The 115,343-nt window shown below is 39.7% G+C and carries 102 protein-coding genes and 1 pseudogene (1 of these 103 cut by a window edge); 50 read left to right on the plus strand and 53 right to left on the minus strand.

From position 1 onward, the window contains the following. Positions 1 to 36: 36 nt before the first annotated feature. A complete protein-coding gene (locus tag F777_RS0111245; protein ID WP_037369402.1) occupies positions 37 to 1,053 on the minus strand; it encodes an IS30 family transposase in 1,017 nt (338 codons plus the stop codon). A gap of 161 nt (positions 1,054 to 1,214) precedes the next feature. On the opposite strand from F777_RS0111245, the gene F777_RS0111250 reads away from it, so the two are divergent. Both F777_RS0111250 and F777_RS0111255 read left to right on the plus strand, forming a co-directional pair. Further along, the gene (locus tag F777_RS0111250; RefSeq protein ID WP_026752125.1) at positions 1,215 to 7,481 is read left to right on the plus strand and encodes a P-loop domain-containing protein; all 6,267 of its coding nucleotides are present in this window, start codon (positions 1,215 to 1,217) and stop codon (positions 7,479 to 7,481) included. After that, positions 7,438 to 8,160, plus strand: a complete 723-nt coding sequence (locus F777_RS0111255) for a hypothetical protein (RefSeq protein WP_026752126.1) — start codon at positions 7,438 to 7,440, stop codon at positions 8,158 to 8,160. Before F777_RS0111250 ends, F777_RS0111255 begins: the two co-directional genes overlap by 44 nt. 117 nt (positions 8,161 to 8,277) lie before the next feature. Here F777_RS0111255 and F777_RS16595 read toward each other — a convergent pair whose 3' ends face one another. The 5 genes from F777_RS16595 to F777_RS0111280 are packed head-to-tail and all read right to left on the minus strand — an operon-like array spanning position 8,278 to position 12,542. After that, complete coding sequence (locus F777_RS16595) at positions 8,278 to 8,901, minus strand: pyridoxamine 5'-phosphate oxidase family protein (RefSeq protein ID WP_051408581.1); 624 nt, start codon at positions 8,899 to 8,901, stop codon at positions 8,278 to 8,280. 33 nt (positions 8,902 to 8,934) lie between these two features. Next, complete coding sequence (locus F777_RS0111265; RefSeq protein ID WP_026752127.1) at positions 8,935 to 11,193, minus strand: xanthine dehydrogenase family protein molybdopterin-binding subunit; 2,259 nt, start codon at positions 11,191 to 11,193, stop codon at positions 8,935 to 8,937. Positions 11,194 to 11,203: 10 nt separating this feature from the next. Continuing rightward, on the minus strand, positions 11,204 to 11,674 hold the full coding sequence (locus tag F777_RS0111270; RefSeq protein WP_026752128.1) for a (2Fe-2S)-binding protein: 471 nt from the start codon (positions 11,672 to 11,674) through the stop codon (positions 11,204 to 11,206). 24 nt (positions 11,675 to 11,698) lie between these two features. Beyond that, positions 11,699 to 12,163 carry an acyl-CoA thioesterase gene (locus tag F777_RS16600; RefSeq protein ID WP_051408582.1) on the minus strand — a complete coding sequence of 155 codons (465 nt, stop codon included), beginning with the start codon at positions 12,161 to 12,163 and terminating at the stop codon, positions 11,699 to 11,701. Further along, positions 12,144 to 12,542, minus strand: coding sequence for a putative zinc-binding protein (locus tag F777_RS0111280; RefSeq protein WP_026752129.1), 399 nt, complete (start codon positions 12,540 to 12,542; stop codon positions 12,144 to 12,146). The genes F777_RS16600 and F777_RS0111280 overlap by 20 nt, the downstream gene beginning before the upstream one ends. Before the next feature lie 62 nt (positions 12,543 to 12,604). Between F777_RS0111280 and F777_RS0111285 the strand changes: the two genes are divergently transcribed. Genes F777_RS0111285 through F777_RS0111300 form a run of 4 tightly spaced genes read left to right on the plus strand, consistent with a single transcriptional unit; the run spans position 12,605 to position 14,782 of the window. Further along, the gene (locus tag F777_RS0111285) at positions 12,605 to 13,006 is read left to right on the plus strand and encodes a c-type cytochrome (RefSeq protein WP_071790354.1); all 402 of its coding nucleotides are present in this window, start codon (positions 12,605 to 12,607) and stop codon (positions 13,004 to 13,006) included. Beyond that, positions 12,987 to 13,142: a hypothetical protein gene (locus tag F777_RS18010; protein ID WP_161631512.1), complete on the plus strand. Its 156-nt coding sequence runs from the start codon at positions 12,987 to 12,989 to the stop codon at positions 13,140 to 13,142. Before F777_RS0111285 ends, F777_RS18010 begins: the two co-directional genes overlap by 20 nt. A 53-nt stretch (positions 13,143 to 13,195) precedes the next feature. After that, positions 13,196 to 14,329, plus strand: a complete 1,134-nt coding sequence (locus F777_RS0111295; protein ID WP_026752131.1) for a cbb3-type cytochrome c oxidase subunit I — start codon at positions 13,196 to 13,198, stop codon at positions 14,327 to 14,329. Positions 14,330 to 14,353: 24 nt separating this feature from the next. Then, a complete protein-coding gene (locus F777_RS0111300; protein WP_026752132.1) occupies positions 14,354 to 14,782 on the plus strand; it encodes an RrF2 family transcriptional regulator in 429 nt (142 codons plus the stop codon). Here the strand turns inward: F777_RS0111300 and F777_RS0111305 are convergent. The 11 genes from F777_RS0111305 to F777_RS0111350 all read right to left on the minus strand — a co-directional run bounded on the left by F777_RS0111305 (position 14,771) and on the right by F777_RS0111350 (position 32,785). Then, complete coding sequence (locus F777_RS0111305) at positions 14,771 to 17,686, minus strand: FAD-binding and (Fe-S)-binding domain-containing protein (protein ID WP_037369404.1); 2,916 nt, start codon at positions 17,684 to 17,686, stop codon at positions 14,771 to 14,773. The genes F777_RS0111300 and F777_RS0111305 overlap by 12 nt on opposite strands. Beyond that, on the minus strand, positions 17,686 to 19,686 hold the full coding sequence (locus F777_RS0111310) for a TonB-dependent receptor plug domain-containing protein (protein WP_026752134.1): 2,001 nt from the start codon (positions 19,684 to 19,686) through the stop codon (positions 17,686 to 17,688). Before F777_RS0111310 ends, F777_RS0111305 begins: the two co-directional genes overlap by 1 nt. Positions 19,687 to 19,691: 5 nt before the next feature. Further along, complete coding sequence (locus F777_RS18235; protein WP_201767607.1) at positions 19,692 to 21,401, minus strand: bifunctional YncE family protein/alkaline phosphatase family protein; 1,710 nt, start codon at positions 21,399 to 21,401, stop codon at positions 19,692 to 19,694. Positions 21,402 to 21,526: 125 nt separating this feature from the next. Beyond that, positions 21,527 to 22,417 (minus strand): YncE family protein, encoded by an 891-nt coding sequence (locus F777_RS18240; protein ID WP_201767608.1) that lies wholly within the window; start codon positions 22,415 to 22,417, stop codon positions 21,527 to 21,529. A gap of 90 nt (positions 22,418 to 22,507) precedes the next feature. Further along, on the minus strand, positions 22,508 to 24,034 hold the full coding sequence (locus F777_RS0111320; protein ID WP_026752135.1) for a SusD/RagB family nutrient-binding outer membrane lipoprotein: 1,527 nt from the start codon (positions 24,032 to 24,034) through the stop codon (positions 22,508 to 22,510). 18 nt (positions 24,035 to 24,052) lie between these two features. Then, complete coding sequence (locus F777_RS0111325) at positions 24,053 to 27,340, minus strand: SusC/RagA family TonB-linked outer membrane protein (protein ID WP_051408584.1); 3,288 nt, start codon at positions 27,338 to 27,340, stop codon at positions 24,053 to 24,055. A gap of 81 nt (positions 27,341 to 27,421) precedes the next feature. Continuing rightward, positions 27,422 to 28,546, minus strand: coding sequence for a TIGR03364 family FAD-dependent oxidoreductase (locus tag F777_RS0111330; RefSeq protein WP_026752137.1), 1,125 nt, complete (start codon positions 28,544 to 28,546; stop codon positions 27,422 to 27,424). After that, positions 28,543 to 29,835 carry a DUF5690 family protein gene (locus F777_RS16610; protein ID WP_051408585.1) on the minus strand — a complete coding sequence of 431 codons (1,293 nt, stop codon included), beginning with the start codon at positions 29,833 to 29,835 and terminating at the stop codon, positions 28,543 to 28,545. Before F777_RS16610 ends, F777_RS0111330 begins: the two co-directional genes overlap by 4 nt. A gap of 11 nt (positions 29,836 to 29,846) precedes the next feature. After that, positions 29,847 to 30,524 (minus strand): HAD-IA family hydrolase, encoded by a 678-nt coding sequence (locus F777_RS0111340; protein WP_026752138.1) that lies wholly within the window; start codon positions 30,522 to 30,524, stop codon positions 29,847 to 29,849. Positions 30,525 to 30,529: 5 nt separating this feature from the next. Continuing rightward, positions 30,530 to 31,108, minus strand: a complete 579-nt coding sequence (locus F777_RS0111345) for an HD domain-containing protein (RefSeq protein WP_026752139.1) — start codon at positions 31,106 to 31,108, stop codon at positions 30,530 to 30,532. 84 nt (positions 31,109 to 31,192) lie between these two features. Then, on the minus strand, positions 31,193 to 32,785 hold the full coding sequence (locus tag F777_RS0111350) for a S41 family peptidase (protein ID WP_026752140.1): 1,593 nt from the start codon (positions 32,783 to 32,785) through the stop codon (positions 31,193 to 31,195). Between the two features lie 71 nt (positions 32,786 to 32,856). On the opposite strand from F777_RS0111350, the gene F777_RS0111355 reads away from it, so the two are divergent. The 4 genes from F777_RS0111355 to F777_RS0111370 are packed head-to-tail and all read left to right on the plus strand — an operon-like array spanning position 32,857 to position 35,945. Beyond that, on the plus strand, positions 32,857 to 33,699 hold the full coding sequence (locus F777_RS0111355; RefSeq protein WP_026752141.1) for an N-acetylglucosamine kinase: 843 nt from the start codon (positions 32,857 to 32,859) through the stop codon (positions 33,697 to 33,699). Positions 33,700 to 33,702: 3 nt separating this feature from the next. Next, positions 33,703 to 34,524, plus strand: a complete 822-nt coding sequence (murQ, locus tag F777_RS0111360) for an N-acetylmuramic acid 6-phosphate etherase (protein WP_026752142.1) — start codon at positions 33,703 to 33,705, stop codon at positions 34,522 to 34,524. Positions 34,525 to 34,527: 3 nt separating this feature from the next. Beyond that, positions 34,528 to 35,094 (plus strand): hypothetical protein, encoded by a 567-nt coding sequence (locus tag F777_RS0111365; protein ID WP_026752143.1) that lies wholly within the window; start codon positions 34,528 to 34,530, stop codon positions 35,092 to 35,094. Continuing rightward, complete coding sequence (locus F777_RS0111370; protein WP_026752144.1) at positions 35,091 to 35,945, plus strand: dienelactone hydrolase family protein; 855 nt, start codon at positions 35,091 to 35,093, stop codon at positions 35,943 to 35,945. The genes F777_RS0111365 and F777_RS0111370 overlap by 4 nt, the downstream gene beginning before the upstream one ends. Here the strand turns inward: F777_RS0111370 and F777_RS0111375 are convergent. Next, complete coding sequence (locus F777_RS0111375) at positions 35,942 to 36,928, minus strand: ABC transporter ATP-binding protein (protein WP_026752145.1); 987 nt, start codon at positions 36,926 to 36,928, stop codon at positions 35,942 to 35,944. The genes F777_RS0111370 and F777_RS0111375 overlap by 4 nt on opposite strands. A gap of 48 nt (positions 36,929 to 36,976) precedes the next feature. Between F777_RS0111375 and F777_RS0111380 the strand changes: the two genes are divergently transcribed. Next, entirely contained in the window at positions 36,977 to 37,675 is a 699-nt protein-coding gene (locus tag F777_RS0111380; RefSeq protein WP_026752146.1) for a YoaK family protein, read from the plus strand. Next, positions 37,672 to 38,847 (plus strand): aminotransferase class V-fold PLP-dependent enzyme, encoded by a 1,176-nt coding sequence (locus F777_RS0111385; protein ID WP_026752147.1) that lies wholly within the window; start codon positions 37,672 to 37,674, stop codon positions 38,845 to 38,847. Before F777_RS0111380 ends, F777_RS0111385 begins: the two co-directional genes overlap by 4 nt. Here F777_RS0111385 and F777_RS0111390 read toward each other — a convergent pair. Then, the gene (locus tag F777_RS0111390; RefSeq protein WP_026752148.1) at positions 38,844 to 39,062 is read right to left on the minus strand and encodes a VF530 family protein; all 219 of its coding nucleotides are present in this window, start codon (positions 39,060 to 39,062) and stop codon (positions 38,844 to 38,846) included. The two genes, F777_RS0111385 and F777_RS0111390, sit on opposite strands and share 4 nt — an antisense overlap. Before the next feature lie 8 nt (positions 39,063 to 39,070). Further along, positions 39,071 to 40,105: a hypothetical protein gene (locus F777_RS17390; protein WP_051408586.1), complete on the minus strand. Its 1,035-nt coding sequence runs from the start codon at positions 40,103 to 40,105 to the stop codon at positions 39,071 to 39,073. Between the two features lie 33 nt (positions 40,106 to 40,138). On the opposite strand from F777_RS17390, the gene F777_RS0111400 reads away from it, so the two are divergent. Then, positions 40,139 to 41,047, plus strand: coding sequence for an MBL fold metallo-hydrolase (locus F777_RS0111400; RefSeq protein ID WP_235785946.1), 909 nt, complete (start codon positions 40,139 to 40,141; stop codon positions 41,045 to 41,047). Positions 41,048 to 41,080: 33 nt separating this feature from the next. Continuing rightward, a complete protein-coding gene (locus F777_RS0111405; protein ID WP_026752150.1) occupies positions 41,081 to 41,947 on the plus strand; it encodes a ChaN family lipoprotein in 867 nt (288 codons plus the stop codon). Here the strand turns inward: F777_RS0111405 and F777_RS0111410 are convergent. From F777_RS0111410 to F777_RS0111425, 4 genes are all read right to left on the minus strand, one after another. After that, positions 41,944 to 43,212 (minus strand): exo-beta-N-acetylmuramidase NamZ family protein, encoded by a 1,269-nt coding sequence (locus F777_RS0111410; RefSeq protein ID WP_026752151.1) that lies wholly within the window; start codon positions 43,210 to 43,212, stop codon positions 41,944 to 41,946. The two genes, F777_RS0111405 and F777_RS0111410, sit on opposite strands and share 4 nt — an antisense overlap. Before the next feature lie 20 nt (positions 43,213 to 43,232). Next, positions 43,233 to 44,804 carry a M20/M25/M40 family metallo-hydrolase gene (locus tag F777_RS0111415; RefSeq protein WP_026752152.1) on the minus strand — a complete coding sequence of 524 codons (1,572 nt, stop codon included), beginning with the start codon at positions 44,802 to 44,804 and terminating at the stop codon, positions 43,233 to 43,235. Between the two features lie 69 nt (positions 44,805 to 44,873). Beyond that, complete coding sequence (gene hutU / locus F777_RS0111420) at positions 44,874 to 46,559, minus strand: urocanate hydratase (protein ID WP_026752153.1); 1,686 nt, start codon at positions 46,557 to 46,559, stop codon at positions 44,874 to 44,876. A gap of 51 nt (positions 46,560 to 46,610) precedes the next feature. Next, positions 46,611 to 46,922 (minus strand): hypothetical protein, encoded by a 312-nt coding sequence (locus F777_RS0111425; RefSeq protein WP_026752154.1) that lies wholly within the window; start codon positions 46,920 to 46,922, stop codon positions 46,611 to 46,613. Positions 46,923 to 46,956: 34 nt separating this feature from the next. Here F777_RS0111425 and F777_RS18015 point away from each other — a divergent pair, with 34 nt between their 5' ends. The 3 genes from F777_RS18015 to F777_RS0111440 all read left to right on the plus strand — a co-directional run bounded on the left by F777_RS18015 (position 46,957) and on the right by F777_RS0111440 (position 48,978). Next, on the plus strand, positions 46,957 to 47,127 hold the full coding sequence (locus F777_RS18015) for a hypothetical protein (RefSeq protein WP_161631513.1): 171 nt from the start codon (positions 46,957 to 46,959) through the stop codon (positions 47,125 to 47,127). Positions 47,128 to 47,238: 111 nt separating this feature from the next. Beyond that, complete coding sequence (locus F777_RS0111435) at positions 47,239 to 47,982, plus strand: electron transfer flavoprotein subunit beta/FixA family protein (protein ID WP_026752155.1); 744 nt, start codon at positions 47,239 to 47,241, stop codon at positions 47,980 to 47,982. A 45-nt stretch (positions 47,983 to 48,027) separates the two neighbouring features. Next, entirely contained in the window at positions 48,028 to 48,978 is a 951-nt protein-coding gene (locus F777_RS0111440; protein WP_026752156.1) for an electron transfer flavoprotein subunit alpha/FixB family protein, read from the plus strand. 41 nt (positions 48,979 to 49,019) lie between these two features. Here F777_RS0111440 and F777_RS0111445 read toward each other — a convergent pair whose 3' ends face one another. Continuing rightward, positions 49,020 to 49,364 carry a cupin domain-containing protein gene (locus F777_RS0111445; protein ID WP_026752157.1) on the minus strand — a complete coding sequence of 115 codons (345 nt, stop codon included), beginning with the start codon at positions 49,362 to 49,364 and terminating at the stop codon, positions 49,020 to 49,022. Between the two features lie 52 nt (positions 49,365 to 49,416). Here F777_RS0111445 and F777_RS18625 point away from each other — a divergent pair. From F777_RS18625 to murB, 9 genes and pseudogenes are all read left to right on the plus strand, one after another. Then, positions 49,417 to 49,497 (plus strand): annotated as a pseudogene (locus tag F777_RS18625) (hypothetical protein); the annotation flags it as partial. A gap of 82 nt (positions 49,498 to 49,579) precedes the next feature. Beyond that, positions 49,580 to 49,720, plus strand: coding sequence for a DUF3817 domain-containing protein (locus F777_RS18630; protein WP_201767609.1), 141 nt, complete (start codon positions 49,580 to 49,582; stop codon positions 49,718 to 49,720). A gap of 35 nt (positions 49,721 to 49,755) precedes the next feature. Beyond that, positions 49,756 to 50,349 carry a bifunctional nuclease family protein gene (locus F777_RS0111455; protein ID WP_026752158.1) on the plus strand — a complete coding sequence of 198 codons (594 nt, stop codon included), beginning with the start codon at positions 49,756 to 49,758 and terminating at the stop codon, positions 50,347 to 50,349. A gap of 18 nt (positions 50,350 to 50,367) precedes the next feature. Then, positions 50,368 to 51,177 (plus strand): 4-(cytidine 5'-diphospho)-2-C-methyl-D-erythritol kinase, encoded by an 810-nt coding sequence (ispE, locus tag F777_RS0111460; protein ID WP_026752159.1) that lies wholly within the window; start codon positions 50,368 to 50,370, stop codon positions 51,175 to 51,177. Between the two features lie 143 nt (positions 51,178 to 51,320). Next, a complete protein-coding gene (gene gltB / locus F777_RS0111465) occupies positions 51,321 to 55,847 on the plus strand; it encodes a glutamate synthase large subunit (protein WP_026752160.1) in 4,527 nt (1,508 codons plus the stop codon). Positions 55,848 to 55,852: 5 nt separating this feature from the next. Beyond that, positions 55,853 to 57,295, plus strand: a complete 1,443-nt coding sequence (locus F777_RS0111470) for a glutamate synthase subunit beta (protein ID WP_026752161.1) — start codon at positions 55,853 to 55,855, stop codon at positions 57,293 to 57,295. A gap of 30 nt (positions 57,296 to 57,325) precedes the next feature. Further along, entirely contained in the window at positions 57,326 to 58,084 is a 759-nt protein-coding gene (locus F777_RS0111475) for a lysophospholipid acyltransferase family protein (protein ID WP_026752162.1), read from the plus strand. A 16-nt stretch (positions 58,085 to 58,100) separates the two neighbouring features. After that, on the plus strand, positions 58,101 to 60,554 hold the full coding sequence (gene priA, locus F777_RS0111480; protein ID WP_037369410.1) for a replication restart helicase PriA: 2,454 nt from the start codon (positions 58,101 to 58,103) through the stop codon (positions 60,552 to 60,554). 2 nt (positions 60,555 to 60,556) lie between these two features. After that, positions 60,557 to 61,579 (plus strand): UDP-N-acetylmuramate dehydrogenase, encoded by a 1,023-nt coding sequence (gene murB / locus F777_RS0111485; RefSeq protein ID WP_026752164.1) that lies wholly within the window; start codon positions 60,557 to 60,559, stop codon positions 61,577 to 61,579. A 2-nt stretch (positions 61,580 to 61,581) separates the two neighbouring features. On the opposite strand, the gene miaA is transcribed toward murB, so the two are convergent. The 4 genes from miaA to F777_RS0111505 all read right to left on the minus strand — a co-directional run bounded on the left by miaA (position 61,582) and on the right by F777_RS0111505 (position 65,561). Next, positions 61,582 to 62,544, minus strand: coding sequence for a tRNA (adenosine(37)-N6)-dimethylallyltransferase MiaA (gene miaA, locus F777_RS0111490; protein ID WP_235785948.1), 963 nt, complete (start codon positions 62,542 to 62,544; stop codon positions 61,582 to 61,584). After that, positions 62,480 to 63,058, minus strand: coding sequence for an IS1096 element passenger TnpR family protein (locus F777_RS0111495; protein WP_026752166.1), 579 nt, complete (start codon positions 63,056 to 63,058; stop codon positions 62,480 to 62,482). Before F777_RS0111495 ends, miaA begins: the two co-directional genes overlap by 65 nt. 63 nt (positions 63,059 to 63,121) lie before the next feature. After that, positions 63,122 to 64,540 (minus strand): CCA tRNA nucleotidyltransferase, encoded by a 1,419-nt coding sequence (locus F777_RS0111500; RefSeq protein WP_026752167.1) that lies wholly within the window; start codon positions 64,538 to 64,540, stop codon positions 63,122 to 63,124. A gap of 13 nt (positions 64,541 to 64,553) precedes the next feature. Beyond that, complete coding sequence (locus F777_RS0111505; RefSeq protein WP_026752168.1) at positions 64,554 to 65,561, minus strand: glycosyltransferase family 9 protein; 1,008 nt, start codon at positions 65,559 to 65,561, stop codon at positions 64,554 to 64,556. Between the two features lie 52 nt (positions 65,562 to 65,613). Here F777_RS0111505 and F777_RS0111510 point away from each other — a divergent pair, with 52 nt between their 5' ends. Together F777_RS0111510 and F777_RS0111515 are read left to right on the plus strand one after the other, a co-directional pair. Then, positions 65,614 to 66,423, plus strand: coding sequence for a 2,3,4,5-tetrahydropyridine-2,6-dicarboxylate N-succinyltransferase (locus F777_RS0111510; protein ID WP_026752169.1), 810 nt, complete (start codon positions 65,614 to 65,616; stop codon positions 66,421 to 66,423). A 1-nt stretch (position 66,424) separates the two neighbouring features. Continuing rightward, the gene (locus tag F777_RS0111515; RefSeq protein ID WP_026752170.1) at positions 66,425 to 67,351 is read left to right on the plus strand and encodes a DMT family transporter; all 927 of its coding nucleotides are present in this window, start codon (positions 66,425 to 66,427) and stop codon (positions 67,349 to 67,351) included. Here the strand turns inward: F777_RS0111515 and F777_RS0111520 are convergent. From F777_RS0111520 to F777_RS17820, 4 genes are all read right to left on the minus strand, one after another. Beyond that, positions 67,348 to 69,207, minus strand: a complete 1,860-nt coding sequence (locus tag F777_RS0111520; protein WP_026752171.1) for a PAS domain S-box protein — start codon at positions 69,205 to 69,207, stop codon at positions 67,348 to 67,350. The genes F777_RS0111515 and F777_RS0111520 overlap by 4 nt on opposite strands. Further along, on the minus strand, positions 69,189 to 69,632 hold the full coding sequence (locus tag F777_RS0111525; protein WP_026752172.1) for a response regulator: 444 nt from the start codon (positions 69,630 to 69,632) through the stop codon (positions 69,189 to 69,191). The genes F777_RS0111520 and F777_RS0111525 overlap by 19 nt, the downstream gene beginning before the upstream one ends. 224 nt (positions 69,633 to 69,856) lie before the next feature. Beyond that, positions 69,857 to 70,489 (minus strand): response regulator, encoded by a 633-nt coding sequence (locus F777_RS0111535; protein ID WP_026752173.1) that lies wholly within the window; start codon positions 70,487 to 70,489, stop codon positions 69,857 to 69,859. 60 nt (positions 70,490 to 70,549) lie between these two features. Next, positions 70,550 to 71,632, minus strand: coding sequence for a response regulator (locus tag F777_RS17820; RefSeq protein ID WP_051408589.1), 1,083 nt, complete (start codon positions 71,630 to 71,632; stop codon positions 70,550 to 70,552). 182 nt (positions 71,633 to 71,814) lie between these two features. On the opposite strand from F777_RS17820, the gene F777_RS0111545 reads away from it, so the two are divergent. The 4 genes from F777_RS0111545 (at position 71,815) to F777_RS0111560 (ending at position 76,881) form a co-directional block, all read left to right on the plus strand. Continuing rightward, complete coding sequence (locus F777_RS0111545) at positions 71,815 to 73,179, plus strand: sigma-54-dependent transcriptional regulator (RefSeq protein ID WP_026752174.1); 1,365 nt, start codon at positions 71,815 to 71,817, stop codon at positions 73,177 to 73,179. 5 nt (positions 73,180 to 73,184) lie between these two features. Further along, positions 73,185 to 75,689 (plus strand): PAS domain-containing hybrid sensor histidine kinase/response regulator, encoded by a 2,505-nt coding sequence (locus F777_RS0111550; RefSeq protein WP_026752175.1) that lies wholly within the window; start codon positions 73,185 to 73,187, stop codon positions 75,687 to 75,689. A 129-nt stretch (positions 75,690 to 75,818) separates the two neighbouring features. After that, positions 75,819 to 76,421, plus strand: a complete 603-nt coding sequence (locus tag F777_RS0111555; protein WP_037369414.1) for a glycosyltransferase — start codon at positions 75,819 to 75,821, stop codon at positions 76,419 to 76,421. Between the two features lie 4 nt (positions 76,422 to 76,425). Then, on the plus strand, positions 76,426 to 76,881 hold the full coding sequence (locus F777_RS0111560) for a hypothetical protein (RefSeq protein ID WP_152530907.1): 456 nt from the start codon (positions 76,426 to 76,428) through the stop codon (positions 76,879 to 76,881). 108 nt (positions 76,882 to 76,989) lie between these two features. Here the strand turns inward: F777_RS0111560 and F777_RS0111565 are convergent, their stop codons facing one another. Then, complete coding sequence (locus tag F777_RS0111565) at positions 76,990 to 78,846, minus strand: PAS domain S-box protein (RefSeq protein ID WP_026752178.1); 1,857 nt, start codon at positions 78,844 to 78,846, stop codon at positions 76,990 to 76,992. Positions 78,847 to 79,134: 288 nt separating this feature from the next. Here F777_RS0111565 and F777_RS0111570 point away from each other — a divergent pair, with 288 nt between their 5' ends. Continuing rightward, complete coding sequence (locus tag F777_RS0111570) at positions 79,135 to 80,259, plus strand: glycosyltransferase family 4 protein (RefSeq protein WP_026752179.1); 1,125 nt, start codon at positions 79,135 to 79,137, stop codon at positions 80,257 to 80,259. Between the two features lie 5 nt (positions 80,260 to 80,264). Here the strand turns inward: F777_RS0111570 and F777_RS18430 are convergent, their stop codons facing one another. Then, positions 80,265 to 80,834 carry a long-chain-fatty-acid--protein ligase gene (locus tag F777_RS18430; RefSeq protein WP_235785949.1) on the minus strand — a complete coding sequence of 190 codons (570 nt, stop codon included), beginning with the start codon at positions 80,832 to 80,834 and terminating at the stop codon, positions 80,265 to 80,267. Between the two features lie 458 nt (positions 80,835 to 81,292). Here F777_RS18430 and F777_RS0111580 point away from each other — a divergent pair, with 458 nt between their 5' ends. From F777_RS0111580 to F777_RS0111605, 6 genes are read left to right on the plus strand one after another with little or no spacing between them, the layout of a single operon-like run. After that, positions 81,293 to 81,745 (plus strand): hypothetical protein, encoded by a 453-nt coding sequence (locus tag F777_RS0111580; protein ID WP_026752180.1) that lies wholly within the window; start codon positions 81,293 to 81,295, stop codon positions 81,743 to 81,745. Beyond that, the gene (locus F777_RS17915; protein ID WP_026752181.1) at positions 81,742 to 82,662 is read left to right on the plus strand and encodes a UbiA prenyltransferase family protein; all 921 of its coding nucleotides are present in this window, start codon (positions 81,742 to 81,744) and stop codon (positions 82,660 to 82,662) included. The genes F777_RS0111580 and F777_RS17915 overlap by 4 nt, the downstream gene beginning before the upstream one ends. Before the next feature lie 11 nt (positions 82,663 to 82,673). Continuing rightward, positions 82,674 to 83,801 (plus strand): M42 family metallopeptidase, encoded by a 1,128-nt coding sequence (locus F777_RS0111590; RefSeq protein WP_026752182.1) that lies wholly within the window; start codon positions 82,674 to 82,676, stop codon positions 83,799 to 83,801. Between the two features lie 2 nt (positions 83,802 to 83,803). After that, positions 83,804 to 84,640 carry a type 1 glutamine amidotransferase gene (locus F777_RS0111595; RefSeq protein WP_026752183.1) on the plus strand — a complete coding sequence of 279 codons (837 nt, stop codon included), beginning with the start codon at positions 83,804 to 83,806 and terminating at the stop codon, positions 84,638 to 84,640. A 10-nt stretch (positions 84,641 to 84,650) separates the two neighbouring features. Further along, positions 84,651 to 85,856 (plus strand): hypothetical protein, encoded by a 1,206-nt coding sequence (locus F777_RS0111600; protein ID WP_026752184.1) that lies wholly within the window; start codon positions 84,651 to 84,653, stop codon positions 85,854 to 85,856. A 7-nt stretch (positions 85,857 to 85,863) separates the two neighbouring features. Continuing rightward, a complete protein-coding gene (locus F777_RS0111605) occupies positions 85,864 to 86,478 on the plus strand; it encodes a MiaE family protein (protein WP_026752185.1) in 615 nt (204 codons plus the stop codon). Between the two features lie 68 nt (positions 86,479 to 86,546). Here the strand turns inward: F777_RS0111605 and F777_RS17405 are convergent, their stop codons facing one another. From F777_RS17405 to F777_RS18090, 12 genes are all read right to left on the minus strand, one after another. Beyond that, the gene (locus F777_RS17405) at positions 86,547 to 87,899 is read right to left on the minus strand and encodes an OmpA family protein (protein WP_051408591.1); all 1,353 of its coding nucleotides are present in this window, start codon (positions 87,897 to 87,899) and stop codon (positions 86,547 to 86,549) included. Positions 87,900 to 87,973: 74 nt separating this feature from the next. Next, positions 87,974 to 88,456 carry a septal ring lytic transglycosylase RlpA family protein gene (locus F777_RS16640; protein WP_051408592.1) on the minus strand — a complete coding sequence of 161 codons (483 nt, stop codon included), beginning with the start codon at positions 88,454 to 88,456 and terminating at the stop codon, positions 87,974 to 87,976. A 159-nt stretch (positions 88,457 to 88,615) separates the two neighbouring features. Continuing rightward, on the minus strand, positions 88,616 to 88,921 hold the full coding sequence (locus F777_RS0111620) for a DUF952 domain-containing protein (protein ID WP_026752186.1): 306 nt from the start codon (positions 88,919 to 88,921) through the stop codon (positions 88,616 to 88,618). Further along, the gene (locus F777_RS0111625) at positions 88,921 to 89,919 is read right to left on the minus strand and encodes a chorismate synthase (RefSeq protein ID WP_026752187.1); all 999 of its coding nucleotides are present in this window, start codon (positions 89,917 to 89,919) and stop codon (positions 88,921 to 88,923) included. Before F777_RS0111625 ends, F777_RS0111620 begins: the two co-directional genes overlap by 1 nt. Before the next feature lie 19 nt (positions 89,920 to 89,938). Next, positions 89,939 to 91,237: a 3-phosphoshikimate 1-carboxyvinyltransferase gene (gene aroA / locus F777_RS0111630; RefSeq protein WP_026752188.1), complete on the minus strand. Its 1,299-nt coding sequence runs from the start codon at positions 91,235 to 91,237 to the stop codon at positions 89,939 to 89,941. Positions 91,238 to 91,251: 14 nt separating this feature from the next. Continuing rightward, entirely contained in the window at positions 91,252 to 92,271 is a 1,020-nt protein-coding gene (gene aroB, locus F777_RS0111635) for a 3-dehydroquinate synthase (RefSeq protein WP_026752189.1), read from the minus strand. A gap of 1 nt (position 92,272) precedes the next feature. Beyond that, positions 92,273 to 93,358 carry a chorismate mutase gene (locus F777_RS0111640; protein ID WP_026752190.1) on the minus strand — a complete coding sequence of 362 codons (1,086 nt, stop codon included), beginning with the start codon at positions 93,356 to 93,358 and terminating at the stop codon, positions 92,273 to 92,275. A gap of 23 nt (positions 93,359 to 93,381) precedes the next feature. After that, positions 93,382 to 95,076 (minus strand): DEAD/DEAH box helicase, encoded by a 1,695-nt coding sequence (locus F777_RS0111645; RefSeq protein WP_026752191.1) that lies wholly within the window; start codon positions 95,074 to 95,076, stop codon positions 93,382 to 93,384. Positions 95,077 to 95,127: 51 nt separating this feature from the next. Continuing rightward, complete coding sequence (locus F777_RS0111650) at positions 95,128 to 95,967, minus strand: prephenate dehydrogenase (RefSeq protein ID WP_026752192.1); 840 nt, start codon at positions 95,965 to 95,967, stop codon at positions 95,128 to 95,130. A 12-nt stretch (positions 95,968 to 95,979) separates the two neighbouring features. Continuing rightward, positions 95,980 to 97,158, minus strand: coding sequence for a pyridoxal phosphate-dependent aminotransferase (locus tag F777_RS0111655; RefSeq protein ID WP_026752193.1), 1,179 nt, complete (start codon positions 97,156 to 97,158; stop codon positions 95,980 to 95,982). Positions 97,159 to 97,172: 14 nt separating this feature from the next. After that, a complete protein-coding gene (locus F777_RS0111660) occupies positions 97,173 to 98,045 on the minus strand; it encodes a prephenate dehydratase (RefSeq protein ID WP_071790322.1) in 873 nt (290 codons plus the stop codon). Positions 98,046 to 98,435: 390 nt separating this feature from the next. Further along, positions 98,436 to 98,594, minus strand: coding sequence for a hypothetical protein (locus F777_RS18090; protein ID WP_173399630.1), 159 nt, complete (start codon positions 98,592 to 98,594; stop codon positions 98,436 to 98,438). Positions 98,595 to 98,758: 164 nt separating this feature from the next. On the opposite strand from F777_RS18090, the gene F777_RS0111675 reads away from it, so the two are divergent. Then, entirely contained in the window at positions 98,759 to 99,325 is a 567-nt protein-coding gene (locus tag F777_RS0111675; RefSeq protein WP_026752197.1) for an RNA polymerase sigma factor, read from the plus strand. 41 nt (positions 99,326 to 99,366) lie between these two features. After that, complete coding sequence (locus F777_RS0111680; RefSeq protein ID WP_037369419.1) at positions 99,367 to 100,473, plus strand: S1C family serine protease; 1,107 nt, start codon at positions 99,367 to 99,369, stop codon at positions 100,471 to 100,473. 177 nt (positions 100,474 to 100,650) lie between these two features. Here the strand turns inward: F777_RS0111680 and F777_RS0111685 are convergent, their stop codons facing one another. Continuing rightward, complete coding sequence (locus F777_RS0111685; protein WP_026752199.1) at positions 100,651 to 101,550, minus strand: nucleotidyltransferase family protein; 900 nt, start codon at positions 101,548 to 101,550, stop codon at positions 100,651 to 100,653. 57 nt (positions 101,551 to 101,607) lie between these two features. Between F777_RS0111685 and F777_RS0111690 the strand changes: the two genes are divergently transcribed. Together F777_RS0111690 and F777_RS0111695 are read left to right on the plus strand one after the other, a co-directional pair. Further along, entirely contained in the window at positions 101,608 to 102,492 is an 885-nt protein-coding gene (locus F777_RS0111690; protein ID WP_026752200.1) for a 1-aminocyclopropane-1-carboxylate deaminase/D-cysteine desulfhydrase, read from the plus strand. 137 nt (positions 102,493 to 102,629) lie between these two features. Beyond that, positions 102,630 to 103,025: a hypothetical protein gene (locus tag F777_RS0111695; RefSeq protein ID WP_152530909.1), complete on the plus strand. Its 396-nt coding sequence runs from the start codon at positions 102,630 to 102,632 to the stop codon at positions 103,023 to 103,025. A gap of 41 nt (positions 103,026 to 103,066) precedes the next feature. On the opposite strand, the gene lipB is transcribed toward F777_RS0111695, so the two are convergent. Beyond that, positions 103,067 to 103,783 carry a lipoyl(octanoyl) transferase LipB gene (lipB, locus tag F777_RS0111700; protein WP_026752202.1) on the minus strand — a complete coding sequence of 239 codons (717 nt, stop codon included), beginning with the start codon at positions 103,781 to 103,783 and terminating at the stop codon, positions 103,067 to 103,069. Between the two features lie 28 nt (positions 103,784 to 103,811). Between lipB and F777_RS0111705 the strand changes: the two genes are divergently transcribed. The 3 genes from F777_RS0111705 (at position 103,812) to F777_RS0111715 (ending at position 107,148) form a co-directional block, all read left to right on the plus strand. Continuing rightward, positions 103,812 to 104,849, plus strand: coding sequence for an RluA family pseudouridine synthase (locus F777_RS0111705; RefSeq protein ID WP_026752203.1), 1,038 nt, complete (start codon positions 103,812 to 103,814; stop codon positions 104,847 to 104,849). Between the two features lie 117 nt (positions 104,850 to 104,966). Beyond that, entirely contained in the window at positions 104,967 to 106,637 is a 1,671-nt protein-coding gene (locus tag F777_RS16645; protein WP_037369422.1) for a S8 family peptidase, read from the plus strand. Position 106,638: 1 nt separating this feature from the next. Further along, positions 106,639 to 107,148, plus strand: coding sequence for a DinB family protein (locus tag F777_RS0111715; RefSeq protein WP_026752204.1), 510 nt, complete (start codon positions 106,639 to 106,641; stop codon positions 107,146 to 107,148). A gap of 103 nt (positions 107,149 to 107,251) precedes the next feature. On the opposite strand, the gene F777_RS16650 is transcribed toward F777_RS0111715, so the two are convergent. Next, positions 107,252 to 107,824: a YceI family protein gene (locus F777_RS16650; RefSeq protein ID WP_051408593.1), complete on the minus strand. Its 573-nt coding sequence runs from the start codon at positions 107,822 to 107,824 to the stop codon at positions 107,252 to 107,254. A gap of 115 nt (positions 107,825 to 107,939) precedes the next feature. On the opposite strand from F777_RS16650, the gene sucC reads away from it, so the two are divergent. After that, positions 107,940 to 109,151: an ADP-forming succinate--CoA ligase subunit beta gene (sucC, locus tag F777_RS0111725; protein ID WP_026752205.1), complete on the plus strand. Its 1,212-nt coding sequence runs from the start codon at positions 107,940 to 107,942 to the stop codon at positions 109,149 to 109,151. 53 nt (positions 109,152 to 109,204) lie between these two features. On the opposite strand, the gene F777_RS0111730 is transcribed toward sucC, so the two are convergent. Genes F777_RS0111730 through F777_RS0111740 form a run of 3 tightly spaced genes read right to left on the minus strand, consistent with a single transcriptional unit; the run spans position 109,205 to position 110,642 of the window. Further along, positions 109,205 to 109,843 (minus strand): SprT-like domain-containing protein, encoded by a 639-nt coding sequence (locus F777_RS0111730; RefSeq protein ID WP_026752206.1) that lies wholly within the window; start codon positions 109,841 to 109,843, stop codon positions 109,205 to 109,207. Further along, positions 109,830 to 110,237 carry a hypothetical protein gene (locus tag F777_RS0111735; RefSeq protein ID WP_152530910.1) on the minus strand — a complete coding sequence of 136 codons (408 nt, stop codon included), beginning with the start codon at positions 110,235 to 110,237 and terminating at the stop codon, positions 109,830 to 109,832. Before F777_RS0111735 ends, F777_RS0111730 begins: the two co-directional genes overlap by 14 nt. A gap of 9 nt (positions 110,238 to 110,246) precedes the next feature. Next, the gene (locus F777_RS0111740) at positions 110,247 to 110,642 is read right to left on the minus strand and encodes a hypothetical protein (RefSeq protein ID WP_026752208.1); all 396 of its coding nucleotides are present in this window, start codon (positions 110,640 to 110,642) and stop codon (positions 110,247 to 110,249) included. Positions 110,643 to 110,726: 84 nt separating this feature from the next. On the opposite strand from F777_RS0111740, the gene F777_RS0111745 reads away from it, so the two are divergent. The 3 genes in view from F777_RS0111745 to F777_RS16655 are tightly spaced (at most 27 nt apart) and all read left to right on the plus strand, a layout consistent with a single transcriptional unit that may run on beyond the window. Then, complete coding sequence (locus F777_RS0111745) at positions 110,727 to 111,995, plus strand: tetratricopeptide repeat protein (protein WP_152530911.1); 1,269 nt, start codon at positions 110,727 to 110,729, stop codon at positions 111,993 to 111,995. An 8-nt stretch (positions 111,996 to 112,003) separates the two neighbouring features. Next, on the plus strand, positions 112,004 to 113,635 hold the full coding sequence (locus F777_RS0111750; protein ID WP_152530912.1) for a tetratricopeptide repeat protein: 1,632 nt from the start codon (positions 112,004 to 112,006) through the stop codon (positions 113,633 to 113,635). Positions 113,636 to 113,662: 27 nt separating this feature from the next. Beyond that, positions 113,663 to 115,343, plus strand: the 5' portion of a protein-coding gene (locus tag F777_RS16655; protein ID WP_071790323.1) for a transglycosylase domain-containing protein. It continues 725 nt past the right edge of the window; the window shows 1,681 of its 2,406 coding nt (coding positions 1-1,681); the start codon lies at positions 113,663 to 113,665; its stop codon lies beyond the right edge, outside the window.

Below are 115,343 nucleotides of genomic sequence, written 5' to 3' on the forward strand. Positions count from 1 at the left end.
TACAATAATGATATTAATTAACTTTTTAAAAGATTCTTAAAATCTAAGTTCAAGTAATAAGTGCAATTTTTTGTGTAGCACTTGATTAGGGGTTAGGTAATTAAATTTTCTTACTGGTCTATCGTTTAATAATTGTTCAACACGTTTTACTTGATAATCAGTCACCAGACTAAGGTCAGTCTTTTTAGGGAAAAACCTTCTGATCTGTCCAATTCTGTTTTCAACTGTTCCTTTATCTTGACTGGTATACGGTCTAGTAAAGTAAGTTTCAACATTCAACGCTTCGGCAACATCCATATGATTAGCAAATCCCAAGTCATTATCAAAAGTTACAGTGTACACTGGATAGTCTGCCTGCTCCAGCTTTTTAATAATGGCTTTACTTACTGTTTCACTACGCCTGTTACGAAGTTTGTGAAGACTGGTATGCAAAGTAGCCCTATCTGTCATTACCAATAATGCTCCTTTATGATTCTTACCCATCATAAAATCAACTTCAATATCTCCTGGCCTAATTCGTTTATTGACTATTTTAGGTCGCTTTTCAATTGGTACTCTGTTAGAAATTATACCACGGTTATCTTTTCTATTACCCCGCTTTCTTCTTCGTTTACCGTGTTTAAGGTGCAGATAGATCCTTTTATAAGGTTTATCAGCCCTTTTGTTTCCATGCTTACATTGCCAAATCCAGTGATAAAGCCACTCAATACTCAAAGGACACTTACCCGTTTGATTACCCTTAACACTAATCAGTTCTGGGCTCCACTTTTCAACAGACAACCATTCAACAGCTTGTTTTTTCATAGCCAGATCAAACTTTACCAACTTGGGTTTAAGCTGGTGTCTTTGTTCCGTTCTACGCTGTGCATTGGTGGCCAAATAAGTTCCAGCAGTCCTACCGCGTTGAGCAGTATTCCTTTTCAATTCTCGACTAATAGTCGAGGGATGTACTCTAAGCTGTTCCGCTATCCACTTTTGTTTCTTTTCCGCTTTAATAAATGCCTGAATCTGATACCTTTGTACCAAACTAAGTTGAGTGTAATTTTTTGTCATAGTAACCAAAAGGTCGCACTACTTGGTCAAAAGGCAAAAAGCCCTCAAAAGCTTTTTTGCCTTTTGTTTAAAAATTGCACTTATCGGTTGAACTCAGCAAATAAATAATGATATTAAAGAATTATATTTAATAAGAAATTTTTTTACGTAAAATTTCTACCATGTCTAATGATTTAGTAGCATATTCAAGAGCAGGAGATATTTTTCATTACAGGTGGGCCGCAAGGCGCTGCTTAAGACTTATATATCCCAACTCTTGTCTGAAAGATATATATATTGAAGGTTCATCCGAAACAGAAAAAGCCGGAGAATATTTAATAGATGTTTCGGAATATAGTACTGAAGATACGGGAAAGAAGATAATTGACTACTATCAGTTGAAGCATACAACTGTCCAAGGAGATGAGCCATTTACTATAAGTGACTTAAAAGATACTTTTATCGGTTTTGCTGCGAGATATCGCCAACATAAGAATGAGAATAATCCAGATGTTTCTGCTATTTCCTTTACAATAATTACTAACAGAAAAGTTGCGGATTCATTCAAGGAAAATTTATCAGCTATAATTAAAAGTGAGACTGTCGACACTGTTTTTAAGAGAACAATAGAGAGCTATACTAATCTCTCTGGAGAAAATCTGGTGCTATTCTGCCGCCTGCTACATTTAGAAGACGGCGAAGGCAATTACAACATTCAGAAAGATGAACTAAGAATAGAATTAGCTCAATTGATTGCGGGTTCCATTGAAAATGCACAAATTGAAAATCTTGTTGCTTTAGTACAAGAGAAAGTACTGCCTGGTACGGATGGTAGTATTAATAGGGAAGACGTTTTAAAGCGCTTTGGTATAACCTCAGAAAAAGAGTTATATCCTGCACCGGCCAAATGGGATGATTTTGTAAATATAATCGAACGCGAGCAACATGTAATGCTTAAAAATAGTATTACGGATTCATCACATCCTGTTATAGTATATGCAGCGGGAGGCGTAGGAAAATCCGTTTTCTGTCGCCAGCTAATCAATTCTTTGCCCGAAGGATCATTGGGTATTGCTTATGATTGTTTTGGTGCAGGAAGCTACAGAAATAGAAGTGAATCCCGGCATAAACATAGGGATGCATTAGTGCAAATTGTAAATGAACTTGCATCCAAAGGTTTATGTGATCCATTGATCGTACAGAATACAACACTTGATGAAGATATCATGCGGAAATTCCTTCAACGAATTGAAGTCTCTGTTAAGTCTTTAAAAAAAGTAACTGATGAAGCCCAGTTATTCATTTTAATTGATGCTGCCGACAATGCAGAGATGGCTGCTGTCGAATACACGCAATCCTGTTTTGCTCATGAGTTATTACGTGAGACTATGCCGGATGGATGCAAGCTGGCGCTGTTATGTAGAACCGAGCGCATACATTTATTACAACCGCAAAGCTTTATTACTCAATTAGAGTTGAAACCATTTTCAGAGGAAGAAACTTTGGTGAACTTAAAAAAATGGTTTCCTGATGCAAATGAAAAGGATGGAATTGAATTCCATCGTTTAACGTCTGGCAATCCACGGGTTCAGGCAAATGCTTTGGATGTGAAACATAATTCAATCCATGACTTATTAGCCTCATTAGGACCATCAGGAACCTCGATTGAAAAGCAAATAGAGCACCAGTTAAATGCTGCTATATCTAAAATAAAAGACTTGCTTCCGCAGGAGCATCATCATCAAATTAATTCAATAAGCCTGGGCTTAGCCAGCTTACCGCCTCATATTCCCATTGATGTTTTGTCAAAAGCGGCAAATGTCAGTGTCGATCATGTTAGAAGTTTTGTTTCCGACATTGGTCGTTCCTTGTGGCTGTATGATACTTCAATACAGTTCAGAGATGAGCCAACAGAAACCTGGTTTAGAAATACATTCTTTGCTACTAAAGAAAACTATGAAGAATATATAGCAGCTTTAGAGCCACTCGCTCATCAACTAACATATGTGGCAGAGGTTCTGCCACAACTATACCTGCAAGCCGGTCAATACGATAAGTTAATTGCCATTGCACTTTCAGACGACCTTTTACCTGAAAACAACCCTATAGATGCACGCAATATCCGGGTATATCGTTTGCAATTTGCTTTTAAAGCAGCGCTTAAACTCAAAAATTTTAAAGATGCCATTAAGCTGGCAATGAGAGCCGGCGAAGAAGTAGCAGGAAATCAGCGGCAGATAGCGCTTTTTAAATCAAATATCGACTTACTTGCTACTCTTCAAAGCAAGGAAAAAGTTCAGGAAATCGCTCTTAAGAGATTACTAAGCAGCAGATGGGATGGTTCTGAGAATGTTTATTCTGCTTCGTTGCTTTCGGGAATATCAGAATATAAAGGAGAAGGAAGAGGCTATCTGCGGGCTGCTATGAACTGGCTGCACATTCAATTTGAGGAGCAGAAAAAAAATAATGACCATTATAATCAAGATGTTGTTCAGGATAATGACGTGTTGGAACTTGCCTATGCCCATTTGAACATTCATGGAATAAACGGTTGTACTGATTTTCTTTTTAGTTTAAAGCCCAAAGAAGTCTTATTCAGGACTGTGCAGGATTTAGCAGAAAGGCTTGTTGACCTGGGGCGGTTTGACGAAATAAATAATCTAATAGGCCGGTTTATTCAAAAACCATATTATCTGGTTGCTACAGTCAGCAAGCTTGTAGAGATTGGCAAGTTTCCTAAAACGAATGAAATAGAGACTTGTCTAAATTTACTCTGTTTCCGGAAAAGCAGAATTAAAAAATCGAGAGATTTTTTCAATGACAGAATCACTCCGGCTATTATTTCTTTTTTGGAAGCATGCGTATATAGAGGGTTACCCAGGTTAAAAATATTGATGGTTTTAAATCATCATGTGCCGCTCAAAGCTAACCGAATGGTTTATAGCGCTCATTCGTCGGGTGAAAGAACCATCTATCTTAAAGCGCTTGCTCTACGTGCAGTATTATTGAACAAGCCAGAAGTAGATATAAAAGCTATTTCACCAGATGAATTTTCCAGCAAGAAGAAAAACCATGACTTGGATAATGACTTTAAAGAATTTAAAGAAGTAATCTATGGCTTATTTCCCTGGTATTTGTTAAGGGTTCAGATTCTGTTTGACAAACAAATAAAACTTCTTGATGTTGTTGGTTCAGTCAATGAAACTTCGATAAAGGCACGAACCAGTAGATACAGAAGCTATGATATGCTTCCTTACGAAATTGCTGAAATCTGTGCCAGTATATTGATTTTCTATCAACAAGACAGCAGCGTAAATATACTTGAATTTTACCAAAAGATTCTACATAATGACAAAGCCTTCAGGTTACAGGACAAGTCCCAACTGCTTCGTGCAGCCTGCAGGTCTTCTCATCTACTGAATATAAGGCAGCCATTAGAACAGGCTACTTATAAATTAATGAAAACAAATCATGACGACGGACCTGATGAAATTGCTAGTAGATACATTGCTATTGCTCGTGCGGTATTAGTCATTTCAACTGATGATGCTAGTGTATACTTTGATAAAGCTATAGAGATCGCTTCCAAATTTGGAGAAGAGCTTGTGCCTCGATGGGAAGCAATTGTGGCCCTGGCTCAAAGAGCCTGTGTGAAGCAAACAGTGCCTGATGAATTGGGGTATCGTTTCATCAGATGTGCTGAGTTAGTGGGAGAAAATGTTTCCAGGGAAAAGCATTGGAGCAGAAGCGAAGCGATGCATGTTTGCGCCAGGATGTCGCCAGGCATAGCAATATCAGCTTTAAGCAGATGGCGGGATAGGGATATAGGCCACTTTGAATACCAATTTGAGGCAATGCTGATAGAATTAATCGGTTCCAAAACAATTTCGAGCAGTGCAGGCTGGGCATTAAACCGTTTTTTTTCTTATCATCAATTGAATAAGCTACTGGCAATCTGCTTAGAAAATGAGCCATCGGAAAGTATCCGGCAAAGCTTAGTTGCTGATGCTATTTACTTGCTCCAAATAGAAGGCTCAGGCTATGCATATTGGGATAAACTAGAAGAAATTGCAGTTAAGAATAACATTAGCAATGAAGTACTGAAGACAATTACGGGCTTTCATACACAACAAAAGAAGGAAGCTGAAAGCCCTGAAGATATATCAGACGATAAACAAAAGCAGGAATCTAAAAAAGATTGGGACGACCTTTACAAGGACCTAAACATTGTTTCACCTGAAGGTTTTGCCAAATTAAAAGAGAGATTTAAATCAAAGCAGGGAAAAAACGATTTCAGATGGGATTTGAGAGACTTATTCAAAGACGCGATAATTAGGTTAGAGGAAAAATCACTTTGGCCCTTTATTGATATGATCTTTCTTTCTGAAGACATTAACCATTATGATGTTCAGGATCTCCTTTCTTCCATGCCTGAGGCATGGAAAGGCAAGGTGAGTTACCAGGCTAAGTTCCCTGGTGTTGTTTATAAATTCGGAGAACACTATGCGCACGAATTAGCAAATGAATATTCTTTTAATTCTTTCAAAAAAGCAATAAATCTTGATGAGCCTTTAACTGAGAAATTGATTGCAGGAATCACATCCGGCTTAGCGAATGGCGATGAGATCTCTGATGCGCAACTGTTTTTCGGTTTTGTATTTCTGGTTTCATCCTACATCAGCGAACAAGATGCCGCTGAGTTAACCGACTATTCATTGTCCCGTTTTGAATTGCACATCGAAGAAGATTTTGGGGATAGTATATGGAGTAAGGATTTACATGTTACAAGTGATGCCAGCACAAACATTGCAGGATTCATTTGGTCAGCCCTCGGTTCGCCAAGAGCAGCAGAAAGATGGAATGCGGCGCATTGTATCCGAAAACTTGCAGACTTTAATTGTATCAATATCATTGATGCTTTAGTCTTTTGGTTGAAACAAGATAACGTAGGTTCGTTTGGACACCATAAGTTTCCATTCTATAACCTTCATGCAAGGCAGTATCTATTGATTGCATTTGCCAGGATAGCTATTGAAAAGTCTGCGATACTACATAAGCATAGCAATTTGTTTTTACAATATGCGTTGACCCAGGATCACGTTATTATCCAAAAATTCGCTTCAGACATCATTGTAGAAATCGAAAAGGCATTCCCCGGAACCTATGAAGCAGAGACTTTAGTAACAGTAAGGAATATGGGAAAAAGTAACATGCCTGTTCAGGTGGAAAATTATCATTATTCTACCGAAAGTTATTTGCATAAGCAAGGGGAAATTGAGCAAGAAATTGAATTCCATTTTGGATGGGATTTCGATAAATACTGGTATGAACCGCTTGGCGATATATTTGGTATTTCAAGTAAACAAATACAAGACTTGGCTAAGAATCTTATTGTTAAGGAGTGGAATTTAGGAGAAAAAAATGGCTATAGTAACGACCCAAGAGTCATACTTTGGAACAGCTCCAATTATGATAGGGAGACATGGCATGATCACGGAAGTTATCCAAGAACTGACAATTTTGATTTTTACTTGTCATATCATTCGATGCTTGTTGTTGCTGCCAGGCTAATTCAAAAGATGCCGGTAATCATAACAAAAGATGGCTCAGATGATGAACCATGGTCTTACTGGCTATCGAGACATTTACTGACACGTACCGATGGGAAATGGTTGGCAGATTGTAGAGACCCAGTACCACTAAACAGGCCCTTGTGGGTTTCAGAAGAAAAAAAAGATAATTGGCAAACTGAAATCACTGAAAAAGATTTTTTGAATTGTATGCAGGCAGAAACAAACGGGGAATTGTGGGTTAATGTAAAAGGAGGATGGCATGAAAAGAATAACGAAAGAACAGAAACTATTTCTATTTCAAGTGCACTTGTTTCACCTAAGACCTCAGATGCTCTTTTACGGGCATTAGCGACTAGCAGCGATCCATTCGATTATAAGCTACCTTATTTTAATGAAAAAGACATGGAAATTGAGTCTGCTTCATTTCAGCTTAAAGGCTGGATTAATGAACGTCACAATTCAAAAGGATTAGATCAATTTGATCCTTACGCGGATCAGATTGACTACCCCCCATACTCATTAGGTAGCACGCTAGCTGAAAAATTAGGCTTGTCAGCGGATCCGGATGGTAAGACCTGGAAAATCGATAATAGCACTGAACTTGCAATGTATTGCGAAACATGGAGAAGCCTTAGAGAAAGACGGGATGAAGAAACCGATCAATCAGGAATGAGAATGAAGGCAAAACTTTCATTTTTAAAAGAACTATGTTCAACTCTTGACTACGAAATAATATTTGACGTTGGCATTAAAAGAGAAATAAATTATAGGTATAATCGGGAGAAGCGGGAATATGTAAAATCACAACACAAAATATTTATACTATCAAAAGATGGAAAACTCAGAACTACAGGAGCAAATTATCAACTTGGGTAAATTCTTCGTCCAAGAGCTTAAATTAGATCCAGGCAGTGACACTTTTTCTAAGTGGATGGCTCATTATATAGCGGAAAAGATGAAATTATCAGAACTAGCTATAACTGATGAGGACAAAAAAGATGCAGAAAAAGAATGCTTCGAAACAATTATAGCTTTATGGAAGCACAGATGGCTAATTCCTTCTCGTAAACGTCCATTGGAAAAATTTGAACCTATTTTGAAAACGCTGGATCGGCTTAATCCCGAGGGAAATGAGCCGTACTTTTATCATTCCTTGGATCATGAATTATCTGAATTGGAGAAAAACAACCCGGATTTAAAAGTGATAACAGAATATACTAAGATGGCTTTGCAAATTGACAAAGCAGCCAGAACATTGATAGAGTTTGCCTTGAATCAGGCTGCTTTGAAAGCTAAAAACGAGAGGACACAATTCTTTCTAATTAATTCATTAAACTTGCATGAAAATTACGATGTAAAAATCATTAATACAATCTTAGATAGTGCACCAGAAATTGGACTTAAAAATTACAATGAAGAGGATTTAAAAAAGAAATACTTAATTGAAAAATTGAAAAATAAAATTGAACAGTTGGATAACTTTGCAAAGTTGAATGAATATATAATTGCAGAATACCAAAAAAGTCTATCAGCTTTAGAAACCCATAAGCTCTAGTACTTCCCCGAACGGGTTAAGCATAAAAAAAGCCAGGCTTATTTTTCTAAGAGATTTGGGCAAGCTCATTGAGGAGGGAAGTCGGCGCAACGAAGTGGAGCCGACAATCCCAGCTTCCTATGGAATCATCCAGCGATACTCCCCTTTTACATAATCAAAGAAAGCCCTTCTATGCCCTGCATGGTTTAACCATACCCAATCAATTGATTCAACTTTAATCCCCACAACCCCAAAGTGCTCCTTCCCTACCTCACTTTCTTCTAATGTAAATTCTTCCTGTTCAATATGAGGCGGCAAACCACTGGTAGGTATTTCTGAAAAATCGGAAGGAGTAAAAGGCGTCAAATAACATCTTCTGCTCGACAAATTGGTTTTCTCCCAGGCTTCTACGGTAATTGCATCATTAAAATACAAGACCGCCTTCCCTTTCACCCTTAACTGAATTCGCGCCGATGCATCATAAAACAAAGCACTGATGGCAGGATTTACTTGCAATGCTTTCCACTTGGGACTACGCGTATCGGTATGAAATCGCAATTCCCGCTCTTCGGGTAAGGCTTTGCGCAATACAACCGTGCGCAATGATATATCTCCATCAGAGAAATTGGCTACTGCCGGTAAATGAAAAGGGTCGCGGCCCTTAACAGCCCCATTTACCAGTCTTATCCAGCAATCTTTTTCCAGATCAATTAATGTATAGTTGATATTGTTAATAACAATACTATCATTTGTATTATCCATATAATACAAACAACAATCTAAGCCGAAAGTTCCCTATGCTTTTTGTTTATTCAATTCTTTAATATAAGGTTGATGATACAATCGCTTACCAATTGCCTTATACAAAGCATTGGCAACCGCCGCAAAAACTGGCGGGAAGGGAGGTTCTCCTAATCCGGTTGGATCAATATTGTTCTGCACAAAATGCACTTCAATTTTCTTAGGAGCTTCTCTATGTCTGATGATTCTGTAGTTATTCAAATTCTTTTGTTGGGTGGCGCCTTTTTCTAACACAAGTTCTCCATACAAAGCATTCCCAATTCCATCGATAACCGCTCCCTCCACCATATTCTTTGCACCTTCGGGATTTACCACAAAACCACAGTCCATGGCAGTAACCACTTTTTCTACGTAGGGCTGGCCATTCTTCATGGTTACATCCACTACATGTGCTGCGTAAGATGCATGACAGAAATAAGCAGAAACCCCACGTTTAGCATTTTTAGTAGCAGGGCTGCCCCAATTGGATTTCTCTTTCAATAATTCCAACACACCTATATAACGGGATGCATCATAATCATTGTTTTTACCAACCGGGTTTGCTTTCGCTTTTTTCAACAAATCAATTCTAAAATCCAAAGGATCCTTCCCCACAGCTTCAGCTAATTCATCTAAGAAGGATTGTTCTGCACTGGCATTGAAATTAGAACGAGGCGCTCTGTAAGCGCCAATTGTAATATTGGTGGGTAGTTCCCAACTCTCTGCTAAGTAGTTATCAATAGCACCGGCAGGAAATCTGTTTTCATGTAAAGGACTTTCTGGAAATCCACCTCCTATCACATGCAATGCCGTCACATTGTTATTTTCATCAATGGCCGCTTTATACGTCATGATATAAGTTGGACGATAAATACCATTGGTCATATCGTCTTCTCTGGTATAAATCAATTTTACAGGGGCTTTAACTTTTTTTGAAATATGACCTGCTTCTACAATATAATGCCCATAAGCCCTGCGACCAAAGCCCCCACCCATTCTGGCCAGTTTCATTTCCAGTTGTTCGGGCTTGATATCCAGATTAGCCACAATATTTTGTTTCATCATTTCAGGAATCTGAATGGGGGCAACAAAAAAGGCTTTTTCGTCTGTAATATGCGCAAAACAGCTAATGGGCTCCATAGGATTGTGTGCCAAAAAAGGAGCAGTGTAGGTTCTTTCAATGACCCGATTGGCATTTTTAAATGCGGCTTCAGGATCACCATCTTTTCTGGCCACACGCATGGGCTTTTTTTGCATTTCATGCATCTGACGCAAATGCTCATCCGTACTTTCCAAACCTGCTGGGATCATTTCATCTCTTCTACCCCCTCTTGCCATAACAGGTTCCTTGGTGGTTTGAATGGGCTCCCATTCTGCCACTACTTTTTTACGTGCATTCATCACTTCCCAGGTTGAATTGCCTACCACTGCAATCAGCTTATTAAAAGTGCGGGTATCAAATCCTGCTTTCACATACCCATCCTTGTAAACCTGAAACTCAAACACATCTTTAATACCTGGCATTTTCAAGGCTTCTGATGCATCAAGGGATTTTAATTGCATGCCAAATGCAGGCGGATGAATCACCATCGCAATTAACATGCCTTCAACCTGATAGTCCATGGTAAAAAGGGATTGACCACTCAGTATTTCTTTGCCCACTTTATTTTTCTGAGGGGTACCCAGTAAAGAAAATTCACCCGGTTTTTTCAAAGCCACTTTTTCAGGCTTTGGCAATTTAGCGGCTGCAGTAGCTACTGCACCATAAGTTAAACGCTTACCTGAATTAATATGTACAATTTCTCCCTTTTCGGTACGTAATTCAATCAGCGGCACACCCCATTGATTGGCTGCTGCCTGCATTAACATTAATCGCGCAGTAGCCCCTGCTGTTCGCAAAGGCATCCATGCCATGGCCATAGCGCGGCTCCCACCCGTAAACTGACTCTTGAAACGAGGCGTATCATAATCCCCCATTTCCACGATAACTTTACTCCAGTCTGCTTCCAGTTCTTCGTTCACCATCATAGGAAGAGAAGTCATTACATTGGTTCCAAACTCTGGATTGGGGTTAAATATTTTAACTTGATTATCCGGGGTTATTTGAATGAACCCATTTAGCTGAACCCAATTGTTGTTGTCTGCAACATGAGCCATGGCTTCATTCGGAATTAAATTGGCAAACCAACTGATGCCAATCATCATGCCACCACCCGTTAATGAAGTAACTTTTAGAAAAGAACGTCTGCTTTGATTTTTGTTAGCTTTTTCCATTGTCTAAAAATTATTTTTTGGATGATTTAGCAACATGTTGAATAGCAGCTTTAATTCTGATATAAGTTCCGCAACGGCAAATATTTCCTGTCATGGCAGCTTCTATGTCTGTTTCAGAGGGATTGGGATTGCGTTTTAGCAAAGCCACTGCAGACATAATTTGACCTGTCTGACAATAACCGCATTGCGCTACATCCAGTTCCAGCCAGGCTTTTTGCACAGGATGCATTTCAGTTTCGGAGATAGCAATTCCTTCAATAGTAGTAATGGCTTGTGTACCAACTGCTGAAACAGGCAACTGACAGGAACGCAATGCATTTCCATTCAGATGAACGGCACAAGCACCACAGGCACCCGCACCACATCCATACTTGGTACCCACTAAATGCAGATGATCTCTCAACACCCAAAGCAAGGGCGTTGAAGGATCCACATCCACCGACAATTGTTTACCGTTAATTTTTAACTGAAACTTCGCCATGACACTATTATTTAAATAGTGAATCTACATTTTATTTTGCATTTTCCGTTTCATGGCTGCTTCATACGCTATTTTCTCCTCCTTTGATTGAGGCAATAAAGCTGGCACTTTTTTCGGCTTCCCCTTTTTATCTATGGAAACAAAATGAAAATACCCGTCAGCAATCAGACTGCTTTTATCTCCATTAAAATTGATTCTATTTACAGAAACATATACTTCCATAGAAGTATTGAAAGCACGCGTAACAATAGATTTAATAACCAGCACATCTCCCACTTTGGCAGATTGAGAAAAACCCACTTTACTAATTTCTGCTGTTACACAAATATTTCCGGCATGCATTTGAGCGGTTATGGCAGCAGCAATGTCCATCCAGTTAACCAATTTCCCTCCCAGTAAAATGCCCATTGGGTTCGTATCATTGGAACAGACTATTTCTGTTTTAACAGAAACAGAATCTGCAGGCTTTTTATTGATTTGCTTCTTCATTTGCTATGCTTGTTTCCTGTTCAGCAATCTTAAGTTGAATGGAGTCCAGTATCTGCCCTGCCAATTCAATATCATAATCTTCGTGGTATTTTTTCTTTACCCCCAATGAAGACAGTTCCAGGTGTACAGTAGGAACAACGGAATGATTCTGAAGACAGGCTTTTGCACAGGCCAGCGGGCACCCGTCAATTGCAATAATTTTTCTCCCCGATACTGCCGTCCTTACCAAACTTTTTACATTTCCGCCAACACCTGCAATACAACTCATTTCAGCAATTCCCTTCCTGTCTAATTGTACGGCAATATAATTGCTCATTTGTGCAGCATTACTGCAGCCAGAACAGGAATATACCAACGGCAAACTTTTATTTCTAAGCATTGCAGAATATTTTCGCAAATATAATGATTAAAGATATTTTTGTCCTTAATTATTATTCAGGCATGGAATTCAATGAAAAAAATAAGATCCTGACAGCAGGCATACTTTTACTGACTTTCACTGTTTATAGTTTTCACCTATACAGTAGCCTGCCCCGGCAAAACCTGGCAAAGGCAGACGATTCCAATGGCAAATTGGTATGGCAAGAAAAAAACTGCATCAGCTGCCACCAGATTTATGGCTTAGGAGGATACTTAGGCCCTGACCTTACGAACGTTTACAGCACAAAAGGCCCGGAATACATCAAAGCTTTTTTAAAAACAGGAACGGTGGTAATGCCCAATTTCAAACTATCAGATAAAGAAATACAGGAACTGCTTGGCTACTTAAAAAATATAGACCAGACAGGAAAAGCCGATCCAAGAACTTTTACAATTTCATACAATGGGACCATTAAGCAATAAGGAACATAAATTATTCAAAGCCTATTTACTTACTGCATTAATGCTACTGGTACTTGGCTTAAGCTGGGGGATTATCGGAAGCTTACAATACATAAGTCCGGGCTTACTAAAACAGCATTTTTCATTTGAAAAATAAGGCCCCTGCATGTTAGCTCTGTTCTATTCTGGATTATCATAGCATCGGTGGGCATGGTGCTCTCCTATTTACGAAGTGTAACAGGTAAAAAACTGTACTCATTTAAACTGGCTTATATACACTTGCTTGTATTTATCATTTCAACTTTAGGAATTTACTTTGCTTATATATCCGGCAATTTTGGAGGCAGGGAATATTGGGAGTTCCCTCCGTTTTTTGCAGTATTAATTATAGCTGGCTGGATATTATTTCTGATTAATTTCATCAGTTCCTTATCGTCTTTCAGAAATCAGCCCGTTTACATCTGGATGTGGATGACAGGTATAATCTTCTTTCTCTTTACTTACCTGGAATCTTATTTGTGGGTCATCCCCTATTTCAGGAAAAATTTAATCGGAGACTTACTGATTCAATGGAAATCGAACGGTTCCATGGTTGGCTCATGGAATATGCTGATTTATGGTTCCAGCATTTTCCTGATGGAAAAAATAAGCGGCAATAAAGAAACAAGCCAATCTTCAATAGCATTTATATTATATTTCACTGGTCTTTTTAATCTAATGTTTAACTGGGGACATCATATTTATACGCTTCCGACAGCACCTTATGTTCAGTATATCAGTTATGCAGTCAGCATGACTGAATTGTTCATAATCGGTAGAATAATTTTCAACTGGAAAAAGACCCTGGATACTGCACAAAAAAACCTGCATATTTTATCGTATCGCTTGCTTTTATCTGCAGACATCTGGGTATTTCTCACTTTAGCATTAGCCATTCTCATGTCAATACCCGGAATCAATGTATATACGCATGGCACGCATATAACAGTAGCCCATACCATGGGGGCCACCATTGGTATCAATAGCTTTATTCTACTTGCTACTATTACTGATAACTCAGAAGATAATTGCAGCAATTTATTACACTATCACAAAATCATAAATAAAGGCATCTGGATCAGCAATATTTCATTACTGATATTCTGGTGTAGTTTAATTGGAGCAGGAATAAAGAAAGCCATCTGGCAAACTGCTGAAGTTCAAAACAGTTTTAGCATGATGATGCAGGAATTGAAACCGTACTTTATTGTATTCATGGCTGCTGGAATTAGCCTGGCAATAGGATTATTCTGTATTATATTCCCGCTGATGAAAATGAAAATTAGCTGTATTTTCAAGAAATAAATTCATCAATAATTCTAACAATCTATGTTTTCTAAAAAAACAGAATATGCTTTAAGAGCAACCATCTATATTGCAAAACACAGTTCAGAAGAAAAGAAGCTTAGCATTGTTGATATTTCAAAAGCCATCAACTCACCTCAATCCTTTACTGCGAAAATCCTTCAGGTACTTACGAAGAAAAAACTGATTCACTCTTTGCCTGGGCCTAATGGTGGCTTTTATATAACTGAGCCTACTTTACAGGCACCCATATCCTGCATTATTGATGCCATGGGTGAGAATGAAGCATTGGATAAATGTGTTTTAGGGCTAAAAAAATGTTCAACAACAAACCCTTGTCCGCTGCATGAGCAATACAAGAAAGTTAAGTTTCAGCTGAAAGAAATTTTTGAAGAAAAATCAATTAGCAAACTGGCAAAAGAATTAAAAAACAACAAGAGCCTACAATACTAATGCTTCATACAACACTTCCACAGGATGCAAAGCAACTACATCAGTGCCATCTTTAATCTGATGTCTACAGGATGTTCCAGCCGCTGCAATTACTTTTTCCCCCGCCATTTTCCTGACAGCAGGAAACAAGACCAGCTCTCCTACTTTTTGAGAAATTGCATAGTGTTCTTTTTCATAACCAAAAGAACCGGCCATTCCGCAACAACCGCTCGGAATAATATCAACCGAATAATTCTTAGGTAAGGACAACATGGCAACACTATGGTTCTGAGAAGACAAGACTTTTTGATAACAGTGTCCATGTAGAGCAATCTGCTTAGGCATTTCAGTAAATGCTTCTGCCTTAATATTTCCTGCAGCTATTTCTTTTGCAAAAAATTCTTCAATAGTAAAAGTATGTTTGGCAAGGTGGATTGCAGCTGACTTATTTTCCGGACTCGCGAGGTCTTTGTATTCATCTCTGAGTGTTAGCAAAGCAGATGGCTCAATACCAACAATAGGCACTTCTTTTGAAACCAATGGAGATAAGTATTGAATATTCTGATTGGCAATGGCTGCAGCTTTACGCAACAAACCTTTGGACAAATAAGATCGACCACTTTCCAGATGCTCAGGTATCGCGACTTCATATCCCAGTTTTTCCAATAAAAGAATTGCTTTCTGCCCGATGGAGCTATCCAGGAAATTCGTGAATTCGTCACAGAAGAAATATACTTTTCTATCCTGTTTTACTTTCCGTTTTTCATGCCATGCATGTAACTGTACATTACCCAATAAAGGCATGGTTCTATCCGGATGAAAGCCCACTAACCGATTAGCAATTTTGCGCAAAGCAGGCGTACCAAAAATAAAATTATAAATTGGTCTGAAAACAGCAGCCAGTTTCATCTGTGCTGCAAAATTTCCAACGAGCTTAGATCGGAATGGAGTTCCATTGGCATCATAATAATGTTGCAGAAACTCTGCCTTCATCTTGGTGATATCTACACTGGAAGGACATTCTATTTTACAACCTTTGCAACTTAAACAGAGATCCATGGCTTCCTTGATCTCTTCGTGATTGTAAGGCTGCAGATCATGCGGGTTACTCAGGAACTGACGCAAAATATTGGCCCTTGCACGGGTAGTATTTTTCTCGCTTCGGGTGGCCATAAAACTCGGACACATGAGCCCACCGGATATTTCAGATTTTCTGCAATCGCCGGAGCCCGAGCATTTTTCTGCCAGTCTTAAAATACCATCGTCTTCACTAAAATCAAATATCGTTTTGGTGGGAGTAGCTGCCCGATTCACCTGCATCCTGAAATGCGCATCCATTGGCGGTGTATCGGTAATTTTCCCTTTATTGAAAATGCCACCGGGATCAAAAATATTTTTTACCTGTTTAAACAAGCCATACACTTCATCTCCTACCATGGCGGGAATAAACTCTCCTCTCAATCTTCCATCTCCATGCTCACCCGACAAAGAGCCATTGTATTTCTTAACTAAGGCTGCCGTTTCCTCCAAAATAGTCCGGAACTGTTTTACCCCCTCTTCCGACTTTAAATTAATAATAGGTTCTACATGCAATTCCCCTGCCCCTGCGTGTGCATAATAAGATGCTTTTACACCATGCTTTGCCAACAAGACTTGCAACTCCTCAATATAATGAGGCAAATCATTCGTAGACACTGCACAATCTTCAATCAGATTAACAGGCTGTGCATCGCCCTTTAAATTGCGCAGCAAGCCTAATCCTGCTTTGCGTACATCCCAGGCAAACTTAGTATCGGCATTGTACAAAACCGGATAAGCATAACCCAGTTTATTTTGTTGCAATGCAGCAATAGTGGAATTCAATTTTTCATCCAAAGCAACACGGCTTTCTTCCATAAATTCTACCATCAATAAAGCGGCAGGATCTCCTTCAATAAAGAATCGGTTTTTCTGGTATTCCGGATGACCAATGGTAAAATCCATGATCATTTTATCCACCAGCTCCGATGCCATGGGGCCTTGCTTCAATACTTCTATATTGGCGTATAAGGATTCTACCAGGGTAGAACAATGTATAATCAACACCCCTATTTCTTTGGGAGGCAGTGGCAGTAAGTTCAATTTTAATTCAGTTATAAATCCCAGCGTGCCTTCTGAGCCAGCGAGTAATTTACATAGATTGAAAGGCGCACCGTTTGCTGAAAAAGGCTGCATATCCAGTAAAGCATCTAATGCATACCCGGTATTTCTTCTAACCACTTCTTTGGCTGGAAACTGCTTACGAATTAATTGTTGCCTCTCATTGTTATTCAATAATGAAAACAAGTCCTGATAAATTTTTCCTTCTAAGCCTTGCATAGAATCAACTTCGGACCAATCTCTTTCCTTGAATACAGCTGTGCTTCCATCGCTTAATAAAACTTTGGCTTCTATTAAATGATCGCGGGCCGATCCCCAAACGATGCTATGTAAGCCACAGGAATTATTCCCCACCATCCCCCCAATCATGGCTCTGTTAGCCGTTGAGGTTTCTGGGCCATACATCAATCCAAATCCCTTCAGGTAACTATTTAAATCATCTCTGATTACACCAGGCTGCACACGACACCATTTCTCCTCTACATTCACTTCAATCATTTGTGTGAAGTGTTTGGATATATCTACCACAATCCCTGCGCCCACTACCTGACCAGCCAGCGAAGTACCCGCTGCGCGTGGGATTAGCGTAATTTGATGTTTTTGCGCGAATGCAATCAAGATTTGCAGATCTCTTTCATTGGTTGGTATGGCAACCGCCAGAGGCATTTCCTGGTAAACAGAAGCATCGGTTGCATAGGCACGCAACTGCATCTGATGTTTTGCATGGGTATCAAAATAAAACTCTCCGGATAGCTGTTGGGCTAATTCTTGCAGCGACTCTTTCATTAAAACCTAAATTGGGCAGAAATATACAAATTCCTTCCCAAACCGTTGATGCCGCTTCCGTGCATACGATAATCCTGATTAAAAATATTAGCCACCCCCGTGCGCAATACAAATGTGTTAAAATCAATACTGGCGTGCATATTCAGGATATTCCATCCAGGTGTTCCTCCTTTTGGAATGCGATTATCATCTTTATCTCCCTGTGCCAACCTGTTTTGTGAACCCGCATACAAATATTCTAACATATACATCATCTTACCCGGCTTCCACTGCAGATAGGTTCTTCCGTGGTATGGCGGAATTCTTCTCATAGGTTCTGCACGGGTAGTATTTTGTCCAAAGGAATAGGCCCCGTTGCTATGCAATGTCCATCCATTCTTCCATTGATATTGAAAACTGTATTCAAGCCCTCTGATAAACGATTCCTGGTTGTTCTCTTTAATATACACATTGTATCCGTTAATTTGCTGACCAGGCAGCTGAACGCGATTGATCAGATTGGTTAAATGCATATAATAAAAAGCAAGAGAAGCCTGTAACTGCTTGGCCTGTACCTTATAGCCAAACTCTGTATTCATAGTCTTCTCAGGGCGTAAGCCATAGGCCGGAATTTCATATCTAAAATCTACTAGACCAAGGGTTCCCATATCATCTATATTGGGTGCACGATAACCCGTACTGTAGGATGCATAAAAGGATTGTTGCTTATTGAGTTGGTAAGACACTGCTCCATTAAACACTAAAGAGGAAGGTTTTACTACTGCTGTATCCACTTTAATATTTAATGTATTATAACGCAGCCCTGCTTCTATGTGAACATTACCCAAAGCAATATGGTGCATGCTATACAGGGAAAAATTTCCCATGCTTGCACCGTCAGGATACAGTCCTCTTTGATTCAACACAGCATTATTCGATAGCGTTATTTGTTGCTTATTGCTATGTACCAAATCGCCATAATATTCTATACCGGTATTGGCGGTCCAGTTATTAGTGAACACAGAAAACATATCCGCAGTTAAGCCGAGTGTTCTAACCCGGTCTTCTTCCTCAAAACGATTCGCATTATCATTTCGCTGATACCTCCTACTCTCCCGATTATGTTGGAGAGAAGCCGTGAAGTTCATTTTGGATATCAGTTTATGATTTGAATTGCCTTCGAATCGCAGGTAACTCAGGTTTCGGATTTGCGGATCAAACAGATAATAGGCAAAATTTTCCAACGCAACCCGATGATAGAGAGGTACATTTTTTTGCTGGATTTGCTGATGCATTGCAGTCAGCACCCATTGTTGATTTAGCTGCCATTTAAACTTAAGATCAATCGCATGTTCCTTATATCCGCTTGGGCTTTGAATACCGGTTGAATCGCCTCCTGGTAAATCTCCAAATTTTCTGGAAGTGTATCCTACCTGAAAAGCAGTTTTACTACTGCGATACACCAATTCTGCTCTCCCCGTATATTCCACATCATTACTCAACATTCTTCCTATAATATTACCAGACCATTTTGACTTGTCAGAAAAACCGGGATCTTTTGTAAAAACCTGAATCACTCCGCCCATAGCATCAGAACCATATTGCACAGAACCCGTTCCCCTGGCTACTTCTATAGCGCCAACTGAAAAAAGATCAATGGTATTAAAATATTGATTTGGGCCGTATCGGTAAGTAGCATTATTCAAACGAATACCATCAATCATTAATAAATTTTGATTGCCCGTAAGGGATCTTACAAAAGGAGAGCCACCCCCATGATTGGTTTTCTGAACAAATACCCCCATGGCTCCCACCAGGGCTTCCGGACTGGTCCGGGGTTGAAATCGCTCTACTTCGCCCAGATTAATCCGTGTAACAGAGTACGGCGTATTCAGTGTATTTTGTTTTGTTCTGGTTGCGGTAACCATTACTTCCTGTAAAGACAAAGCTGTGTCGGTCTGTGCCTTTATTGTTCCCTGCAACAGTAAACTCAACAACAAAATAATTACCGCTTTATTCATTTGTATTATTTAATTACAGTTCCTTCTTTTTGTTGACGATAATGATCTGCACGCATATCTTCCAGCTTATCCATTTCAGGACCTTTCAGAATCTTATTCCAATCTATTGTTGTCTTATATTTCTTCATGGCTTTGTTCACGTCAAAAATACGGCTATCATGCATTTCCAATGTGTAGGGGGTATAATCCGGCTGATCTGTAAAAAAATCCTGCAGCAGACTCGCTGTTACATCGTATTGATTTACATAAGGCACACCCGAAATATTATAAATCGTTTTTAAAATGGAGCCAAAATTGGCATGGGTCTTACTAAGATGTCCTTTCTTCACATAAGGCCCGGCCATCATTAATATAGAACGATGTGCATCCACATGATCTACTCCTCCCTGCGGATCATCTTCGGTTATAATCACCAGCATATTTTTCCAGTACTTCGTACGCGACAAGAAGTGAAGTATTCGGCCTAATGCCAGATCATTGTCTGCCATGAAAGAATGTGCACTGGTATATCCATCTTCCGGACGTGCTTTCGCAATATGATCATTGGGCAATTGAATCGTAACAAGTGAAGGCATCGCTTCTTTACCCACAATCCATTTACGGGTAAATTCCTTTTCGAATTGATTGGCCCTGTATTGATCAGGAATATTGGTGTTATAGCCAGGGTATGCTCTGCTGGTTTTGTTAAATAAAGCCTTCTGCATGGGTACCATTACCCCATGTCCTGCTCCGGTTGCCGTATCATACCACTCTTCCCTTACATGAGCGGTTTCATTGGCTTCTCCAAAATTGTAAAACAATTTCTTTTTGCGTTCAAATGCTTCCCAGATTCCTCCGGCTTCAGCATAGTCTTCCGGGTCTATACTTCCGGTTGTTCCGGGAAATCTTCTGCCAGGAGCAGTAGAAAATATTTTAGCTGTTTTTTCTACACTGGAATTGGCCTCCACCCATTCATTCGGAATCACCCCCATCATCCAATGATGCCCGTGAATACTGGCATCGCTGTCACAATAAAAATTATCACTAAAGGCAAACTGTCGGGCAATCTTATGATGATTGGGTGTAACCCTCAATCCCTTAAAGCGCTCTCTTTGATTAGCTAGCAAAGTATATGCATTGTTCACTCCAAACCTCGCTAGACTGCTGTCTCCTCTCGCTTCTTTAATTTGACCGAATACTTCATCGTATGTACGGTTTTCTTTGGTGATGTAAACAATGTATTTGATTGGACTTTGATATAAACCAGGCAAGGGTGGTAAAGGATTTTGATTCATTTCAACTGTTGATTGAAAAAAAGTATTGGACAAACTGGTGGCCGTATACTTTGTTAGCTGAGCAGAATCGGGCATTGCCACTTTGTGAAAGGAACCCAATTGCAAATCGCTGATGAAAGTACCCTGTATGGGTTTCTTAAAACCCATGCCACCATTGGGTCCGGCACCCAATCCTCTTGCTGTAATAATGTAAATTTCTTTCTCATCTCTACCCAGCATTACCCTAGATGGCCCCCAGCCAGTTGGAATTAACCCCAATGTTTTTCCAGAAGCAATGTCAATAACAGCCACAGCATTAAATCCCAACAAGGCAACAAATAACTTCTTTTCGTCTTTGCTCAAACAAATACCAAAAGGTAATAAACCCCGATACTTATCTAATAATGGGCTTACTTTAATGGGTATATGCTTTACTATTTTCTGTGACCGATAATCAATCACTGAAATATTATCATTCGTGGCGTTGGTAATATACGCATGTTGTTTACCTACTGCTATTGAATTGGGGCTGGCACCTCCTACTACTTCAATATCTTCAATCAGTTCCCCAACCTGATGACCTGTTTTTAATTACTTAATACTTTATTGGTTGCCAGATCAATTACAAATACACTCATGGCTTCAGTGGAGGATGGACTTCCAACACCAGGAATTTTTTTCCCGTCAATGATGGTTCCATTAATAGATTCCTTTGTATTGTCACCATAAGGAGGATGAGAAATCAACATAGAATCATAGTTCTGCTCTGTCATCCCTTCTATTAAGGGATACGCATACATACCTACATTAGCAACAAAAGCATATTTTTTATCCGGACTGATTGACAAACCAAAAGGCAATCTTCCACAGGGAATGGATGCTTCTATCTGTCTGGTCTGCATATTAATTCTAACCATGCGAAAGTTCGCACGGTCTAAAACCAACAATTCGTTTTTATCTGAATTATACAACAGATCCGAAGTAAAACTATCTTCAAATAAGATACTTCCCACTTTCCCGTTAAGAGAGATAGAATCAATCCTGCGCATTTGCTGAATATCATAAATTAACACAGCACCATTATCACCGCCGCTCAAATACACAATATGGGATTGTTCCCCAAAATCTACCCCAAGAAAAGAACCCTTAGAAAATGGAGAAGGTGTTTTTCCATCATATGATGGAACTCGAGTAGGCTTCATACTGATTAAGTCAATAATGGTAAATACTCCATTATGCAAGGTAATAGCCTTGGTACCATCCGGTGAAACACGCATTCCAAATGGATCATGGGTAATACGAATCATTTCTCCGGCAGGATTGATATATCTTCCGCTGGGCAAGACCGATACCCCTTTTTCATCAATACGAGCATACTCAAACTTACCTGGCACTTCCAGCGCAGTTACCGTTTTTTTAGTTTGCGCATTCGCTAAGTTTAGTAACAAAAGAAATAAACTGGTAATTATATAACGCATGATTTAAAGATAACTGATTAATGATAAAATGAGGTGAATACCTAAGCATCCACCCCATTCACTAAAACTAAATCGAAATATGAGAAAAACTTACTTAGCAATCCACATCAGGGTATTGATATCATCTGTCCCCTGCCTAGTTACAGCAGCAGCTCTATTTGCGCCATTTAGAGCCTGTTCTGCAACAGGGTAAATAAATCTAACTGGCACTTTATTGTTATTCAAGTTGTCACGTCCAGGTACAATTACAGGCATGCCTGTTCTTCTCCAATCAAACCAACCTTCTAAACCAGTAAAGAATAAGGCAACCCATTTTTGCAATGCAATTTTCTCTAACTTTTCTTGTGTAGTTCCTGAATAAGCTACAGCTGGTTGTGTAAAATAATTGGCATTCGGCGTAACATTAATGCCATAAGAAGCAGGGACCATTGAGGCATAATAAGCAAAATTAGCATTGATTCCATTGAGATAATAGGTATTGGCAGTTGTGGAAGTGCTAATCATTCCCTTTTCTGCTGCTTCCGCTAAAATGAACTGAAGTTCAGCATAGTTCATAATAATACCCCTTGCAACATTCGGCAATGGTGGCGTTTGACCATTATCATTACAAACCAAACAAGCATAACTATATCCAATTCTGGAAACACCCTGAGGACCACCATTGTAATTTAGGGCAGCCACATCACCTAATCCATTTGGAATACCTTCAATTTTAGGATTTCCTGCAGCTACTGAATTTTGGGAAGGTCTTCCAAAAACATATAGCCTTGGGTCATTGATTGCAGACAAACGATCACTTAAAGTTTTACTTACTCTTATTTCATCAATAGAACCTACCCGAGAACTATACAAAGGCCATTGATTCGCAGGGACATCCGCTAAATATTTCATTTCAGCATTGTCATCATTTGAGGTCATCAGAGGATATAAAGTGCTGTTTGAAACTATTGTTTGCATGTCTGCATTGACAGACTTCTTTTTAGATAAGCGCATTAATAAACGCAATCTTAAAGAATTGGCAAGCTTCTTCCATTTAAGCACTGAGCCGTTAAAAAGAATGTCGCCATTAATTGCTTCATTACTTGTACCTAAAATTTCATTTGCCTTTTTTAAATCTGCCAGCAAACCATTGTATATTTCTTCCTGCGTATCATACTTTGGCAAGTACACTCCGTTTGATTTTGCCTTTATCGCTTCAGAATAGGGAATATCTCCGTATGCATCCGTTGCTAGAGAAAACAACCAACTTTTTAAAATTAAAGCCACACCCAAATAATTCTGCTGTACAGGTGCGCTTGAACCAGCCAGGTCAATGATGTTCTGAACATTACGCATATTACCATACACATTAGACCAGATACCATTTTTCTCACCCCACAAGTAACGATCTTCATTTACAAACTGAATTTTTGCTGTGTACTGCACCAACAGATTACCCGTACCCCAGGCCTGTCCTACCTGCTCGTTCACAGCACTTTTAATAATACCCGATAAAAGAAGATTTGGGGTCACTTTAGTAGGTACGTTTGGGTTGGTATTTACCTCCGTAAAATCTTTTGTACAAGCATTTAAAAACAATAGGGAAAATGTTGAAAATGCTATATATAATTTTTTCATAAATAATTTTTAGAGCGTTTAGAATTTCAAACTTAAATTAACACCAAAGCTTCTGGAAGATGGGATTGACATATATTCAATTCCTGGCAATGCTGTACCACCAGTGTAAGACATTACTTCAGGATCAACATGAGGGACTTTTGACCAAACCGCAAGATTTCTTCCTACAATACTTAAAGTTGCTGTCTTAAAAGGTGTATTTCTTAATAGCTGAGCGGGGAAATTAAATCCAACCTGCAACTCTCTAAGCTTTACAAAAGAAGCATCAAACATAACTCCTTCTGCAATAGCTCTTCCTGCAGTCCAGGCAGTATGCCACTCTCTGGCAGTTACCTTAACATCGTTAGGGGTTAATTGTCCATTAACTACTTTAACTCCTTGTCCAATTACACCATTACCTGGTTTGCTTAAATCGTATCCATCCGCTCTTCCTTCCAATGTTTCAATAATTATTCCACCTTCACGGCCTACAGTTTGTGTGTGAGAGTATACCTGACCACCCATTCTTACATCAAACAAGAAGCCTAGTTTGAAGTTGCCATAAGTAAATGTGTTATTAATACCTGCCAGCCAGTCTGGATTATAATTGCCTAACTTAATTCTCTCTGTTGTTCTAATAGGTCTGCCATTATTAAACACCATTTGACCAACATACTTACCTGTACCATCGTAATAAGCTGCATTCGGATTAGTGTTTTGAACACGTGCAAAACCAATACCATACATATCCCCCATTCTCTCACCAACTCTTGCCTCTACTGTTACACTTCTGCTGGCCATTACTAAATTGTTCAAACCATCAGACAATTCAACTACCTTACTTCTATTGGTGGAGAAATTTAAATCTACTGCCCATCTGAAACCATTTTTCTTTCCAACCACTGGAACAAGATTTAGCATGGCTTCAAAACCATAATTTCGGATTAAGCCAGCATTGATAGATCTGGAACTATATCCAGAAGTTTGTGACAATGGAATATTAATAATCTGATTTTTGGTGTTACTCTGATAAAAAGTAAGGTCTAAGCCAACACGATTATTAAACATTTTAAGTTCAGTTCCAATTTCAAAGGCAGTACTAATTTCAGGCTTTAAAGACAAGTTTGCCAAACGGTCGGTTTCACCGTAAATCTGTGCAGTACCATATGCAGTACTTGGATTGTAGGCTTGTGTAAATGTAAACGGATCTGTATCGTTACCCACCTGTGCAACACTTCCACGCACTTTAGCAAAATTAATTACTGATGGTAACTTAACCATGTCACTAACGATGGCACTAACTGCTGCTGAAGTATAGAAGAAAGAATTTTTCTCAGAGCCCAATGCTTTTAATTCTGCAGGCAAGGTTAATGCGCTACTCCAGTCATTTCTACCGGTAACATCTAAAAATAAATAGTTTTTGTAAGCAACTTGAGCAGACCCATAAAGACTATTCACTCGCTTTTCAGTTGTTGTTTGTGCAACATCAACTGGTACACGATTATTGGTAATTTTATAAATACCAGGAATATTAAGCTGACCCGCATTTACTTCATTAAAATCAGCTTTTTGTCTGGTTTGGTTGCCTCCAAATGTACCAGAAAAAGTAAAATTATTATTCAGCTTTTTATTAGCAGAAAACAAGAAATCTGTATTTCTCTCTTCTGTAATTACTCTGGCCTCTCTGTATTGACCAAATGGAAAACGTTGAGTACTGAATGCTCTTTTATAAGTGCGCACTTCCGAAGCATAATCAGTTGCAGCACGCAATTGCAAGCTTAACCAACTAGCCAAATCATATTTCAATGTAATATTACCAATGATACGATCAACTACTTGACCATTGGTATTTTCATATACAGTCAAATAAGGATTATCATGGTAATTGTAATTCCAGCCAAACTGCCTAATACCTTCTAGACCTGGCTGCCACAATCTTTTCATGTCTTCTATTCTAACAGATCTTGGAAACCAACTCGTAAATAAATACATAATACTCTCTGTGCCATAACTAATAGATGGCCTGTTATCACTAGAGCTTTTAATATAAGAAACAAAAGCACGCGCACTGAATTTATCAGATAAATTATATCCGCCACTAAAAGAAACAGTATTTCTTTTTAAATCTGTGTTAGGAACAATTCCTGTCTGGTCCAGATTGGTAAAAGAAAGTCGGAAATCACCATCTTTATTACTACCTACCAAAGCAACATTATTGGTTAATGTTCTTCCAGTCTTAAAAAAATTAGCCACCCCATCTACATCAGCCAGCCAAGGGGTAGGTGTAATAACACTACCTGCCGGCGCATTCAAATCACCACCCAGAAATGGAATAGGTTGACCATTCAGTGTTCGTGGAGAATTAAACTGCGGATACAATTGACCTTTAAATGCAGGCCCCCAGCCTTCGTCGGTACCATCTGTCAATCCTGCACCACCACCATTCACAAATGCGAAAGCACCACCGTTACCATTCCCCTGACCATATACATTCTGAAATTCAGGCAGCTTTAAAGCATTTTCAAAAGTTACATTTGAATTTACTTCCACACCAATTCCTTTGCTACTCTTTCCTGATTTGGTTTTAATCACAATAACTCCATTGGCAGCTCTGGAACCGTATAATGCAGAAGCGGCAGGACCTTTTAAAACGTTCATGCTCTCAATATCATCCGGATTAACAAATCCGGCACCATTTCCAAAATCAACTTCCATATTACCCCTGCCACTACCACCTACAATAGAGTTAGAAATAGGCACCCCATCAATTACATACAAGGGCTGATTTTTATTCATATCTACAGAACGTTCACCTCTAATGGTAACTCTTGCTGAGCCACCAATTCCTGAATTTCCACCCACAACAGTAACACCAGCAATCTTTCCTGCAAGCTGACTAACTACGTTGGACTCTCTCGCTACTGTTAAATTATCACCTTTTAATTCCTGGGAAGCGTATCCGAGTTTTTTCTTTTCTCTCTTAATACCCAAAGCCGTTACTACAACCTCATCTAGTTCAGAAGAAACCGCCTCTAAAGTAATTTGCAGAGATTCGCCTTTTGCACTAACTGTTCTATTTTTAAACCCAATATTGCTGACAATCATATCATCACCAATATTTGCGGAAATGGTAAAGTTTCCTTGTTGGTCGGAAACGGAATTTACCTTGGTTTTTACTACAGTAATTGTTGCACCAGAAAGGGGATTTCCCGAAGCTGCGTCAACAACTCTGCCTTTAATTACTGTCTGCGCTGAGGCAGAAAAATGAAGAAGCAATACCGACAAACTGTACAATATTGCTTTCATTAAAATTTTCGAATTGCTCATAATAGTTTTGCTGTTTGATGCGCAAACCTATCATTGCAATGTTAACTCAATGTATTGTTAATGTTAACTGATTGTTGTCAATTATTCTATTGCATCAATCAATTTTTTTGCAAGTCCAAAACTCAAAGTCATGCCTGCACCACCCAGACCATTTAAAATATAAACATTAGGTATGGGTGAATGAAAAAACCACGATGATCCATCTGTCATCTTTGGATATATGCCATGCCAGCTTTCTGAAATTTTCCAATCCGAAGCGTCCATAAATTGATTTAAATATTGTATTATCAAATCATTAATATCACTTCTGTCAAAAGGATCAAAAATATTACCGTATTCATGTGAATCACCAACCGTTAGCTCTCCTTTTTCATGCTGAGAAACCATTACATGGATTCCGTGTTGCAAATGCAAAGGGTAATTTTCTTCTGCAAATTTTTTCAACAAAGGCAATGAAGAGGACTGTTTAAAACTTCCGTAATGCAGTAAAGACAATCCCCCACAAACAGACGTGCCAATTGTGTCATGTGCAGGCATTTGAAACCGCATCATCTGCAATTTGCATTTTGTAATGGGAGTCTCATTAAAAACAGCAGGGAATAAAGTTTCCATCTCATGACCAGAACATACAAAAACAAAATCAGCATGTAATACTTTTTCGCTATTCTTTATATATCCTACTCCAATTTCAGTTACCGGAAAATCCCACAAAAACTGAACACTCATCAATTCACATAAATAATTACTTACATGAGCAACTGCTATTCTTGGATCAACTATCAACTCATCAGAAGAATACAACCCACCCAATAGAGAGTGTTGTTTAACATATGGATAATGCTTTGCAATTTTATCTTTTGAAAACAATTGAACAGGTCTTCCTTCTTTATTAAATATATCGTACAATTCATTTAAGACTGTCCATTCTATATCATTGTTCGCCACATGTAAGCTACCACTTTGATTATACCACATACCGGTGCCGTCACAAACCAGCTTCCAGATCTCTGCTGATTTTCTAGCCAGTTGATACAATTCCCCTGATGGCTGACCAATAGGCCAGACCATTCCGAAATTTCTGACAGATGCTCCTATTGCCCTTGCAGACTTATCTACTACCGTTACATTATATCCCTTGTCTGCCAATGCCCTGGCAACCGACAAGCCAACAATTCCAGCACCAACAACTATTGCTTTCTTTTTCATGAATAATATTTATACGCTTTCATTAAACTAACATGCCCCCTAAGAGTAAATAAAATCAAAAGAATACCTATTATAGAAACCCCAATAAAAAGCATTGAAAAAAAAGTGACCCAGCTTAACCGAACCTGAATGAACTCTTTTAATAACAACACAAAAACGGTTCCCAAATACCCAAAAGCATCTGCTAGATACATCACAAAGCCAACATTCCCCTTAATTGCATAAGTAGATATCATTCTTTCAAAATAAAGACAGTTAAAAGGCAGATATGCCAGGTATAGTCCAGTTGTAGAACAAACCATCCATTGAAGGGGATTTAGTTGCTGACCATTATACAGCAAAGTAGCAGCAAGCGTGATAATAAGGCCTGCAATTACCAGCAAATGAGTGTAAAGAAATGCCTGCCTGTTAGATTTTATAGTAAAGAAAGAACCAATTACAATCAACACAAAAACTGCAACAACAGAACTGGTCTGAAAAAAAATACCTGCATTTTCTTTATACCCTGTTTCTATCCATAATTCATTGGCAAAATCTTCACTAAAATCCCTCACAATTGTAAATAAAGTATAACTAATTACAATAGGCAATAGCAAATAACCGAACTGCATGAAAAAAGCGCTTCGATCCTTTTGAGTCATTGGTTTTCTTTCAGACCTTTTTTTAATATCTTCCCTATCCGGCAAGGGCGTATGATGCAAAAACCAAAGTGAAATTAAAACTGGAATCACAAAAAAGGCGCCCGCTATAAATGGCATCCAGAAATCATGAATATTAAAATTCAGCAACAACCATTTGCCAATTGATTTAGCTAATCCGGAAGCAAATATGAAACTACTTACCAATACCGCACCCATAATCTCTGTTGTTCTTCTTCCCTCCAAAAAACTAAAAACCATTCCAAATACCATTCCCAGCGGCAGTCCGTTTAAGAACATACAGATAATATTATACGGGGCCGGGATAATACCAAATAAGAAAAGAGAAAACCAGGCAAGGGCGATGCAACTAAAGATACCCTGAATCCTATATTTGACATCCATAGTAGAAATAATGCGGATACCTATAAACTTACTAATCATGTATCCGACAACCTGTGCAATTACGAGACATACCTTATACGACAATCCTAAAAAAGTCCATTGCTCATAAACACCAGCTGTATAAGGCTTTCTGAAACCATACATACAAGTGTAAACGGTAAAAGAGGCAAATGAAACAACCAGCATCAAAAAAGCCGGTGATTGCTTCATTTTATTTTTGAGCCTGTGACCCAGTTGATTATCCATAGAAGCACAGATTATACAATCGATAGTATTTGATCTAACCCATGGATTATAAAATCAGGAGCAGCCATTAACAATATCTCTTCATCTTGTGCACCAGTTGTAATACCAATCGTTAATCCACAGCCAGCATTCTTGCCTTCTTCTATATCTGTTATGGAATCCCCCACTTTCACAACAAAAGCCGCTTCATTTATTTCCATATTTTGCATGGCAAGAAAAATCATGTCAGGATTAGGCCTGCTGTTAGCTACATCAGATGCTGTAATAACCGCGTCAATTGTCTGTCCAACATGCCAATTCAGCTTTTCCAATAGTAAACTGGCTATATTAGCGTCATAGCCGGTATTTAAAACCACTTTTATATTTCTATTCTTCAATTCATCGAAAATCCTTTCTGCATAAGGCATTGGTTTTACGTCCATAGACTGGTACGCTTCAACCAGATTTAATTGAAAAGATTCATGAAGTCGCTTTGCGATATTATCAGGAGCAAAAACGCCTAAGTCTATCAGCAGATCTTTAAAAGCCTGTCTTTTTTCTTTTCCTGCACCCAATGCAAGAACCATTTCAAGCGTACAGTCATACCCATCGTTAACCAGCATCTGGTGCATGAGTTTGTACACTAAATTATCTTCGTTTACAGTAGTACCTGCCATATCAAATACCACCATAGAATATTTCTGAGACATATGTTTTATGCGTTTTGATCTAGATGACGAATCATCATTTCCTTAAAAAAATCAAGATTAGCCGGTAGTGGCTTATTGGCTATTTTTGCCTGCTCATCTATTTTCCGAATGGCAATAATGTCTTCAAAAAATGGATTTTGTTCAAAACGGATTGCTTCATGATAGGTCATCACGCCCCCTTGCAATTTGAGCGTTTGCAGGCTTGCTTCAGATAATTGGGACAAATATGAAGGATATTTGTAACAGAGGTATCGCTTGGCAGGCACATGATTCTCAACAGCCTGAATAATTTTTTCGGAAAACCCTCTTTCTTTTAAAAATTGAGCCCCCAGATATTCATGATCAAGAAGGCCTAGCCCTTCCATATCATTTTCTGAAGTCAATGGCTCGCATACATGGCCAATATCATGCAATAATGCCGCTAATATCAATTCTTCGGAATATGCCTTTTCTTGTGCTATTTCAGCACTCTGGACCATATGCTCCAGCTTTGTAACCGGCTCACCAATATATTCAGATCCGCCCTTCGATAAAAGTAATTGTACAATCTCTTCTGCAATTGCAGCAGCATTTCTTTTCTGCATAGATATGTTTTAACAAACCTATGCAAGAGAAACGGAGAGATAATATTTCCAGGATTATCAAACTATGAAGGAATTGTTACCAAATTATTTCTGAATAGCATTCAGTGCTTTTTCTACCAGTATATCTGCGCCATTGGCTACCACAAAATAGCCGTTGGTTCTCCAGAGCTGACGGGCAATCAAAGCTTTGATGCGATTCTCAATGAAGGCTTTGCTTCTTGCATCAATGGCATTGAAATTCAGTCCCTCTTTGGCTGCGTATTGAACAAAAGCCTTCCATTGTGCAGGACTTACCTGAAACTGCTGATTGAATTCCGTTGCAGATTTGAATCGGGTGTACTGTGCCCGATTGGTAACGAAATCGTAATACGCAAAATCGTTCAGTGTGCTGGTCATGAGTACCTGCAAAACAGAGCGGGTATATAAGGAAGAGTCAAACAAAACTGTTGAGTCAGGTGTAATCCCCCCGCCGCCAAAAACAGTTTTACCTGCCGGGGTTTTGTATTTTTTTACGGTGCGTGCTAAAGAATCTTTTTTCGCCACAGAATCGGCAGGATGAAAACGGCCCATTAATTCTTCATTGTATTTATCATAGCCTTCAGCATAAGATTTCTGAATATTTCTACCCAATGGAGTAAAATACCTGGCCACTGTTAAACGGACAGCCGCTCCGTCACTTAGCTGAAACTGTTGCTGTACCAATCCTTTCCCAAAGGATCTTCTTCCCATAATCACCGCACGGTCCCAATCCTGAAGGGCACCTGCTAAAATCTCGCTGGCTGAAGCAGAAGTTTCATCAATCAATACAATCAACTTACCCGTCTCGAACAATCCAGGACGCTTGGCAGTAAAATTGGTTCGGGGAGAATTATCGCCTTCTGTATAAACAATCAATTTATTATCCGATAAAAACTCATCTGCCATGTCTACGGCTTCTTTCATTAACCCGCCCGTATTGCCACGTAAATCCAGAATCAGGTTTTCCATTTTCTGCGCCTGCAGTTTTTCCAGTTCGGTCATGAACTCTTCATAGGTTCTTTCCGCAAACTTATTCAGGCGGATAAAACCAACTTTAGGGGCAATCATATAAGCTGCATCCACAGAACTTACCGGGATATTTCCACGGGTTATAGTGGTTTCCAGCATTTTTCCGGCTCTCAGATATTTTACTTTTACGATTGAATTGGCTGGTCCTCTAAAGAGTTTACGAATAGCATTCCCATCCAGTTTTTTACCAGCAATCGCAATACTATCATTTACAAAAATCAACTGATCACCGGCCTGCAAACCCACTTTTTCAGAAGGGCCACCCGGCATTACATTCATTACATTCACCGTATCATTAATTTGACGGAATTCAATACCAATCCCCTGAAAATTCCCCATGATGTCTTCGTTGGCAGCCTGCAATTCAGCAGAAGGAATAAATACAGAATGTGGATCGAGGTGTTTGAGCAATTCATTGGAAACGAGTCCGTTGATGCTGTCCTGAGAAACCTTGTCTACGTATCGGGTTTTAATTAATTCTGTCAGTTCCTGAAGAGAGGAACGGCTGCTGGGGCTAAAAAACTGCGGAGAAAGGGTTTTCTCCTTCAACTGGAATCCAATCATCATTCCCACAATCATTACTATAGCAAATAATAACGGTAACCAAACCTGCAATTTCTTAGGACCCATAAATGCGCATTAAATTATATGTCATGTAAGCATGCAAATATCTATATTTATTGCCGAATTAAACCTTTCCTATGCCTGCCATCTTAATTGCCGACAGCGGATCCACCAAATGTGAGTGGTGTTTACTGGAAAACGGCAAGAAAAAAACAGTTTTAACCCCCGCAATGAGCCCCTATTTTGTTTCAGGAGACGAAATGATTCAGATCCTGAACAAACAACTCATGCCCAAAATAAAGAACACGAAAGTGGATGCACTGCATTTTTATGGAACCGGATTGGGCAATCCTGCCAATGTGGTGATCATGAAAAAAGTGTTCAAACAACTTTTCCCAAAAACAAAAACCGAAATCAATACCGATTTACTGGGGATTGCCAGGGCTTCCTGCGGCAAGAACAAAGGGATTGCCTGTATTTTGGGAACCGGTTCCAATGCCTGTTATTACAATGGTAAAAAAATCGTGAACATCAGCCCAGGACTGGGTTATGTATTGGGCGACGAAGGGTCTGGTGCCTATCTGGGCAAAAAAGTGATTCAGTACTTTCTGTACAAAACCTTTGATGAAGACCTGATGAATCGCTTCCAGAAAAAATACGGCGAAACCCATGCAAGCATTTTAGAAAATGTATATAAAAAACCATTGGCCAACCGTTATCTGGCCAATTTCGCCCTTTTTCTTGCCGAAAACAGGGGACATTTCATGATTGAGAACATTATTGAAGACGGACTAAACGACTTTTTCTTCGCACACTTATACAAATTCAAGGAAAGCTGGACACAGCCCATCCATTTTGTTGGAAGCGTTGGATTTGGATTTAGAGATGTTTTAAAGGAACTTTGTAACAGTTACGAATTAGAACTTGGAAAAGTATTAAAGACACCAATGCCTGGATTAGTGGCATATCATAATCAATAAAAGATGGGGAATTTCATAAAAGTAACCGAGCAGTCTTCCAGATACAACCATCTGGAAAAAATGAGCATTCAGGAAATCTTAACCAATATTAATCAAGAAGATAAAACGGTACCCGATGCCGTTGAAAAAGCCATACCTCAAATTGAAAAACTGGTGTCGGCTATTTCAGACAAAATGCTGCAGGGAGGACGTTTGTTTTATATGGGTGCAGGCACCAGTGGTCGTCTTGGAATTTTAGACGCAAGTGAATGCCCCCCCACTTATGGAGTGCCCCACGGCCTGGTTATTGGACTGATTGCCGGAGGAGAAAAAGCCATCACTCAAGCGGTGGAATTTGCAGAAGACAGTGCAGATGAGGGCTGGAGCGATTTACAAAAACATTTCATCAACGATAAAGACGTGGTAATAGGACTGGCCGCAAGCGGTACAACCCCTTATGTAATTGGCGCATTAAAAGAATGTCGCAAAAGAGGAATCATTACCGGCAGCATCAGCTGTAATCCCAACTCACCAGTGTCCGAAGCTGCAGACTTCCCTGTAGAAGTGGTGGTAGGTCCTGAATTTGTTACGGGAAGTACCCGTATGAAAAGCGGTACCGCTCAGAAATTGGTGTTGAATATGATTTCTACAGCCGTAATGATTCAATTAGGTCGCGTGGAAGACAACAAAATGGTCAATATGCAGTTAAGCAATATCAAACTGGTTGACCGTGGCGTTAAAATGGTCATGGATAACCTTGGACTGAATGATTATGAAAAAGCAAAAGACCTCCTGCTGAAATATGGCAGTGTTAAAAAAGCGGTGGAGTCTTTTGAGAGTGAATAGCATATGCATGATATAGAACCTTTTTTTAACTGGCGTCATATTTATATTGCCGAAGAAGACAAACGCTCTCCTTTCTTTGGTCGTACTTATTCTGAGTTTGAATTTTCACAAACGGTCTACAACTATTTTATCCATCCGCAATGGGATGAGTTTGGCAGCAGAACCCTCTACTTGAAAATCATTTATGTGGATTATGAATTGCATTTTGCCATCATTGAAATGATTGGGGAATGGAATGATGCCATTGAAAATGATATCATGGAACTCAAGAGGGAAATAATTGATTTACTAGAAAAAGAAGGTATTCATAAATATATTCTGATAACAGAAAATGTGCTTAACTTTCATAGTAGTGATAAGGAATATTATCAGGAATGGTTTGAAGAGGTAACAGATGAAAATGGATGGATTGTAGCATTGAATATGCCGCAGGCCACTCAGCAGGATTTTAAAGCAAAGAAGTTGCATTATTATATTGAATTGATGGAAATACCCGATTGGAGAATTTATAAGCCTTATCATCTTTTCAAAAAAATTGACGACGAACTTTCAAAACGCATTACACTATGAAACAGGAAATCATTGATCTCTACGACGAGTACACGCACAAACCCTTGAGCAGACCCGAGTTCTTAAACAGACTGGCTCTGTTAACCGGTGGTATGGCAGCTGCTTTAAGTATTTTACCAATGATAGAAGTGAATGCAGCCAATGCAAATATTACGGCTACTGACGACCTGGAAACCGAAACCATTACTTATCAGGGTATCAATGGCACTATGAGTGCTTATGTAGCCAAGCCCAAAAATGCAAAAAAACTCGCGGCAGTCATTGTGATTCACGAAAACCGCGGCTTAAATGCACATATAGAAGACGTTGCCAGAAGAGCGGCCAAAGCAGGCTATTTGGCCATTGCGCCGAATATACTTTCTCCCTTAGGCGAACTTCCCAAAAATGACGATGAACTAAGGGCCAAATTTTCTACCCTGAAACCGGAAGAGAGCCTGGAAAATTTTATTCGCGCCGTTAGTTATGCGAAAGGCAGAAAAGATTGTAATGGAATGATCGGCTGTGTTGGTTTCTGCTGGGGAGGTGCCATGGCCAATAACCTGGCGGTAAATATTCCGGATTTAAAAGCAGCAGTGGCTTACTACGGCAGACAACCAGAAACCGCTAAAGTAGCGCAGATTAAAGCAGCAGTCATGTTGCACTATGGGGGATTAGACACGCGGGTTAACGAAGGGATTCCGGCCTATGAAGCAGCTTTAAAAACGAGCAATATCAACTACGAATTGTTTGTGTACGATAATGTTAATCATGCATTTCACAACGATACAGCCCCGGCTCGATATAATGAAGCTGCAGCAAAACTATCCTGGGAAAGAACCCTGGGCTTTTTTGCAAAATACCTGAAAGCTTAAGCGGTACTGTTGCTGGCCACAAAAACAAATACAATATCTCCGGGATTGAATAAAAAAGTAGGTGTATTTACTTTTAAGGTAAACCCATCCACCAATACTTCAATGGCATAATAGGCACCGAAGAACATTACTTTCTGTACTACTCCTTCTACCCAATGAGGATTTGAAGGCTTTGATACACTGATGGCCAATTGCTCGGGTCTGATCAATGCTCGTTTCCCTCTGACACCCTCCCCTAACATTTGTACAAATACTTCGTGGGTCTTGGTATTGATCAGGTTGTATTCGCCCATTAAAGCAGCTACATATTCATTCACCGGATGATGATACAATTGCCTGGGGGCTCCCTGTTGCACCAACTGCCCATCCTGCATAATTAATATGCGATCGGCCCAGGACAACAAATCGGTGGCATCGTGAGAGACCAGCACGCAGGTAACTTTGAGCTTGTCACTTATATCTTCAATTACGGATCGAATCAAAGCCTTGTGCACCCTGTCCAGATTCGAAAATGGTTCATCCAGCAACAACAATTTGGGATAGGAAGTCAGTTGCTTGGCCAATGCAATCCTTTGTTTTTCACCTCCCGACAATTCATCGGAACGACGCATCATCAAATGGGCTATTCTGCAAACTTCAAATATCTGTTGTGCGGAACGATAATCCAGCTGATTGGTCATCGAGAGCAACTCGTGTACTTTGTAATTATTGCGAAGCTCATAATGTTGTGATAAATAAGCAATCTTAGGATGTCCTGGCAGCAATTGTTCATCGGGTCCCAGTACCCGCATTCCTTCAAAATATACATTCCCGCCTGTTGGCTGCAACAGCCCTGCAATCAGTTTTAGTAGTGTAGATTTTCCTGACCCGGTTTCTCCGGCAATGGCCACCCGCTCCCCTTCCTGCATGGTAAAATGCAGGGGGTATAATACCGTGTTTTCTCCTTCCTGTTTAAATAGCTCCTGTAAGTCTAGAAAAACCATAACACAAATTACTAAATTGTACCTTCATGGTCTAATACAAATTCGTAAATGTTCAGACACCCTATTGGCAAGGAAAGCTTATTTACCAACCTTGCGGTAGCGTCTATTCTTTCCACTGTTGCGGGCATGGTAAACGTGGTAGGATTTCTGTCTATTCAAAAACTAACTACCAATGTTACCGGTCATTTCGCCTTCTTTATAGAAGCTTTTGACCGATTTGAATTCTGGGAGGGCATTATTTATCTCTATTATATTTTATTCTTTTTGCTGGGCGCATTCTGCTCTAATCTTTTGATTGAATGGTTAATTAGAACTGCCAGAAAATATGCTTTTTCTGTTCCCGTACTTGTTGAAATTCTCCTGCTTTCTGTTACGGGTTTATGGATGCCGGAACTGATGCAGCAAAACCCCGATGCCATTGCGTTTTTACTGCTTTTTTCAATGGGATTACAAAATGCTATGGTAACCAAAATATCCGCTGCCAACATACGTACAACCCATTTAACAGGGCTATTTACCGACCTTGGAATTGAGCTTTCCCAATGGCTTTTTTATCATAGTATTGAACAAAAAAAGAAGCTGAGCAATTCCATTAAATTACGCTTTACCATCATCCTTTTTTTCTTTGCAGGAGGTGTAATAGCAGGGCTTGTTTACAACCGTTTACAGGGATTGACATTATTACTGGCTGCCATTATTTTATTAATTGGCTTAGTTTGGAATAGAATTAAAAAAATGCTTTCATGATTACTGAACAATTACGCAATGAATTTCTGGTTCGCAAGGACCTGACTTTTTTAAACTTTGGATCTTTTGGCGCATGCCCCAAGCCCATTTTTGAGCGCTATCAACAATACCAGCTAGAGTTGGAACAGGAGCCTGTTTTATTTATTGTAAAAACAGGAATGGAATACCTGCAACAGTCAAGAGAAACATTGGCCGCTTTCCTGAATTGTTCTGCCGACGATCTGGTTTATTTGGTTAATCCATCTCATGCGGTAAACCTGGTTGCTAAAAACTTCCCTTTAAAAGCAGGAGATGAAGTACTAACGACCAATCTGGAATACGGGGCCTGCGACAGAACCTGGGAATACTATTGCGCTCAGGCAGGAGCCCTTTATAAACGCCAACCCATTTCATTGCCCTTAACCACAAAAGAAACTTTTGTGGAAGAATTTTTTAAAGGAGTAAACAATAGAACCCGTTTAATTTTTATCAGTCATATTACCAGTTCTACAGGTTTACGTTTCCCTATTGAAGCCATTTGTGCCAAAGCAAAAGAAATGGGCATCCCCACTTTTATTGATGGGGCACATGGACCCGCACAAGCACCGATAAACCTGAACGAATTGGGAGCCGATTTGTACACAGGAGCTTGTCATAAATGGATGATGACGCCAAAGGGCAGCACTTTTCTTTATGTAAACAAAGCCTATCAGCGTATGCTGGACCCATTGGTAATCAGCTGGGGATTCAATAGCACAACACCTTCCCACTCGTCTTTCATAGACTATCATCAAACACAGGGAACCAGAGATTTCTCAGCCTTTCTTTGCATCCCCAAAGCCATTGAATTCATGCAGCAATACAACTGGCACAATGTAGCTAAGGAATGCAGGCAATTGGTTCATGACAATGCCCAACGTTTTTGTGAATTGGTAAACAGCCAACCCCTTGCTCCGGTAAATAAAGATTTTATTCTGCAATTATTCAGCATTCCTGTTCGCACAAAAGATCCTATTGCATTAAAGAATCTACTGTTTAATGAATATAAGATTGAAGTGCCAGTTATGCCTCACGGAGACCAGGTATTCCTGCGATATTCCATTCAGGCATTTAATTCACAGGATCATCTGGATACATTATACAGCGCAGTGGAAGACATTATTAAAACCACCGATTTAATTCGGGTGGATTAAAGCGTACTGATATAAAGGTCTTCAACTTTTTTTCGGGCCCAGGGAGTTTTACGCAAAAAGGTTAGCGAGGATTTAATACTCGGGTTGTTTTTAAAGCAATTGATATTAATGATTCTGGCCAGATCTTCCCAGCCAAAATGTTGCACTAAATAAGTTAAGATCCACTCCAGTGTTTTGCCATGGAGTGGATCTTTGGAAACAAAGTTTTCAGACATACTGCAAGTTAATTATAATGTCTGGAAGCCCGGTTATCCTTGCCACGACCATTTCCATTTCCTCTGCCTCTTCCATTATTATTGAATTCCCTGCTACCCCTGCCGTGGGGCTCCTGACGCATTTCCCTGTTTGAAGGCATGGGGCGGGGTGGATAAACTGCAGGACGCATGTTTACAGGAACCCTTTCTCTTGAAACCCGATACCCTACACTGAAACTTTGTGGACGGGAATAAGTGGTTCTGAAATATCCCTGCTGATATCGGTTCACATAAATGGGCGACCTGGATCTCCACCCATTATTTCCGTAATGCCAATTATACCATCCGGGATTGCGATACACATTGGTTCTGCGGTAATATCCAAAATAAATACTGAAATAGTTGTAATGAAAACCGGCATACCAATGCCAGGAATAAGGCCTCCGGGGTCTCCACCATTGCGGATAACGGTTCCAGCCCCAGTTAGATACCCATGGATTATATGCAGGCACATATATATACTGCACAATAGGCCAGTTGGCTACCTCAACATAGGTAATATTGTTTCTTGCAGCAGGAATATATTCCTCTGCAAACTCAGACTGAAAGCCCGGATTCGGTCTTTCATATCCTTCATAGTTGGGTTCAATGATATAGTTTTTCCCATACAGGTCTTCGTCGCCAACTACCTGAACATATACTTTTTTTTCAGACTCACGCGTAACAACAAAAACGGCAATGTCCTGATCTTCGGACTTATCCAATCCCACTTTAAGAGTTATGCTGTGCACATTATCTTTCACCTTATCTTCTACCCTTATATAATCAATCTGATCGTCTCCATTTAAATCAAGGTTATTTATTTTTTTCTCCGGATCATTAATGGCTCTTTCAAATGCCTCCAGAGTTTTGGATTCCTGAAATACTTTTAATGCCGCATATAAATTGAAGTTATCGCCGGGCAAACCCAGCGACTTCGGTACTTGAGACGGAGTCTGAGACTGTGCCTGCACCTGTATTACAGCTGCCAGAAAGAAGGCCATCCAAATTGCAGTCTTTTTCATATGAAACTATTTTCAGGTATAAAAACAAAATACATGCCAGTTCAATTGCAGTGCTCTAATTTTGGCATTTATTTGCGTTTCATGAATTTACAAATTGCTTCACTGAATTCCGGCTCCAATGGAAATTGTTACTATATTGGCAACGAAGCAGATGCCGTATTAATTGATGTAGGACTTTCCTTGAGAGAAACCGAACTCAGGATGAAGCAAATGGACTTATCACTGCAAAAAGTAAGAGCCATATTTATTTCACACGAGCATACCGATCATATCAGAGGTCTTTCTACGGTAGCGAATAAATATAAAATCCCCATTTACATCACTCCGGGAACAGCAAAGGGAGGCCCCAAACTCATCAGGCATTTGTCCAAAAATTTCACAGCAAATCAACCCATCTATATTGGCCAACAAAACGCAGCTGAAAATCAAATCATGGTTACGCCCTTTCGCAAAGAACATGATGCGGCAGACCCGCATAGTTTTGTGGTAAGTTATCAGGGGATACATGTAGGCGTTATTACTGATATTGGAATTGCTTGTGACCGGGTATCACATTATTTTCAGCAGTGCCATGCAGCATTTCTGGAATCCAATTACGATGAAGTAATGTTGCGCAATGGTCGTTATTCTCAACCTTTGAAAGACAGGATTACCAAGGGTCAGGGACATATATCCAACCGACAGGCATTGGACTTGTTTAGAAATTATCGTCCTAAAAACATGAGTCATTTATTGCTCTCGCATTTATCAAAAGAAAACAATCATCCGGATCTGGCTTTACAAAATTTTCTACCACACGCAAATGATACAGAAGTATTAATTGCTTCCAGATATGGCCCAAGCCCTGTTATCACTATCAATCCTTCATCAAGACACTTACTCCGTTTTTTATCAGAAAAACCAATAGCACCCAAGCCTATTCAGGGTAGTTTGTTTGATTAGAATATCCTTACATTTAAAGAACAATTACGAATCATGAAAAAGTTCCTTTATACGCTTCTTTTTTTAGCAGCAGGTTTTGTTGCATCCACAGAATCCCTGGCGCAGCAGAAAAGCCCCTATACTTTGTTTGACGCAAATGGAAAGAAAGTTTCCTATACAAAAATGATTCGCAAATTAAAGACACAGGATATCGTGTTGTTTGGAGAGTACCATAATAATGCCATTGCACATTGGCTGCAACTGGCAGTAACCAAAGACCTGCATGCGGAAAGGCAAATGGTATTAGGAGCAGAAATGTTTGAAACAGACAACCAGGAACCCTTGAATCAATACCTGGCTGGCAAACTCAGCGCAAAAGGGTTAGACTCCAATGCCAGACTCTGGAAAAATTATCCAACAGACTATGCACCACTGGTGAATTATGCTAAAGCGAATGCCATTCCTTTCATTGCTACCAATATTCCCAGAAGATATGCGGCACTGGTAAACAAAGGCGGATTCACCAAACTGGATAGCCTTTCAGCAGTAGAGAAAAAATGGATGGCACCTTTGCCGATGGCTTATGATGCCAATTTACCCGGCTACGTAAATATGATGAAAATGATGGGCGTTCACGCAACAGAAAATATGCCCAAAGCGCAGGCCAGCAAAGACGCAACCATGGCGCATTTCATTTTGCAAAATCATACACCTGGCGCTTTGTTTTTACATTATAACGGGGCCTATCATTCAGATAATTTTGATGGCATCAACTGGTATCTGAAACAACAGAAACCAAATTTGAAAATCGGCACCATTTCTACGGTAAGTCAGGCCAATATAAAAAGTCTGCTTGCCGAAAACAAAGGCAAAGCAGACTTTATTATTTGTGTAGATACAGATATGACCAATACCTACTAAGGGTATAATAGATATTTCTTACGCATGGTTTTGTACTCAGATAAACCGGGTTCCCAGCTGGCATAAATTTCTTCTACAGATTTGCCCTCTGCTACCTGCTTTCTGAATACATCGTTACCAATCAGTTTGTTGATATCCCCTATCTGATTGCTTTGAGAACGATCAAAGAACTTATCTTTTTCAGGAAACTTATTGTACAAATCAATCATCCACTGAATCTGGATTCTGTTCTTCTTTTTCAATTCTGCAAGGTCTACCTTACGCAAATCAATTCCATAACAAACTTTATCCATATGCAGTGGCGTCTCGGCCATTCCTTTGATAGAAGTAGGCGTGAATGAAAAATCATAAATGCCTTTATATAAAGGACTACCAAAAATGGTGAAAGGATACTGGGTTCCTCTTCCGTGATTCAACACAGTACCTTCGAACAAGCAGGTAGTTGGATACAGTATAATACTTTGTTGCGTATTTAAATTCGGAGATGGCTTAACTGGCAACACATAATCCATATCGTGTGCATAGTTGGCCACTTTAATGATTTTTAGTTTGGCTTGCATTTTATTCGGCAACCAACCTTCACCATTAATCATCTGAGCAAATTCTGCAATGGTCATGCCATGAGCAATCGGAATGGGAAACATACCAATACCCGATTTAAATTTCATGTCCAGAATAGGTCCATCCACCAGGTATCCGTTGGGATTGGGTCTGTCTAAAATCAACAACTCTTTCCCGTTCTCTGCACAGGCTTCCATGACATGGCTGAGCACATTGATATAGGTATAGAATCGACAACCCACATCCTGAATATCAAAAATCATCAGGTCTACATCGGCCATATCTTCTTTGGATGGCTTGCGTTTGGGGCCGTAAAGTGATACCACTTTCACGCCTGTAGCGGGATCCACTTCATCGGCAACTTTAATCCCTGCACTGGCATTCCCTCTGAAACCATGTTCAGGTCCAAACACTTTTACAATGTTCACTCCACGCTTCAGCATGCTGTCTACAAAGTGCTTGTCCCCAACAATAGTGGTAGGATTGGCCAATAAGGCCACTCTTTTTCCTTTTAAATAAGAAAGGTATTTATCGGTTTGATCGGCTCCGGTTTTAATGGGTTGATTTTTAAAAGGGGCAGATCCGCGCAATGGCCCCTCTTTAATGGATTTGCCGGCGAAGGCATTTTTGTCTCCATTTTTATCTGCAATAAATGCAGAGCCCAACAGCCCCAACCCTATCAGTATCCCAAAATATTTTTTCATAGTATATCAATTATCAGAAATTAATTTTCGTAACCACCGGCACGCTTGGCTTTGGTTTGAGTTGGCCATGTTTGCGGACCACGGGGACCTGCAGGTAATTCAGCTTTATCTGTTGGCATACGCTCGGGATCTTCACAAGCCATGTACACAAGGATGGCCGTTAAAATGGCGTTGTGCTTTACATCATCAAAAACAATTTTATCGTAAGTATCGCGATTGGTATGCCAGGTATAGTTTCCGTAAGACCAGCCCAATGCACCCAAAGAAAAAGCAGGCGCACCTACTGCAATAAAGGAAGCATTATCCGAACCCCCTCCTGCAGGAGAACCCGGGAAACTAGTCTTAACGGTATCTCTGATATAGGAAGGAGCGGCTGCTAACCAACGGGTAATAAAATCCTTGGAATATTTAAATCCGGCACCTCCTAAATTTACCACACGACCTGTTCCATTGTCCTGATTGAACAATGCCTGTAAATTCTTAACTACTTCAGGATGATCTTCCACAAAAGCGCGTGATCCGTTTAAGCCCTGCTCTTCTGATCCCCAGTGACCTACCAGAATAGTTCTCTTTGGATTAGGGTATACTGCTTTCAAAATACGCATCGCTTCCATCATGACCAATGTACCTGTTCCATTATCGGTTGCACCAGTTCCACCATCCCATGAATCAAAGTGTGCGGATAGCATAACATATTCGTTCGGCTTTTCTGTTCCCTTGATTTCTGCAAGGGTATTAAAGGTAGGTACCACACCTAACTCTTTAGACTGAGCAAATACATTAAGTTTAGGAGCCTGTCCTGATTCGGTTAAACGATACAACAAAGCATAGTCTTCCAACGCAATATCCAGGGTTGGTACTTTCTTGGTGTTAGCTGCAAAAATTTTGTTTACGCCAAAACCATTGCTCCACAAGCTTCCAATCACACCAACCGCTCCTGCATTTTCCAATGCCTGCGCCAATTTAGCAGCACTCAATCCTGTTTTGCTGATGCGCTTTCTCCAGGCTTCTGTTGCTTCACTTCTTTCTTTACGAATTTTTTCTATCGAGGCTTTGGTACCAAACTCATTCCAATTATAGTCGGGTCTTCCGGTTGGTTGCGGCATGGCTATCAACACATATTTTCCTTTTACATTGGGCAACCAGGCCTGAAAAGCAAGAGAGTCGGCCACATCCGCCAAAATGATGGTTTCAGCAGTAACGGGTTTTTTCATAGAAGGGCTGAAAGCCAGCTGTGTACCTTCCAGTGATTTGGTCCAGGGTGCTACCATATCAATATGGGTAATGCCACGATCCCATCCTCTCCAGGTTCCGTAGTTTTCTCTCTTCGCTTCAATACCCCAATTCTTGTACTGAGCAATGGCCCAGTCACTGGCTTGTACCATTTTAGAGGAACCCACCAGTCTGGGTCCAATACCATCCATTAATTCATGACCCAGTCTCTTTAACTGAGAGTTATCGTTGGCTTCTTTAATGATGGCCTGAACAGTTGGATTCAATTGTTCCTGAGCTATCACAGGCATTGTAATAAAACCAAGTCCTACTGCTAGTAGGCTCAGTTTTTTGTTGAATGTTTGTGGTATGTTTTTCATAAAGTAATAATACAAAACTTATGCATGCACCCATGCGGCTTTGCGTTTTTTTTGATAGATGGATGAATATTATAAACCCAAATGATGTTTGGCTGCTGTTTCTTTAGCAATGGCATAACCTGCATCTGCATGTCTGATAACACCAATACCCGGATCGTTGCGTAAAACCCTTGCCAGTCTTGCTTCTGCGGCATCAGATCCATCAGCAACAATCACCATGCCTGCATGAATGGAATACCCCATTCCTACCCCGCCACCATGATGCAGGGATACCCAGCTGGCACCTCCGGCAGTATTCATCAGCGCATTTAAAATAGGCCAGTCTGCAACTGCATCGGAGCCATCCATCATGGATTCTGTTTCTCTGTTGGGAGAAGCAACTGAACCTGTATCCAGATGGTCTCTTCCAATAACGATCGGGGCTTTTACTTTTCCGGTTTTTACCAGTTCATTAAAGGCTAATCCTGCTTTTTCTCTTTCGCCTTGTCCCAGCCAGCATATCCTGGCAGGCAGTCCCTGGAAGGCAATTTTTTCTTTGGCCATTTTCATCCAGCGTTGCATGCTTTTGTTTTCGGGGAACAGGTCTTGTATTACCTGATCGGTCACTGCAATATCCGCAGGATCTCCGCTTAAAGCAGCCCATCTGAATGGCCCCTTTCCTTCACAGAATAATGGACGGATATAGGCAGGCACAAATCCGGGAAAATCAAAAGATCTTCCGGCAGCATAGGGCAATGTATTTCCTTTTGCCGTTTGCTGCGCTTCGTATTCTTCTGCTCTTGCTCTGATATTGTTTCCATAATCAAAAGTGATGGCACCCTTGTCCATTAACTGCAACATCAGTTGCACATGTGTATACATACTTGCATAACTCTTTGCTATATACCCTTCGGGATCAGACACGCGCAATTTTGCAGCGTCTTCATTGTTCATATCATGCGGCGTATAGCCTATCAACGGATCATGTGCAGAAGTCTGATCGGTTAAAGTATCCGGGATAATATTTCTCTTTAATAAAGCTGCTAATAAATCCACCGCGTTACACAACACCCCAATACTTTTGGCTTCGCCTCTTGCTCTGTAAACCAGGGCCTGATCAATGGCTGAATTAATGTCCGTATATTTTTCATCAAGGTATCGGGTCTCTACTCTTTTATCGATACGCCATTCTTCTACTTCGGCAATCAATGCAACACCTTCGTTCATGGTAATGGCCAGCGGTTGTGCTCCCCCCATACCGCCTAACCCTGCCGTTACATTCAGCGTGCCTTTTAAGGTTCCGCCAAAATGTTTGTCAGCAATGGCTGCATAGGTTTCAAAAGTTCCCTGCACTATGCCCTGCGAGCCAATATAAATCCAGCTACCAGCCGTCATTTGACCATACATCATTAGTCCCTTTTGTTCCAGCTCTGTAAAGTGTTTCCAGTTGGCCCAGTTGGGAACCAATTGTGAATTACTAATCAGTACCCTTGGCGCATCTGCATGTGTGCGCATAATTCCTACCGGCTTACCACTTTGAATCAATAAAGACTCATCATTCTCCATCGATTTCAAGGAAGCAATAATGGCATCCAGTGCTTCAAAATTTCGCGCCGCTTTCCCCCTTCCTCCATATACAATTAAATCTTCCGGACGCTCTGCCACAGCAGGGTCCAGGTTGTTCAGCAACATTCGTAAAGCAGCTTCCTGAATCCAGCTTTTACAGGACAGTTCACTGCCGGTTGGTGTTTTGTATTTGTTATAATCGTAAGACATGGCAATCGTTTGCAATCGTTAAAAAAATAGTATGTAAAAAAGCTGAAACCCTTAATAAACAAGGTCTTCATAAGCAGCTTGTAACTCATTATAGGCATGCTGATCTTTGGCTTCCTTAGCCGCTGCCATCCCCTTTTCGTACCAGGATACAGCCAGTTCATTCTCCCCTGTTCTTTCCAATAATTTAGCCAGATGGTAATATGATCCTACATAATCCGGGGCATCCGAAAGAATGGCTTCAAATAAAACGCGGGCTTTGGCATCCTCCCCCATTTTAATCCACTCCAGTGCCAGTGCATGCCGTAAAAAAAGATCGGCAGGATTTTCTTTCAGCATTTCTTGAATTCGCTCTATTCGGTTCATGCAACTAAAGTATGAAATTCCTTAGTTTTACAAGGTGGAAAAAGACCAATACAAAGAAGACGAAAAAAAATTAGACAAAGCCCTTTCCAACGAAGCCTTGTCTAAGATGGACAATTCATTAACAAATTCCGAATTGGCTTCCCTGGCCGCATTTTTTGCCAGGGAAAGCAAGAAAGAAGATGGGAAATCTCCAGCTAAGGAATGATACCGGAAACTTTTTGGTTATTTTTTGGTTAAATACAAACAGTTATTAGTTTCTCATAGTATATTTGCGATAGTTGCATAAACAACTATTTAATAGATAAATCATAACCATATGAAGATTTTAGTTTGTGTTAGCAAAACACCGGACACCACAGCCAAGATTGCCTTTACAGAAGGCAATACCAAATTTGATGAAGCAGGTGTGCAATGGATTATTAATCCTTACGATGAATGGTATTCATTGGTAAGAGCCATTGAATTAAAAGAAGCCAATCCTGCTGCAACCATTCACCTGGTTACAGTTGGTAATGCAGATGCAGAACCCATCATCAGAAAAGCATTGGCCCTGGGTGGTGACGAAGCCATTCGTGTGAATACCGACAACAGTGATGCTTATTATATTGCTGCACAAATTGCAGAAGTAGCCAAGCAAGGCGGATACGATTTGGTTTTTACCGGAAAGGAAACCATTGACTATAACGGATCTTCTATTGGAGGTATGATTGCTGAAATGATTGACGCACCTTATATTTCATTGGCCACTAAATTCGATTTGAATGGAACAACTGCAACGGTAGTTCGCGAAATTGAAGGCGGAGAAGAAACAGCGGAAGTGGCATTACCCCTTGTGGTAAGTTGCCAGAAAGGTGTGGCTGAACAGCGCATTCCGAACATGCGTGGTATCATGGCTGCCAGAACCAAACCATTGAAAGTGGTTGAACCTGCTGCAGTTGATGCATTAACCTCTGTTGTGAGCTTTGAATTGCCTCCTGCAAAAGCGGGTGTTAAACTGGTAGCACCAGACAACGTGGAAGAGTTGGTAAGATTATTACACGAAGAAGCAAAAGCCATCTAAATTTTCAAAGCATGTAAATGCTTTTAACCTATCAAATTGTACAACATGTCAGTTTTAATATTTATCGATCAAACAGAAGGTCATGTAAAAAAATCTTCATTGGAAGCCATCACTTACGGGGCTGACCTTGCCAAACAAATGGGCACTACAGCAGAAGGCGTTGTGCTGGGTACCGTTACCGAAGATTTATCAGCATTGGGTAAATACGGAGTAACCAAAATTCATCAGGTGGCCAATGATACCCTGAATCACCTGGATGCTCAATTGTATGCCAGTGTAATCAGTGAAGCTGCTACTGCAAGTGGTGCCAATGTGATTGTATTTTCACACAACCAGACTGGTAAAGCAGTTGCTGCCCGTGTAGCTGCAAAACTAAAAGCAGGATTGGTTGCAGGTGCCTGTGCACTTCCGGATACCAGCAATGGTTTTGTAGTTAAGAAAACTGTTTTCTCCGGTAAGGCTTTTGCCAATATCAGTATACAGTCTACGCTGAAGGTCATTTCATTGAATCCTAATTCCTATAAAACCGTTGCCACTGAAGGAACGGCTGCTGTTGCTGCTTTTGCTGCAACCGTAGGTCAGCCTCGCGTTAAAGTAACTACTGTAAATAAAATAACAGGTGAAGTACCTTTAACAGAAGCAGATATTGTGGTAAGTGGTGGTCGTGGTTTAAAAGGACCAGAAAACTGGGGCATTTTGTTAGACCTTGCCAAAGAACTGGGTGCAGCAACTGCCTGTAGCCGTCCTGTAGGAGATGCGCATTGGAGACCTCACCATGAACACGTTGGACAAACCGGTGTTCAGGTTGCTCCTAACCTATACATTGCTATTGGTATTTCCGGTGCTATTCAGCACCTGGCAGGAGTAAACCGCTCCAAGGTTATTGTAGTAATTAATAAAGATCCTGAAGCACCATTCTTTAAAGCAGCAGACTACGGTATTGTAGGAGATGCTTTTGAAGTGGTACCTCAGTTAACCGCTGCAATTAAAAATTAAAAGCAGGCGCATAATTCAATGGGCGTTTTTTACAAAAGCGTCTACCCCAACTGAATCCCACCTTTTTCTCGATAGTCTTCACGCATAGGCGTGAAGACATCGAGTATAAAACAATCTGTTATTGCTCTTCCACTGTGTAAGGCATTGGAGGGGATCACAAAAACCTGACCAGGGCTTAGCTCATACGGTACATCTTCAACAGTCAGTTCAAATTTTCCTTCCAGTATATAAGACACCTGTTCCTGCGGATGCGAATGTTTCGGCAAAACCGCTCCTGCTTTGGCTTTCACATGAGAGTAAGTGGCTTCTGCTGTATGGATAAACTGTGCATCGTAACCTTCTATTAAATTACAGGAAGGAATATCATGAATATTATATAAAGGCATATCTGGTATTTAGCTTCGTAATATGCATAAAAATTTGGGTAAATTTGCCGCCATGCAAAAAACAATAAAGCAAAACCATCCACTTTTCAGTGCAGTGGGTTATGCAGAAGGAATTTCATTACTGGTTTTATTGGCGATTGCCATGCCGCTAAAATACCTGGCAGGTTATCCGCTTGCCGTAATATACGGGTTGGGCACACGGTCTTCTATTTGTAATGTATCTGGCTTTGGCCTTATGGGTGAAAGAGCAGTCCAATTGGCCATTCCGCTACCTGATCTACGTATTTCTGGCCGCATTCTTCCCTTTTGGAACTTTCTATTTTGATAAATGGCTGAAGAAACAGCAGCGGGCATAAATCATTCACTTTTTTAAGTTAATTTAGCAACCACTATGAAGAAGATTGAACTGGAAATTGTTGCGCTTTCACATAGCATTACACAGACCCATTCTTATGCGGTTGTGCTGGGAGAAGTAAACGGACTTCGCCGTTTACCGATTGTAATTGGTGGTTTTGAAGCACAGGCCATTGCGGTGGCTTTGGAAAATATGCACCCCAGCAGACCCCTCACCCACGACCTGATGAAGAACTTCATGAATGCCTTTGGGGTAGAATTGCAGGAGATTATCATCAACGATTTACAGGAAGGAATTTTCTATTCAAAACTGGTATGCTATACCGATAACGATACCGTTGAAATTGATAGCAGAACCAGTGATGCTCTGGCTCTAGCAGTACGTTTTGGATGTCCTATATTTACCTACGATACTATTCTGGAATCTGCAGGCATTGCCCTGGAAGAAGGCGGAACACCCAAACCAAAAATGGAAGCAGTGGGCATGGAAGAACCTGCCGGCAGCAGTGATCGTTCCGATTTAAGTTCCCTGAACATTGAAGAGCTCAATCATTTGCTGAATGAAGTATTGGAGCAGGAAGATTATATCAGAGCCATTGCCATTCGTGATGAATTGAAAAAAAGAAAATAGTGCTTTGCACTAAACCTTATGGTTGTTTTTCCCAATTGTAAAATAAATCTTGGATTACATATCACGGGTAAAAGACCGGATGGCTTTCATTCATTGGAAACTGTTTTTTATCCGGTTGCCCTGACGGATATGCTTGAAATGATTACAGCTGATGCTGTTTCCTTTCAATCTACAGGACTCCACATTCCCGGCGCTACAGACAACAATCTTTGTTTGAAAGCCTACCATATTTTAAAAAATGACTTTCCAGATCTGCCACCTGTGCAAATGCATTTGCACAAAATCATTCCCATGGGCGCTGGTCTGGGTGGAGGAAGTGCTGATGGCGCATTTGCTTTGCAATTAATCAATAACAAATACAAACTCGGACTTAGTACTGAGCAACTTATTGCCTACGCCGCAAAACTGGGCAGTGACTGTCCTTTTTTTATTCTCAATCAAGCCTGTTATGCAACAGGAAGAGGGGAAATTTTACAGCCTGTCTCTCTCGATTTATCCGGCTGGTATTTTGTGCTGGTAAATCCGAGCATTCACGTGAATACGAAATGGGCATTTGAACAAATTACGCCTGGCCCTTCCGGGAAAGATCTGTTGGCGATTATTCAGTCTCCTGTTGATGAATGGAAAGATTCATTGAGCAATGATTTTGAAGCGCCCATCGCTAAAGCATACCCTGCCATTCAGGAAATCAAAGATCAGCTGTATGCATTAGGCGCAAGCTATGCAGCTATGAGCGGAAGCGGATCCACTCTTTTTGGTCTGTTCAACCATAAACCAGCCTCTTCTGTAAAAGCGCATTTCAAAGGAAGCGTTTACATAGCATCTTAAATAATTTCTAATATAATATTGTTTTTATTAGATTTTATTCACACTAACAGCCATTAGTTTAAATATTATTTTTTATTTCTGTCATTTTTCTTTAATTTAGTTCAGATTGCCGCCATTATTAACCCACGTTTAAACTGGACTAAATGTTTAGTAACCAAAACAATGGAGGCCTCTACAATCCCGCATTTGAACACGATGCCTGCGGCATAGGATTCGTAGCCAATATCAATGGACACAAAAGTCACCAGCACATTTCAGACGCTTTAACGGTTTTAGAAAACATGGAACATCGTGGTGCCTGTGGTTGCGAAAACAATACAGGGGATGGAGCAGGTATTCTGATTCAGATTCCGCATGAATTCTTTTTCGACGAATGCATTCAGTTGGGCAAACATTTACCGGATGCCGGAAAGTACGGAGTCGGCATGATTTTCTTTCCTAAATCTGTCGGCCTTCGTGAAGAATGCAGAGACATATTCAATCGCGCAGCAGAAAAACTGGGTCTGGAAATCATAGCTTATCGCAAAGTACCTGTTAACAAAGAAAATATTGGCCCTACTGCCCTATCGGTTGAACCTTGTATGGAACAGGTTTTCATTGCCTGCCCCGATTATATTCAGGACAACGAGGCATTTGAAAGAAAACTATTTATTCTTCGCAACTATGCTTCACATACCATCAACAACACGATAAAAAAAGATGAGATTGGATTTTACATTGTCTCACTTTCTTCCAGAACCATTATATACAAAGGACAGTTAACCAGCCATCAGGTTCGACATTATTTTACCGACCTGAACAACAAACGAATGGTATCGGCATTCGGATTGGTTCACTCCCGTTTTGCCACCAACACTTTTCCTTCCTGGAAACTGGCGCAGCCTTTTCGCTACATTGCACACAATGGTGAAATCAATACGCTTCAGGGAAACCTGAACTGGCTTCGTTCCAGCGAAAAAGGATTTACTACGCCAGCATTTACCAAAGAAGAACTGGACATGATTCTTCCGATTGTTACCAGCGGGCAATCCGACTCTGCCTGTTTGGACAATATGATTGAACTGCTCACTTTAACAGGTCGTTCCTTACCACATGTAATGATGATGCTGATTCCGGAAGCATGGGACGGCAATGACAGCATGGATCCTGTTAAGAAAGCCTTTTATGAATACCATGCCTGTTTAATGGAGCCCTGGGATGGACCTGCTTCTATTTCTTTTACCAACGGACAAATGATTGGTGCCACATTAGACAGAAACGGACTAAGGCCTTCCCGTTACACCATCACACAAGACAACAGAGTCATCATGGCATCTGAAACAGGCGTGTTACCTATTGACCCTGCCAATGTAAAAGAGAAAGGAAGACTACAACCGGGTAAAATGTTTGTGGTAGACATGAACGAGGGAAGAATCATTTCTGACGAAGAACTCAAACAAAAAATCTGTTCGCAGAAACCCTATGCCGAGTGGCTGAATAAATACAAAATCCGATTAGAAGAACTACCCGAACCGCGTGTAATGTTCACGCATCTGGAACACGATCAGGTATTCAAATACCAGAAAGCTTTTGGCTATACAACCGAAGACCTTGATACTATTATTGCTCCCATGGCCATTGATGGAAAAGAACCCATTGGTTCCATGGGCAACGATGCACCGCTGGCAGTGCTTAGCAATAAGCCACAACACCTGAGCTCTTATTTCAAACAATTGTTTGCACAGGTAACCAATCCCCCGATTGATCCTATTCGCGAAAAAATGGTGATGTCTCTGGCCACTTTTGCAGGAAGCAACGGAAACCTCCTGGTGGAAGAAGCAACGGCCTGTCACAGTGTGGCTTTGCAGCATCCCATTCTGAATAACCATGAACTGGAAAAAATCAGAAGCATCGATACGGGAGTATTTCAGGCCAAAACCCTGCAAATGTATTTCAGGGCCGATGGAAAGCCAGGCTCTTTAAAAGCGGGGATTGATCGTCTTTGCCGTTATGCAGTAGATGCAGTTCAGGATGGATTTGAAGTGATTATTTTAACCGACCGCGCCATTGATTCTGAACACGCTCCTATTCCTTCTTTACTCGCCACAGCAGCCGTGCATCATCACTTAATTAAAAAAGGATACAGAGGTCAGGTGGGCATTATTGTAGAAGCAGGAGATGTATGGGAAACACATCATTTTGCCTGTTTAATTGGATTTGGCGCTACTGCCATCAACCCTTACCTGGCATTGTCTTCTATCAGAGACATGAAAATGTCGCAGAAACTCATTACGGATCTGGACGTTGAAAAACTAAAGAAAAACTATATCAAAGCTGTTAATGAAGGACTATTGAAAGTGTTTTCCAAAATGGGAATTTCTACTTTACAGAGTTATCAGGGCGCACAGATTTTTGAAATCATTGGCATCAACAGTTCAGTAGTTGACCAGTATTTCACAGGCGCTACTTCCCGCATTGAAGGAATGGGGCTGGATGAGATTGCAAGAGAAACTTTAGCAAAACACTTCTTTGCTTTCAGCAAGAAAAATAAAGTAATCGACAGGCTTCCGGTGGGTGGCGTATATCAATGGAAAAGAGAAGGTGAATTCCATTTGTTCAATCCACAAACCATTCACTTATTACAGGATTCAACAAGGAAAAACGATTATAGCATTTTCAAAAAATATTCCGCGCTCATCAATAACCAGAGTGAACATGCCTGCACCTTACGAAGCCAGTTTGAATTTGTAAGCCATCGCCCTTCCATTTCTATTGATGAAGTTGAACCCGCAGAAAATATTTATAAGCGTTTTGCAACCGGTGCCATGTCTTTCGGTTCTGTTTCCTGGGAAGCACATACCACTTTGGCGATTGCCATGAACAGACTGGGAGGAAAAAGCAATACAGGAGAAGGTGGTGAAGATGAAATCCGATATACTCCATTACCCAACGGAGACTCCATGCGATCATCTATTAAACAGGTAGCTTCTGCACGCTTTGGCGTTACTTCTCTGTATTTAACTGAAGCTGATGAAATTCAGATTAAAATGGCACAGGGTGCCAAGCCAGGAGAAGGCGGACAATTACCCGGTCACAAAGTTGATGAATGGATTGGTAAAACCAGACACGCCACACCTGGCGTTGGTTTAATTTCTCCTCCACCCCATCACGATATTTATTCCATTGAAGACCTGGCACAGTTGATTTTTGATTTAAAAAATGCCAACCGCGCTGCACGCATCAATGTGAAGCTGGTATCAAAAGCCGGAGTGGGCACTATTGCAGCAGGTGTGGTTAAAGCCAAGGCAGATGTGGTATTGATTGCAGGACACGACGGAGGAACCGGTGCATCTCCGGTAAGCTCCGTAAAACATGCAGGATTACCCTGGGAATTAGGACTGGCTGAAACACACCAGACCCTGGTAAAAAACAAATTGCGTACAAGGGTTGTGGTGCAGGCAGACGGACAAATGAAAACAGGTCGAGACATTGCCATTGCAGCTTTATTGGGCGCTGAAGAATGGGGTGTTGCCACTGCAGCACTCATTGTGGAAGGTTGTATCATGATGCGAAAATGCCATCTCAATACCTGTCCGGTGGGTGTAGCTACGCAGGATGAAACCTTACGCAAACGTTTTACCGGTAATCCGGATCATGTGGTTAACTTCTTCCGTTTCATTACAGAGGAATTGCGTGAAATCATGGCAGAACTCGGCTTCAGAACCGTGAATGAAATGATTGGTCAATCCTCCTATTTACAACAAAGAACAGATATTGAACATTGGAAATACACCCAATTGGATTTGTCTAAAATTTTATTTCAGGAACCCGCTCAGGATGGAACAGGTTTATTTGCATCAGAATTACAGGACCATGGTTTGAGTGAAGTACTGGACTGGAAATTACTGGCAGCAGCCAAACCTGCTATTGAGAAGGGAGAAAGAGTACAAGCATCTTTTTCCATTATCAATACAGACAGAACGGTAGGCACTATTGTTTCCAATGAAATCACCAAAGTATACAAGAGCAAAGGATTACCCGAAGACACCCTGCACTTTACCTTCAAAGGCACAGCTGGTCAAAGTTTTGGCGCATTCAACACCAATGGTATTACCCTGGAATTGGAAGGAGATGCCAACGATTATTTCGGTAAAGGATTGAGTGGAGCTAAGCTGATTGTGTACCCGGATGCCAAAGCAGGATTTGTTGCAGAACAAAACAGTATTATCGGGAATGTGGCTTTATATGGTGCTACTTCAGGAGAAGCCTTTATCAGAGGAAAAGCAGGAGAAAGATTTGCTGTAAGAAATTCCGGGGCCAAAGTTGTAGTAGAAGGAATTGGGGATCACGGTTGCGAGTACATGACCGGCGGTGTTGCTGTCATACTGGGTTCTGTCGGAAGAAATTTCGGGGCCGGCATGAGTGGAGGTATTGCTTACGCTTATGATCCTGCTAAAACCTTTGCCTCTAATTGCAATATGGAAATGATTGAGTTGGATCCGTTGGATGAAGGGGATGCTGCTGTATTGAAAGTAATGATTGAAAAACATTACAGGTATACAAAAAGCAGTGTCGCTGCATTTATCCTTAAAGATTTTGATAACCAGTTATCACAATTTCTTAAAGTATTTCCAACCGATTACAAGAAAGTATTGGCAGAGAAAAAACAAAACAGCACTGTATTAAAATAATAGTTATGGGCAAACCCACCGGATTTTTAGAATTTGAGAGAGCAGCTCCTGCAAAAGAGTCTGCATTAAGCAGAGTAAAACATTATAAGGAATTTGTTGCTGCCATGCCGGAAGAAACTTTGAATCAGCAAAGTGCCCGTTGCATGAATTGTGGTGTTCCTTTTTGCCACAATGGTTGTCCGTTGGGCAATGTGATTCCGGAGTTCAACGATGCCGTATACCGGAAGAATTATGCAGAAGCCTATGAGATCCTTTCTTCTACGAATAACTTCCCAGAATTTACCGGACGCATCTGCCCTGCGCCCTGTGAATCAGCCTGTGTACTGGGAATCAATCAACCTCCGGTTGCCATAGAAGAAATAGAAAAACATATTATTGAAATTGCATTTGAAAAAGGTTTTGTACAACCTTATAAACCGGTGTATCGATCCGGCAAAACAGTGGCTGTAATCGGATCAGGACCCGCAGGGCTGGCAGCAGCCGCACAACTGAATTATGCAGGTCATCAGGTTACTGTTTTTGAAAGAGACGATAAACCCGGTGGTCTTTTGCGATACGGCATTCCCGATTTCAAACTGGAAAAATGGGTGGTAGAAAGAAGAATCGCCTTATTGGAAGAGGAAGGCATTCAGTTTAAATGCAATGCCAATGTGGGTGTTAAAATCAGTATTAATGACCTCTTAAGAGAATACAATGCCATAGTACTTGCGGGTGGTGCTACTATTCCCAGAGACTTGCCAATTGAAGGCAGAGAACTCAATGGCGTACATTTTGCCATGGACTTTTTAAAACAACAGAACAAGAGAGTGGCTGAGATTGCTTTTGATGCTGCGCCCATTGTTGCCACAGGCAAACATGTAGTGGTGATTGGTGGCGGAGACACAGGAAGTGATTGTATTGGAACCTCCAATCGTCAGCAAGCAGCCAGCGTAACGCAGTTTGAATTGATGCCGAAACCACCTGAAAGCAGAACCCCATACATGCCCTGGCCGCAATATCCCTTTATTTTAAAAACCACTACTTCCCACGAAGAAGGTGCCAACAGAGAATGGGCCATTGCTACCAAAAAATTCATCGGTGACGAAAAAGGCAATTTAAAAGCTCTGGTTACCGTGAACCTCGAGTGGAAGATTAATGAAGAAGGAAAAGCGGCAGGCTTTGTGGAAATACCCGGAACAGAAAAAGAAATCCCCTGTGAACTGGCATTACTGGCCATGGGATTTGTGAGCCCCCAAAAAGAAGGCTTACTGGACAAACTTGAAATTGAACTGGATGCAAGGGGCAATGTAAAAGCAACTGAAAAAACCTACCAGACCAATATCCAAAAGGTATTTACTGCAGGAGATATGCGAAGAGGGCAAAGTTTAGTAGTCTGGGCAATTAGTGAAGGAAGGGAATGTGCCAAAAAAGTGGATTCCTTTTTAACAGGGACAGCGAATATTTGGTAATCCTTTAAGGGTTTTATATCTTTTGCCCTTATGGGAATGATTAAGAAAGGACTACTGTTTGTATTTTCCATTTACGCACTAATCACATTTATCATCGTAATGCTGCTGGTATTTCCTTTTGCCATGCTGGCGGCAACAGCAGGTAAAATTAGGGGTGGCAACCTGGTATACCGTTGCTGCCGTGTGTGGGCACAACTATGGTATTATACCATTGGAGTAGTGCACGATGAAATATACGAACATCCTCATGATACCAGCAGGCAATATATTTTTGTAGCCAATCATATTTCTTATATGGATATCCCCCCTATCGTGCTGGCGATTCATCAGCCAATAAGGGCATTGGGCAAATATGAAATGATTAAAGTGCCGGTTTTTGGCTGGATTTATAAAGCAGCGGTAATTCTGGTAAACAGGCAAAATGCCACCAAAAGAGCACAAAGTGTAAGAGCCTTAAAAGCAGCTATCAAAAACAATATCTCTATTATTATTTTTCCTGAAGGAACATTTAATGAAACCCGGCAACCACTGAAGTCCTTCTTTGATGGTGCTTTCAGAATTGCTATTGAAACACAAACCCCAATCAAGCCCTTATTGCTGGTGGACACATTGAAAAGGTTGCACTATCGGTCTGTTTTTGAAATGACTCCCGGACAGAACAGGGTGGTTTACCTGGAGGAAGTTCCCGTTAAAGGACTAACTATGGCAGACCTACCGGCTTTGAAAGACCGTGTGTATAAAATCATGGAAGCAGGATTAAAACGATATAATAGTTATCCAACGCCATAGCTGTATTTTTGCTGTAATGAAGCCTTTGTTTGTTGAAGTGATTATTCCCCTTGCCCTGCCTAAAAACTATACATGGAAGGTGCCTGAACAATTTCAGGAATCCATTGCTCCGGGCATTCGGGTGGAAGTAGCACTCAGAAAAAACAAACGATACGCCGGGATTGTAAAAAAAGTACTGACCGAAATTCCTGATGGCTTACATCCCGCTCCGGTACTGAATATTCTGGATACACAACCGGTTGTACACGCCGAACAATTACAGCTTTGGGAATGGATTGCCCAATACTATATGTGTTCTGAAGGGGAAGTGATGCAGGCGGCTATTCCTGCCAATTTAAAATTGTCCAGCGAAAGTATCTTACAATGGAACGAAGAAAGAAGTCTTGATTTCAGCGACCTAACCGATGCTGAATTTATTGTGGCTGAAGCATTGGAGATTAAGGGCGAATTAAAAATCAGCGAAGTTCAGCAATTACTCGATACGCATAACACATACCCGGTTGTAAAAAAGCTGGTAGAGAAAGGAGTTTGCTATGTTTGGGAGGAACTCAAGGAAAAATACAAGCAAAAAACAGAGACTTATATTTTATTGCATCCACAGTATGCAATAGAAGAACAGCTGGAACAACTTTTAAACAACTGGAGCAGGGCACCCAAACAAATGGAATTGCTGCTGGCCTATTTGCATTTAAAAAACACAATCGGCATTGTTACGCAGCCTGAATTGCTGAAAAAAGCCAGTGCAAGCGCGGCACAATTAAAAGGATTAATTGAGAAGGGAATATTGATTGCTGAAAAAAGAAATGCTGATAGACTGCCTTCTCTTCCCAAACTCTTGCAACTAGACTTTACCCTTTCCCCTGCTCAGGAAAAAGCACTGGAAGAAATCCGCTCAAGTTTTGAAAGCAAATCTGTTTGTTTGTTACACGGCATTACTGCCAGTGGAAAAACACAGTTGTACATGAAGTTGATTGAAGAGCAAATACAACTGGGAAAACAAGTTTTGTATCTTTTACCGGAAATTGCATTAACGGCTCAGATGATCCGCAGATTACAGAAAAGTCTGGGAGGGCATATTGCCATTTACCACTCCAAATTCAACCCAAATGAACGCGTCGAGATCTGGAATAAAATAAATTCTGGTGAAACGAAAGTAGTATTGGGTGCCCGATCTGCCTTGTTTTTGCCCTTCCATAATTTAGGAATGGTTATTTGCGATGAAGAGCACGATGCCTCATACAAACAACAGGACCCTGCACCCAGATACCATAGCCGTGATACTGCCATTTATTATGCTTCTCTGTTCAAAGCAAAAGTATTGTTGGGTTCGGCAACCCCTTCCATTGAAAGCTACTACAATGTTGAACAGGGGAAATATGGCCTGGTAACTTTAGCAGAAAGATTTGCAGATGTGGCACTCCCTGAAATTCAACTGATTGATCTGAAGAAAATACCTGCAAAAGAAAGAAGTGCAAAGCCCTTGTCCGATGAACTGCTGGCTGCTATTCAGCAAACATTAAACAACAAGAAACAAGTAATACTTTTTCAGAACAGAAGAGGTTATGCTCCTTATCTGCTCTGTGATACCTGCGGATGGATACCGCATTGTAATCATTGCGATGTTACCCTTACTTTTCATAAAGCTAAACATAAATTATCCTGTCATTACTGTGGCACCATCTATCCCCTGCTTCAAACCTGTCATGCCTGTGGCAGCCATCATTTTATTCAGAAAAATTTTGGCACAGAAAAAATAGAAGAACTGGTAGCAGAAGCTTTTCCGGAAGCCGTAATTGCAAGAATGGATTATGATACCATCCGTGGCAAACACGATCACGACAATCTCATTAAACAATTTGAGCAACATAAGATTCACATACTGGTTGGTACGCAGATGGTAGTAAAAGGACTTGATTTTGAAAAAGTAAGTCTGGTAGGTATTGTAGACGCCGATGGCATTTTAAACTTCACTGACTTCCGGGTTAATGAAAGGGCCTATCAGTTGATGGAACAGGTTAGCGGAAGAGCAGGCAGAAAAGATGGACTGGGCAAAGTACTGGTTCAGGTTAGCAATCTGCATCATCCGGTACTTCCTTTTGTACAACAACACCATTATCAAGGATTGTATCAATTTGAAATTAGCAATAGAAAAGAATTCCATTATCCCCCATTTACCAGATTGATTCAAATTATTTTTAAACACAAGGATAAACAGATTGCAGAAGAAGCTGCCCATATCATGAAACAAGGGCTGCATTCTTTATACGGTAATTTCATAAATGGCCCTTCTCAACCGGTTGTAGACAGAATCCGGAACCAATACCTTTGGGAATTATTGATTAAATTACCCAAAGACGCCAATACGGTTCTATCCTGCAAAAGAGCCATACAGCAGCAAATGCTCATATTGCACACGAATCAGCGTTACAGATCTGTTCATATCATTCCAAACACCGACCCTGTTTATTAAAAATGAAAAAAATAGCATCTAATTTTTCTTTGCAAACCCACAACAGCTTTGGGGTAGATGTTTTGGCCAGACATTTTGTATCAGCAGATAGCCTAAACGAAATACAAGAAATATTAGAATGGAATAAAATACAACAACAACGATTGCTAATATTGGGTGGCGGAAGCAATGTACTATTTACCCATGACTATGACGGACTGGTTCTACAGAATAATGTAAAGGGCATCAGCAAAATAAAAGAAGATGACAACTTTGTTTACATCAAAGCGATGGCAGGAGAAAACTGGCATTCCTTTGTGCAGTATTGTGTTAACAATAAATACCAGGGAATTGAAAATCTAAGCCTGATACCTGGCAATGTGGGTGCTTCTCCTATGCAAAATATTGGGGCTTATGGTGTTGAAATAAAAGACGTTTTTGAAAGTTTGGAAGCGTTGCATTTACCCGATGGGGAAATGGTTTCTTTTTCCCATGCCCAATGTAAATTCGGATACAGGGAAAGTATTTTCAAACAATCGCTGCGCAATCAGTTCCTGATTGTTTCAGTTACCTATAAATTAAGGAAGCAACCTAAGTTCACAGTTAGTTATGGAAATATTGAACAGGCACTGGAACAAATGGGTGTAAAGGAATTGAGCATTGAAGCCATTGCAAGGGCAGTCATTCAGATTCGTCAAAGCAAATTACCTGACCCTAACAAGATTGGTAATGCCGGCAGCTTTTTTAAGAACCCAATCATCCATCAAACCTTTTATGAAGCACTTCAGAAATTATATCCTGGGATTCCTGGTTTTCCAGGCAACGATAAGTTCATGACCAAAGTGCCGGCTGCCTGGTTGATAGAACAAACCGGTTGGAAAGGATTTAGAAATGGAGACGTAGGATGTTACCCACTGCAGCCATTGGTATTGGTAAATTATGGAAAAGCAACTGGCACTGAAATCTATGCATTGTCCAGCGAAATTATTGAGAGTGTACAGGAGAAATTCGGAATCCTTTTAGAGAGAGAAGTGAATATTTACTAAACTTAGCCTTCAATCACTCGCGATAGTATGTTTTCCATTGGAAGAACACCTGCATTGTACCAAACAAATTCCGGATCTTTTTTAAACCAGGTCAACTGGCGCTTGGCATACTGGCGGGTATGTATTTTAATTTGTTCTATGGCCTGCTCTTTGGATATTTTGCCATCCATATAATCAAATACTTCCTTATACCCCACTGTCTGCAAAGCAGTTTGATTGCGATAATCTATTACAGAAGCTGCCTCTTCAAACAATTCGGCCGCCACCATTTCATCTACCCGCTGATGAATTCTTTTGGTCAGTAATTCCATCGGCATTTCTAAACCAATTTTTATTATGCGAAAGGGTCGTTCTTTTTTGGTGGCATTTCTGAAATGAAGAATCGATTGACCGGTTGCATTTAATACTTCCAATGCGCGCATCAAACGCTGTGGATTCATTTGCTCAGCCACATCCCAGAAAGCCGGGTCTCTGTGTTTAATTTCAGATTGAAGCCAAATCAAGCCTTTGGCTTCGTAAGATGCTATAATGGATTCCCGGATGGCAGGATCAATGGTTGGCATGGGATCGATTCCTTCACAAAAAGCCTTGATATACAATCCGGTTCCCCCAACCATCACAACAGCTCCGTGTTGCTTCAATAATTCATCGGTCTTTTGCAGTGCAAATTGTTCAAAATAAGCGGCATTCAAATTTTCACTAATGGAATGATCTGCAATAAAATAGTGCTTTACTGCAGTCAATTCAGCATCACTGGGCCTTGCCACACCAATCAACAGTTCTTTAAAACATTGTCTGGAATCTGCAGAAATGATAGAAGTACCCAGGCGCTTTGCCAGTTCAATAGCGAATGTTGTTTTGCCAACAGCCGTTGGGCCTGCAACTATGTATACGGTAGGTTTAGTCTTCAAAATCGTCTCTTTGTTCTTCACCACCAAATCCATCATCATCTCCGTCCGCTTCACTGGCAGCTTCTTCCCCTTCTTCGCCAAAGCCCTCTGTGGCTTCGTTCAGATCATACTTCTCCTCTATATCAGCAAACTTATCTCCCAACAAACTTTTAGTACCGTATTGCTGTGGACCAATACCTTCCACCCGGGTAACAGAAGGATAGCTTAGTTTGGGATTTTCTTCTTTATTCACACTAATCAGGGCCACTAAAAACGTCCAACCCTTGGTAAAATCGTATTCGTAAATGAATTTCTGGTTTACATCCTGAATTTCAGAACCAATGGTTGTTTCAGCCATCAACAAAGGATCTACCCGATAGGCCTTATTGTATTTTTCAAAACTTATTTCCCTTCCCTTTAACCAGTTGTCGTTGCTTCTGTAAAAGGTTGCCTGGTGTTTGGTATCAAACTCAAAAGCCTTTAAAATAGCAAAATGCAAATCAAGAAAATACTGTGTATGCTTTATTACCACGTCTCTGTATACTGCATCATCCTCTTCCAGGTATATTCTAAATTTTAAAATTGCCATTCCGCCGGTTTTATTGATTAGTGCTTAATGAATATTGTTCGTAACAAAGGTGCAAAATAGCGATTATTTAACGGGTTTCAGGTTCAATTCCGCTCCTTTTTCTAACATAAAGGCATAGGCTGCTTCCAGTTGATTGGGGATAATCCCGTCCAGGATGGCTTCTCTGATGGCATCCTTTAAAATCCCTACCTGCTTACCCGGATTTAATCCAAATACGTCCATAATCAGCTCCCCGGTAATGGGAGGCTGCCAGTTTCTCAGCTGATCTTTGGCTTCCACTTCTGACATCCGCTCTTTTACCAACTCAAAATTCTGGAGATACCGCTGTACTTTTTGTTTGTTCTTGCTGGTAATATCTGCAGCACATAACTTCATTAAATCATCAATATCCTCTCCCGCATCGAACAACAATCTTCTTACAGCGCTATCGGTTATATTTTCCTTGGTTAAACTGATGGGGCGTAAATGCAGCAGCACCAGTTTCTGCACATATTTCATGGGTTCATGCAATGGCAGTTTCAATTTGGAAAAAATTTTAGGAACCATTCTTGCACCTACCACTTCATGTCCATGAAAAGTCCAGCCATGACCTTCTTCAAATTTTTTGGTAGCTGGTTTGCCAATATCATGCAAGAGTGCTGCCCAGCGCAACCAGAGCGAATCTGTATGCGGAACAATATTATCCAACACTTGCAGGGTATGATAAAAATTATCTTTATGCCCTTTTCCTTCAATATACACGGCTCCGTGCAAATCTACCATCTGTGGAAAAATGGCCTTCAATAAGCCCGATTTGAACAATAAATCCCAACCAATAGAAGGTTGGGCACTCATCATGATTTTGTTCAACTCATCTGTAATTCTTTCCTGACTCACAATTTTCATGCGATGCACATTCTCTCCAATTGCATTGAAAGTTTCTGGCGCAATGCTGAAATTAAGTTGTGTGGCAAAACGAATAGCACGCAACATACGTAGCGGATCATCGCTAAAGGTTTGAACAGGTGCAAGTGGTGTTTCAATACACTTCCTGTTAATGGCATCCATCCCATTGAAAGGATCCAGTAAAATTCCAAACTCAGCTGCATTCAATGCAATGGCCATTGCGTTAATGGTAAAATCCCTTCGGTTCTGATCATCGGCCAATGTTCCCTCTGAAACCTGTGGCTTACGACTATTTTGCTGGTAACTTTCCTTTCTTGCTCCCACAAATTCAATCTCAAAATCTGCCCACTTTACCTGTGCAGTTCCAAAATTTTTAAAAAAAGCTACAACTGGCTGTGGTTCTAACTGAGCCGCAAATAAATGCGCCAGTTCAATCCCATCTCCCAGACAAACAATATCTGCGTCCTTGGTATTCCTTCCAATAATCTTATCTCTTACAAAACCACCAATCAGGTAACAGGGAATACCCATTTGATCTGCAAGTGCGCCTATCTGCCTGAAAACAGCTTCCTCCTTTTCAGTAAACGAAATCATCATTGCTGCAAATGTACTATTGTTTGGTCAGGGCAGGAAGGGTAGCCATTAATTGTGCAATTTCAATTTGAAATCCACAATTAAAATGCCTCTGAGGGCAGGCGGTTTTACCATGCAAACCGCAAGGCCTGCAATCCAGGGTCTGCTTCACTTCTACAATATGACTACTACTACTTAGTGGCCCATATCCAAATCCGGGAACCGTTGAACAGTAAATGGCAGTTACGGGGGCATCAACTGAAGAACAGAAATGCATGGGCGCTGAATCATTCACATAGTTCATCAGCGCATTTTTCATAAGGGCAGCAGATGACAGAAAATTCAATTTACCGGCAAGGTTAACGGCATTATTTGTGCTGCTGGCTTCAATAATTTCATTGCACAATAAAGTATCCCCCGGACCACCCAGCACATACACTTTGATGTTTGGGGGCAGCGCATCCAGAAAGGCAATCCATTTTTCCTTGGGGAACTGTTTGGTTGCCCATACCGAAGATGGGGCAATGCATATATAAGGTTGAACTTGATAAGGAAGCACTTTCGCCAAATCTGAGGCAGTTGGATATAAAGCAGGTTTTTTTAGTTGAATGCCTTTTACATGCGCAATCAATTGAAAATTTCTATTGATTTCGTGTACCCCCTTATCTGTGTCCATACTATGATGAATGGTTCGGGTATAACAAAACCGAAAAGGATTCTTATTGAATCCAATTTTTTCTCTGGCTCCGGAAAAACAGGTTATCCATCCGGTAGCTGCATATCGCTGCAAATTGATAACGGTATCATAGGATGCTTTTCTCACCGCTATGGCCAGCTTCATCAGATTCCGGTATTTATCCTGCTTCTTTTGCCATACCAGCACTTGATGAACAAATGGGTGGTCTGTAAACAAAGACTCATTGCCGTTTCTTACCAGTACATCAATTTTTGCATTCGGATATGCTTTGTGAATTGATTCAAGCAAACCGGTCGCCAGTACCACGTCTCCAATAAATGCGGTTTGAATAATCAGCAATTTTTGCATCTGGCAAAACTACACAAATCTGAAATACTGTACTTTTGCCCAAAATTGAAATATGCCTCAAGATTTAATATTGGCCGCATGGAATGACAGGACCCTGTTGCAAGATGCTAAGTACAGCGATGCTGTTAAACAGGTAATTGAAGCTGTTGATAAAGGGCAACTGCGCGTTGCAAGCCCGGGAGAAAATGGCTGGGTTGTAAACGAATGGGTTAAAAAAGCCATACTTATGTATTTTGGCGTTCAGCAAATGCAAACCTGGGAAATGCCCCCTTTTGAGTTTTACGATAAAATGTTATTGAAGAAAAACTATAAGGAACTGGGGGTAAGAGCTGTCCCTCCTGCTACAGCCAGATACGGAGCCTATATTGCACCGAATGTAGTTTTAATGCCCAGCTATGTAAATATCGGAGCTTATGTTGATGAGGGCACCATGGTTGACACATGGGCCACTGTTGGCAGTTGCGCACAAATTGGCAAGCATGTTCACCTGAGTGGTGGTGTTGGAATTGGAGGTGTTCTGGAGCCTCTTCAAGCCAGTCCGGTTATCATTGAAGACGGCTGCTTTATTGGAAGCAGATGTATTGTGGTAGAAGGAGTAATTGTAGAAAAAGAAGCGGTTTTAGGTGCCAACGTTGTGTTAACCCAATCCACCAAAATCATTGATGTTAGCGGCCCAGAACCCATTGAAATGAAAGGCAGGGTTCCGGCCAGAAGCGTCGTAATTCCGGGTAGCTATACCAAAAAATTCAATGCTGGTGAATATCAGGTAAGTTGTGCGCTGATTATTGGTCAAAGAAAAGCGAGTACAGACCTAAAAACCAGCCTGAACGATGCGCTCAGAGATTTTAATGTAAGTGTATAAAATGCCTAAGGAGAAGCAATCAACATTGTTTCTGCAAGGCTTTTTAATAAGCATTGGCGGAGCCATATTGTTTTCCACCAAAGCCATCTGGGTAAAATTAGCTTTTAAAAATACAGGGGTAGATGCAATAACATTGCTTACATTAAGAATGTTATTGTCTCTGCCCTTTTATATTGCTGCAGCCTGGCTGGCAGGTAAAAAGGAAAATGTAGAACCGCTAAGCAACAGAGATTTCGGCTGGATAATTTTATTGGGAGTGCTTGGGTATTATCTAAGCAGCCTCTTCGATTTCATTGGCCTTCAATACATTTCTGCCGGTTTAGAAAGACTGATTTTATTTCTATACCCCACATTTGCCGTGTTGCTGAACACTTACTTGTTCAAGCAAAAAATTACCCGCATACAGTTATTGGCTTTATGTATTACCTATACAGGGATTGGAATTGCCTATTATGCCGAACTGGGTACGGTGCAACAAAACGATTCATTTTACTTTGGTTCTTTCATGGTTTTTCTTTGTGCTATTACCTATTCATTTTATCTGGTTGGCACGGGCAGAATGGTAATCAGAGCTGGCTCTACCCGCTATACCGCATATGCTATGCTGGCAGCAACCGCGGGAATATTTCTGCATTTTTTAGTAAAGCAGCAATGGAAAACCGTAAATATGAGCTGGGAATTGGGCTGGTATAGTCTGGCATTGGCCATTATCGCTACAGTTATTCCTTCGTTTATGATTAGTGCAGGCATGAAAAGAATTGGCAGTAACAATACCTCCATCATCACCAGCATCGGACCAGTTTCTACCATAATTCAGGCGTCCATTTTTCTGAATGAGCCCATTCTAATCACCCAAATACTGGGCACAGCACTGGTGATAATCGGTGTAATTTTAATTGGATGGCAGAACAATCGGATAGAGCATTAATGTACCATTAGATGCTCCATTTCACTCAATTTTTCAAACTGTTCAATGGTGAGTGGTTTGGTAATAAAGTGCGTAACATTCAAAAACTTTTTGGAACGTTCATAATCAACATGGTCAATGGAAGAAGTTAGAATAACAACCGGCCATGGATGACTTAGTTTTTCGTATTCATGAAGAAAATCCCAGCCCGACCTTCCGGAAAAATTCAAATCCAGAAATATCTTACGCTTGGTATTTGGATTCTCTTTTACATATTGCAATGCAGTATCTACCTGATCAAATGTGTGTACAGGCATGGTTGGCATTACGTTGCGGATAATCAGTTCATTCAGTTTATTTACCAGGTGATCATCATCTACCAGACAAATTTCTTCTATGGCCTGATTCAACAAATATTTATTCAGAGAAATACTGTTCGAAGAAGCAAAATTAATCTGATCATTCAGTTTGAAAATGGCATCATTCATAAGATTGGCTGAATGTTCAATATCCGTAAAAATCTGCGCGTAGGTTGCCAGATTATGGTCCTGAAATTTAGCAGTCTGTAACAACTGCAAAATTTTGGAGAACTCATGTCTTAGTTCATGGGAAGTAATAAAAGAAATTTTCTTGAGATGACTCATTTGCTCAAGCACTTCCTTCTCTGATATTTTTTTAAGGGTAATGTCTTTCTGAATGGTTATATACCCTGTTATTACCCCGTCTTTGTCGAACAAGGATTCAATCATTAAATCTAGCCAGATACGGGCCCCACTCTTGGTGTAATATAAAATTTCTGTTCTGATTCCCTTACCCTGTTCAATTACCTTCCGGATTCTATCTAATGTCTCTTTACTTGTCTCAGGACCTTTTAAAAAACTTCCGGGTGTTTTTCCGGTAACTTCTTTCAAGGTATACCCGGTCGTTTTTACAAATGCATCATTTACCCAGGTAATCCGGTTATCCGCATTACACATGATAATAATGCTTCCGATTTTTTGAGCAATTTTTGTGAATTTGCCGAATTCAATTTTAGTGCTCTCCATTAATTCCTGCTGTCTTCTGATTTGAATCTGGGCTTCTTTTACAGCAGTAATATCCAGACACAAACCAGTATACCCAAGAAAAACTCCCTGTACATCATAAACAGGATTGCCTTTCATATTCATCCAGCGAAAATTACCATCCTGTTTTTTAAAGCGGTACACCAGGTTATAAGGTTGCTGAATGGCAAAAGCTGATTTTCTGTCTGCAATTACTTTTTCAATATCTTCCGGATGAATCTGTTTCATCCAGCCTTCTCCCAATTGTTCTTCCTTATTTGTTCCGCAATATTGCTGCCAGGCCTTATTAATATGGGTAATCTGATGATGGTGGTTGGTCATCCACATTAAATCGGGCATAAACTCTGCCAATTCATTAAAACAATGCTCAACAGATCCTGATGATTGTCCCTTCCCTACAGACACGCCTGTTTGGGGTACCAGAAGGGGTTTCCGGTTTTCAGGAGCCGGAACTTTTAAATCCCCCTTCAGCAAAACTCCTGTCATTTTACCTTTTTTATCTGTGATGGGCTGAACCGAAAAAAGAATAGTATTCCGCATCGGTGAACTTCCGGGATATTTGAGTTGCAGTTCTTTTGGCTTTGAAGCAGGCTGCAGCAGTTGCTGCATCGAATTCCTGATAAGACCTGCTTCCTGGTGATTGAACAATGCTTCAATAGAAATACCTACAACAGAAATCCCCTGCAATTGATACAATACCTGAAATGCATCATTGCAATACATAATTTCTCCGTTCGTATCAATAGCCAATACATATTGTCCGAACTTATTGTAATCCACAACTACCCTATCTTTTAATTCGTCGTACTGCATAAACTTGTATTTGGAAGTGGAGAAATGGATTGCAAAAAATTGTCGTTTGAAATATACTGGTGAATAATATCCGGCAACATCAGAAAATCTCTTGACTTATCCAGAAAAAAATGAGCTCCCTTTTTCAAACAGGCCTGACGATAAGTAGCATTAGGCATATTCGTTAAGAATATCACCAGCGGCTGTCTCGAAGGAAAGGATAGCTTAATCTGGTTTAGTAACTCAATTCCACTCAGGCCAGGTAATTGTATATCCAGAATAAACACATCCGGAAAATTTTCCTGTACCATCCTTAATCCCTGTTCTGCGGTCTCCGCAAAATGCAATTCTAATCTGGATTCCTGGTCCAATAAAAGATGATTCAGTTGCTGAACAATAATCGCAGCATCTTCTACAATCAACACTTTGATAGAGGATGTTCTCATAAAATGGTTATTGCCCAAATGTACTCTATCAAAAAAGAAAGCTTTGTAGGGCTGGCCCACAAAGCTTTTGTAGTTAAGATACTACAATCGGTTTCTCAGGAAATTGAATTTTAAACTGGATGCGAACATCCTAAAATGCAATACTAATAAACTAAACGTAAAATAATTGTAGTGGTAAGCCAGGAATATGACCTATAAAAAAACGACAAGATGTAGTATTATCACTACAAGTCAGAAATCTTATGTTCGATGGCATATCTTATTAAATCAGCATTGCTTCTTAGCCCCATCTTATCAAGAATACGGGCACGATAAGTACTAATCGTGTTAATATTCAATGAAAGCATTTCACTGATTTCAGAAACAGATTTCCCTTCTACTAGTTTCTTTAATACTTCAAACTCACGATCAGAGAGGTTTTCATGTGGCAACTTAGAAGAATCTGATTCAAGCGAACTAGCCAATACTTCTGCAACTCTATTGGTAATGTATTTTCTACCTGCTAAAATTTGCTGAACAGCAGTAACTAATTCATAAGGGGCACTCTCCTTGGTAAGATAACCTGACGCTCCCGCTTTAATAGCCCTAACTGCATATTGTTCAGGGGAATGCATGCTGAGCATTAATACCGGGGTATTGGGCACATGGGTTTTTATCTGTTTTAAAATCTCTATTCCGGAATAACCGGGCATACTGATATCGGAAATAATAATATCCCAGGGCTCTTTAATAGATTTTTTAAATAATTCGGCAGAATCGGACACATCATGGATTTCAGCAAATGGCAAAGACTCCAGTAAAATCTTTTTCAAACCCTCCCGTATCAATCCATGATCATCTGCAATAAGTATACGCATATGCTTCCAACTACCTTTTTTCGGTAATACCAGGTTAAAGATAAGAAAATGAACTTTACACTATCCCTGTTTTTCTTGCTGAAAAGACCTCAATTCTTCAAAAAAAGTCTTGATAAAATCAAAAGACAATGGTTTAGTGATATAATCAATGACAGATGCATAACTTCTGGCTTTTTCCCTGTCCCTGTTATCTATAGAAGAAGACAGGACTATTACATTGGAAGCATCGGAATAGGTAATGTATTCATCCAGAAAATCCCAGCCGCCCCTGCCGGGGAAGTTAATATCCAGAAAAATGAGGGTTTGATTAAGCTCCTGTGAAGTTTTAATAAAGTCCAATGCATCATCAATATCTATAAATACTTCAACTGGCATTTCTGGCATAAGTGCCTGTACTATTTTTCTATTTAACACATTGGTTAATACATCGTCATCAATGAATATTATTTTATTAAATGATTCATTCTCCTTGTTCATATCAAAAGTTTCATCGTGTTGGTTAAAAGACAGTTTGTGATTCAATTTAAAAATGGCGGAATTAATCAATTGTATAGACTTCCTGGCTTCAGCTATTAAATCAATTCTTTCTGAGTCTGAAATGAACTGATTATCCATCAGATTTACTATGGATTGAATTTTCGCATACTCATGCCGCATTTCATGAGAAGTAATAAATGACAATTCCTGTAAACGGTTTTTAAACAATTGAGCCTGCATTTCACTCTTCTTTCGTTCAGTTATATTTTGTGCAATTCCAAGAATATACATTAAGTCTCCTCCCTGCTTTTCAAAAACAGACAAGCGGGTCTGAAAAAATTGATATTGTTGCATTTTGTCCATACACCTGCATTCCACTTCTACCACTGCCTGATCACCCATTCCCACATTGGCCACAGCAGCCTGCACCCCTTTCCAATCTTCCGGATGAATCAAGGTTCGTAAAGAAATACAATTGATTTCCTGGTCTTTTAGGTGTTCAAAACCTAACATATGATTCAATGCGGGATTGCGCATTATGAATTTACGCTCCTTCACATCAAACAAAAACACCATATCTGGCAGTTTATTATAGATTTCTTCTAATAAAGAAGCTTGGGATACGTCTGCTGGCAACCAACCTGATTGTAAAGACTGGGAATTCATCGGATATTTTTATACAGTAACTGTAAAAAATATGCCGAATAATAATATTATAATAATCAATCAGTTAGTATAAGAAAATGAATAGAAAGTAGCTTTTTTTTTGAGACTTAATTTCCCTTTTTGGGAATTAAATCACTTATTCAGCAAGAAAATACAGTAAATTGTTGAACCAAGAAAATCCAATGAGACCAACAAAACCACTCAAAATCTTCATTTTGGAAGATGACCTCTGGTATGGTACCATGCTGGAACATTACCTATCGCTAAACCCCGATTACCAGGTAAGCAGATTTGAAACAGAAAAAGCATTTTTTCAACAATTACACGAACAACCAGATGTAGTTACACTGGACTATGCATTGGCTGAAGGTGATGCAGATGGAAGTAAAGTGCTAAAAAAAATTAAAGAAAGGTATCCGGAAACAGAAGTAATTATTATTTCAGGTCAGGATCAGATTACCACTGCGGTTGAACTATTAAAATCAGGTGCATTCGATTATATTGTTAAAGATGAAGACACCAAGGACAGGCTATGGAATGTGCTGCTTCACCTGCAGGAGATTAAGGGCCTTAAAAAGGAAGTGGAGCAACTGAAAAATGAATTGAAGAAAAACTATGATTTTTCAAAAGTAATCATTGGACAAAGTGAATCTATTCAAAAAGTATTTGCACTAATAGATAAAGCTGCAAAAACAAATATTACAGTTTCCCTTACCGGCGAAACAGGAACAGGTAAGGAAATGGTAGCTAAAGCCATCCATTATAATTCACCAAGACACAAATACCCATTTGTTGCCATTAACGTGGCTGCTATTCCTCCGGATTTGCTTGAAAGTGAATTATTCGGTCACGAAAAGGGGGCTTTTACCGGCGCTCAAAGCAAACGTATAGGGAAATTTGAAGAAGCCAATAAAGGCACATTATTTCTGGATGAAATTGCCGAAATGGATATTCACTTACAGGCAAAACTATTAAGGGTTTTACAGGAACGTGAAATTACCAGAATCGGAGGCAATGCCGTAATTCCTATTGATGTAAGAATTATTGTTGCAACGCATAGAAACCTGTTAAAGGAAGTTCAGGAAAAAAAGTTCAGGGAAGACCTGTATTACAGACTTTTGGGTCTTCCAATAGAACTCCCTCCTTTAAGGGAAAGAGGGAAGGATTACCTGATTTTGGCCAAGCACTTCATACAAAGTTTTTGCAGTGACAATAGGTTACCGCTTAAAACTTTAACGCCTGAATCAATTGCTAAACTTAAACAATACTATTTCCCTGGAAATATAAGAGAACTAAAATCTATAATTGAACTGGCGGTGGTGATGTCCGAATCTGATTTAATTTATCCTAGCGACATAAATATAGATGCCAGTGACCAGTTTGGGAACCTGTTATTTAAAGAAACTACTTTAAAGGAATACGAAAAACAAATTATCCAGTATTTCCTGAACAAATACAATCAGGATGTTATAGCAGTTTCCAAAAAACTGGATATTGGCAAATCAACCATTTACAGAATGATGCAAAGAGGTGAATTAATCAAATAATTCCCATGGCAGAAAATACAAATTCCAATACAAGTGCAAAACTAATTTCCATAGAACTAGAAATGGAAAGAGCTGCAAGGTATGCGGCTGAAAAAAAATTATTGCAGAAGGAAAGAGAGCTGCAACTATTACAGAGAAAACTTAACAACTCAGAAACAACCGCCTATTCATTCACGGGAAATGATATTATCAACAGCATTAATCAGCATTTACAAACAGGCATTCTAATTGAAAACGAGTCTGGATTAGTAATTAGTATCAATGAATCCTTTTGTGAGTTTTTTAATATTCATGTTCCTATTCATTCTTTAATAGGGACTGATTTATGCAGTAATAACCTTATTGACGAAACCATCTTTATAAACCCTTTTCACTTTCAGCAGCGAACAAATGAAATATTAAGCAACCGTATTCCTGTAAGAAATGATATGCTTGAACTTAGAAATGGAATAATCATAGAAAGGGATTACAGTCCGCTATTTCAGCAGGGTGAATATACAGGTCATATCTGGTATTACAACGATGCAACGCTCAAGTATACACTTGAAAAAAAGCTAGAGAAACAAAAGAATATCTACGAAAAAATACTCAGCTATCTTCCAGCTGACATAGCTGTTTTAAGCCCTGAATATGCCGACTTATTTTTAAATCCAATCGCAATTAAAGACCCTGAATTAAGGCAGTGGATTATAGAATGGCTGATAGGAAAAAAGGGATCAGCCACTTATAAGTCTGACTCAAAAGATTCAAGAGTAACCAATTATCAGGAACTATTTGAACAGGTAATTAACCTGAAAAAAGGAGGGATAGTAGAAGAGAAGAAAAGCGATACAGAGGGACACACCAGTCATATTTTAAAGAATCTTCATCCTGTACTGGATGAGGATGGTGAACTTGAAATGATCATTGGACTTCACACAGATATAACAGAAAGAGTTCAGATTGAAGATGAGCTAATTCAGGCTAAAATGAAAACGGAAGAACTAGCAAGAGCTAAAGATTTATTTCTAGCCAATGTAAGCCATGAAATCAGAACACCCATGAATGGTATTCTTGGGATTGCCGGTTTACTGGCCAAAACAAAATTGAATCAGAAACAACAAAAAATGACCGGCATGATTAAAGATGCCGCTAATAATTTACTGGTAATCGTCAATGACATTTTAAATTTTGAAAAAATTTCAGCAGGCAGAATAGAGCTTGAAAAAATTCAATTTTTATTGAATGAAAAAGTTGCTTTACTGGCTGAAAGTTTTCAATACAAGGCCAAAGAGAAAAACATTCAACTCAGTTTTAATGATTTAACAGAGAAGCCCTTAAAAGTAGTTGGAGACCCATACCGTTTAAGTCAGATAGTTACCAATTTATTAGCCAATGCCATCAAGTTTACTAACACGGGGTATGTTGAAATAACATTGCAGACCATTACTGAAATGACAGAAGAGGTATGGATCAGAATTGAAATAAAGGATAGCGGAATTGGAATACCAACTGAAAAAATAGACTCTTTATTTCAGCCCTATCAACAAGCCGACACTTCCATATCCAGAAAATATGGCGGTACCGGATTGGGCTTAAGCATTGTTAAAAATCTGGTTACACTGATGGGGGGCAGAATTGGCGTGGAGAGTAAAATAAATTCGGGCAGCATATTCAGTATTCAACTTCCATTTACCAAAAACACACTCTCAGCTAAACCTGTATATGCTGTATCAGACTACAATCAGTTAAAAGGACTCCGTGTTCTATTGGCTGAAGACGTTGAAATGAATCAATTCATTGCCCGATCGATACTGGAAGAAAAAGGCGTTTATATTACAGAAGCGATTGACGGAAGAGAGGCAATTGAAAAAGTTAAAAACTTTTCGTTCGATTTAATTCTAATGGATATTTCCATGCCCTATATAGACGGGATTCAGGCTACATCTATTATCAGAAGCATGAAGAATTCTCCCAATTATAACATACCAATTATTGCCTTAACCGCCAATGCATTAGAAGGCGACAAACAAAAATACCTTAGCGCAGGCATGAATGGGTATATCAGCAAGCCTTTTCTGGAAGAAGAGTTTCTGATGGTAATATTACAATGCCTGCATAAAAATGATTTTTGCTTCAGCAGTGATAATGAATATTTAAGTATTCCATCAAACGAAAAATTATATAGCGAAGCACATTTAATGGGAATGGGAAGGTACCAGCAGGTTTTTATTGATAAGATGATTGCACTCTTTTTACAAACCATGCCAGAGGACATTGAAATACTTCAGGAAACAGCCAAAGTAAAAGATTGGAAAAAAGTAGAACGTACGGCACATAGAATTAAATCTGCCATTCGCAGCATGGGAATTCAGTCTGCAATTCAAGCCATTCGTTATATTGAAGAAGCTGCCCAAAAGAATCCACCACCCGATGATATCGTTTACAAGATAGAATGGGTTGCAAAAGCCATGAAATTGGTGATGGATCAGATAAAAGCAGACTATCCCCATATTTCTGTCTCAAAATAGCCCATGATTCCCAATTCTGGAAACTAAAGAAAGTTCAAAAAATCGCAATTAACTGAAAATCAATCCAATACAGGCTAAACAGCTTTGGCATTGTATTAGCACCCTACAGTTGAAACATTGAAAGTTCATATGGAATCTTTTATTCAACTACCTCAACAATACAAAAGCAGAAAAAACGAAGTTCCGGTATTTGCCTTCATGGGCGAATTTGACTGTAAAGCTCTTGGGCTGGATATTATATTAAAGGCCTTTTCAGATTACAAGAACAAATACCTGGAAAATGGGAGCCTTTGGTTAATAGGGGAAGGAAAGGATCAGGGCTTACTCTCAAGTTTAATTGTGGAATATCATATTGAAGACTTCGTGAAAATTAAACCCATTCCTAATGGCAGAGCAAAATTTGACCTATTGCACGAAGTTGATCTTTTTCTAAGACCATCTAGAAATGAATACTTTCCATCCTCTGTTTTAGAAGCTGCATCGGTTGCTGTACCCTCGATTGTTTCTGGTAATTTTCAGATAAGTCAGTATATCCAAAACTACAATGCCGGCTATGTTTTAGAAGAAAACAACTATAAACAACTGGCAAAATTAATGTTGAAATGTCTACAGGATATTAAATACAATAACTGGAACGTAAAAAGAAGAAATTCGGTTCGCATGGTCAACGAACAGTTTCATTGGAACAAAATTGCTGCAGCGCATCAAAATCTTTTTGAACAAACAATTTAAAAAAATGGATTCAGACAAGCAGATCGAAAATGCTTTCCTGCAAATGAACAAAAGGGCTTTACACGAACAGTGCACCCATGAAATCATACAGGCAAAAGACCATACGCTATTCCCTTTTCTTTATGGCAAGTATGCTTTAATGATGACGGATGCAGAGCCAGAAAATGACATACATATTGTATTTGAAAGTTTCATAAGACTAAACCACTTCCCCTTAGTGGCAGTAGCAAACTGGAAAGCTACTGCTTATGGTCAAACATTGCTCGACCGGTACCAGAATAATTACCTGATTAAAATGCTTGATCCGCAAATTCAGCTCAGAACCTTAAACATGCTCCGGACCAATTGTTTTATATACATTGATTCCTATCACCAGACAGATGAAACCTACTCTCTCTTAGAAGCAATGTACATGCAACTTCCCATACTTGCCTACGAATCGGAATACAATAAAAATTAACCGGAAACGGGGCTTTCTACTTCAAAACAATGATAGACTTGCTGCTTATTCTGCAGTCATTACATCCAATGAAAGCTTATTCCAATGGTGCACTAATGAAACAGTTGTTTAACTCCCAACTGGAGAGGCTTCGTCCAATGCACTCAGTTCCTCAAATTGCGGAACCGTAAGTGGCTTTGTAATAAAGTGCGTAACATTGGAGTACTTTTTTGATTTTTCGTAATCATTATGATCAATAGAAGAAGTCAATATAATTACAGGCCAGGGCTGATTCATACGCTCGTACTCTTCCAGAAAATCCCACCCGTTTCTTCCCATAAAGTTTAAATCGAGGAATATTTTCCTTTTATGAGTAGGATTATTTTTTAAGTAGTCAAGTGCTTCATCAATATTATCAAAAACTGTTACCGTCATATTGGGAATCACATTACGGATTATGACCGTATTCAGTTTGTTAATCATGTGATCATCATCTATCAATATAATTTCTTCGATAGCCTGATTCAATAAGAACTTATTCAGGGCAATATTACTCGAAGATGCAAAACTAACTTCATCTGAAATTTTAAGAATAGCATGATTCATTGTATTGGCAGATGATTCAATATCCGACAATATCTGTTGATAGGTTTCCAGGCTATTCTGCTGAAATTTGGCAGTCTGAAGAATCTGTAAAATTTTTGAAAATTCATGTCTGAGCTCAAAAGAAGCAATGTCGGAGATTTGTTTCAGATGGATCATCTGTTCTTCCACATCCTTTTCCGTCATTTTCTTTTTAGTAATATCATTCTGAATGGTCAGATACCCCAATACATTTCCGGCCTTATCAAATAAGGCTTCCAGTTTTAAATCGAGCCATATTTTATTGCCATTCTTGGCATAAAAAACAATCTCCGTTCTGAGACTCTTACCTTGTTCAATGTTTTTTTTCAGTTTATCAACTACTACAGAATCTGTATCCTGTCCTGAAAGAATCATCAGGGGATCCTTACCATTTACTTCGCGCAAAGGAAATCCGGTAAGCTTTACAAAGCTATCGTTTACCCATGTAATTCTGTAACCCGGATCGCATAAAACGATGACCACATTAATCCGCTGTGCAATTTTTGTAAACTTGGTAAACTCTATTTTGGATACTTCCAGCATTTCCTTTTGTCGGTTAAGCTGAAGTTGAAGCTCCTTGATATGTGTAATGTCTTGTAAAGTTCCGGTATAGCCGATAAAATCACCCAAATTACTAAACATTGGGCTCCCCTGCATTTCTACCCATCTATATGTTGCATCGTATTTTCGAATTCTGAATTGTGCGCTAAACAACTTTCTGCCTGCAAAAGCAGCAGTAAGTGATTGCTCCAATTGAAAGCGGTCTTCCGCATAAACGGCTTCTGTCCATCCATTGCCCATTTCGGTATCCATCGCGGCACCTCTATATTTAAGCCATGCTTTGTTTACAAAAACCAGCTGTTGCTGATAATCACTCATCCAGACTATCTCCTGCATGCAGTCGGCTACTTCCCTAAACCATTCCCGATTCTGTCCGCTGAGTCCTGCACCCTGACCTGTTGCTACTGTAGCTGATTTAGAAGCACTACCAGGGGTATTCATTTTTCCAATTAGTAAAAACGCAATCGGATGGGATCTTCTGTCATGAACCGGACTTACTTCATAATGAATATCCCCTGCCAATGAGGCATTTACAGGATTAGACAATCGTATGATAGAAGGCACAAGCGACTTTGTGAGTAAAGCCTGATGCACTACCTCCTTAATTGTAATTACATCTTTTGAATGCAACAAAGAATCAATGGATATACCTTCTACAGACTCTCCAACAATCTGATAAATTCGCTGAAAAGCCTCATTACAGAAAGTAATATTGGCATCTAAATCGATGGCAAAAACAAAATAATCAGGTGAAGCAATCTGATCTAATATCTTTCTATCAACAGAATAAGGATAGCGCATTTTTTAGCATTTAATGACCAAATTGTTTAAGCGTTCCCAACCAGGTCTTAAGGTAATTGTATAACCAGAGAATAAGATATGCGTAAATGATAAGTTTAAGCAGGAACCACTTAATATTGTGTACCGAAAAAATTCTTCCCATCCAATATAAAAACTGCCCCCAAAGCAACAATAAGTAAGCAATTGATATTGATTTCGAGGTTAGTTCTTTCCAGCTCATAAGTTCTAAAAAATCGAAATTAAATATACTGTATTTTCATTCTGGAATTAACAAATGACGTTTTTATTATGGAAATTATACACGTGGTATTTATAAGAAATACCAGAGCCAAAAACAACCCAATCGCTGATATTGTAAACCAGCTGGTAACCGAACAAATGAAACTGGGTTTAAAAACAAGCGTCTGGGAAATTACTAGAAAATCTGCCGAACAATTTCAAAATAAAGCTTATCCAGTAAAGCGTTTTTCTCATCATTTGTTTATCTGGAACACTATGAAAGAAATCCGGAAAGAGCTGATAAAAACCGGAAAGAGCACAATTGTCCATTTTCACGGAGGAATTGTTCCGGTATACTATCCAATTGCTTTTTACTTGCAGGAAAACAAAATACCATTTATTCTATCCCCTCATGGAAGATATAATTTACAAACCATGAGTAAAACATCTTACCTGAAGAAAAAACATTTTGAAAACTTTGATCAGAATTTAATAAACTGGTCTTCTTCATTGCACTTTAACAGCGAACAGGAAAGAAAAGAATTGCTTTCCTTATTTCCATTCAATCAACAAAAAACGTATACATGCCCCAACGGCTTAATCAACAATAACCTGAATATTGCACCTAAAATTATGAAGCATGATGAAATCATCTATTGCTTCAACGGAGAATTGAAGAACTTTGAAATGGGGATTGATATCTTATTGCATGGATTTGCAAAATTCAAGAAAACCCACTCTAATAATGCCATACTCTGGATTATCGGAAATGGCCCTGACAGAAATCTGATACTAAAGTCCATCAAAAAACTGGGACTGCACAAATATGTATTTGTGAAACCAGCAGTATTTGGTGCTTTAAAGTTTGAGCAGTTGAGCAAGATTGATGTTATGGTAAGAACCCCGAGAGTAGATTTTTATCCCTCGGTTATAATGGAATCTGCCGCTATGTCTATTCCCAGCATTGTATCCAAACCAACTTATTTAGCGGAAATAATTCAGGATGAAAATGCGGGATATGTGCTCCAGGAAAACAATTCTGATCATTTACAAAACGCATTCATACAAAGTATAGCTGATATGGAAACAGTTCAATGGAACAGAAAAAAAATGAATGCTCACCAAATGGTAGCGCAGCATTTTAACTGGACCAGCATTGCCAGAACACATATAGAGATTTATCAGGGTTTATAGGAATTTTAAACAACCAGTAAACTGCATCCACGAAGATCAGCATGATCCATCCTGCCAATTACTTCAAAGCTCCCATCCTTATAAATTTTTCCAATATCCTGAGTTGCAATAAAAGCACAACTATAAATATTGGCCAGATCTATGATCTGAAGTAACCCGGTGCCTTCATTCAAAATTTCGAGGGGATCGTCTTCTTTTCTAATCAATACTTTCATCCAGGGTGGACAATAGAAACGCCCCCCTCCCACTGAATAGGCCTGACTCAGTAATTCTGTCATTCCATATTCGGCATGAATAGAAGACAAGCCGGTTCTTTTGCAAAGCAAAGCATGCAATTCTTCTCTGGTTAATTCCTTACCCCTACCTTTCATGCCTCCCGTTTCCATGATCAGGGTATGGTTAAGCCGCATTGGATACTTTTCTGTAAAATCGAGCAATGCAAATGTTACCCCCAATAACAGGGTTTTCTGTCCAGCAGCTTCCAGCTCCAGTATTTTTTTATGTAATTCGGCAAAATCATACAAATAGTATCCGCTGGAAGGATGACCACATCTTTCAATAAAATGGTTGGCCATGTAACCAAAGATGAGTTTTCCCTTTCCAGATAGGCGGGAAGTAACGCTAACACACACCAGTCTTCTAACTTGCCATACCGCTGTTCAAACCCCCGAACAGCCCCTTGAACATACCCATCCGGATTGGGCACATAATGCTTACTGGATACCATTCCAGTGGTCCTGCTGCTTTCAAAAACGCAGGCAGCTGCATGATCCCCGGCTAGCACGGTATGCGTTTTAAAAAAAGAAATAGGCAACGCAGGAATGCTGGCAAGTGTCTTTACGTTATGGGGATTTTCTGTTATTAAACTGACCCATTTACGATAAACAGAATTATTCCTGTATTGCCATTGATACAGTTCAATGGCTAAATCAGCAAAATTGGAATCGCTTACAGAAAAAATATTGTTAATATCAATGGGTGGTTCCAACCTTGTATGTATTGTTTTAACTAAATTTGAATAGAAAGTAAAATGATGAGAGCAAAATTATTAATCCTGTTGACAATTACGGCCTTTTTTTATGGTTGCAGTAAAGATGAATTCAATACCAGACCCGGTTTATCTTTTGCTGAAGCCAATGCCACTGAACTCAGACAGGGGAACCTTCTCATTTTTTCTTTGGACTTTACCGACAAGGAGGGTGATATTCAGGACACATTATGGGTGCAGAAAATTTCCAAAACCTGCCCAAATACGCCTGGCGTTCAATTTATCAGTCCTTACCGGGTGCCTAACTTCACCGGCACTGCCAATTTAAAAGGCAAGCTGGAAATTACGCTTGTTTACAATGCCAATGTTCCGGGAACCCCTTCAATAGTGGGTTGCACCAACAGAAACGATACTTCTTACTTTAGATTCTGGTTAAAAGACAAAGCCAACAACAGAAGTGATACCGTAAGATCGCCTGATATTGTTTTAATCAGATGATAGCCGGGCATAACTGGACAAAGCGATTTTTTTACGGAAATTATTTCTACGGAATTTGCGCAATAGGATTGTCTGTTGAATGTTCTCTTCAGCTAAAACTCCCCCTTAATAATCTATTTTTTTACCTATCCTTGTTTTGTGCCACTGTCCTTTATTATACCCATGCATATTATATAGAGATCAGCCATCAACCACAAAATAAAAATGAAAGGTCTGTCTGGTATAGAGAACATCAGAAACAGATAACAAATTCCCAATTAGGTTTAACACTTATTCTTGGACTACTATTATTACTGCAATTCAATGGACTCCAACCCCTGTTTGCACAATTGCCGGTATTTAACTGGATTATTTTAGTGATTTTTGGTTTGATTGGAGCCGCTTATTATAAAAGCCTCTACCCTGGCTGGGGAAATTGGGGACTAAGAAATAATGGTTTAATAAAGCCTTTCCTGATTGGTTGGGTTTGGGCGGGTGCTGTTTCCTTTGCTCCGGTATTTTATTACGATCTTAGTCATCCGGGCTCAACTCATACAGCAGACCTGATTACCTGGTTATTATTTTTTAAAAACTGGCTTTTCATTAGCCTGCTTTGCATCTTGTTCGATATAAAGGACTATGCAACCGATGCCAATCAACCCCTTAAAACCTGGGTGGTAAAAATAGGCTTACGCAAAACCCTTTTTGGATTGATTATCCCAATCGCCTTTATGAGCCTGGGTATATACTGGGTGCTTGCCTGGCTAGAGAACTTTTCTTTAACCAGAATACTATTCAACACAATCCCCTTTATATTGTTAATAACTGTTAGTACCCAAATGCATCGCCGTAAAAGCATTCTCTATTATCTTGCAATCATTGACGGCCTGATGCTTGTGAAAGCAATCTGTGGCGCGTTGGGCATGTTAGGAACTTAAAATTTACCCTTATGGCAAAGACAAAAACTACCAAGACCAAATCAACAAAAACAAAATCTCTGGTGACTCCCCAATCCATGGATTTTTTAAAACAATACATTAATACCCCTTCGCCCGTTGGATTTGAAAGTGGCGGACAAAAATTATGGATAGAATACATTAAACCATATGTAGATACCATTTTTACGGATCCTTATGGAACAGCCGTTGGGGTAATTAACCCTACTGCCCCCTTTAAAATTGTAATTGAAGCTCATTGCGATGAAATCAGCTGGTTTGTTAACTATATCAACGAACAGGGTTTGATTTATCTAAAACGCAACGGAGGAGTAGATCATCAGATTGCACCTGCAAAACGAGTAATCATTCATGGCAAAAACGGACCGGTAAAAGCTGTCTTTGGCTGGCCTGCCATTCATACCCGTTTAAGCAATCCTGAACAAAAAGAGCCTGCTCCGAAGATTGAAAACCTTTGCTTAGACTGCGGAGCAAGTTCTAAAAAAGAAGTGGAAGCATTGGGTATTAGAATTGGCTCAGTTGTTACCTATGAAGAGGGTTACGATGAATTGGCCTACGACTTTATTATAGGAAGGGCTTTTGATAACAGAGTGGGGGGATTTATGATTGCAGAAGTAGCCAGATTGCTGAAAGAAAATAAAAAGCAGCTGCCCTTTGGACTGTACGTAGTAAATGCTGTTCAGGAAGAAATAGGATTAAGGGGAGCCGAAATGATTGCACGTAGAATTAAGCCAAATATTGCCATCGTAACCGATGTTACACACGATACCAGTACCCCCATGATCAGTAAAATTATTGAGGGAGATATCCAATGTGGTAAAGGGCCTTCACTTGCATTTGCACCTGCTATACACAACAAACTATTATCTCTGGTAGAATCCGTTGCAGAAAAAAATAAGATCCCAGTACAAATGCGAACTTTAAGCAGGAGCACGGGTACAGATACCGACAGTTTTGCCTATGCAAACGACGGATGTCCATCTGTTTTAATTTCAATTCCATTGCGATACATGCACACTACCGTTGAGATGCTGCATAAAAAAGATATTGAAGACACCATTAAACTCATGTATGAAACCTTATTAACGCTAAGCCCCAAAACAAACCTGAGTTATCTGTAAGCATGGAAAGCACTGAAAACAATACCATAAAAATTGCAATCCTTGACTTATATGAAGGACAGGCCAATGAGGGAATGCGTTGTATCAGAACCATTCTGTCCGATTGGAGTACAACCCACCAACAACCCATTGAGGTAAAGGAATTTGATGTTCGTTTAAACCAGGAAGTACCCGATTTAAGCTATGATATTTTTATCTCCAGTGGAGGCCCTGGATCTCCTTTGGAAACAGAAGGCAGTGCTTGGGAAGAAAAATATTTCGGATGGGTAGAAGCATTGAAAGATTGGAATGAAAATTCTAATTTCCCAAAAAAACATGCATTTTTTATTTGTCATAGCTTTCAATTATTCTGCCGTTACTTTCAGCTGGGAAACGTATGTAAAAGAAAATCTACCTCCTTTGGTGTTTTCCCGGTACATCAGATGGAGGACGGACATGCAGAAAAGGTTTTTGCAGGGCTGAATGACCCATTCTATTGTGTAGACAGCAGAGACTACCAGGTAATTGAGCCCAATCATGATAAAATAAACCGAATGGGAGGATCCATACTGGCGATAGAAAAAAACCGCCCACACGTTCCTTTGGAGCGGGCTGTAATGGCCATCCGCTTTACCGATTATTTAATTGGCACTCAGTTTCATCCGGAGGCTGATGCACATGGCATGGCCATGTATTTGCAAAGAGAGGACAAAAAGAAGGTAGTAATAGACACACACGGGGAAGAAAAATGGAAAAGTATGGTGGAACAATTGCTAGACCCGGGAAAAATCATGTGGACTTACCAGCATATTCTTCCTAACTTTCTAACTGAAGCCAGCAGGGAATTGATTCTTCATTAAAATACAAGTCATGGTATCAGCCATCAGAAAGCAATTCAATGAACAATTCAGCAGTAAAAAGTATCAGCTGTTTCTGGAAACTTTAAATGAGAAGTTTCCGGGAGCCATTGAATTCAGGGTAGCCGAAACTCCGGTTTTTATTAACAGTGAACTAAAGCATAAAATGCTTTCCGCCTGTGAGTCAATTGTAGATATATTGATACAGCCCGACTTTAAAGAGAAAAGCCAGAGAGCTATTCCTGAAAACCTTTATGTACCCAACGAAAATGCACATACGCATTTCATTGCTTTTGACTTTGGCATTTGTGAGAATGAAAAGGGAGAAATTGAACCACAATTAATTGAAATGCAGGGATTCCCTACCCTTTTTGCTTATCAGGTATGGCATGATCAGGTGATGCGTAAATGCTTTAAAATACCCGCTCAATACAGCTCATATTTTAATGGATTAACTGCTGATAGCTATTCCCAATTGCTTAAAGAAATTATCATTGGCAATTGCCAGCCGGAAGAAGTGGTATTACTGGAAATTCTTCCGCACGAACAGAAAACAAAAATTGACTTCTATTTTACTGAAGCATTAACGGGAGTTTCCGTTGTATGCCTAACAGAATTAATTAAAGAAGACAATCATTTGTATTACCAAAAAAACAACAAAAAAATCCGGATTAAACGCATTTATAATCGCATCATTTTCGACGATTTGCAGCAGCAGGATGCGACTATCCGGGAGAAAGGAAAAATTCTTTTTGAGCCCCTGGAAGTGGAATGGATTCCGCACCCTAACTGGTTTTACAGAATCAGCAAATACACATTACCTTTTATTCATCATCCCTATGTTCCGCAAACCTGGTTTTTGAATGAGGTAAAACAAATTCCAAAAGACCTGGAAAACTATGTATTGAAACCCTTGTTTTCATTTGCAGGCCAGGGAGTAGTAATTGATGTAACACCTGAAGATATTGCTGCCGTTAAAGATCCTGAAAATTGGATTTTACAAAGAAAGGTCAATTATGCTGCACTGATTGAAACCCCCAATGAACCCGCAAAAGCTGAGATCAGAATTTTTTACTTTTGGAAAGAAGGCGAAAAAAGACCATTTGCCACCAATAATCTGGCAAGATTAAGCAAGGGAAAAATGATTGGGGTTAGATACAATCAGGACAAAGACTGGGTTGGCGGAAGTCTTGCTTATTTTGAAGAGGACGCTTTATAACAGGAAAATGGAAAAAAGTTTATCGGAACATACCAGAAATATTCTGGGACTACAACTACCCACAGATCCAAGATGGGTAAACCTTGCAGAGATATCATTGGAAGCCATCCTAACCGATCACGCCTACTGTGAGCAGAAAGCAGCTTTAACCTGTATTTCTTATATACAAAGGTATTCTGATAAAAAGGAACTGGTGGAAGCTCTCTCTCCCATTGTTACAGAGGAGTGGGGACATTTCAGAGCAGTGCTCGCAGAAATTAACAAACGAGGGCTAACATTGGGCAAGCAAAGAAAAGATGAATATGTAAATCAATTATTGATTTTTCAGAAAAAGGGTGGCCATATTGAAGACCGGCTTTTGGATCAACTACTAACCATGGCATTAATTGAAGCCAGAAGCTGTGAAAGATTCAAAAGATTAAGCGAAGGCTTAGACGATGCCTATATGCGCAAGTTCTACCGAAGATTCATGGAAAGTGAAGCGGGTCACTATACCCTATTTATAAAGCTGGCGGAACTGTATATACCTAAAGCCAAAGTAAGAGCCCGATGGAAAGAATGGCTGGCGCATGAAATTGAAATCATGCAACACCTGGAAATCAGGGGCGACAGAATTCATTGATATAAAACCTTAAAAAATAAAAAACTCCCGATGTAGATCGGGAGTTTTTTTATGGTATCAGGATTAAATTACTCCTGTACTTTAAAGTCTACTCTTCTGTTCATTGCCTTACCTTTTGCAGTTTTGTTATCAGCAATTGGCTGACTGCTTCCGAAACCTTCAGCAGTTAATCTTGCAGCATCAATTTTTTGAGCTACTAAGTAAGCTTTCACAGCATTCGCACGCTTTAATGAAAGTGGCTGATTAATCTTATCGCTACCAGTAGCATCAGTATGACCTTCTACTAATAACTTTAAGGTTGGGTTTTCATTCAAGGCTTTTACTACCTTATTCAATTCAACTTTAGAAACTTTGGTTAATACCGCAGAACCAGTTAAGAATTGTACTTTCTTATTATCGAAGTTGTAAGTAGCTTTTAATTCAGGACAACCGTTGTTCTCACGAGTTCCCTTAATGGTAGGACACTTATCTTCTTCGTCGTTAACACCATCACCATCAGTATCCGGAATAGGACAACCCTGATAACGAGCTAAACCTGGAACAGAAGGACACTTATCTTCTTCATCATTAACACCGTCTTTATCGGTATCAGGTATTGGGCAACCATTATATTTGGCAACACCCGCAACAGTAGGACACTTATCGTTCTCATCATTAATACCATCTTTATCGGTATCAGGAACAGGACAACCATTGTACTTCGCAACACCTGCAACAGTAGGACATTTATCGTCCTTGTCGTTAATGCCATCCTTATCGGTATCAACCGGGGCTGGAGGAGCAGCTGGTGGTGGAGGTGGAGGAGCTACTTTTACAGGAGCTGGCTTGTCACCGATGGGTGAAGCAACGCCCATTGAATACGCTGTATGATTTACTGCTAATCCTGAGATTGCAGGGCGATACAATAATTGTGTATTTAAGAAAGTTTCATTTCCAAGATTAACTTGCAAACCTAAACCTGTATTTCCTTGTGCAGCAAAATAAGTTCCATTATACATTGAAGCACCTACCCCAAATGTCATGTAAGGAACAATAGTGTATTTGTCAGACAACATTTTAACGTTCACATTCGCATCAGCTTCCAAAAGGAACAATGATCTTACTGATTGAGGAACACCAGATCTAAAGTAGAAAGGATATTTGGAAAAACTTCCGTACAATCCTGCCATAAAATCTACGTGTTCAGAAATACCTTCAAAGTATTGAACATTCAAGCCCATTGACATTTCTTTAATGGGAGTAAAACCTCCACTCTGCATTACTCTTGAAAGAGAGGTTCTGCTAATTTTGTCAGCGGTGTACATATCATTTAAGAAAACACCTACTCCTAAGCTAGGTCTTTTCTTATAGCTAACAGGTGTTTGAGCAAAAGATGCAGTTGCCAAACCAACAGCTATCAAAGAAAATAGAAATTTCTTCATAAACAGGTTTTTGTTAATTTATCGCAAAAATACAAGCAGAAATTGGTTTTCTAAAATTAAGCTTGGTTTATCTTTTAATTATTTTTAGGAACCGGCGGCTCAATTACTTCAAGCTTTACCTTAGTGATACCCCTGTGTAAAAATTCCAATTTTTGAGCAGCAATGCGAGAAACATCAATAACCCTTCCCTTTTTCTTCATTTTAGGGTGCATTTTATCATTTATTCGGACCACTACCGATTTTCCATTGTGCAAATTGGTTACTTTAACCCAGGTGCCCAAAGGCAGATTATTGCTCGCTCCTGTAAAGGACTTACTACTAAATCTTTCTCCTGTGGCGGTTTTGATTCCATCAAAACGGGTACTGTAATAGCTGGCTTTCCCGGTAATCATTTTTCCGGTATAAACCAAATTAGCATTGGCTTTTAGGGTACTGTCCACAGCCCAGAGCAGGCTGTCTGGCAGAGGGGGATTAAAGAATACACTGTCTTGCACAGTCTGTGCATTCAGTGGACCGAAAAATCCAAAAATTAAGCCTATGAGAAAAAATTGACGCATTCATTGGGTTTACATGAACAATTGCGCAACTATAAGGTAAGCAATTTTACCGTAAGCTGCTTTTGCAGCCTCTATTGCCAAATAATGTGCCGAAGACCTATTCAAATAAAAGAAATCAATTATACAAAATATAATTAGCTGATTTTCAACAAAATATAATTATACAGGCGTAACAGCTACTACTGCATCCAAATTTAACTGGCCATGGATATGGGGGAATAATTCATCAATGGAACCCGCCAATTCAAAAATCAGGGGTCTTTCCACCTTGTCTTTCTGAATGGTTAATTTTACCAGTCCCGTCCTTCCCTGATAGTAACGGGACAATACGCCCGGAACCTGATCTTCGGTGCTGCAATGCATAAACCCTTCGGAAGCAAGTGTATCTGCTTCATAAAATCCTTTGCTTTGTGCTTCTTCCCATTGAGTTTGGGTAGTAATATGATAGATAAGTTCTCCGTTCATTAGATAGTTCTTTTCATTTTTTGTTCTAAAAGCATTAAATCGGTCAGTACCATGGCTGTAACCGCTTCCAATACAACCGGCACTCTTAGCGCAATACACAAATCATGCCTCCCCTTTATTGAAAATTTTTCCACTTCATTGGTTTCCCAATTAAGCGAGGATTGTTCCTTGGGCGTGGATGAAGTAGGCTTTACCACTATTCTGTAAAATAAATCATTCCCATTGGTTATACCCCCTACTACCCCTCCGGAATGATTGGTCTTTGTTTTGCCAGTAGCATCCATTATGGCATCATTGTGCTCGGTTCCAAACATGGTAGCAGCGGCAAAACCAGCGCCAAATTCAATACCCTTCACTGCAGGAATGGCAAACACAGCATGGCTGATTAAAGACTCCACTGAATCAAAGAAATGCTCTCCCAATCCGATTGGCAGTCCTGAAGTTCGGCAGGATACAATCCCTCCAACACTGTCTTTTGCCGCAATTGCTTTTTGCAAACCAGCTTCAATATCGGGTTCCCCCGCTATGCTTTCTATATTTGCCTGCACCTGTATTTGATGCTGACTCAATAATTTTTTAGCAATTACCCCTGCAGCCACCAGGCAAACGGTTAAACGGCCACTGAAATGCCCACCCCCTCTGAAATCTTCATGGCCGCCATATTTATGATGCGCTGTAAAATCTGCATGACCAGGTCGGGGAACAGCACGATGCTTTTCATAATCCTGGCTCTTGGTATTGTTATTTTCAAAAAAAATGGCAATGGGCGCTCCGGTTGTTTTTCCATTAAAAATGCCGGATTTAAAAATAGGCAGGTCGTCTTCTTTCCTTGGTGTAGTTCCTTTCTGAATTCCTCCTTTTCTTCGCTCAATGTCTTTTAGAAAATCTTCCTGAGATAAGGGTAAACCAGCCGGACATCCGTCAATGACCAATCCCACGGAAGCCCCATGAGATTCCCCGAAAATCTGCATCCTAAAGACTCTGCCAAATGCGTTCACGATTCTTACTGTTTAAAATTTAGTTATTGGTTATACTTAAATCTACACCTAATTGTTGCAAGTGCATGAAAAAATCAGGATAAGATTTATTGATTGCATCAGCGGCTTCAATTTCAACAGGTCCGGTTGCTTTGAGCGCAGCAACTGCTGTGGCCATGGCAATCCGATGATCATGATGAGAATGAACAGAAGCAGTCTTTAATGGTCGCAGCTGATTTCCTTCACTCATCCCTTTTACAATCATTAAATCGCCCTGCAACTGAACTTCTACTCCAAGCTTGGCAAATTCAGCCTGTAGGCTGATAGCCCTATTGCTTTCTTTGTGCTGCAAACGACTTACCCCTTCAATAACGGTAGTGCCTTCACAATAAGCAGCCAGTGCCACCAACGGAGGAAATAAATCAGGACAATCCGTTGCGTTAAAATGAAAAGCTTTCATAGGTAAGGGCCTTACTTCAATTTGCTTTTCTTGTATGGATAAACCGGCCCCTGCATCGGAAAGCGCTTGTAAAATTTTTTTATCGGCCTGGGAAGAAAAAACATTCAGCCCCTTAACAGTAATACTTCCGGCTATAGCTCCGGCAACCAGTAAAAATGCAGCTCCGCTCCAGTCGCCTTCCACGGTGTAGTTTATCTCTTGCTCATTTTTACTAAATCCATTGCCAGTAAATTCAAACCGCTCATATTGATGATTGACAATCTTAACCCCAAATGATTCCAATACTTCCAGCGTTAAATCTATATAGGGCTTACTTTTTAAATCCACTACAGTAATGCTGATATCCTTTGCGTTAGTTGCTGCAAATGCCATTAACAATCCGGTTAAAAACTGGGAGCTCAATGAGCCATCAATAGTAATATTGGCTGGTTGCAATGGGCCATTTATTTGCAAAGGCAGATACCCATCTTTTGATTTTGTGTCTACTGAAAGTTTGGGCATTACTTCATCAAAAAAATGCATGGGGCGCTTCAATAAACTACCTGAACCATTTATGGTAAGTTGTTGCTCACACAGCGCAGCAATGGGCGTAAACATGCGTATGCTCAAACCACTCTCTCCGCAATGAATGGCATTAGATAAAGGAGCTACACCATTAGAAATTACCTGCAAAGATCCATCTTCGAGCGCGCTTACTTTTGCACCCAATTTCTGAATGATATCAATGGCAGCCTGATCATCAAAACTATTTCCCGGATTAATAATCCGTGTTTTACCAATATGCAACAAAGCTGCCGCACAGGCACGCTGCATACAACTTTTACTTGCATTCGCCTGTATATTTCCCTGAACAGCAGATGGATGAATCCTTACAATCATCTTCCCCTTTCACATTAAAATTGTTTAAAAATAGTTTTCAGCTGCTCTATATGAATAGGCTGCACAACCCCTTTGCCGATTTTCCTGATAAGAATATACTGAACCACATCATCAGCTCTTTTTTTATCCTTCAGCATAATTTTAAATGCTTTGTCAGCATCAAAGCTTGCAACTGTTGGCAAGCCATAACGTTGCAGCAAGCGTATAATCTCTTCACCAGATTTAAGCATCAGCAAATGTTGAGACATCAGAGTAGCATAGGTCATTCCAATACTGATTGCTTCGCCATGACTAAGCTCATACATATTTTCAATGGCATGTCCGAGGGTATGGCCAAAATTCAACAGTTTCCTCTCCCCTGCTTCAAACTCATCCTGCTGAACCACTTTTATCTTAATATTCGCATTGCGCTTTATTAAATCTGCAAGTAAGTCGGGCTGCTTTTTGTATTTGGGTATGCTTTGCTGTGAAAGTTCCGCAAACATTTTAGCATCCTTAATACAGGCATGCTTTATGATTTCAGCAAATCCATTCTGCCATTCTTTTAAGGGCAGGGTTTTTAATACGCTGTAATCGTAAATTAAAAAGGAAGGCTGACGAATCAGGCCCACCATATTTTTATATACTCCTACATCAATTCCATTCTTTCCTCCAATGGCTGCGTCTACCATTGCCAGCAATGTGCTGGGGATATAACCGACTTTTACGCCACGCATAAATATCCCAGCCACATATCCGGTTATATCAGTAATAACACCTCCCCCAAATCCTATTAATATTGTCTGACGATTGGCACCCATTGCAATCAGCTGATCAATAATCATGTCCACTGTTTGCTGAACTTTGTATTGTTCGCCGGGTTTTAGTACGATGGTATTATAGCCCTTCAGTTTTCGCTGATGTGCTTTTAATATATTTTCATCTGTTATAACAACCGCCTTTTCCCTGGATACAATTTTATCGAGCAAATCAAAAGATGCACCAAAATAAAAATCGGTCTGAGTTCCGGAAAAAAACACCCGCTTCTTTTGCATATCAGGAATTCATGATTTTATTCTGGTGATTGATACTTTCCATATGTACGGCATCAAAATACTTTGTAATAAATTCCTGACTTAAACCCAGCTGAGCACCCTTTACGAATGCCCTTTCCAGAATGGCATTCCAGCGATTGGTCTGTAAAATAGTAATATTATTGTCCTTTTTATACTGACCAATTTTATCTGCAACTTTCATTCTTTGTCCCAACAGTTGTAATAGCTCATCATCCAACTGGTTTATCTGGGCTCTCATCTTATCCATCTGAACATGCAGCTCTTCTGAAATGATGTCTTCTTTTCTCCAGATCATCTGATCAATCATCTGACTTAAAACCTCAGGTGTAATTTGCTGCTTTGCATCGCTCCATGCATTATCCGGATCAATATGACTCTCAACAATCAATCCATCAAAGTCAAGGTCAATGGCTTTCTGTGCCACTTCCTGTAAAATATCACGACGACCACAAATATGAGAGGGGTCATTGATCATCAACATTTCAGGGAAACGTCTTTTCATTTCAATGGCCAAATGCCACATGGGGGCATTGCGGTATTCTGTATTGCCATAAGAACTAAATCCTCTGTGAATCAATCCAATTTTTTCAATTCCGGCTTTTGAAACTCTTTCAGCTGCCCCAATCCACAATTCCAAATCCGGATTAATTGGATTCTTTATCAAGACTGGCACATCCACTCCCTTCAATGCATCAGCTACATCCTGCACACTGAATGGATTAACTGTTGTTCTTGCGCCGATCCATAATACATCAACCCCAAAATGTAAAGCATCTTCAACCTGTTTACCCGTTGCAACTTCAACAGCAACTGGTAAGCCAGTTAACTCTTTTGCTTTTTGCAACCAAGGCAATCCCTTGGTTCCCACCCCCTCAAAACTTCCAGGACGGGTTCTTGGTTTCCAGATACCTGCTCTTAAAATATCTACTTTACCGGTAGCTGCCAATCGGGTGGCAGTAGCCAGCACTTGCTCTTCTGTCTCGGCACTGCAAGGTCCTGAAATAATTAAAGGGCGCTTCGCTAAAACAGTCTGAATACTGGCTTCCTGTTGTAATGTCTGTTCCATAATCAAAAATCAGTTTAGAAATATTATCTGCGGCCTCCGCTGTCCGCATCATTCATACGGATACTTCTGCCTTTGTATTTTTTACCATCGAGTGAACGTATCATTTGCTGAGCAGCAGATTTCTCAATTTCAATCCAGCTGTTCATGTCTTTCATATCAATTCTTCCCAACACGTCTTTTTTCAAATCGCTCATATCTAAAATAAACTGCAGGAAGCTGGCTTTATAAAATCCATCTTTGGTTCCGAGATTCACAAACAATCTGCTGTAACCTCCGCCTGCTTTATATTCTTTGCGACCATCGCCTCGACCAGTATCTCTTAACCCTTCTCTTCTGCTAGCTCTGTTTTCACCACGATCATTGGCATCACGTTTTGCAGAACGATCTCTTTCCCGCACATTCAGATCTTCAGAATTTTCATAGTATTTAAGGAAACGATCGAATTCCATTGCAGCCACTCTTTTCAACACATCTTCCTTGCTTACTTCTGCAAACTTTTCAGCCAACATGGGTACATAGGTTTCGTAGTCACCATGGCTGATATCTGCCGACAACAATTTGTCCATAAAGAAGAAGAACTGCTTTCTGCAAACATCTTTACCAGATGGAATATCCAGTTTGCTAAATTTACAATTATTGATTCTCTCAATTTGCTTCAACTTATACGTTTCTTTAGCATGAACTATTGAAATACAAATTCCATGATGTCCTGCTCTTCCGGTTCTTCCGCTTCTGTGTGTATACACTTCCACATCATCCGGCAATTCAAAATTGATTACATGGGTAATCCCCTGTACATCAATACCCCGTGCTGCCACATCGGTTGCAATTAATAACTGCAGACTTTTATCTCTGAACTGGCCCATTACTTTGTCTCTTTGCCCCTGAGTAAGGTCACCATGCAAGGCATCAATATCGTATCCTTCTCTGGTTAATCGTTCAGATATTTCCTGTGCATCAACTTTGGTTCGGGTAAATATGATACCGTAAATACCAGGATTAAAATCAATAATACGCTTCAGTGTTTCATAGCGATGATGCGCAGTAGTTACATAATATTGGTGATCAATACTTTTATTGGCAGTATTCACTTTGCCCACGGTTACTTCCTTGGGATCATTCATGTAACGCTTGCTAACTTTTCTGATTTCAGGCGGCATGGTAGCACTGAATAACCAGGTACTGTTACGCTTGGGTGTATTCTTAAGAATAAACTCAATATCTTCCTGAAAACCCATGTTCAGCATTTCATCAGCTTCGTCTAATACAACATAGCTAATTTGCTCAAGGTTAATGGCTTTTCGCTCAATCAGATCAATCAGTCTTCCGGGAGTAGCTACAACAATCTGTACCCCCTTTTTCAAATCACGGATTTGTAAGCCGATGGAAGCACCTCCATATACTGCTACAACCGAAACCCCGGTCATATATTTCTTGAACAACTCAATTTCCTTCACAATCTGAAGGCATAACTCTCTGGTAGGACATACTACCAATGCCTGTGGATATTTTGCTGCTGCGTCTATAATGTGTAACAAAGGGAGACCAAATGCGGCTGTTTTCCCCGTGCCGGTTTGCGCCAAACCGATAAAATCAGTAGTCCCGCTTAATAAAACCGGGATCGCCTGTTCCTGAATTGCAGTTGGGTTCACATACCCCAACTCTGTGGTTGCTCGAATTAAACGCTCGTCAATTCCCAACCCTTCAAATGTAATCATGTAATCTAAAATTTGTGCAAAGGTACTCTATATATAGGGCTTTGCGGTGTTTTACTTAAGTATTCTCCTTATTCCATTGGCATTTTCAATCAATTCCTGCAAATAATCATAATTCTCTTTTTCCAGACAGGACTTGAATTTTCTTAACTGACTGATGTGCTCATTCAACACATCCAGTACATTGTCCCGATTTTGCATAAAAATGGGCACCCACATTGCTGCATTGCTCTTTGCCAGTCTAACTGTACTCTCAAATCCACCACTTGCCAACTCAAATATGGCATCTTCCTCTCTTTCCTTTTCCAGTACCGTATTGGCCAGTGCAAATGAAGTGATATGCGAAATGTGACTGATATAGGCAACGTGCATATCATGTGCATCCGCTTCCATATAAACCAGATGCATTTCCAACAAAGCATATATGTCTTTTACCAGGTTAAGTGCATCATCATCCGATTCATCCGCATTACAAATTACAGTAGCTTTCTGCTTAAAAGCATGCTTTACAGCTGCATCAGGTCCACTGTTTTCAGTTCCCCACATGGGATGCGTTGCCACGAATCTTCCCCTTTTGGAGTGTTGGGCAACCAGCCGGCATAGCGCCAACTTAGTGGATCCCACATCAAAAACAACCTGCTTATCTACCTGATCTAATAATAGAGGCAAAATTATCTCTGTTGCGTTAATAGGTGTTGCTAAAATTACCAGGTCCGATGCTGCAACAGCATCTTCCAATGACATACAAATATCAGCCAGCCCCAACTCAACAGCTCTTGCAGCGTGTTCCGGATTAGATTCTACTCCAATCACTCTGGTAGCAAATCCCCTATCCTTCAAAGCCAGTGACATGGATCCACCGATTAACCCCAACCCAATTATTGTTACAACCATCTTATTTCTTTCTTATTTTGTTTGTTCATCTTTCCTATTTCCGATGATTCGCTGTATGGCCTGATCAAATTTTTCAACCGACCCACACAGACTCACCCGAACAAATCGATTACCCGCGGTACCAAAGATTCCTCCGGGTGTTATAAATACATTTTTATCGTACAGCACTTTATCGCTTAATTCGTAACCATCTTTTATGTCTTCAGGTATGCTAGCCCACACAAACATACCCACCTGATCTTTGTGGTAGGTACAACCTAAAAGATCCAGTAATTCAAAAACTTTTTTTCTTCTTTCAGCATAAATGCCATTGATTGCATCATACCATTCTTTACCCAATGCCAACGCCTTAGCAGCTGCATATTGCACAGGAAGAAACATGCCACTGTCCATATTGCTCTTGAAAGTGAGCACTTCATTAATTCTCTCCGACGCACCACATAACATACCTACTCTCCAGCCCGCCATATTCTGACTTTTGCTTAATGAATTAAGTTCCAGCGCAATTTCCAATGCACCGGGAACCTGTAAAATACTAAGCGGCTTATCGTTCAGTATGAAACTATAAGGATTATCATGGCATATCAGAATTTGATTTCGCTTTCCAAAATCAACGATTTCCCGGAACAATTTTTCTGTTGCCTGTTGACCAGTTGGCATATGGGGGTAGTTCACCCACATGATTTTAACCTTACTCAGATCAGTTTTTTCCAATTCTGCGAAGTCGGGGACCCAATGACTGCTTTCCTTCAACTCATAATAAACAGGGGTTGCGCCCGATAGTTTTACCGCACTGGTATAGGTTGGGTACCCCGGGTTGGGAACCAATGCTTCATCCCCTTCCCCCAAATAGGTCATACAGATATGCATAATTCCTTCTTTACTTCCCAGTAAAGGAAGAATCTCCGTGTCTGGATTCAATTCTACCCGGTACCAGTTTTTATACCAGTCGGCAATGGCATTTCTTAAAACTGGTTGTCCTTTGTACGACTGATAAGCATGCGAATCAGGCAATTGGGCTTTGGCCTGTAATGCCTCTATCACACTCGGGTGTGGAGGTAAATCAGGACTTCCGATTCCAAGGTTGATTATATGCTTGCCTGCTTTGTTTAATTGATCAATTTCTCTCAGCTTTTGAGAGAAATAATACTCACCAATTCCATTCAACCTATTTGCAATAGTTCCTTTCATAATATTATTCTGGTTTATCCCTTAATTAATTTTCCTTTCCGGTAAATACCAAACACTTTTACATTATTGGTTAGATCCTGAATTTTCAATAGCATTTTTTCGAACTGCTTAATTTGCTCAAACTCCATATCAGCATAAAAACCGTATTTAAAATGACTACCGGGGATAGGCATGCTTTGCAGCTTACTTAAGTTGATTCCTGTTGAAGCTACCTGTGTTAAAACTTTGGACAAAACCCCTTTGGTATGATTCGTCTGAAAGTAGATAGATGCTTTATTGGCATCTGCAACCGGCATTGCTTCTTTTGATCTTTTCAAAATCAGAAACCGGGTAATATTATTTCGCTGTGTCTGAATATCGGGAGCCAGAATCTGAAGCCCATAAATTTCTGCCGCCAATTTACTGGCAATAGCTGCCACATGTTTACAGTGGTGTTGTTTAACGTATTGAGCACTCAAAGCAGTATCTTCTGTTTCAATTAACTTATACGGATGCTGCTCCAGAAAATCAAGGCATTGCAACAAAGCCATTGGATGACTATGCACTTCTTTAATGTCCGACAATGCTACTCCCTTATTAGCCAACAAATTCTGACTGATTGACAAATATACTTCCCCTACTATGGTTAAGCTTGCTTTATGTAATAATGAGTAATTGGGTAAAATACTGCCTGCAATTGAATTTTCAATGGCCATAACTGCACCATCAGACTGTTTGCTGTCCAAAGCCAATTTAACCAATTCACGAAAAGACCCGCAGGGAATCACAGACACTGTTTTCCCAAAAAATTGCCTGGCAGCAACCTGATGGAAACTTCCTTCATAGCCCTGAATGCAAATTCCTTTGGGAAGCATCTGCGGTTTTAATTTTGTATTTGAGCTGGGCATTCAGTGTTAATTTTAAATGATTATATGGTGTACAGAGAAAAAAAAATCCCGGCAATCTGCCGGGACCTATATTTTGAGTTTACAACTTTACGCGATAACAAAACGGACCCGGCTCCTTCTTTCAAAGTAGAAATAAAAGAAAAAATAAAACCAGTTGTTAAATGCCGTTTGCATGTATCAAATATAAACATTCAGTTGAATGCAAAAAAAGATTTTCAAAAAAAATAAACTACGGTTAGTTAGTTTCTGACTGAAAGACACTTAAAAAATAAGCCCCTCCGTGGAAACGGAGCGGCTTCTAACGATTGCTTGCCATATGAAATTCTTAGGTCTGTTGTTCCTGATCTGCAAGCCAGATACACAGGATCTCTTCACCAACAGACGATTCAATTACTTCTTAGCAGTTGTATCAACAGTTGCAGCAGTTGTATCAACAGTTGCAGCAGTTGTGTCTACAGTTGCAGCAGCAGTATCTACAGTTGTTGCAGTAGTGTCAGCAGCAGCTTCTTTGTTTTCTCCAGCGCAAGATGCGAATACGCCTAAGGCCAAAACGAATAATAATTTTTCATTTTTTTCTTTTTAAGTTTGAATGATTACTGATTAATACTGCAATGAAGAAAAGGTAACCCCTTAAAAATCCTTTTTTTTCAAAAAAAATTTTTAGCCCTATTTTGGGTTACTTTTAATAGACAAACGTATTAAAGACACAGACAGTGAAAGGAGATACGAACGAACAAGCATTACTGAAAGGTCTGGCTCACAACGATTCAAAGGCTGTTGAAATCATATATAAAGAAAATTTTAATATGATTCAGGCTTTTATCCTGAATAACAATGGGAGCTATGACGAGGCTAGGGATATTTTTCAGGAAGCAATGATTGCTTTATATGAAAAATCTCAAACCGATTCTTTTGTATTGACTTGTCAGATTAAAACTTATCTCTATTCTATTTGCCGCAGACTTTGGTTAAAAAGACTGCAACAAATGGGAAGGTATACTGGCTCAATAGATGGATTTGAAGAAACGGTAGCAGTTGAGGAAGATTTGGAAAACCATGAAAAGAGAAATGCAGAGTTTGCTATCATGGATCGGGCACTGAATAGTTTAGGTGAACCCTGTAAAAGTTTATTACAAGGATATTACCTAAAAAAAATGGACATGAATGCATTGGCAGCAGAATTTGGCTATACCAATGCAGATAATGCCAAAAATCAGAAATACAAATGCCTGATGCGATTGAAGAAACTTTTCTTTTCACAATATAATATCGGTGAATAATTGCTAAAACAAAATTTGCCGGACAAAAGAACAGAACCTTGATGGATGACATTTTATTACTAGACGCAATTGAACGTTATCTCAGCGGAGAAATGAGTGCCGAAGAGCGCACCTATTTTGAGAACCTGAGAAAGACAACTCCTGAAATTGATCAGATGGTGGTTGAGCACAATATGTTCCTGCACCAGATTGCGGACTATGCAGCCAATATCCAGATTAAACAAACCTTGCACGAAGTTCACCAGCACTTACTTGAAAGAGGCGATCTGAATGAAGGTGGAGCCCTGAGTTCTAAGGGAAAAGTGATTCAGTTCTGGAACAAATACAAAAGAGTAACAGCCATTGCAGCATCTGTAGGAGGAGTAATTGCTTTATTCATCAGCGGATTGGCCATGTATTTCTCTACTTCGGTGAATGACCCCAAATTGGAGCAACTGGGTAAAGACCTGGAAGTAGTAAAAAAGAACCAGCAGGCCCAGGGAAATATCATTAATGAAGTAACGTCTAAAATCCCTACCAATGCAAGACTTTTAAGCGGAGGTTCAGGGTTTCTTGTAGATCCTAAAGGCTATATTGTTACCAATGCCCATATTCTGAAAGGAACAGGAGCCATTGTTGTAAACAGTAAGGGGGCTGAGTTTAAATCTTCTATTGTTTTAATTGACCACGATAAGGACCTGGCTATTTTAAAAATCAACGATGAAGAATACGAGGCGGTAAAGACCATTCCTTATAGTATTCAGAAAACCAATTCTTCATTAGGCGAAGAGATTTTTACCTTGGGCTATCCTAGAAATGAAATTGTATATGGAATGGGGTATCTGAGTGCCAAAACAGGCTTCAACGGCGATTCACTCTCCTACCAAATTCAAATCAGTGCAAACCCAGGAAATTCTGGAGGTCCGGTCTTCAATAAGAATGGTGAGGTAATTGGCGTTTTAAGTACCAGACAGGCACAGGCGGACGGAGTTGCATTCGCTGTTAAATCAAAGAATATCCATTCGATTATAGAAGACCTGAAAAAATCAGATACTGCATTCAGAAAGGTTAAAATTCCAGCCAAGTCTACCTTGAAAGGAGTGGAAAGAAAAACACAGATTACCAAAGTTGAAGATTGTGTATTCTTTGTAAAAGCTTACACTAAATAAAAAACACTGGTTTTTATTTCATCCACTAAGTACAGCAAAGAGTCAAAATAATTTAAAGTAGTACAAATAAAAATCCCGGTCATTTCTGATCGGGATTTTTATTTTATGCATTTTAGCTTTAGTACTGCCTTATCACATTTACAGACAGTGGCTGATTTTCAAGCTGAACGAAAGGAATTATTTCCAAAGAGAAGCCGGATATACTTTAGCTTCAACTAAAGCATTAATGGCTGCCTGCACTCCCGGAGCATCCTCTTTGTAAGTAACCCCGAACCATTGAGCAGAAGTTGGAAGAACTTTTAATACGCCTTTTCCAGATTGGATAAATTCATTGGCTGCGTAGGGTATAAAGAATTCTGACTTTAACTCCTGACCTTTTGCCTGCAGAAACGCCGTGAACATATCTTCACACATATCAATAAAATCTGGTGAAAAACAGAAATAATTCATGCTAACCAGACTATCTCCTGGCAACGGATGTTTGCCAGTCTCGTCTTCATAAACAATTTCACCGTTTTCCCTATAGATTTTTGTTCTTTCGTTAATTTCTGTAAGGTTCTGGCTGGCATCTGCTGTACAAACTCCACGACTTACACTACCATTTTCACTTAGTGTTTTCTGTAATTCATAACCCACCAAGGCAAAAGTGGATGCATTGCACTGAGAATTTAAAAAAGCAACCGCTTTATCAAATGCATCACGGCCATAGTAATCATCTGCATTAATCACTGCAAATGGCTCATTTACCTTACCCTTGCAGCAAAGCACTGCATGAGCCGTTCCCCATGGTTTTGCCCTGTCTGCCGGAATAGGATAACCCTTGGTATAATCTTCGAGGTGCTGGTAAACATAGTCGGTTGCAATTTTCCCTGCAAGCTTGGGCTCGAATATGGACTTGAATTGTTCTGCAAACTCTTCTCGTATGATAAAAACAACTTTTCCGAATCCCGCTTTAATAGCATCGTAAATGGAATAATCCATTATCGTCTCTCCATCCGGACCAAAAGACTGAATTTGTTTCATACTTCCGTAGCGACTGGCCATGCCAGCTGCAAGAATAACTAGGGTAGGTTTCATAGTTTTATTTTACCTATCAAAGTTAAAACAATTAACATTGCAACAATTCTTTATAGAATGTTTCCTGACATAAATCATATAGCACTGGACAGATTGGGTAAAATAAACGGTAGTACTATCCCTGTTTCTGTATTGAGGACCGACCTGATTCACCCTGTCATCAGTGGAAATAAATGGTTTAAGCTTCGGTTTTACCTGGATGAAGCGGTAAAACAGGGCTACAAAACGATTGGAAGTTTTGGCGGGGCCTATTCTAATCATATTGTAGCATTGGCTGCCGCTGCAAGGATGAACGGACTGTCATCTATTGGCATTATCAGAGGAGAAGCAGATGATTCCCCTACTTTACAGGAAGCAAGAGAATGGGGGATGAAAACCATACCAGTTTCCAGGCAATCGTTTAAAGTCAGGGAGGAAATTATATCCGCCTTCCCCAACACAAACGAAATTTACTGGGTGGATGAAGGAGGCTACGGAATTTTGGGGGCTAAAGGAGCTTCTACCATCTTATCCGTGATGGATTGCAGTGGGTTCACTCATATTCTTTGCGCCTGCGGAACGGGCACAATGGCAGCAGGTTTAATTATGAGTGCTGCTGAACATCAAAATATTATTGGCATAAGTGTGCTAAAAAACAATTTATCTCTGGAGGAAAGTATTGCCGGATTATTACCGGTGGCCCTTCATAAAAAGATTAAAAGTCTGCACGATTATCATTTTGGGGGTTATGCCAAGCACCCCAAACAGCTAATCGCCTATATGAATGACTTTCACCAAAGAACCCATATCCCTTCGGATATCGTTTACACTTCCAAGTTATTCTATGCTGCGGAGGATTTAATTCAAAAAGGATATTTTGAAGAGAACGCAAACGTATTGTTAATTCATAGCGGAGGACTACAGGGTAATAGAAGCTTGTCTAAAAACACCCTTTGCTTCTAAAGACTTCAAATTATATTTGTATACGTATGAAAGTCTTGTATTTAATTCTTTTCCTTTTTTTGTGCACTCAATCAGCAACCGCTCAAAAACGAGGCAGATCAAAGCGTAATTCCAAGTCTGACACACAAAAAGTTTTATTGAATAATAAACTCTTTAAAGAACTAAATAAAAAAGATTACCAGAAATTCAGAGACTCTATTTTTAATTTTACAAAAGATAGTTTAAGCCGGATAAATAAGAATACGGTCGCCTATTTCCCTGCACAAACCGACACCATTACCCAAAGCTGGACGCCATCTCAATACGTATATACCAACAACTTCGGAAATTTAGTTATCAGCCTGAACAATACCCAACATAAAAGGTACAGTTTGTTTATCTACAGCGGATTAAAACTATTGATTAACCTTACGAATATCCAGGAAGATCAAATCATTCTGGAAAAAAGTAATTTTTACCATAGTGGATGGTACCAGTTTGAATTGTATTGCGATGGAATTATGCTTGAAAAAAACAAGTTTCTGTTACAATAAATACAGCCTGTTTATTTATTTCTTGCCAGGTAAGGCTAAGATTAAGTCAACTTACAATTGAATAGCTGTTCAAAATGTTTCTTAACACGGTATTTAACTTCTGACATATCCACTACTCTACCTAATTCCTGCGCCAAAGAAGTCACCTGTTTATTCTGTATGCCGCAGGGAACAATATGGTCAAAATAACTTAAATCAGTATTTACATTGAAAGCAAAACCATGCATCGTTATCCATCGGCTGCATTTAATTCCCATGGCACATATTTTCCGCTCTTTCCCTTTTACATGAGCGTCCAGCCATACCCCAGTTTCCCCTACACTTCTTTCTCCCTTTAATCCGTAATCGGCCAGGGTATTAATAAAAACTTCCTCCAGGGTTCTTAAATACCAGCCCAGGTCTGTTTTAAATCTTTCCAGATCTAAAATGGGATATCCCACCAATTGACCGGGACCGTGAAATGTAATATCGCCTCCACGGTTAATATGAAAATATTCTATCCCTTTCTTAATTCTATCCGCCTCGGAAATCAATACATGCTCCTCTTTCCCATTCTTACCCAATGTATAAACCGGTGGATGTTCAACGAATAACAGGTGATGAGTCGTTGGTATTTGATCTGGCCTTGTATTGGCTGCTTCCCCGAATTTAAAATTCATTTTAATATCAGCATTGGCCTTCAACAGCTTCTCCTGGTTATCCCAGACTTCTTTATATGACTTTACTCCCAGGTCTTCAAAAAGGACTTCTTGTAACATACCACAAAAATAAAGCTAATTTTGCCCTATGCACGTAGATACAGAATTAATTTCAGAAGAGCAGTCTGATGCATTGTATGAACGAAAGGTCTTTATGGTAGATAAAGGTCAGGAACCCTATCGGATAGATAAATGGGTACAGATGCATATGGAAGGATCTACCCGTAACAAAGTACAACAAGGGATAGAAGCAGGATTTTTAACCGTAAATGGTAAAACGGTTAAAAGCAATTACAAAATAAAGCCAGGAGATGAAATTGTGCTGATGAGCCTGGTAAATCCAGAACATACTGTTCTAAAAGAAGAGCCCATACCGCTGAATATAGTTTATGAAGACGAGGTACTAATGGTAATCAATAAGCCAGCCAATATGGTTGTTCACCCTGGAGTAGGAAATTTCAGTGGAACCCTATTAAATGGCGTTGCTTATTATTTAAGGCAGCAAAACCCAACTATCAGTGAAGACAGCTTACCCAGGTTTGGACTGGTTCATAGAATAGATAAGAATACAACCGGCTTGATTGTGTTGGCCAAAACGGGGGAAGCGGCAGCGAATCTGGCCAAGCAATTTTTCAATCATACTGTTAAGCGTAAATATACCGCATTGGTTTGGGGAAACATGGAAAGCGAAGAAGGAACCATCAATGCTCACATTGCAAGGCATAAACAACACCGAAAAATGTTTGATGCCTATCCGGATGGAGAAACCGGAAAACATGCCATAACCCATTATAAAGTGCTGGAAAGATTTAATTATGTAACACTGGTCGAATGTCATCTGGAAACAGGCAGAACGCACCAGATCAGAGTGCACATGAAGCATATTGGTCATACACTCTTCAATGATTTTGAATATGGAGGGGATAAAATATTAAAAGGAACCATATACGCCCGGTACAAACAATTTGTAGACAACTGTTTTGACCTTTGTCCCAGGTGCGCCCTACATGCAACTACATTGGGATTTGTACACCCTGTTACCGGCAAGGAAATATTCTTTGAATCAGAAATTCCGCAAGACATGAAGCAGGTAATAGAAAAATGGAGGTCGTACAGCAAGGTTTAACATTTTCTTAGCAACCACTGCACTGAACAGTCACTTAATGAATTGATAAATAAAAAAGGAAGCTGAAAAAAATCCGTAGTATTACGCAAATTTGTACGGAGAGAAAATTTACACTACATGATTCGCGGAAATGTGCTTGCCATTCTAATAGGGATGGGCTTTACGTATTCTACTTTTGCTCAATCAGATACCCCCAAGGGATGGCATCTGATGGATTGGGAAACAAGTCAGTTACACGGAATTAGTTTGAAAAAAGCTTACGATTTATTGCACCAAAAAAACAAGAAAGCACAACCGGTAATTGTTGCAGTGCTAGATTCTGGGGTAGATACTGCACACGAAGACCTGAAAGATGTTTTATGGAAAAACCCCAAAGAGATTCCAGGAAATGGAATTGATGACGATAAAAACGGTTACATTGATGATGTATATGGCTGGAATTTTTTAGGCGGCCGTAATGGTTCCAGTCTTAAAAAAGCCGGTGATGAAAGAGCACGTGTTTACCACAGATGGAAAAATCAATTTTTGGGAAAATACATTGATAGTTCTCAATTGGATATACAGCAAAAATTAAATTATAGAATGTGGCTGAAAGCCGCCAATGAACTCAATTTCAGTCAGGAGGAAATGACCGAGCTTATGTTTATAGAAGTTACGGCAAAAGCATTGAAAAGACACGATAAGGTTATAAGGCATGAAATGGGGGTAGAAGAATATAGCTGCGAAATGCTGGAGAAATTTGAGCCTATAACAAAAACCGGAAGAGATGCCAAACTGGGATTCCTGACAGTGATGAAAATGTTGCAAATGGACCCTGAAGAAAAAAACACACTTGCACTGAAGGAACTGGATGAATACATTGAAGGAAAGAAAGCGGCTTTTGAATCAAGAGAAGTAGCTCCTCATGATTTCCGAGCAGAAATTGTAGGGGACAATTATTTTGATTTCAATGATCGATATTATGGGAACAACGACGTTATGGGCCCTGGTCCTACACACGGAACGCATGTATCGGGTATTATAGCCGCAAAAAGAAATAACAATATAGGAATTGATGGAGTGGCAGACCATGTTAAATTAATGACACTTAGAGTAGTTCCGGATGGAGATGAATACGACAAAGATGTGGCGCTGGCTATTCGGTATGCAGTAGATAATGGTGCTAAAATCATTAACATGAGTTTTGGCAAATCCTTCTCTCCGGAAAAACCCTGGGTAGACAGTGCTGTAAAATATGCCGAACAAAAAGATGTTTTACTCATTCACGCCTCCGGAAATGATGCTGAGAATCTTGATTTAGTAGATAACTTTCCCAATGCATGGTTAACACCATGGAAAACTTTTGCAAAAAACTATATCACCGTTGGAGCCAGCAGCGATTTAAGCATGGGACCAAGCATAGCAGCCGACTTCAGCAGTTATGGAAAATCAAAAGTAGATTTATTTGCCCCTGGGGTTAAAATTTATTCTACCCTGCCGGGCGGAAACAGCTATGGAAATCAAAAAGGTACTAGTATGGCCACTCCTATTGTAACCGGTATTGCGGCTATTTTAAAATCCTATTTTCCTCATTTCACTTCCGTTGAAATCAAAAATATTATAGAGCAATCTGTTTTTAAACCAGAAGCAGAGATTCCTTGTATTAAACCTGGCTCAGAACAGGAAAAAGTGCCTTTCGCAACCCTATCCAAAACAGGAGGTATTGCAAATGCCTACACTGCAGTTAAAACAGCTCTGGAATTTAAACCTGTAGCTCCTGCAAAAAACAATAACACTTCAAAAAACTAATATGGCCAAACCTCAATCGGGAGAATACCCCTCCTATTTCAACGGTTACATTCAAAAAGTTGAGCAGGACAATGTTCAGGAGTTGGTGAATACCCTATCGCATCCATTAACTTATTTCTTTTTGAATTTACCGGACGACAGAGCCGATTTTCGTTATGCGGAAGATAAATGGACACTGAAAGATATGTTACAACATATTATTGATACGGAAAGAATCATGCAATACCGATTACTTAGAATTGCAAGAAACGACCAAACTCCTTTGCCTGGTTTCGACGAAAATCAGTATGCCGTTTCTGCGGAAGCTAACAATAGAACGTTTATAGAGCTGAAAGAAGAATTTAAGGCGTTGAGAAAATCAACCGATTTATTACTGAAATCTTTAAAAGAGATCCAATTAAAACAAATTGGCAATGCGAGCAATCATCCTGTAACTGCAAACGCAATTGCCTTTATTATATTCGGGCACTTGCTTCATCACAAACAAATAATAGAGGAAAGGTACTTGTAGTTTTAATGCAAAAAAATCTGCCAATAAAAACAAAACCCGGATCATTTTGATCCGGGTTTTTCACATAATCTTTCTCACTTTTCTGGGGGGAGAAATATCATTCTTATTTGGTAGCAAATAAGTGTACCGCTACCTGTACTTCTTTAGCAATATTTCCAATACCATAGTTGATACCAAATAAAGTTCTGTCCATAGAGAAGAACGCTTCTGCAAACAATCCTTTATCATCAGCACTTCTGATAACTGCATTAAAACTTACCGGTAAGCTTGCTCCTTTTAAATTTAATGTTCCATTGATGGTTGCGTTATTTTCGTCAGCATAGGTTACACTATTAATTTTGTAAACAGCTTCTCCGTATTTAGCAACTTCAAAGAAATCTGCAGCTTTTAAGTGACCTTCCAGTTTTGCTCCTGCAGCATCTGTAACTTTTAAGTTTGCAAGGTCAATAACAAATTCACCTCCGGTTACTTTACCATTGTTTACCTGAACTGCTCCGCTCTTTACAGTAAAATATCCTGTATGAAAATCATTTTTCTTAGAGCCAACCCAGTCAACTCGGCTTTTACCAGCTTCCACTTTGTAAGTAACTACATCCATTGTTTTATTCACTGTAGTAAATGAATAAACACCCGCTAAAAAAGCTGTACCTAACAGCGCTAATGCAATTTTTTTCATGTTGATTTTGTTTAATGTTTCAAAAATAGTGAAATTTAATGTTACAACAACAAATTTTTTAAAAGGTTTAAAATCTGCATGTTGGATTATCTTATCTTCGCAAAAATTGTTCCATATGAATCTTCATGAGTACCAGGCAAAAGAATTACTCAAAAAATACCAAGTTCCAGTGCAGGAAGGTATTGCAGTAGATACGGTGATGGCTGCAGAGGAAGCTTACCGTCAAATAAAAACCCAGACAGGCAATAATTTTGCAGTTGTGAAAGCCCAGATTCATGCGGGCGGTCGCGGAAAGGGTAAAATTGTGGGAACCGAACAAAGAGGGGTTGCCGTTGCAAAAAGCGCAGAAGATGTAACCAATATTGCAAAAAACATTCTTGGAGGCACTTTGGTTACCATTCAAACCGGTGAAGCAGGTAAGAAAGTAAACAAAATTCTGGTTGCTCAGGATGTTTATTATCCTGGTCCCAATCCGGTAAAAGAATTCTACCTGTCTATTCTGTTAGACCGTGCAAAAGGCATGAATGTGGTAATGTACAGTACAGAAGGGGGAATGGATATTGAAGAAGTGGCACACAATACTCCTGAAAAGATTTTTAAAGAGTGGGTTCACCCAGGAGGCGGTTTACAAGGTTTCCAGGCAAGAAAAATAGCCTTCAATCTTGGCTTAAGCGGAGAAGCTTTCAAGAATTGCGTAAAGTTTGTAACCAACCTGTACAATGCATATGTTGGTTTAGACTGTGGCATGTTAGAAATAAATCCACTATTTAAAACAAGCGATGAAAAGATAATAGCAGTTGACTGTAAAATGAATATTGATGATAACGCTTTAATGCGTCATCCGGATGTAGCTGCTTTAAGAGATGTTACAGAGGAAGATCCCACAGAAGTTGAAGCAGGTCAGTACAACCTGAACTTTGTAAAACTAGACGGAAACGTTGGTTGTATGGTAAATGGTGCTGGCCTTGCCATGGCTACCATGGATATGATTAAACTAAGCGGTGGAGAACCCGCCAATTTCCTTGATGTGGGTGGTACAGCCAATGCCCAAACTGTTGAAGCAGGTTTCAGAATCATCATGAAGGATCCAAATGTAAAAGCGATCCTGATTAACATCTTCGGTGGTATTGTCAGATGTGATCGTGTTGCAGCTGGGGTTATTGAAGCTTATAACAAACTAGGGAATATCAATATTCCAATCATTGTAAGACTGCAGGGAACCAACGCTGTGGAAGCTAAGAAATTAATTGATGAAAGCGGACTAAAAGTACAATCTGCTATTCAGTTAAGTGAAGCAGCTGCCCTTGTTAAACAAGCAGTAGCTTAATTTAAATTAGATACCTCATTTCAAAGCCATGGAAGTAATCTTCTATGGCTTTTTTATTGTCCGTTTCTATCCATAATGGGCTTTATTTCTGTAATGGCGCTAATCGTATATAAAAGCCCTGTCTTTAATTCAACACAAACGTATCGTTTTCGGCGAAGCTCCCCTTTCTGAAAAATTTTTCCATTGGAAATCCTAAAAACTGTTCCAACAGGTACATCACATAGCAGACAACCCCCCTCAGGAATATGAGGATTATACTTTCGAAGAACTTTTAATAATTCTGTTTCCCCATTAGCTGTAGCCGCAGGAGAAATGATGGACTTTTCTAAGGCTTTTACAATATCATCCGGAAAAACTTTCAGCTGAACAAAATGAACAAGCAATTGACTGTAAAGGCGTTTCCACTCTTTACCATGAGCAGGAACCGTATTCTTGTACTGTTCAAAAGTTAGCAAATGAGCCAATTCATGCAGTAATGTAATCAGAAACTCATACTTATTCAGGTTCCCGTTTACGCTGATTCTATGATTATTCCCTCTGAATGCATGCCGGTAATCGCCCAGAACCGTTTTACGGCTTCTTGCAACTGTCAGATGTACTTTATATTGATACAGGTATTGTACTACGTAATCAAAACTTCCTTCCGGAAGAAAGGCTTGCAGGTCTTTAAGCGGATGTTCAGTTGCCGCCATCTTTACCAGACTGATTAATTTTCAGTGATAGTTTTACCTCCAGCCATGTATACATGATGTATAAACCCATTCCTAAAAAAATAGCATTTATACTTTTATTCTCACCAGCATTGTAAAGATAAACAATGGCAGCAGATCCCAGGACAAACAACTTAAGTACAACCGTACTCATTACTCCTCTTACCATAGCATGAGGATTGCTATTCTTCGACTGTTTCAATTGTTGCTGTAAACTAAACATACTGATGCCAAACAACAGTAAATTAGTAGAAGCAACTACCCATGGATTAATATCTTGTTTTGTAAAAAAAACACTTAATAACAAACACAAAAGATTCACAAGAACAAATAAATAAAGAACAGGTCGGAATGGCTTTATAAAAATTGATGACATAGCAATAAATTAATCGTTTGAAGCTTCTACTTTTGGCAGCGCCAATGGAACTGTATCCAGAGTTGCAGGCTTATCCCCTGCCAATACTTTCTTAATACCCTCGAGGTATTGTTCCTTGTATCTTATTTCATTTTCAAGGGAATCTGTCCTAATCTTTAACAGTTGCAGAGCCGTTCGGCTTTCCTTGGTTCCATAACCAGGGATATAGTATTTTAAAGGGGAAAAAGCAATTAATGCTATAGTCAGGCCAATTAACAATACAAAAACAGTACTCAAACCTATGTAAACACTTAATCTGGATAATCGGAACGCAATCATTTCTTCATAGGTGTCATCGTTCATGATAACCAGCCGATAGGTATTACGCAACCTTTTAAAAGTACTTTCTTTATTTATTTTGTCCATTCTGTAAAAACTGGGTTAAAGGTACGGATTGGTATGGTTTTATATGTGTATGCTAGAGAAATAACTGTAATTTTAATGGATTTTATGCTTAACCGGAAATTTAGACATTACTGGACCCTGACAGGTATTTTACTCTGCTGTTATTCTCTGATTGGTGCACAACCGAACACATCCGTTGAAATACCCAAACAGGAGAAATACCAGAACAGGGTATTGGCTTCTGAAAAAACAGGGAACAAAAAGTTTACGATACCCAAAAGACTATACAATAATACTGTAAGCCATTACAACTATTATTTCAACGCAAATAGCAAATTAAATGACATCATTGCTAATGCCAAATTGCAGCACAAGGAAAACTACAGGGAACTTTTACCATTTTATAATTATTCCCTGAATGAAACTTCAAAGGGGCAAATAGACAGTATCATTTACAAGTGCACTGCAGGTATTCTTTTACACGATCTTAGAAGCGACTGGGTAGATCAGTTTTATTTATTAATGGGCAATGCCTATCTGCATCGCAAAGATTTTGATTCCGCTACCTATGTATTTAATTATATCAATTATGCTTTTGCAAACAAAGAAGATGGATACGATATACCCATTGGGAGCAATGTAAGCAGTAAGGGAGGTTCTTTCTCTGTAAGTACAGATGAAAAACGTTCTTTCTGGAAGAAAATATCTTCTCCTGCACCGGCCAGAAACGAAAGTTTTCTTATGCAGGCCAGAAATTTTATTGAGCAGGAAAAATTAGATGAAGCTGAATCGCTTTTACAAATTCTTGCTGCAGACCGTTTTTTTCCGGAAAGATTAAAAACACAGTGGCATGAACAATATGCGTATTTATTGTACAAGGATAAAAAGTACGACAGTGCCGCTTTTCATTTAACAAAAGCCCTACCCAATGCCTCCAATAATCAGGAAATGGCAAGATGGGAATACCTGGCAGCACAACTCTACAGCATGGCCAATAAAGACTCGATGGCTATTGTATGGTTCGAAAAAGCCATCAAATTAACCACCGATCCTTTTTTAGATGTATATGCCCGCTTGAATATTGCAGCGCTATCTGCGGATGGAAAAAAAGATGCAGTGAGCTTTCATCTAAGTCAATTACTACAGATGGCCAAAAGAGAAAAGTATCAGGCATTCAGAGATTTAATCTATTATGCTGCGGCCGAGTTAGCCATGTCTCAAAAAAATTACCCAATGGCTGGCAACTATCTGAATAAAAGTATTCTATTTAACGAAAAGAATCCTGAGCAAAAAGCCAGATCTTTTTTCCTTTTATCTGAAGCCAGTTATTTACAAAAAAATACATTGAAGCCTCTTCGGCAATGGATAGTGTAAATATCCAGATGCTATTCGAAAAAGAGGCCGTTAAAGCAAATAATATTAAAAGTCCTTTACAAAAAATTGCACAAGGTTTTATTACCGTTAACAAAGAAGATAGTTTACAAAAAATTGCAGCTTTACCATCGGCTGAAAGAGATACCTACATAAACAGTTTATTAAAGAAACTTAGAAAAGAGAGGGGGATTAAAGAAAGCGATGCGGAACAAGGAAGCAACTTTGGGGGGAACATGAATGCAGGCTCGGACTTATTTGGTTCTACAGGTGCAACAGGATTTTATTTTGCTAACAACTCCTTAAAAACAAAGGGGCTCTCCGACTTTAAAGCTAAATGGGGCAACCGCCCAAATATTGATAACTGGAGAAGACAATCTGCAGTAGACAGAAACTTCAGTTTAGCTACTATTGATACTGAAGAAAAAAATAACAACCCTGCAAATAAAGTTGCTCCAGTACTTAGTTTTACTTCGCTGGAAGACAGCCTGCCGATTTCACCGGAAAAATTATTGCAATCCAACAATGCTGTTTCAGAATCGCTGTTAAAAATTGCGAATACTTTTCAATACGAGCTTAATGACGCACCTGCTGCTATAGAAACCTATGAATTATTAGCCAAACGATTCTCCGAAAGTGCTGTTCTGGAAGATGTATGGTTTCAATTACAAAATGCCTATAAAAAAACAAATCAATACGGTAAAGCAGATTCAGTTAAACAACTGCTTCAATCAGTTTATCCCAAAGGAAAGAACAATCAGATTTTATTAAACAAGGGAAAAGAAAAAACAGATCCGGCTATTGGATTGTACCAGGATATTTATAATCAGTTCATCAGTGGTGATTTTGAAAAAGCTTTGCTAAAAAAGCAAAATGCAGACAAACAACTGGTCAGTTCTTACTGGACTCCGCAGCTGCTATATATTGAAGCACTGTACTACGTAAAACAACAACAGGACAGTATTGCCCAAAATAAGCTAAACAGTCTTGTCAGTATGTTTAAAGCACATCCACTGGCAGAAAAAGCCAAAACATTTTTAGACGTAATCAGCCGAAGAAAAGAAATTGAAAATTATCTTACGCAGCTATCTATTGAAAGACCTGTTGAAATTCCTGATAAAAAAATTGATCTGAATAGCACACAGGCAGAGGATGTTCCTGTTACTGTTAAAGCTCCTGTAAAAGTGAATGTACCAGCTGCTGCACCTGCACCATCTACCATTAAAGCAGCACCCATAGAAAAAGGATTTGCTCCGGCAACCTACCAGTTCAATGCTTCCGATTCCCAGTTTGTGGCCATTGCGCTTTATAAAGTAGACCCTGTATTTGTAAGTGAAGCCAGAAATGCCTGGAATCGTTTTAACCAGGAAAGGTATTATAATCAAAAATTACCCATCAGTGTCATCAGGGTAAATGATTCAGAACAAATTTTAATTATAGGTCCATTCACCAATGCAGCAGAGGCAAGCACGTATACGGACAGAAACAGACCATTGGCAACTTCCCGGGTTACCCCCTGGCTGGAAGCTTCGAAATTTAGTTTTGCCATCATCAGCAGAGAGAATCTGAATTTATTAATAAAAAAAGGGGAAACAGGAACCTACTGGCAAATGTTACGGAATCTGTTCCCTGATAAATATTAATTTTACCCCTCAAACATTGAATTTAAAATGAGTAAACCGGTTCGTATATTCTGGCGTATATTTTTGGGTGGTTTTGCATTTGTTATCATTCTGCTGGCCATGTTGAATTTTGGATGGATTGGCAGTATGCCAGACCTGGACGATATTGAAAACCCCTCTGCATCTCTGGCTTCTCAGGTTTACGCAGAAGACGGAACCTTAATGGGTAAATATTATATTGAAGACCGAATTAATGTACAGTATAAAGACATCAGCAAACATATTATTGAGGCATTGATTGCCACTGAAGATGAGCGCTTTTATGAACATAGCGGAATAGATGCCCGCTCATTGGGAAGAGCTATCTTTTATCTGGGTAGTGAAGGGGGAGCCAGTACCATTACCATGCAAACTGCCAAGAATCTTTTCACAGAGAACTGGAGTACCAAAAATTTTATTTTAAGAGCGCTGCAGAAAATTAAAGAAGGCATCATAGCCATTAAACTGGAGAGAAATTTTACCAAAGAGGAAATCATTACCCTTTACCTGAACACGGTTGCCTACAGCGATAATGTATATGGTATCAGAAATGCATCCAAAACCTTTTTTCAGAAGGAACCCGACCGTGTAAATGTAGAGGAAGCAGCTGTGCTGATTGGCATGTTGAAAGGAGCAACCCTGTACAACCCCAGAAGAAATCCGAAATTATCACTGGACAGAAGAAATACGGTTTTGAGCCAGATGGTAAGAAACAATTACCTCGACCCGCAACAGGCAGAAATTCTGAAGAGACAGCCTATCGAACTCAATTACAAAAAACTAGATGAAACAACAGGTCTGGGTCCCTATTTCAGAATGATTCTGGGCGAAGAAATGAAAAAGTGGTGCAAGGAAAATACCAAGAACAATGGTGACCAGTACGATTTATACAGAGATGGATTAAAAATATATACCACTATTAATCCGCGCATGCAACTGTATGCAGAAGAAGCCGTAGCCAAGCATATGAGCTACATGCAAAAATTATTCAACACCCAGGAAAATATCAGAACAGGAAGTATCTGGAAAGGATTTGAACCCATTCTGGAACAAGCCATCAAGCAGACAGACCGCTGGAAAAATTTAAAAAGAGAAGGATTAACGGATGAAGAAAACCTTCGCACTTTTCAGGAAAAAGTACCCATGCGTGTTTTTGCTTGGAATAGCAATAGGGGTATTGATACAGTAATGACTCCTTTTGACTCTATTAAATACCATAAACAAATGTTGCAGGCCGGCTTCATGGTAATGGACCCTTTAAACGGTCAAATAAAAGCCTGGGTGGGAGGAATCGATTTCAAAACCTTTAAATACGACCATGCCAATATCAATACCAAGAGACAGGTAGGTAGTACCATCAAGCCATTGTTGTACAGCCTGGCTATTGAAGAAGCCGGACTGAATCCGAATTCACCCGTGCAAGACGTTCAGCAGAACTTTGGTCAGTACGGGCTGGTACCAGCTACTTCCAAAACCTGTACCGGAGCCACGATTCCTATGGCCATTGCATTGGCTAAATCCCGAAACTGTGCTTCTGCCTATATCATGAAGCAGCTCGACAATACTGCGAATAATGGAGCAAAAAGATTCGTTGAATTTTTAGAGAAGTGCGAACTGAAAACCAAGATAGATCCCTATCCTTCCATTGCATTGGGTGCTTGCGAAATTTCTTTAATTGAAATGATGCAGG

The sequence above is a fragment of the Sediminibacterium sp. C3 genome, assembly GCF_000508085.1.
Lineage (GTDB): Bacteria > Bacteroidota > Bacteroidia > Chitinophagales > Chitinophagaceae > Sediminibacterium.

What these genes read in the sequence shown, in the direction of transcription:
- F777_RS0111245 (WP_037369402.1), bottom strand. Translation starts at nt 1,053, where the DNA reads ATGACAAAAAATTACACTCAACTTAGTTTGGTACAAAGGTATCAGATT.
- F777_RS0111250 (WP_026752125.1), top strand. Translation starts at nt 1,215, where the DNA reads ATGTCTAATGATTTAGTAGCATATTCAAGAGCAGGAGATATTTTTCAT.
- F777_RS0111255 (WP_026752126.1), top strand. Translation starts at nt 7,438, where the DNA reads ATGGAAAACTCAGAACTACAGGAGCAAATTATCAACTTGGGTAAATTC.
- F777_RS16595 (WP_051408581.1), bottom strand. Translation starts at nt 8,901, where the DNA reads ATGGATAATACAAATGATAGTATTGTTATTAACAATATCAACTATACA.
- F777_RS0111265 (WP_026752127.1), bottom strand. Translation starts at nt 11,193, where the DNA reads ATGGAAAAAGCTAACAAAAATCAAAGCAGACGTTCTTTTCTAAAAGTT.
- F777_RS0111270 (WP_026752128.1), bottom strand. Translation starts at nt 11,674, where the DNA reads ATGGCGAAGTTTCAGTTAAAAATTAACGGTAAACAATTGTCGGTGGAT.
- F777_RS16600 (WP_051408582.1), bottom strand. Translation starts at nt 12,163, where the DNA reads ATGAAGAAGCAAATCAATAAAAAGCCTGCAGATTCTGTTTCTGTTAAA.
- F777_RS0111280 (WP_026752129.1), bottom strand. Translation starts at nt 12,542, where the DNA reads ATGCTTAGAAATAAAAGTTTGCCGTTGGTATATTCCTGTTCTGGCTGC.
- F777_RS0111285 (WP_071790354.1), top strand. Translation starts at nt 12,605, where the DNA reads ATGGAATTCAATGAAAAAAATAAGATCCTGACAGCAGGCATACTTTTA.
- F777_RS18010 (WP_161631512.1), top strand. Translation starts at nt 12,987, where the DNA reads ATGGGACCATTAAGCAATAAGGAACATAAATTATTCAAAGCCTATTTA.
- F777_RS0111295 (WP_026752131.1), top strand. Translation starts at nt 13,196, where the DNA reads ATGGTGCTCTCCTATTTACGAAGTGTAACAGGTAAAAAACTGTACTCA.
- F777_RS0111300 (WP_026752132.1), top strand. Translation starts at nt 14,354, where the DNA reads ATGTTTTCTAAAAAAACAGAATATGCTTTAAGAGCAACCATCTATATT.
- F777_RS0111305 (WP_037369404.1), bottom strand. Translation starts at nt 17,686, where the DNA reads ATGAAAGAGTCGCTGCAAGAATTAGCCCAACAGCTATCCGGAGAGTTT.
- F777_RS0111310 (WP_026752134.1), bottom strand. Translation starts at nt 19,686, where the DNA reads ATGAATAAAGCGGTAATTATTTTGTTGTTGAGTTTACTGTTGCAGGGA.
- F777_RS18240 (WP_201767608.1), bottom strand. Translation starts at nt 22,417, where the DNA reads ATGCGTTATATAATTACCAGTTTATTTCTTTTGTTACTAAACTTAGCG.
- F777_RS0111320 (WP_026752135.1), bottom strand. Translation starts at nt 24,034, where the DNA reads ATGAAAAAATTATATATAGCATTTTCAACATTTTCCCTATTGTTTTTA.
- F777_RS0111325 (WP_051408584.1), bottom strand. Translation starts at nt 27,340, where the DNA reads ATGAGCAATTCGAAAATTTTAATGAAAGCAATATTGTACAGTTTGTCG.
- F777_RS0111330 (WP_026752137.1), bottom strand. Translation starts at nt 28,546, where the DNA reads ATGAAAAAGAAAGCAATAGTTGTTGGTGCTGGAATTGTTGGCTTGTCG.
- F777_RS16610 (WP_051408585.1), bottom strand. Translation starts at nt 29,835, where the DNA reads ATGGATAATCAACTGGGTCACAGGCTCAAAAATAAAATGAAGCAATCA.
- F777_RS0111340 (WP_026752138.1), bottom strand. Translation starts at nt 30,524, where the DNA reads ATGTCTCAGAAATATTCTATGGTGGTATTTGATATGGCAGGTACTACT.
- F777_RS0111345 (WP_026752139.1), bottom strand. Translation starts at nt 31,108, where the DNA reads ATGCAGAAAAGAAATGCTGCTGCAATTGCAGAAGAGATTGTACAATTA.
- F777_RS0111350 (WP_026752140.1), bottom strand. Translation starts at nt 32,785, where the DNA reads ATGGGTCCTAAGAAATTGCAGGTTTGGTTACCGTTATTATTTGCTATA.
- F777_RS0111355 (WP_026752141.1), top strand. Translation starts at nt 32,857, where the DNA reads ATGCCTGCCATCTTAATTGCCGACAGCGGATCCACCAAATGTGAGTGG.
- murQ (WP_026752142.1), top strand. Translation starts at nt 33,703, where the DNA reads ATGGGGAATTTCATAAAAGTAACCGAGCAGTCTTCCAGATACAACCAT.
- F777_RS0111365 (WP_026752143.1), top strand. Translation starts at nt 34,528, where the DNA reads ATGCATGATATAGAACCTTTTTTTAACTGGCGTCATATTTATATTGCC.
- F777_RS0111370 (WP_026752144.1), top strand. Translation starts at nt 35,091, where the DNA reads ATGAAACAGGAAATCATTGATCTCTACGACGAGTACACGCACAAACCC.
- F777_RS0111375 (WP_026752145.1), bottom strand. Translation starts at nt 36,928, where the DNA reads ATGGTTTTTCTAGACTTACAGGAGCTATTTAAACAGGAAGGAGAAAAC.
- F777_RS0111380 (WP_026752146.1), top strand. Translation starts at nt 36,977, where the DNA reads ATGTTCAGACACCCTATTGGCAAGGAAAGCTTATTTACCAACCTTGCG.
- F777_RS0111385 (WP_026752147.1), top strand. Translation starts at nt 37,672, where the DNA reads ATGATTACTGAACAATTACGCAATGAATTTCTGGTTCGCAAGGACCTG.
- F777_RS0111390 (WP_026752148.1), bottom strand. Translation starts at nt 39,062, where the DNA reads ATGTCTGAAAACTTTGTTTCCAAAGATCCACTCCATGGCAAAACACTG.
- F777_RS17390 (WP_051408586.1), bottom strand. Translation starts at nt 40,105, where the DNA reads ATGAAAAAGACTGCAATTTGGATGGCCTTCTTTCTGGCAGCTGTAATA.
- F777_RS0111400 (WP_235785946.1), top strand. Translation starts at nt 40,139, where the DNA reads ATGCCAGTTCAATTGCAGTGCTCTAATTTTGGCATTTATTTGCGTTTC.
- F777_RS0111405 (WP_026752150.1), top strand. Translation starts at nt 41,081, where the DNA reads ATGAAAAAGTTCCTTTATACGCTTCTTTTTTTAGCAGCAGGTTTTGTT.
- F777_RS0111410 (WP_026752151.1), bottom strand. Translation starts at nt 43,212, where the DNA reads ATGAAAAAATATTTTGGGATACTGATAGGGTTGGGGCTGTTGGGCTCT.
- F777_RS0111415 (WP_026752152.1), bottom strand. Translation starts at nt 44,804, where the DNA reads ATGAAAAACATACCACAAACATTCAACAAAAAACTGAGCCTACTAGCA.
- hutU (WP_026752153.1), bottom strand. Translation starts at nt 46,559, where the DNA reads ATGTCTTACGATTATAACAAATACAAAACACCAACCGGCAGTGAACTG.
- F777_RS0111425 (WP_026752154.1), bottom strand. Translation starts at nt 46,922, where the DNA reads ATGAACCGAATAGAGCGAATTCAAGAAATGCTGAAAGAAAATCCTGCC.
- F777_RS0111435 (WP_026752155.1), top strand. Translation starts at nt 47,239, where the DNA reads ATGAAGATTTTAGTTTGTGTTAGCAAAACACCGGACACCACAGCCAAG.
- F777_RS0111440 (WP_026752156.1), top strand. Translation starts at nt 48,028, where the DNA reads ATGTCAGTTTTAATATTTATCGATCAAACAGAAGGTCATGTAAAAAAA.
- F777_RS0111445 (WP_026752157.1), bottom strand. Translation starts at nt 49,364, where the DNA reads ATGCCTTTATATAATATTCATGATATTCCTTCCTGTAATTTAATAGAA.
- F777_RS18630 (WP_201767609.1), top strand. Translation starts at nt 49,580, where the DNA reads ATGTATCTGGCTTTGGCCTTATGGGTGAAAGAGCAGTCCAATTGGCCA.
- F777_RS0111455 (WP_026752158.1), top strand. Translation starts at nt 49,756, where the DNA reads ATGAAGAAGATTGAACTGGAAATTGTTGCGCTTTCACATAGCATTACA.
- ispE (WP_026752159.1), top strand. Translation starts at nt 50,368, where the DNA reads ATGGTTGTTTTTCCCAATTGTAAAATAAATCTTGGATTACATATCACG.
- gltB (WP_026752160.1), top strand. Translation starts at nt 51,321, where the DNA reads ATGTTTAGTAACCAAAACAATGGAGGCCTCTACAATCCCGCATTTGAA.
- F777_RS0111470 (WP_026752161.1), top strand. Translation starts at nt 55,853, where the DNA reads ATGGGCAAACCCACCGGATTTTTAGAATTTGAGAGAGCAGCTCCTGCA.
- F777_RS0111475 (WP_026752162.1), top strand. Translation starts at nt 57,326, where the DNA reads ATGGGAATGATTAAGAAAGGACTACTGTTTGTATTTTCCATTTACGCA.
- priA (WP_037369410.1), top strand. Translation starts at nt 58,101, where the DNA reads ATGAAGCCTTTGTTTGTTGAAGTGATTATTCCCCTTGCCCTGCCTAAA.
- murB (WP_026752164.1), top strand. Translation starts at nt 60,557, where the DNA reads ATGAAAAAAATAGCATCTAATTTTTCTTTGCAAACCCACAACAGCTTT.
- F777_RS0111495 (WP_026752166.1), bottom strand. Translation starts at nt 63,058, where the DNA reads ATGGCAATTTTAAAATTTAGAATATACCTGGAAGAGGATGATGCAGTA.
- F777_RS0111500 (WP_026752167.1), bottom strand. Translation starts at nt 64,540, where the DNA reads ATGATGATTTCGTTTACTGAAAAGGAGGAAGCTGTTTTCAGGCAGATA.
- F777_RS0111505 (WP_026752168.1), bottom strand. Translation starts at nt 65,561, where the DNA reads ATGCAAAAATTGCTGATTATTCAAACCGCATTTATTGGAGACGTGGTA.
- F777_RS0111510 (WP_026752169.1), top strand. Translation starts at nt 65,614, where the DNA reads ATGCCTCAAGATTTAATATTGGCCGCATGGAATGACAGGACCCTGTTG.
- F777_RS0111515 (WP_026752170.1), top strand. Translation starts at nt 66,425, where the DNA reads ATGCCTAAGGAGAAGCAATCAACATTGTTTCTGCAAGGCTTTTTAATA.
- F777_RS0111520 (WP_026752171.1), bottom strand. Translation starts at nt 69,207, where the DNA reads ATGCAGTACGACGAATTAAAAGATAGGGTAGTTGTGGATTACAATAAG.
- F777_RS0111525 (WP_026752172.1), bottom strand. Translation starts at nt 69,632, where the DNA reads ATGAGAACATCCTCTATCAAAGTGTTGATTGTAGAAGATGCTGCGATT.
- F777_RS0111535 (WP_026752173.1), bottom strand. Translation starts at nt 70,489, where the DNA reads ATGCGTATACTTATTGCAGATGATCATGGATTGATACGGGAGGGTTTG.
- F777_RS17820 (WP_051408589.1), bottom strand. Translation starts at nt 71,632, where the DNA reads ATGAATTCCCAGTCTTTACAATCAGGTTGGTTGCCAGCAGACGTATCC.
- F777_RS0111545 (WP_026752174.1), top strand. Translation starts at nt 71,815, where the DNA reads ATGAGACCAACAAAACCACTCAAAATCTTCATTTTGGAAGATGACCTC.
- F777_RS0111550 (WP_026752175.1), top strand. Translation starts at nt 73,185, where the DNA reads ATGGCAGAAAATACAAATTCCAATACAAGTGCAAAACTAATTTCCATA.
- F777_RS0111555 (WP_037369414.1), top strand. Translation starts at nt 75,819, where the DNA reads ATGGAATCTTTTATTCAACTACCTCAACAATACAAAAGCAGAAAAAAC.
- F777_RS0111560 (WP_152530907.1), top strand. Translation starts at nt 76,426, where the DNA reads ATGGATTCAGACAAGCAGATCGAAAATGCTTTCCTGCAAATGAACAAA.
- F777_RS0111565 (WP_026752178.1), bottom strand. Translation starts at nt 78,846, where the DNA reads ATGCGCTATCCTTATTCTGTTGATAGAAAGATATTAGATCAGATTGCT.
- F777_RS0111570 (WP_026752179.1), top strand. Translation starts at nt 79,135, where the DNA reads ATGGAAATTATACACGTGGTATTTATAAGAAATACCAGAGCCAAAAAC.
- F777_RS18430 (WP_235785949.1), bottom strand. Translation starts at nt 80,834, where the DNA reads ATGGCCAACCATTTTATTGAAAGATGTGGTCATCCTTCCAGCGGATAC.
- F777_RS0111580 (WP_026752180.1), top strand. Translation starts at nt 81,293, where the DNA reads ATGAGAGCAAAATTATTAATCCTGTTGACAATTACGGCCTTTTTTTAT.
- F777_RS17915 (WP_026752181.1), top strand. Translation starts at nt 81,742, where the DNA reads ATGATAGCCGGGCATAACTGGACAAAGCGATTTTTTTACGGAAATTAT.
- F777_RS0111590 (WP_026752182.1), top strand. Translation starts at nt 82,674, where the DNA reads ATGGCAAAGACAAAAACTACCAAGACCAAATCAACAAAAACAAAATCT.
- F777_RS0111595 (WP_026752183.1), top strand. Translation starts at nt 83,804, where the DNA reads ATGGAAAGCACTGAAAACAATACCATAAAAATTGCAATCCTTGACTTA.
- F777_RS0111600 (WP_026752184.1), top strand. Translation starts at nt 84,651, where the DNA reads ATGGTATCAGCCATCAGAAAGCAATTCAATGAACAATTCAGCAGTAAA.
- F777_RS0111605 (WP_026752185.1), top strand. Translation starts at nt 85,864, where the DNA reads ATGGAAAAAAGTTTATCGGAACATACCAGAAATATTCTGGGACTACAA.
- F777_RS17405 (WP_051408591.1), bottom strand. Translation starts at nt 87,899, where the DNA reads ATGAAGAAATTTCTATTTTCTTTGATAGCTGTTGGTTTGGCAACTGCA.
- F777_RS16640 (WP_051408592.1), bottom strand. Translation starts at nt 88,456, where the DNA reads ATGCGTCAATTTTTTCTCATAGGCTTAATTTTTGGATTTTTCGGTCCA.
- F777_RS0111620 (WP_026752186.1), bottom strand. Translation starts at nt 88,921, where the DNA reads ATGAACGGAGAACTTATCTATCATATTACTACCCAAACTCAATGGGAA.
- aroA (WP_026752188.1), bottom strand. Translation starts at nt 91,237, where the DNA reads ATGATTGTAAGGATTCATCCATCTGCTGTTCAGGGAAATATACAGGCG.
- aroB (WP_026752189.1), bottom strand. Translation starts at nt 92,271, where the DNA reads ATGCAAAAGAAGCGGGTGTTTTTTTCCGGAACTCAGACCGATTTTTAT.
- F777_RS0111640 (WP_026752190.1), bottom strand. Translation starts at nt 93,358, where the DNA reads ATGGAACAGACATTACAACAGGAAGCCAGTATTCAGACTGTTTTAGCG.
- F777_RS0111645 (WP_026752191.1), bottom strand. Translation starts at nt 95,076, where the DNA reads ATGATTACATTTGAAGGGTTGGGAATTGACGAGCGTTTAATTCGAGCA.
- F777_RS0111650 (WP_026752192.1), bottom strand. Translation starts at nt 95,967, where the DNA reads ATGGTTGTAACAATAATTGGGTTGGGGTTAATCGGTGGATCCATGTCA.
- F777_RS0111655 (WP_026752193.1), bottom strand. Translation starts at nt 97,158, where the DNA reads ATGAAAGGAACTATTGCAAATAGGTTGAATGGAATTGGTGAGTATTAT.
- F777_RS0111660 (WP_071790322.1), bottom strand. Translation starts at nt 98,045, where the DNA reads ATGCCCAGCTCAAATACAAAATTAAAACCGCAGATGCTTCCCAAAGGA.
- F777_RS0111680 (WP_037369419.1), top strand. Translation starts at nt 99,367, where the DNA reads ATGGATGACATTTTATTACTAGACGCAATTGAACGTTATCTCAGCGGA.
- F777_RS0111685 (WP_026752199.1), bottom strand. Translation starts at nt 101,550, where the DNA reads ATGAAACCTACCCTAGTTATTCTTGCAGCTGGCATGGCCAGTCGCTAC.
- F777_RS0111690 (WP_026752200.1), top strand. Translation starts at nt 101,608, where the DNA reads ATGTTTCCTGACATAAATCATATAGCACTGGACAGATTGGGTAAAATA.
- lipB (WP_026752202.1), bottom strand. Translation starts at nt 103,783, where the DNA reads ATGTTACAAGAAGTCCTTTTTGAAGACCTGGGAGTAAAGTCATATAAA.
- F777_RS0111705 (WP_026752203.1), top strand. Translation starts at nt 103,812, where the DNA reads ATGCACGTAGATACAGAATTAATTTCAGAAGAGCAGTCTGATGCATTG.
- F777_RS16645 (WP_037369422.1), top strand. Translation starts at nt 104,967, where the DNA reads ATGATTCGCGGAAATGTGCTTGCCATTCTAATAGGGATGGGCTTTACG.
- F777_RS0111715 (WP_026752204.1), top strand. Translation starts at nt 106,639, where the DNA reads ATGGCCAAACCTCAATCGGGAGAATACCCCTCCTATTTCAACGGTTAC.
- F777_RS16650 (WP_051408593.1), bottom strand. Translation starts at nt 107,824, where the DNA reads ATGAAAAAAATTGCATTAGCGCTGTTAGGTACAGCTTTTTTAGCGGGT.
- sucC (WP_026752205.1), top strand. Translation starts at nt 107,940, where the DNA reads ATGAATCTTCATGAGTACCAGGCAAAAGAATTACTCAAAAAATACCAA.
- F777_RS0111730 (WP_026752206.1), bottom strand. Translation starts at nt 109,843, where the DNA reads ATGGCGGCAACTGAACATCCGCTTAAAGACCTGCAAGCCTTTCTTCCG.
- F777_RS0111735 (WP_152530910.1), bottom strand. Translation starts at nt 110,237, where the DNA reads ATGTCATCAATTTTTATAAAGCCATTCCGACCTGTTCTTTATTTATTT.
- F777_RS0111740 (WP_026752208.1), bottom strand. Translation starts at nt 110,642, where the DNA reads ATGGACAAAATAAATAAAGAAAGTACTTTTAAAAGGTTGCGTAATACC.
- F777_RS0111745 (WP_152530911.1), top strand. Translation starts at nt 110,727, where the DNA reads ATGCTTAACCGGAAATTTAGACATTACTGGACCCTGACAGGTATTTTA.
- F777_RS0111750 (WP_152530912.1), top strand. Translation starts at nt 112,004, where the DNA reads ATGCTATTCGAAAAAGAGGCCGTTAAAGCAAATAATATTAAAAGTCCT.